The following is a 115343-nucleotide window of genomic DNA, read 5'->3' as shown; positions in this document are numbered from 1 at the left end:
CCGCCCATTCCTGACAGGTTAATCCCCCAAATCGCAGTGGCCGGCCATTGGGTTCTTGTCTTATCGTTCCTTTATAATATTGCTTTTCCTTGTCTATGGAATAGACCAAACGGTAAGGTACGACTTGGGTTGAGTCCCAATTCACAATTGTAAAAATACTAGTAAATGATACAGCATCTATTTCCCTTTTTTCTACCGTGGCCCATTTACCATTTTTAAAAAATTGAAGCTCCACCTTTTGTGAATCCCTGTTGCCTACTGGAGGAAGTTGTACAGTTAATTTAAGTTTTCCTTTAGAAAGCGTGTACATGGTCCATAGGATAGGTCCAAAACTATTATCTGGAACATGTGCAACCTTTGTGCCCTCAAGGGCAATTGACCTAGACCAAAAGGTACTCCCCTCTTTCTCCTGGAGGTTCTGTTCCAAAGCCACCAGACCTTCAATTTCTCCGGCATGACTATAGCTTAATTCCGCTTTTCGATCCTCCTTATCCACGACGATCAAGTTACATTCGTAATCTCCATTTTTTGGAGACACCCTCAATTCCAAAGTAAAATCGCTAAAATCAAAATTTTCCGGAAGCTTAGCTTCTTTGTCGGCTACAAACAATTTGTCTTCCAAGGAAATACCTGTAGATAATCCTTCACCAAAATAACAGGCCGCCTTTACACTTTGGGGATCAGTAGTATCTTTTATCCCAATTGTAAAACCTACACTGCCTTTATTATCATTATTCTTTAAAAGACCTAATCTACTTTTAAGGCGAAAATTTCCAACATCCTTTTTAACCACATAGGTCAGTAGATGTAGACGGGCATTTCTCATAGTCCCTTTAAACTCCAGCCTTTTATTTCTAATTCCCCAGTCCTCCATAGGAACACTCCAGAAATTTTTTCCGATCCAGACCCTATCGTTCAGGTTTTCAAAATTAAAGTCAATAGGTTTTACAGCACTATCGTTTACTGCTTTATCCAACACCTCACTTTGAGCGAATATATTAGTAAATGGGTTGGCAATTATTGGAATTGCCAACCCTACTTTTTGAATAAAATTTCTTCTCTTTAAAACCATTTATGTAACAGGATTAATTTCCTAATTTAGGATTTACGTTGACCTCCGATTCTGGAATGGGCCATACATCATCCACTCCCTCACGAAAATTTTTGCTGGTAACAAACCATCTAGACTGTGGGTCTATTTTTTTGGATGTTGTTGGGTAAAGGGTTGAATTTGGGAAAGGAGCTCCCCATAAATCCCCTACCAAAACCTCGTCGCCGATTCCCCATCTAAAGATATCCCATAATCTTTGACCTTCCAAGGCCAACTCTATCCTTCTTTCATTTCTTAAAATAGGCCTTAGAGCAGCGGCATTGGTTTCTGTTATAGGCGGTAATCCTACAGAGGCCCTACCCCTAACAGCATTTATAGTTTCATCCAATAATTGTTGTGTAATGGCATTTCCCGCCTCCAATTCAGCTTCCAAATAGCTCAATAATACTTCGGCGTATCTAATGATTGGAATATTACCTCCATAATCGGACCTTAGATTACCGCTGAAAGATTCATCAAAGAATTTTCTTAATCCATATCCTGTTCTTGTGGCTTGCTTGGAATAGGTCAATTGATCTACCGACCCAGTGGAATCCGGATTACAATCATAGGTCCTGCCTGCAAATGTTGCTCCATCCCAAATTAAATTGTACCTAAACCTTGGATCTCTGTTTGCTCCCATATCGCTATAGTCAAATCTAGGATCATCATAGGACAAAGGAGTTCCATCATCAAAACCATAAGCATCCGCCAAACTTCCCAATGGGTTTACAATATGCCAACCTGAGGCAACTGCTGGATAAGCATGTTGGGGAAGTGCATTACCTGCCTGACCACCAAAATATTGGGCACTAAAAATATTCTCACTGCTATTCTCATTGGAAGGAATAAAAAGTGAGCTATAATCTGGATCGATAATATTATCGCCCATATCAATGATCTGTTTGTATACTACGGAAGCTTCAGGAAATTTCTTCTCCCCAAGATACAATCTGCCTAAAAAAGCCAATGCTGCTTGTTTACTGGCCCTACCAGATTCTCCAGCTTTTAATTCACCGAATGTTGGAAGTGAAGCGACTGCAGCCTTAAGTTCATTATCTACAAAGGCTACCAATTCTGTTTTAGTGGCTTTATCCACATTGTTGGCCTCATCGGGTGTTAAGGTAGCCGTTACTAAAGGAGCACTGCCCCAAAACTGTGAAAGATAAAAATACTGAGTGGCCCTTAAAAACTGCACTTCAGCCTTCATTCTATCTATTTTGGCCTGTTCCATGTCCACTTTATCTATATTCTCTAAGAAATCGTTGCAGATCGCGATACGTTTATAAGAACCTTGCCAATACCCATTAACAACATTGTTATCGGGTAGCAAGGTACCATTTGTCAATCGGTTCTGTGTAGAGTTATCACCTCTACGGTCATAGGCGTTATCTGTGGCAAATTCCATAAACACAATACCACAATAGGTCCACCAATCTGAAGGAACCACTTGAGTCCCGTATTCAACTGCCCCTCTATAAGCACCCGTAAGAGCTATGTTGGCGTTGGACTCCGACGTCCAGAAATTATCCGCCGCAAAAGCATTGCTGGGAAATTGCTCCAATTCCTTATCGCAGGAAACTAATGTTCCAAGGGAAATGACCCCTAGGAGAAGAAAACCTAGGACCCTTGATTTAGATGAATCTTTGTTATATAATTTAATCATGATCTTAAAATTTTAGATTTATACCAAAAGTGTAGGTAGTAAGTATTGGATAGTATGCTCCAGATGAAATTATTTCGGGATCCCACCCTTGCCTATACGAATTAAACGAATGCAAGTTCTCTGCTCCCAAATAACATCTTAAATTATCTATTCCTAGAACTTCATTGACAGCGTCAGGAAAATTATAACCCAGCTGAATATTTTTAATACGCAAATAACCTGCATTGATGACCCAAAAATCAGAAGTATTTGTATTGGCAGAACCACTGTTAGTTAAAACTTCCAACCTTGGATATTCGGGATAACGCACAGGATTGTTGGGGTCGAACCTACCGTCCATTTGCCAACGTTGAATATTCCCAAGGTTAAAGAAGGCATATCCGGCGTAATTGTCAAGTTGACCTTTTACCCCTGCTGTTCCCTGTAGCAATACGGACAGATCGAAATTTTTGTAGTTAAACCCAAGATTGGTCCCAAAGGTATATTTAGGTATCCTGCTTCCCAAATAGGTCCGGTCGTAAGTAGGATCCACTATGCCATCTGGCACCCCATCTGGGCCACTGATATCCTTATATCTAAAATCCCCAGCTTGAGCGGTTGGGTTTACGGCTGACATATCTGGATAGCTAGCAACTTCCCCATCATTTAAAAACACTCCATCGGCCTTATAACCGTAGTACATCTGCATAGGATAGCCAACAAATAAGTCGGAACCATTACCCACAAAACCATTGGGCTGCTCTACGTTACCAAGTCCCAAGGTAATAACCTCATTATTAATGATAGAAAAATTAGCATTGATGGAATAACCAAAATCTCCAGCTTTGCCACGATGGCCCAAATCAAATTCCCATCCTGTATTTGTTACTTCACCAGTATTGGTCTCACTGATGCCCACACCCAAAACTGAGGAGACACTTGCCGACGGCTTAAAAAGTACATCTGTAGTATTTCTATTGAAATAAGTGGCGTTTAGTGTCAATTTACCGTCAAAAAAACCGGTTTCGATTCCTATATCCGTTGTTTCCGTAGATTCCCATTTAATATTCGCATCCTTATAGTTGGCATAGGCCGCCCCCGTAGCAAGACCACCACCCAAGGAATAATCCCTCCCTGAGGCCAAAACCGTTTGATAAGGGTAATTCCCTATATTCTGGTTTCCTAATATACCCCAAGAGGCCTTTATTTTTAAGTTGGATATCCAGGACACCTCTTGCATAAACGATTCCTGTGAAACACGCCATCCCACGGCCGCAGAGGGAAAAAATGCGTACTTATTGCTTTCCGGAAAACGCGATGAACCGTCATAACGCATAGTAGCCTCAAAAAGATACCTTTCATTAAAGCTATATTTCAGACGAGAAAAGAAAGATTGTAGGGCCCACTCCGTATCATAACCGCCCGACTGTTGGTTCTCTGCACTACCTAGGTCCAATACGGTATAATCGTTACTCGCAAAATCTTGCCGGTATCCGTTAAAAAGTGACAATTCTTCATTTTCAAAGGAATATCCCGCCAATAAACTAAAATCATGCACCCCAAACTCCTTGGAATACTCGCCAGTAAACTGCATGGTCTTGAAAATAGTTTTGTTGCTCTGTTGATTTAGATACGATTGCCCTAAAAACACATCTTCGTTCAATCTTTGGGATGCCAAATAGGAGCGTTCCTCATAAAGAGAAAAATTATAGCCCCCTATAGCTGAAAAAACAAGGTCCTCTGTAGGCTTCCAGTCCAGTTTTAAATTTACCCCGACCCTTGTTGTAGGATTGTTCAAATAGGATTTCGAATCCAACCAAGCAACTGGAGTTCCACCGCTTTCCGGTCCTATCCCATAATTGCCTTGGGAATCCCGACCTAGGAAAGTTGCTGGATAACGCACCGAATTCTGGACAAGCTGATCTAGAAACCCTCCTCCTTTATTTGCAGTAGCCTGAGGCTCCTTCCGTTCTTCCAAGGCACCAAAAATTCTGCTGTTAAGTTCAAATTTATCCCCCAACTTATTATTAAGGTTCATACGAAAGTTATAGCGGCTAAAGCTATTTTTGGGCACAATCCCCTGCTGGTCCAAAATACCTGCAGATACATAGTACTTGTTGTTTTCATCACCACCATTTACAGTAAGGGTGTGGGAGGTCTGTATCCCATTTCTAGAAAACAGATCTTCCAAAAATCTTGTATTCGGATAATTGTCAGGATCGTTTTGGGCCCTGAATTTCTCAATATCATCCGTACTAAAACTATTACTTCCCGAGGCTATATTGTACATTTCCGCATACTCCCAAGAGTTAGCGAATTCAGGAAGCTCTGTAGCCTCATTAACGCCAATATAACTGTTATAGCTAACCGAGAATTTCTTGTTACTCCCACTTTTAGTGGTAATCAATATTACCCCATTGGCAGATCTGGCTCCATAAATTGCTGCGGAAGAAGCATCTTTAAGCACAGATATAGACTCAATATCATCTGGGCTTATGTCATTCATGGTCCCCGCTATCCCATCGATCAAAACAAGGGCATTAGGGGTAGCACCGAAGGAACCAACGCCCCTAACGCTAATGTCCCCTCCACTTTGTCCAGGTCTTCCCGACCTTTGGATTACCGTAACGCCTGGCATCTGTCCAGTAATTGCTTGAGATGCTTGTGTTACAGGTCTATTTTCCAAATCCTTGGAGGAAACTTGTGATATGGAGCCAATTACGTTTACTTTCTTCTGAGTACCATACCCTACGACAACCACTTCATCCAAGCCTGCAGCACTTTCCTCTAAGGTAATACTTAGACTTGTTTGCCCATCAAGAGGAACTTCAATCGTGGAAAATCCAATATAGGAAACCACAAGTGAGGCATTGACGTCTGCCACCTCAATAGAAAAATTGCCATCAAAATCGGCCGTTACTCCATTCATGGTTCCTTTTTCCACAATGTTGGCCCCAGGCAAGGGTGTCCCGGTATTGTCCGCAACGGTTCCCGTCACTTGCGTTTGGGCATGTATTTGTTGCATCCCCACAATCATAAGAAACACTCCAAATAGGAGGCATTTCCCTAGAATCTCAATCAATGTTTTCTTCATAATTTTTGGTTTAAGTTATATTAGTTTAAGTTGATGCCACTTATTAATCCTGCCATAATTGCAGAAGTAGCAACCTATTGGCCAATGATCAAAAGCAAGTGGTTTTCAGCAAACACAGGGAATTAATTATGCTCCATACAAAATGATTACTGGCAATAATATATTTCCACATTTGCTTGCTGCGAAGTAAAAAAAACATTGGGGTAAACTTGTACTTGACAGTTTAGTTTTTGTCCTCCTGAGTCCAAAAGTGCTGCTAACAAGAGCGTTAGAGACCTGCAAACCCTGAAATTACCTAAAACGACATCGCAATTTTTTTCATTATTAAACCGTAGGTAGCGATAATGAAATTTTAATATATCCCCTTTGAGTATCGGGATAATATCTTTGACGTGAACCTTACACCCAATGAATGCTATTGGTGTTGCGCCCCAGATTTAGCAGCATATTTACTAGGAGTGGTATGATAGTGATCTTTAAAGAGTTTGCTGAAATGGGTTCTACTTTTAAATCCTGTCATCACAAAAACCTCATTTACATTCAGTTTATTTTCAACAAGTAATTCGGCCGCTTTGTTGAGTCTATAAATTTTAAGCAGTTCAAAAGGCGTCTTATCGGTCAATGCCTTTACCTTTTGATAGAAGTGTGTACGGCTCAGATACAGTTTACGCGCAATCCCATCCATATCCAAGTCCTGGTTATCCAAATTATCTGCCAGTAAATGATACAACTTCTCCAGGAAGGCATTGTCGTTTCTATTATTAGCGTTTCGCTCCTTTGTAAGGGGAATTCCAATCCGAAAACGCTCTCTGAGTTGTTTCCTGTTTTCAAGTAAGGCCTCTACCCGTGTAACCAAATGGCGCACCTCAAATGGCTTGCTAATATAAGCATCGGCACCGTCACGTATGCCCTGTAAATGGTCCTCAACATTTGTCAGTGCTGTAAGCAGGATAACTGGTATGTGACTGGTCTTCATATCCGATTTAATACGCTTACATAGTTCCAACCCATTCATTTCTGGCATCTGCACATCACTGATGACTAGATCTGGCCATTCTTCTTCCATAGCATCCAAACATTGTTTTCCGTTGGTAAAAGCTTTTACAACAAAGAATTTTGAAAGGGTATCTGCAACGTAGTTTCTCATGTCAGAGTCATCCTCCGCGTAAAACAAAAGCCTGTCAGAAAAATTACCGGTCAACTTTATTCTCGAGATATCTATTTTTTCAAAAACCTGTGGTAAAGGTATATGCTCAGTTTCTGCGGACAAAAAGGCTTTCTCCCTATCTTCCTGATCAGCCAACGATTCTGGTTTTACTATTGGCAATCGAACGCGGATAGTTGTTCCCAGATCAAGTTCACTAGTGGCATTAATTTCACCGTAGTGCATTTCCACTAATCTTTTGGAGAAAGCCAGACCAATGCCAGAGCCTGAGACATGTCCATTTTTCATGTTCTCTGACCTATAGAATCTTTCAAAGATATGTGGAAGGTCTTTTTGGTCTATACCTTTCCCTGTATCGGAGACCATAATAAAAAGGTCTTTATCTTCGGTCCTAAACTCAATTTTAATAGTATCCTGCGCCTTGGTAAATTTAAAGGCATTATTTAATAGGTTATTGAATATTTTTTCAAGTTTATCCCGATCTGCGGAAACCATAACTTGCGAGTCTTCGCCGATGACCTCTAGTTCCTTGGTGTCATTAGTGGCTAAAAATTTAAAGTCAACGATCAATTCCTTTATAAAGTCATCAAAATAAAATCGGGAATATTCCATCTTCAACAGATTGGCATCCGCCCGTTCAAAATCATGGACTTGATCTATCAATTCTGCTATTTTCTTGGATTGTCTTTCTACAACCTGTAATTCCTCCTGAACATCCTTGTTATTTATAAATCGACCTGCCAAAATTCGTATGGGACTATTAATTAAGGTTAGGGGTGTTTTTAACTCATGGGAAATATTGGCGAAAAACCGAAGTTTGGCCATATTCACCTCCTTTTCAGTATCTTTTTCAATCTGTTCTATTTGAATATTGTGCTTCAATTCCTGCATTTTCAACACAGAATATAAAATTAGATATAGAATGACCAAGACCCCTAAAACGTATATCACATAGGCAGTAATGGTCTTCCAAAACGGTGGACTTATAACGATTTTTAAAGATATTGGCTGAGTCCATTCCCCTAAGGAATTGGAGGCCGCCACCTTAAGCTCATAGCTTCCAGATTGAAGACCTGTATAGTTTAAAAGTCTCTGGCTAGATGGATTTACGATCCAATCTTTTTCTACGGGAAGTAATTTGTGCCGAACATAGTGATTTTCCGGGGAAGAATAATGTAGGGAGTTAAGTTCCACCGAAAACACATTCTCATCGTGTTTAAGTACAAGTTTTTTCTCTTCAGACAAAGCCCGCTCTAATAATATCCGCCCGTTAACGGTATCCATAGGGTGGATGGTCCTATTTAAAATCTTTAGGCTCCCCAATTCCAATTTTGGCAATGCTTCGCTATCCGGAATTTCAGAAGGATCAAAATACAAAAAGCCATCCAATCCAGAAAACAGCAGTTGCCCGTTGCCCAACCTGCTACTGGCGTACCAAAAGTCTTCAAACGGCAATCCGTCCTGTTTCCTGAACATTCTAAATTGCTCCTTCTGAATATCAAATTTATTTAAGCCAACATTGGTAGCTACCCACAGGTTTTGCTTATTGTCGAAAAGTAAACTCTTTACGACATTATTGGACATCCCTTGATTTTCTGAGAAAGATATGAATTCCGGTTCTTGGTGCCCGTTGATTACCTTACACAACCCACCGCCTTCAGTACCTATCCATAATTGCCCATTTGGCAATCGCAAAATAGCCGAAACAAAATTGCTGGTAATGGAATTTGGTTTACTCAAATCGCTGCGGAATTGATCAATTTTAAAATCCTTTAATGGCTTGCTTCCTTCCATTGTTAGCCGAACCAATCCGTCCGTGGCGGTACCCAACCAAACAAAATCATAACGGGGGTCAGCGTAGACATTGCGCACCAAGGAAAGGGGGTTGTCCTTAAAAGCCGGATGATCATTTAGGGCTTCAATATTGGTGATATCACCTTTTTCATTCACTGTAATTTTATAGGCACCATCAGAACATCCAAACCAAATATTACCTTCCTTATCTTCTATGATCTTGTATGGCGAGGTATTATTAAAACTACCCAAGAATTTGTTATTTATTGGTTCAAGGAATTTTTTATCTGCCCTATACCTAAAATAACCTTCGTCCCCAATTTTTAACCAGAGGTAGTTTCTCGAATCTTTAAAAACCACCGATATTTGTGATTGTTCTTTAACGGAAACAGGGAACGTAAGTGGTTCATATTTCTCCGTTTTGGTATTGTACAGAACCAATCCCCCCCGATTTAATGTCATGTAAATCCTATCATGATCCAAGGCAGAAACCAGTAAACTGTGATTTCTATTTACTCCAAAACTATTGCCGGTTTTGTCCTTTACTATTTTAAAAGGCTTCGGACTTAAATCAAATCTGTAAAGTCCATTGTTAAAGGTAGCCGCCCATACCTCCTTATCCTTGATTGTGGCAAAACAACTAATTCGCAGAAATCCAGTTTCACCTTTATAAATAATACGTTGAAATTTGTTCTCCTTCCTAAAGGTGTCGATATTATCTATTAGAATAACCCCATCGTTCATGGTCCCTAACCATAGATTTCCCAGTTGATCTATCATGGCAGCATTAAACTTTTCGGTCTCAAAGTGTTCGGATAATTTACGAAAAGAATAACCTCTGTTTGCTCGTTTAAAATCTATGAGGGCAACTCCTTTATCCAAACAAACCAATAAGGAACTATCACCTGTTCTGATGATGTCACTGCTAAAATGTATTTGCTCCTCCAAAATATTTTGAAACAGGCCTGTTGCCAAATCAAAGCCGAAAATACCTTCTGAAGTTGCATATACATAATATCCCTGCCCCAAGGAAATAGATTGGTAAAATTCCAAATCAGAACCATTAGTTGGCAAGTACTTTTTATTCAAAGTGTAGTCTTCATTAAAGGTCAAAATACCTTCTCTTTCCGTAGCGCAAATAATCAACCCCTTACCTTCATCGATCAATATATCCCTAACTATCGGCCCCTTGGAAGTTCCATTGGAAAAGCGATTGGAATATACTTCACTAAATTGTTGTGAGGAGTAATCATAAAGGGAAATTCCCTCATCCGTTCCGATCCAAATATTGCCCTTGGAATCTTCCTTAAGGACCCGCACGCGGTTACTGACCAAGATATTGTTTCCTATCCTATTTTTAAAAGTCTCTAATTCGTAACCGTTATACCTATTGATGCCATCGTAAGTTCCAAACCAAAAGTAACCTCTGGAATCCTCTAATATATCGGTTACGCCATTGTGTGCCAATCCTTCTGAAATGGAGAGCTTTTGGGCATATTCCATTTCCCTTTCCTGTGCACAAAGTGGCCAAAAGGAAATTATAAGACAAAATGAAATAAATATATTTTTGGACATGTATTAATTTCAATGAGAAGGAGTTTTTCCTCTCGTCAATATAAAAAATAAAAGCAGGGTAAAATACGAAAAGTAGGCCAATCGATGATTATATGGGTACTGCAATAATCACACTTTTCAAATATACTTTCTCCAAAAGGCCTTGTGGCTGAAATTTTATATCATCTCTGATGTCAACACACTAATATTATAAACCTCCATTCTTTTCTCCCTCTCTAATTTCTAAAATAATCTTTTCCATTTCCTTTTTTGAGGGGCGCGGACGTCGCCTAAATGAATTTGCTTTACCTGTTTCCCTATCAAATTCATCCGGAGTCCTAAAAGCTGGCAAACTATCTTGGGTAAGTCGTCTAATTTTTTTCATTTCTGAACGCAAAGCCTCCAAACTTTCCTGATAATTGGCGTTTCCCGCCAAATTATTGAGTTCGTAAGGATCCTTGACCATATCATACAACTCTTCGTTTGGACGTGGAATAATAAAGCAGGCCAATTGTGCTTCAGTGAGATCCCTATTTTCCTTCATTTTGAGCATATCGGTAAATGTTCCGCTGACAAAGGCATCCGCCGAAGGTGTATTTGGAAGGTCCGGATAAAAATTACGTATGTATTTTAACTTTTTTGTTCTTATGGCCCTTGTGTAATCCTCATAGTCGTGCCAATGATCTTCAGCATAGACCACATCCCTTATTTTTGCTTCCGGATTGGTCAACAAATCAGAAAAATCCTGTCCTTCAAAAGAGGGAAGGCTTTCCAGCCCAGCCAACTTTAAAAATGTGGGAGCAATGTCTACAGTACTTACCAGGTTATCACAGACGGACTTAGGTTTTACTTTTTGGGGCCATTTTACTATCCATGGAGTTTTAATACCACCGTCGTAAAGGGTTGTTTTGTCTCTTGGAAAAGGCCTCCCATTATCGCTAATAAAAAGAATCAAAGTATTCTCGGAAATACCTTGTCTATCCAATTCGGCTACCACCTTACCTACATAATCATCCAACCTTAAGATTTCATTGTAGTAGTACACAAAGTCCTTTCGTACATTTTCAGTATCCGGCATATATGGAGGTACAATTACATCTTCGTTGGTCTGTGGATGCTCCACAATTTTATCAGTGTATGGGCGGTGTGGATCTACAGCCGCCAACCAAAGAAAAAAAGGCTTGTCCTTTGGCCTTAACTGCAGCACGGGAACCCAATTTTCACAACCACTGCCATCACCTTTTTGTACGGCCTTAGTACCATCAGGCGCCAATTGAAAACCAGAGGTACCTACATCATAAACCTCATCGAATCTATCCTTGATGGCGTCCCCCATATGCCACTTACCGGCCTGGGCTGTCCAATAACCAGAGGCTTTGAGCTTCTCCACGAAAGTAATCTTATCCGGGGTCAGGGGCCAATGTAATTGTTCTGCATTGGTATTATGGGGATAAAGTCCGGTAATGATACTTGTCCTACTAGGACTGCATGAACTCGCCGTAAGATAGGCCTGATCAAAACGCATTCCATCCTCAGCGAGTTTATCAATATTTGGGGTACGTATGTTTGGATGCCCATAGGCCCCGCTATCGTCCCAAGCCATATCGTCAGCAATGATCAATACAATATTTGGGCGCTCCCCTACTTCATTTTTAGCTTCTTTTTTTGAGGAACAGGAAAATGTAAATATTGATAATAGAAGGATTAAAAAGTTAGTTGATTTTGGTTTACGGTTGGTCATAATAGGCGGATTATTTCTCTAGAACTTTAAACATACAGGTTGTGAAATTGATATTTCATTTCCTGTAAATTCAAGGAGTCCTGTCTTATTATCAACTTTATAAACAGTTATGTTATTCGATATTTGATTGGCCACCAATAAAAATTTTCCATCTGGCAATAAAGTAAAATTCCGAGGCCCTTTTATTGCCTGTCAACTCCCATTAATAAAGATAGCAAATTACCCCATTTGAAATACAATTACAACCTCATTAGACAAAATAATTGAAGTGTTATTCAGTACAAGAGGCAAAAATCGGGTTGAACTAAAAATTCCTTATTCCTAATAGGAATTACGAATTTAAAGGAAATTAATGGTGAAGTAATTTGTTGTACCTATGTTGTACCCGTAAAAAAGAAAAAGCTTTCCAATTTCTTGAAAAGCTTATCTTTGTTGGCGGTCCGGACGGGACTCGAACCCGCGACCCCCTGCGTGACAGGCAGGTATTCTAACCAACTGAACTACCGAACCGTGGCGTTTAGCGAGTGCAAATATACACCCCTTATTTAATTGCACAAACAATTTTTTAAAAATAATGCAAGTTTCTACATAAATTTTTGGCGCTCCACCATAAACGTGTTCATTATCAGGGAGAAACTATCTTTTACATCTACCTCCACATATTTAATTTTATATTGGGCACATTTTAGTCGCAATTCAGTAAAATAAGACCCCACCTCTTTTTTATAGGCCTCTTTTACAGAATCGGCATAAAGATCAATTTGGGTCCCTGTCTCCACATCCAGAAAACGCTTGGGGGTATTTTCAAAATCAAAGGAGTATTCTGTTTCTTTGTCCATGATATGAAAAAGAATTACTTCATGTTTATTGTACTTTAAATGCCGTAAGGCCTCGAACAACTGCCCATCTTCACCAGAAGATTGAAACATGTCCGTAAAAAGTACAATTAAACTTCTTCTTTTTATTTTTTCGGCAATCAGGTGCAAATAGGTATAGGTCTCGGTCTGCTTGGCAGGTTTTGTTTCCTGACTAATCTCACTTAATTTGGCCAACAACATCTGGTGATGCCTTTCACTACTCTTTTCCGAAGAATAGAAATTATATTGGTCGCTATAAACACTTAAACCAACCGCATCCCGCTGTCTTTTAAGTATATTCATCAACGAGGCAATGGCCAAGACCCCAAAACCAATTTTATTTAGGTTGTCAAGACTTAGGGCACCAACCTCCGGATAATACATGGAGGCCGAATTATCCAAGATCATATGACAGCGCAAATTGGTCTCCTCTTCGTATCGCTTGGTATATAACTTGTCCGTCTTGGCAAACAGCTTCCAATCTATATGCTTGGTACTTTCCCCATTATTATAGATCTTATGCTCTGCAAATTCCGCGGAAAATCCATGAAAGGGACTTTTATGAATGCCACTGATAAATCCTTCCACCACCTGACCTGCCAATAATTCCAAGTTTTGGAACAAACTTGCCTTATGTAATTCCGATTGTAGCTCCATAGTGCTAAGATAATGAAGATATGGTCGGGTTGAAAAATAGAAATGCCAAAAAAAGGGAGGCCAAATAAAATAAGCTGCAATCAACCTCTATTTTTAGAGTTTTGCTATATACTTCATTAAAAATTAGGCATAAAAAAATCCCGCTAAAAGCAGGATCTTTTTATCTTTTATATTCCCCTTCGGGAATCAGTGAAGGCTATAGTAATGCATCAATTGCATCGGTATACACCTTTTTAGGGGAAACACCAACCTGTCTGTTAACGATTTCACCATTTTTAAACACCAATACCGTAGGAATATTTCTTACGCCATATTTCGCGGCAAATTCTTGATTGGCGTCCACGTCTACCTTACCAACAACGGCTTTACCATCATACTCGGTACTTACCTCATCGATAATAGGACCTACCATTCTACAAGGACCACACCACGCTGCCCAAAAATCCACTACTACTGGTTTATCACTTTTTAAAACTACCTCATCAAAAGTAGCATCTGTTATTTCTAATGCCATGTTTCGTTATTTTTAAATATTATACAAATTTAGACAATTATTTTGCCTTTTCCTTACTAAGATTATATTCGTTTTGACTATGGCTAAATTGATAAAACCTATTCTTTTAACACATTTGACTCTCGTGGGACTCCCAACCATTTAACCCACTCCATAACAATTAGTTCAACTTGTAATGTACGTCTTTTTCATTGAGCTGAAGGAGTAATTCACTCGATATTTGAATTTTTTGTTTTCTAGAGGTCATGTTTACTTTTATCTGCTCTTCCATCTCATATACCACAAAACTTAAGGGATGATTGCCCTGATGCGAAACCAAAGTATCCTTAAGGTCCAATATACTTTCCTCCTTCAATTGCGATATATCCAACCTAATGGTGAGTTTTTTGGCAAAGGTCTCCATAACGTCCTGCAACATCATGATCATATTAAACTGCATCCTGGGCTCTCCTTTTTTTCCGGTATCACGGTTTACCCAGCCTTCGCGCACAAACACCTTGACATAGGCGAAAGAATTGATCATCAGGAAATGACGGTACTTTAAATACTCTTCCCCGAACATTCTAAACTCAAAGGTATCCGTATAATCTTCCATGGTGAACATGGCCCATCCCTTGCCATTTTTAGAAACCCTATGCTGCACATCGGTAATTACCCCCGCAAAAGACACCTCTCTGTTTACTATTGCCTCCAAATCACTTAAATTGGAAAGGCTCGCATTACAGAATGCCTTTATCTCTGCATTAAAATCGTCCAAGGGATGACCGGAAATGTAGATTCCGACCACTTCTTTTTCCCTTCGCAATTTTCCCATGGTACCCCATTCCTCACAGGGCGGCACCACAGGTTCCGGAATCTGCACGTCACTGGCTTCACCAAACAAACTTACTTGTGAAGAATTTTCATTCTCCTGAAATTTGGCCCCATATTTCATGGCTTTTTCCAAGAAGGTAATTCCGTCCCCTTCATCATAAAAATATTGGGCCCTATGGGTATCCCCGAAGGAATCGAAGCCACCGGCCACTGCCAGATTCTCAAAGGCCTTTTTATTGGCTGCCCTTAGGTCGATGCGTTTGGCCAGATCAAAAACAGATTTAAATGGTCCGTCTTTCTTTCTATTCTCCACGATGGTCTCCACTGCTCCACGGCCAACCCCTTTTACGGCCCCCATGCCAAAACGCACTGCGCCGGCATCGTTTACCGCAAACTTATAGTAGGATTCGTTAACATCTGGCCCCAATACTTCCAGTCCCATACGTTTACACTCTTCCATAAAGAAGGTAACCTGCTTTATGTCGTTCATGTTATTCGAAAGTACTGCCGCCATATATTCTGCCGGGTAATGCGCTTTGCAATATGCGGTCTGGTAAGCAATCCAAGCGTAACAGGTAGAGTGCGACTTATTAAATGCATAGGCTGCAAATGCCTCCCAGTCTTTCCAAATTTTCTCCAGCTTGTCAACGTCATGACCTTTTTCCGAAGCCTGCTTTATAAACTGCGGCTTCATTTTATCTAGGACATACTTCTGCTTTTTCCCCATCGCCTTACGCAAAACGTCTGCCTCACCCTTGGTGAAATCTGCCAGTTTTTGCGAAAGTAGCATCACCTGCTCCTGATACACCGTAATCCCGTAAGTTTCCGCTAAATACTCTTCACAGGCATCAAGGTCATATATAATTTCTTCCGTACCATGTTTACGGGCAATGAAACTGGGAATATATTCCATTGGACCGGGACGGTACAAAGCGTTCATGGCAATAAGATCGGCAAAAACGGTAGGTTTTAACGCCCGCATGTGTTTTTGCATCCCGGGAGATTCATATTGAAACACCCCAACGGTTTCCCCACGCTGGAACAGCTCGTAAGTCTTTTCATCGTCCAAGGGAAAATTCTCCGGATCCAATTCTATACCGTGTTTGGCCTTTACTATTTTTACGGTATCCTTGATCAGGGTCAAGGTTTTTAACCCCAAGAAATCCATTTTTAGCAAGCCTGCACTTTCCACCACAGAGTTGTCGAACTGAGTGCAATACATCTCGGAATCCTTTGCCAAGGCTACCGGGACAAACTTGGTAATATCATCGGGCGTAATGATTACCCCACAGGCATGTATCCCGGTGTTACGCACAGAGCCTTCCAAAATATAAGCCTGGTTAAGGGTTTCCGATTCCAGGCCATCGCCTTCGGAAATAGCCAGCAACTCGTTGATCTTGATCAGTTCCTCGCTATTGAATTTTTCTTTTAAGGTTTTTTCATCGACCCCAATAATCTTTTTCAACTTGGACATATTGGGAATCAGCTTGGCCATGCGGTCCGCATCCCCCAGGGGTAGATCCAACGCCCGTGCCGTATCCCTGATCGATGACTTTGCCGCCATGGTACCATAGGTGATGATCTGGGCTACCTGATTGGCACCGTATTTATCGATTACATAATCCATTACCCTACCACGGCCTTCATCATCAAAATCAATATCGATATCGGGCATGGACACACGGTCCGGATTCAAGAATCTCTCAAAAAGTAGATCGTACTTAATAGGATCCAAATTGGTTATCCACAAACAATAAGCAACTGCGGAACCTGCTGCGGAACCCCGACCAGGACCCACGGACACATCCATACTCCGTGCCGCCCTAATAAAATCCTCTACAATTAAGAAATAACCTGGATATCCGGTCTTCTCAATTACCTTAAGTTCAAAATCGAGTCGCTCATCAATTTCAGGGGTAATCTCACCATATCTCTTTTTCGCCCCTTCATAGGTTATATGGCGTAGATATTTATTCTCACCCCGTTTACCGCCATCCAATTTATCCTCTTCGAACCTAAACTCCTCCGGAATATCAAAAGCAGGCAATAACACGTCACGGGCAAGGGTAAAAGTTTCTACCTTGTCTATAACTTCCTGAATGTTGGTAATGGCATCCGGAATATCCTTAAAAAGGTCCTTCATTTCATCTGAGGACTTAAAGTAATATTCCTGGTTTGGCAAGCCATATCGGTATCCACGACCACGACCTATAGGCGTGGCCTGTTTTTCACCATCTTTTACACACAGTAATATATCATGTGCATGCGCATTCTCCTTTTCCAGGTAATACGTATTATTGGTAGCAACCAATTTTACATTGTGTTTTTTGGCGAATTGTATTAATACTTGATTGACCCGGTCTTCATCCTCCTGACCGTGACGCATAATTTCCATATACAGGTCATCACCAAAAGTCTCTTTCCACCAAAGCAAGGCTTCCTCTGCCTGGTTTTCCCCCACATTCAAAACCTTACTGGGCACTTCCCCGTATAGATTGCCGGTAAGCACAATGATATCCTCCTTGTATTGCTCTATGACCTTCTTATCTATACGCGGAACATAGTACTTCCCATCCACGAAGGCTATGGACGACATTTTTGCCAAATTTAAATACCCATTTTTGTTTTTGGCAAGCATTACTATTTGATACCCGTTATCTTTCTGGGATTTATTGGTATGATCTTCACAAACTTGAAATTCACAACCTATAATCGGCGTAATCTCCACCTCCGGCTCTGGAAGTTCCTGCAAGGGCTCCTGCCCTTCTTCCAAGGTTCCGTTTATGGTGGCCTCATAGCGCTTTAAATTTTCTTCGTTCCTGGATACAACTCCCTTGTTATGGTTAATGACCCCATTAACAAAATGAAACGCTCCCATCATATTCGCGTGGTCCGTCATGGCTACCGCTGGCATTTTAGCCTTTGCAGTGGCCAAGATCAAGGCAGGAATACTAATGGTCGACTGCAGAATGGAAAACTGTGTATGGTTATGGAGATGGGCAAAATTTGCCGTTTCCAAAGTGGCCAGATTTTCCTTTATTTCCTCCTTGGAAATCCCACCTGTATCCTTCTCCCACAAGGCATCGGCTATTTTTTTTGATGCCTTTTTTAGGTTGATATGCTTTAGACCTATTAATTGTATTTCTTGCGGATTGGCCTCGGAGAAATTCTTAAAATAATCGGGCTTAACATCCAATTGCTCGGCCGTATATTCCTTTTTACGGACCAATTCCAAGAAGCAACGCGTAGTGGCCTCAACATCGGCAGTGGCATTGTGTGCTTCTCCGAAAGGCTCGCCAAACAAGTATTGATGCAGCTCCGTTAAGGTCGGTAATTTAAACTTGCCACCACGTCCACCAGGAATCTGGCATAATTGCGCCGTATGTTCGGTACAGGTATCCAACACTGGCAATTCCTGTAACGAATTTTCAACTTGGTACCGATGGAATTCAGCCCCCATAATATTAAGGTCGAAACCCACATTCTGTCCTACTACAAATTTTGTTTTGGAAAGTGCTGCATTGAATTTTTCCAATACCTCCCCAATTGGAACCCCTTTTTGCTGGGCCAGCTCCGTAGATATGCCATGAATTTGTTCCGCATCATAAGGAATATTAAATCCGTCCGGCTGCACCAAATAATCCTGACTCTCCACCAAGTTGCCCATGGCATCGTGCAATTGCCAAGCTATTTGTATACAGCGCGGCCAATTGTCGGTATCCGTATAAGGTGCATCCCAACGTTTGGGTAATCCTGTGGTTTCCGTATCAAAAATAAGGTACATAGAGTGGGTTTAGGTGATGGGATTGGAAGTGGTAAAAATAAGGAAATAGCACATAAAGGGAAAGGGCTTTTATTAGGAGTTATCAACGTTCCAAAAGCAAAGAACCAGATGCTTCCATCTAGTTCTTTTATTTTATCAATAAACTATTGGGTCCTATGCTATTCGCTCATGGATATTGGCCACGGTCAAAGACGATTTTATAGCATCCCTATGCCTTTTCAGCATACTTTCCGTAGATGGCGGAAGTACAACGTTCTTATCGTATAAAATCTCATTATACTCCTCAAGACTTGCCTTTTCCCCTCGCTCTACTTCTTCAAGTAGTTGTTCCTTTTCATTGGAGGCCACGGCCGCTTTAAGATTCATCCATGCTCTGTGCATATCTCCTTTTAAGCTTCCGTCCTTTTCTGGCAATTCCCCATATTGCAATATTTCACTTTTAAGCTCTTGGGCAAATTCTCCACGTTGTGCGGCCCTATCCTTTAGAAATGTATTGATCGTTGGATTGTCTATTTTATCCATTGCCAATTTAAATCCTTTTTCGGCATCATAATTCTTTACCAATAGATTGTTCAATCCGTTTGAAATTTTTTCTGAATACTTCATGTTATCTCTCTTCATTTTTAATTAGTTATTATGGGTAGCGACTTTCGCCAACCCTAGTAATAAACTATAATAATTGTACATAACTCCAAATCCGAAGGCGGTTTTAGCCCAAGTTTAACAGCTTTTCTTAAGAAATGTTAAGCCATTTGCACACAATAATTGAATTTTAGTCCAAATATTTGATAACCACATAAAAAGAAATATTATATTTGCACCCGCTTAGGAAGAACCTAGCGAAAAAAGAATTAATAACCAAGGGTCGGGCACCCTACAAATTAATGTGATATGCCAGTTAGAATTAGATTACAAAGACACGGAAAAAAAGGAAAACCTTTTTATTGGGTAGTAGCTGCGGATTCCCGCGCTAAAAGAGACGGTAAATACTTGGAAAAATTAGGTATTTACAATCCAAATACCAATCCTGCAACTATAGAATTGGATGTTGACAGTTCTGTAAAATGGTTAGAGAACGGTGCACAGCCTTCTGAAACTGCAAAAAGAATTTTATCTTACAAAGGAGTACTTTTGAAGCACCATTTATTGGGTGGTGTTCGTAAAGGGGCCTTGACCGAAGAGCAAGTTGAAGAAAAATTCAATGCTTGGTTGGAAGAAAAAGCAAATATTGTTGGTTCTAAGGTAGATAGTTTGGCTAAGGCAGAAGCCGATGCTAAAGCTAAGGCCCTAAAAGCTGAGAAAGAGGTAAACGAAAAACGTATGGCCGCTGCTGCTGAGGCAGAAGCTCCAGCTGCAGAAGAAGAAGTTGCTGAGGAAACTGCTCCTGAAGTAGTATCTGAAGATACTGCTGCTCCTGCGGAAGCTCCTGAAGAGACCAAAGAAACAGAATAGCTAATAGCAAACGATGACAAAGGAAGAATGTTTCTACCTCGGTAAAATCGTTTCTAAACATAGCTTTAAGGGTGAGGTACTCATTAAATTGGATACCGACGAACCCGAATTGTACGAAAAATTGGAATCAGTATTCGTTTCCCTCGGAAACAATCTGGTTCCTTTTTTTATTGAAAAAAGCCAACTTCACAAATCCAGTCTATTACGAGTGCGATTTGAGGAAGTTGCCAATGAATCGGACGCAGACAAGGTAATGGGCTCCGAAATATATCTCCCCCTTGAATTTTTGCCCAAACTAAAAGGCAACAAATTTTATTACCACGAGGTAATTGGTTTTACCATGGAAGACAAGGTCCATGGAAATATAGGAATTATCCAAAGTATTAACGACACTACTTCCCAAGCTTTATTTGAGGTTGAAAAAGGCGATAAACAATTGCTTATTCCGGTCAGGGATGAGCTAATAGTTAAGGTAGACCGAGAAAACAAAACTATTTTTGTTGACACACCCGAGGGATTGGTCGACCTCTACTTATCCTAAAACACCCCATTTATATTTTTTATCCCGCTATAAAACGGATGATAATTTTACCTATCTTTCTTTATTGCATTTCTTATTGATCGGGGTCAAATCCAAAAACACTTTAGCCACTATTTTTAGCTAGGCTAGTTGTTTATAAGATGTTACTCTTAAAGGCATTATGACATGTAAATGGAAATAACTATTCAGTATTCACGAGATTATTTTATGCGTTAAAATGATTCATCCTAAAACAGAATTACAATTCATCAATAAGGAGGTAGGCTATGGCGTAGTAGCCACAGAATTTATTCCTGCCGGAACCATAACCTGGGTATTGGATAAGTTGGACCGCGAATTTACTCCGGCCGAACTTGAATCCCTGGAACCCCTTTATCAGTCCATATTGGACACTTATACCTTTAGGGACAATAAGGGGAGATTTATACTTTGTTGGGACAATGCCAGATACGTAAACCACAGTTTTAACTCCAACTGCCTTACCACAGCCTATGACTTTGAGGTAGCCATACGGGATATCCATGTAGGGGAACAACTAACGGACGACTATGGATATCTGAACATTCCTCAACCCTTCAGGGGAATTGATGAAGGTACAAAGCGAAAGGTTGTATACCCGGATGACCTATTAAAATATCACAAAGTCTGGGACAAAAAACTGCAACTCGTATTTCCAAAAATCCCAAAGCTGGACCAACCATTAAAACCATTGTTTTCCGATAATCAATGGAGCATGGTTACCTCCATTTCCGAAGGTAAAAAAATGATGGATTCCATTAAGAACAACTATTACAACGGGAATTAGCGGAAACAACAACCCAACCTAGCGGTGCAGTACAAAATTTTGGTTATGGCACTTTCAACTATTAGACCATAACATTTCAAAATATTATTTTAGCTTTATCAAAATCTGTACTACGGACTTACATCAAAAACTAAAATAATGTTCAGAAATCTACCCTTGCTACTCCTTTCATTGGTTTTATTTTCCTGTGCTGAAAAGAAAAAAGATTCAAAACCCGAAATTCCACCCAATGTAATTTTGATTTTTACCGATGATCAGGGATATCAGGATGTAGGTACTTTTGGTTCGCCCAATATTGAAACCCCCCATTTGGACCAAATGGCAAAAGAGGGGGTAAAACTCACCAGCTTTTACTCAGCACAACCCATATGTTCCGCTTCAAGGGCAGGTATATTGACCGGCTGCTACCCCAACCGAATTGGCATACACAACGCCCTGGGACCAGGTAGTCCCATAGGAATAAATGCATCCGAGATGACTATAGCGGAAATGCTAAAAAACATTGGGTATAAAACCGCCATTTTTGGAAAATGGCATTTGGGAGATAGCCCAAATTTCTTACCTACGAGACATGGTTTTGATGAATTCTTTGGCATCCCCTACTCTAACGATATGTGGCCCTACCATCCTCAGCAAGGCCCAGTATTCAATTTTGGGCCCCTACCGCTTTATGAAAATGAGACGGTTCTGGATACCCTTACGGAACAATCACAACTTACCACCCAAATAACGGAAAGGAGCGTGGATTTTATCAATAGAAATAAAAACAATCCTTTCTTTCTATATGTACCCCATCCACAGCCGCATGTACCACTTTTTGTATCCGATAAATTTAGAGGGAAATCAAAGAGAGGATTATACGGCGATGTTATCATGGAGATCGACTGGTCCGTGGGCGAAATATTGGCCGCCTTGAAAAAGAACGGCCTAGAGGACAACACCGTGGCAATCTTTACTTCGGACAATGGACCCTGGCTTTCCTATGGTAACCACGCGGGCAGTGCACTGCCCTTTAGGGAAGGTAAGGGAACGGCTTGGGAGGGGGCACAGCGCGAGCCTTTCATTATGAGGTACCCCAACAAGATAATCCCCGGAAAAACCATAGATATACCCGTCATGGCCATAGATATTTTACCTACCATCGCTGAAATAACAGGAGCCCGTTTGCCCAATTTAACTATCGACGGAAAAAGCGCCTTGTCCCTGCTCACTGGGGAAAGCCAAGAGAGTCCGCAAGAAGCTTATTTCTTTTACTATAGAATAAACGAACTCATGGGGGTACGCTATGGAAAATGGAAAATGTACTTCCCCCACACTTACAGAACCATGGACGGACAAGAGCCTGGCAAGGATGGGCTTCCAGGGGAATACCGAATGGTCGAAATGGAAGAAATAGAACTTTATGATGTTACTACGGATATAAGTGAGACCAACAACGTGGCCGAAGAATACCCGGAAGTGGTAGACCAAATAAAGATTTTAGCCAATGAGATGCGCCATGAACTAGGAGATTCCCTACTAGAATTGGAAGGCACCAAAAACAGGGAGGCAGGAAAAGCGGAATAAGAAAAGTTATCTCCTTTAAGCAAAAGCAAGATTTATCATGAGCAAACCCTTCCTATTTAAACAATTCCAAATACATCAGGATCGCTGTGCCATGAAAATCGGTACCGATGGGGTTTTATTGGGAGCTTGGACCTCTCTGGAGCACCAACCCCTGTCCATTCTGGATATCGGAGCGGGAACGGGAGTGGTTGCTTTGATGCTGGCACAAAGGAGTGATGCTGAAACCATAGACGGCATAGAGATAGATGAAGATGCCTATGAGCAATGTGTAGAGAATTTTGAAGCCTCTGACTGGGCAGATCGATTATTCTGTTACCACGCATCCCTAGATGAATTTGTAGCCGAAATAGACGACAAATACGATCTCATCGTATCAAATCCACCATTTTACGCTGAAATTGTACCTAGTGGCAATGAATCCAGGGATATCGCAAGACAGAGTCAATCCTTGCCTTTTGAGGACCTTTTGAGCGGCGTTGCGAAACTCTTGGCGAAAAATGGCACCTTTTCCACCATCATCCCGTTTAAAGAAGAGGAAAGATTTTTGGATTTGGCTGCCGCAATTAACCTTTATCCCAAGCGGCTTATGCGCATTAAAGGGAACCCTAATTCTGAGATTAAGCGAAGCTTGTTGGAATTAAACATTGGGAAGACTTCTGTTGAAATTGAAAATCTCACTATAGAATTAGCCCGACACCAATACACCAAGGAATATATAGGTCTGACAAAAGATTTTTATTTAAAAATGTAACAATCATACTTTCTTGTGTTATATTTTTAAACAAATCCTTAATTTGTTTATTTTTGAATCTAAAATTAATTCTATGCGACCCGATTTGTTTGAAGCACCTGATTATTACAATTTAGACGACCTTTTATCCGAAGAACATAAATTGGTACGCGATGCTGCCAGACAATGGGTAAAGCGGGATATCTCCCCTATCATAGAAGAATATGCCCAAAAAGCAGAGTTTCCAAAACAGATCATCAAAGGCCTTTCTGAAATTGGGGCCTTCGGACCCTATATCCCCGAGGAATATGGAGGTGCCGGATTGGACCAGATAAGCTACGGGTTAATAATGCAGGAAATAGAACGGGGCGATAGCGGGGTACGTTCCACTGCCTCGGTACAATCATCTTTAGTAATGTATCCTATTTTCGCCTATGGCAGTGAGGAACAGCGAAAGAAATACTTGCCTAAATTGGCCTCCGGCGAATTTATGGGCTGTTTTGGGTTAACAGAACCCAATCATGGCTCCAACCCCAGTGGTATGGAAACAAAGTTTAAGGATAAAGGCGATCATTTTCTACTAAACGGCGCCAAACTTTGGATTTCCAATTCGCCTTTTGCGGATATAGCGGTGGTCTGGGCCAAGAACGAAGAAGGACGTATCCACGGACTAATAGTAGAACGGGGCATGGCAGGCTTTTCCACGCCGGAAACCCATAATAAATGGTCCTTACGGGCCTCGGCGACAGGTGAATTAATCTTTGATAATGTAAAGGTTCCCAAAGAAAATCTACTGCCGGGTAAAAATGGGCTTGGTGCACCCTTGGGCTGTTTGGATTCGGCACGCTACGGAATTGCCTGGGGTGCCATAGGCGCTGCAATGGATTGTTATGATACCGCCTTGAGATATGCCAAGGAACGCATCCAATTTGGAAAACCCATTGCTGCCACCCAATTACAACAAAAAAAATTGGCGGAGATGATTACAGAAATCACCAAAGCACAATTATTGGCCTTCCGATTGGGGCAATTGAAAAACGAAGGAAGGGCCACTACGGCTCAAATTTCAATGGCCAAGCGCAATAACGTGGAAATGGCGATCAAGATAGCCCGGGAAGCCAGACAGGTTTTGGGAGGTATGGGCATAACCGGCGAATATAGTATTATGCGCCATATGATGAATCTCGAAAGCGTCATCACCTATGAAGGAACACATGACATCCACTTATTGATTACAGGGGCCGACATTACCGGACTACCAGCTTTTCAATAAACATGTCAATTAAATAACTGCTATACCCTACTTTTTGGGCCTCGGCTTCCTCACCAAACTATCTGCAGGATAAGTAGCCTTTAAATATGCCATTTGGGCCTTGGACCAATCCAAAATCTGGTCCTGTTGTTCCTGGGTAAGGCTAGCCTCAGGATGAAGTCCGAAATAAGTATAAGAAGGTATTGGCATTTCTTTTTCTTCCACCATTTCCACAATCTCTTCGAATTTGTGATATTGAATAGCCAAAGGTAATTTTGTGAAGTTGGAAAAATTTAAATGTTTTTTGCCGTCTACCACATGATCATTTAAAAACCAGGCTACAGGCTGAACATTGGAGTACCATGGATATTCCGTTTTATTGGAATGACAATCATTACAGGAAACCTTCAATAAATGGTTTACATCCTCAGGAACCTTATATTTAGTGGAAAGGCTATTCGTATTATCATTAGATTCATTTTTTTCGGGTCGGAAAAACTGGATCAAGATCAATACTACACCCAGTCCTAACAAAATTTTTTTTAGCATAATAATAAATATTGGTTAATGACAAATACGCGAATTATAAGTTATAGGCCGTGTACTAAGGTAATATTTTTTTGGTTTTGACACTCATTTTTGAAAATGGTTTAATAATTAATATTAAACTAACTTATTGACTATCTTATGATAACATCGGAAACAACCTTAAAATATAATTTTACTGCAACCTAATAAAGGATACGTTCTTATAATTTGATTTGAGTTAGCTACTCTAAACCGATGGTCTCATCGGTTTTTTTGTTTAAAACAATTTGACCCTTGTCTTTGGTCGAAAAAACTACCTAGTGCCCAAAAAATGGCTGAACCATTTTCCGGATGACTTTATAATTCTTTGTTGATTTTCAAAATCAATGTAAACCAAACCAAATCTTGGATAATACCCTTCCGCCCATTCAAAATTGTCGGTAAATGTCCATACGAAATACCCATCCACCTTTAGTCCTCCCCTTTTCGCCCTGTGTACCTGCTTCAAATAAGCCTGTAAATAGGAAAGCCTTTCCTTATCGTGCACCCCACCTTTGTTGATTTCATCTTCAAAAGCAGCTCCGTTTTCCGTAATTATTATTTTTTTTACACCCTCGTAGCCGTTAAATCTTTTTATCATATTAAAAATGCTGGGCGGATAGACTTCCCAGTCCATTAGGGTAGCCCTAACTTTACGTTTGCTTGCCTTTACAATTTTAGCCTTTATATAAGGCACCAGATAGGAATGCTTAACCTTTTCACGTGTATAATTTTGGATTCCCACAAAATCGAAATCAAATACGGCGTTTTCGGCGTCCCCTGGTAATATATAAGATTGTATTCGTTTTAAAACTGGAATCGTGTCCCAAGGGTACCCCATTCCCAAAGAAGGTTCTATAAAGAGTCGGTTTAGCATGGCATCTGCCCTTTCCGCGGCCTTAAGGTCCCGGCGATTGTTCCTATAAGGTGATATCTGGGAACAGGAGAAGGTAGTACCAATATTGGCATTGGCCACCAAATTACGCAAAATCCTACCTCCTGCGGCCTGACACAATACCGCGTGGTGCACTGAGGGCAAAAAATTTCTTAAACCTTTCCTACCTGGTGCATGTACGCCTAGAAAATACCCCGCACCCGTAAAGACCATAGGTTCGTTCAATACCATCCAATTTTTGACCCTATCCCCAAAATTATTGGCACAAAGTGTTACATATTCCTGGAACCATCCTAGAATTTCCCTATTGGTCCACCCCCCTTTTTCTTCCAGCACAAGCGGCAGATCCCAGTGATATAAAGTCACCCAAGGCGTTATACCACATTCCAGACAAAAGTTGATAACATCATTATAAAACTGAATTCCTTTAGCGCTTACAGCTCCTGTTCCCTTTGGCAGTATCCGGGACCAGGACAAGGAGAACCTAAAGTGATCAATATTCATTTTCTTCATCAAGAGGATATCCTCTTGAAACTTGTGATAAAATTCACACGCATCATTGCCGTGCTGATTTTGGTAGGTATTCCCCTTCTTTGAGGTAAAATCGTCCCAGATGGAAGGTCCTTTATCATCCACATCGTGCGCACCCTCTATCTGATATGCCGCCGTAGATACACCCCAAATAAAATTTTTACCAAAGTCATTTACTTGCAAATCAAAATGTTCTGAATTTTTCGACATAAGCACTAAGATTGCTTAACCAGAAAAGGCCCCTTCAAGCAACTGGTCTATAATCTGTTCCGTGATATCCGGATAGTTTACTTCTATTTTGGCATCACTATCTACCCACAGTCTTAATTTATCCAAATGTTTATTTTTTAGGGATTTGATTACGGGAACCCCCAATTCTTTCAATGCCGCTGAATTGCACTGTTGTTCATATTGTCCTTTCATTGGGATTACCATCAACTTCTTGCCCAGGTACAAAGCTTCGGCAGGAGTTTCAAAACCTGCACCGCACAATATTCCCTTGGAAGTGACCATGCTGTGCACAAATGCCTCGTTGGTTATAGGCCTAATGCTAATATTCTGGCCTAAAAATTCTACCTTATTATGCTTGGAAAAAACTTCCCACTTCACATTGGAAACCTCTGAAAGGGTTTTCAATATCCTACCATCACTATAAGACGGCAGATACACGGTATAATGATTCCCTTCCTTGACCTCCGCAGTTCTAATATCCTTTCTTATAATAGGAGTATAGATCTTATCCCCATAGGCTTTAAAATGCAGGCCAAACTGTTGGGTTGTGGGCGCATAATTCTTTAAGATAAATTTTCCCATAAGGTCATTCTTGTCCGGTTTGGGGGAATTGGGAGAAAGTACTGCTGCTTGATGGCTAAAACTTATGGAAGCCTTATTTTTTAGTTTACATGCCCAAGCAGATACGGGCTCAAAATCATTTATGATCAGGTCATAATCTTCTATGGGTATACTTTTTATCTCCTTCTGCAGTCTAGCTGCATTGGACTTGAGATAGGTCCTCCATAAATTAACATTTCCTTGTTTGCCAAAAATAAAACTAAGTCCTTTGAGCTGATACTTGACCGGATGGGGAATCTGAATATCAGCCTGTATTCCGCTTACAAGGATATCCAATTCCAATCCTTTTTCCTGTAGTGCCGGAATAACATCGCGCGCCCTACTTAAATGACCATTGCCAGTACCCTGGATGGCATATAGTACTTTCATATTATAACTGTTTTAAGAGAGTAAATGAACAGGACGATCATTTGTTCTCGGCCGAGGTCAAAAATTGAAATTCCCTCACCAAATTTTGAAAAAGTTCGTTTTTATCAAGAATTTCCATTGGCTCCATAATATTTTCATCATCATTGAGAACCTTAACATCCTCTAAATAGTGGTATAATTTCCACTCCCCATTATTATATTCCAAACTTGTTAAATTCTCTATCCAATCGCCAGAATTAAGATACATAACAGACCCCTTGGAGGTAGCTATTTCTCTCATCTCGGGCTGGTGAATATGCCCACAAACCACATAATCATATTCATTTTCTATTGCGATATCTGCCGCGATCTGTTCAAAATCGTTTATAAACTTAATGGCCGATTTAACACTGTTTTTTATCTTCTTGGACATGGAAACCGGACCTTTTCCAATTTTTTTACTACAATAATTTATGGCACTGTTCAACAAAATCAGCATATCATAACCTGTAGCACCCAGCCTTGCGATCCATTTGGAATGTTGCATGGTAACATCAAAAACATCTCCATGAAACATCCAAGCTTTGCCACCATTTACCTCCAAGACCACTTTGTTGACAATATTGAAAGAACCCAATTTAAAGCCTAGGAATTTCCTTAACATTTCGTCATGGTTGCCGGCCACATAGTGCACAGGGATTCCTTCCGCCACCCATTGCATAATGATCTTTATCACCTTCATATGGGATTTTGGCCAATAGCGCTTGCTAAATTGCCATATATCAATAATATCGCCGTTCAAAACCACCTCCCTGGGTTTTATCGATTTTAGATATTTGACTAATTCCTTGGCATGGCATCCGTAGGTACCCAAATGCACATCGGACAAAACCACTAGTTCCACAGGTCTTTTTTTCATGAAGTAATATTTGGTAGGTTAATTATTCGAAACTTGAAAGGAGAGCAAAAGGACTTTGACCCAAGGTTTAAGAATTTGACCAAAACGGTCAATATTGAATTAGAAATAATTTTCATGCACAGAAAATCAATGTAAATTCAAAGATTGATATTTAGGTCGACAATAAACTAAATACGACTTTAAAATTAGGTTATATGATTGTTAACAGACTGTTTTCCAAGGCTGCGGAAAGTCTAATTAGGTTGGTGATTATCAAAGAAGAGTAAACACCTACTAAAGTTTAAGAATGACTAAAAATAGCCCAGGGCAAAGGAATGGGGATCCAAGAATACTATACCCGAACAAGGTATTTGGATAAATTCTGTCTAAGTTTATCAAATGTAATGGGTTTGGTAAAATAATCGTTCATACCAACCTCTTTGGCTCCTTGGATCGTTTCTTTGGTGACATCCGCCGAGAAACCAATAATGACAAGGTCCTTCTGGGTTTTCCTTATTTCCACGGTAGCCTCAAAACCGTCCATTTCCGGCATATGGATATCCATGAAGACCAAATCGTATTGGTTTTCGGCCACCGCTGTCACGGCCTCTTTTCCATTTCCTACCCAATAGGTATTTATACCAAATGCATCCAAGGTCTTTTTGAGTACCACAACATTTACCTTATTGTCGTCTACGATCAAAACCTTAAACCCTGTCAAATCTATACTATTGGAAATGGGCGCCTTTGTTTCTGGTTGCATCTCCGTAATAGGAAACGTAAGCGAAATCTTAAATTCCGTACCAACATTTTCTGTGCTATCTACCTCAATATGACCCTCCAACAACTCTATTAGCAGATATGTAATGTACAATCCAAGTCCACTACCTTCATGCCTTTTGGTAATACCTGAATCTATTTGTGTAAACCTATCAAAAATGGTTTTAAGTTTACTTTTCGGAATTCCTATTCCAGTATCCTTAATGCCAATGCTAATATTTAAGTCACTATTGTGTATGGTCTCTTCATAGGTGATATCTATTCCTCCCTCGTCCGTAAACTTTAGGGCATTCCTCAAAAGATTGGTGAGTATCTGGCCAAACTTTCCTATGTCCGCAATAACATGGGTTTTGGAGTCCGAGACAATATCCAATTTTGCGTAAAGCCCTTTAGCCTCAATACTGGGCCTATAAATACTAATAATATTCTCCAGCTCTTCCGATGGGGAAAAGACATCCTTTTTAAAGCTTATTTGGCCAGATTCTATTTTATCTATTTCCAGAATATCGTTCACCAGTAGAAGCAATTTTTTGGAAGAGACATCCATCAAAGAAAGATATTCCATGAGGGAACTATCTATTTTGGACTCCTTTAGAACCTCAATAAAGCCCATAATAGCATTTAAAGGGGTCCTGATTTCATGGCTCATGTTGGAGACAAACTCCGTTTTTGCCTTGGAAGCTTTTTCTGCCTTGGTCCGTTCTTCCCTCAAACTTCTATTAGCTACCCGAAGCTTAATATTTAAATCCCTAAAACGTAAGTTTTCATTTCTGGAAGATTGATAAAAGTACGTCAACAAACTCATAAGTAGGGATATTAGGATCCCAAAAATTAAAATGATTGAAGAAGACTTATTCCTTTCGGCCAATACCTCCTTATTGCGGGGCATTAGATAAAAGGTCCACACCTGTTTGTCATCCTGATCTACCTCATAAGACCTAACATAGACCAAATCATCGCTAAAGTCGCTGGGCGAGGGGTTATTGAGTCTATAAAAAGTAGTTCCCTTGTCATCCTTTATTTCAATGGCATAATTGTCCATTCCCGTAGCCAACATATCAAAAGTGGTCGTAAAATCCATTCCAGCGGTTATGGTTCCCTGGAATTTACCCCCGAAAAAAACAGGAACATCTATTAAAAAGGCATTCCCTCCCTGTATTAAGGTGGTCCAAGCCGTTAAGTTGGTCGAAGAATCCCGCACATGCCTTAGCCATTCATCACGTCTTGGGTGTTTGGAAAGATCAGCACCAATCACTGCCTCGTTCCCCTTAAGGGGCACAATCCTTTGAATTACCTGGGAACTATCTATCCATTCCACGAATTTAAAAGATTGATCTTCCTTAAGGATAAGTCTGGCGTCATCTTCCAAATATTGAAAAAAATCTCCATCGGTCATCACCAAACGCTCCATTAAATTCTCGAGGACAATAATGCTTTTTTGGCCAGAAGACAAGAATCCCTGCGACTGGATTTGCCCATTCACCTCTATGTCTTTCTTGATCAGCTCCCTATTGGAATTCAAAGAATTCTTCCAAAGCGCAACTACAACAATCATCAATACGACAAAAACAGAAAAAGGATATATTATTTCTTTCTTTGGAATCTTAAAGGACATATTAGGGGTGCTAAAAAGCTGAATTAGTTCAATTAGTGGTTGATACAGTCAAAGATATCACAATAAATAAAAAGCACCTCGTTTTATTAGGCTTATAATACAGGGGTATTAAAAACACGGTTTCCCCAATATAGAAATTAATAAAAGAAATCGGCCAATTACACATTAAACCCTGTTAATTAGCTGATTACAACTATTTTTAAAAGACAAAAACAATGTCACCATAGTCTTTTTGCAATCATGTTTTTACGAACTTCCAGGTAAAAAAGTACAGATCGGTTGGTTAAATATCCTGGTCACCTAAACGGATGGGGCAAACTGTTCTTAAAAACCTACCTTTTATACTCTTGCCCCTATGGCCAGAACCTTGGGAAAGGATACCCCAGTGAAATAATTAAAGAAATTTATAAATAAACTTTTCTAAAAATTTATCTTTGCCCAAATAAAAATCATGAATATGTCTTATGTAGATTTATATAGTGGTGGAGCACATAGAAGAAATTTAGCGCATTTTGCATCCATTGCTACTTTGGCCGCCATTGACGGTGAAATAAACTCTCAGGAAAAGGAATTATTGGATCGTTTTGCCAATAAGCTTGATATTACGGAGGACGAGTATAAAGAGGTTATGAAATCGGAAAACAAATATCCTATTAACCCACCTGCCAGTTCCGAAGAACGTTTGGAAAGGTTATACGATCTGTTCAGAATTATTTTCGTTGACAATGTAATTGATGAAGAGGAAAGAGCCCTTATAACCAAATACGCCATAGGTTTGGGGTACAGGTCGGAAAGTGCCAATCTGATTATTAAAAGATCTATAGATATTTTTTCTGGAAGAATAGGTTTTGAGGACTATCTGTACCTTTTGAAACACTAGGTTTCCGTATTGTTAAAACTAAGAAAAGGAGCTTTTGGCTCCTTTTTCTATTTTGTGGCCTGCATAAATTCCTCGGCCTTTTCTACCATTTTCTTGCTTCCACAGAAAAAGGGTACCCTTTGATGCAGTTCTGTAGGCTTAATATCCATAATGGGACCAAACCCATTACTAGCCTTCCCTTTTGCCTGTTCGGCTATAAATGCCATTGGATTGCATTCGTAGAGCAATCGCAATTTACCCTCGGCTGCAACACTGCTCTTAGGATATAAATAAATTCCGCCCTTGATCATATTCCTATGGAAATCAGAAACCAGAGAACCAATATATCTTGAGGTATAGGGTCTATCCCCTTCTTCCTTCTGACAATATTTGATGTAATCCTTGACACCTTGGGGGAAATGCACATAATTACCTTCGTTTACAGAGTAAATTTTACCTGTTTCAGGAAACTCCATATTGGGATGGGAAAGGTAAAAAGTTCCCAAGGCCGGGTTTAGGGTAAATCCGTTTACCCCATCACCAGTGGTATATACCAACATGGTTGAAGTACCATAAACAATATAACCAGCCGCTATTTGCGCCCTGCCAGGTTGTAAAAAATCTTCTAGGGCAACAGGGGTGCCAATAGGGGTAACCCTTCTATAGATAGAAAATATGGTTCCTACCGAAACATTCACGTCTATATTGGAAGACCCATCCAAGGGATCTATCAGCACAATGTATTTATTTTGGTGCTGGTTATCACTACTATTAATACTGATAAAATCATCTTCTTCCTCAGAGGCGATCCCGCAGACTATTTCCCGATTTATTAAGGTCTGAATAAATTTTTCGTTGGCCAAAACATCCAGTTTTTGTTGGTCCTCCCCCTGGATATTGGTATCCCCGGCCGCCCCAATAATATCTACCAGCCCTGCCTTATTAACCTCGTGGTTTACTACTTTTGCCGCCAATCTAATAGCGTTTATAAGTTTTGAAAGTTCCCCGGAGGAATATTGGAAAGACGATTGGTTTTCAATGATGAATTCACCCAGGGTCGTATTTTTTCTTTGCATTACAAAAGCTTTGTTTATTTGAGCACAAATATCGGTTAATTTGTGAAACTACAACGTTTTCGTAAAATAATGATTTTTTAAATTTATAACTTTGTGTTTTATTTGTAACAATTATGGAGTACAGTATTCGAGATGCCGAAGCCAAGGATATGGCCCAGGTACATAAATTGATCAAGGAGTTGGCCGTTTTCGAAAAAGAGGAAAATGCCGTGGAGATTACCGTCGAAGATTTAAAACGGGATGGTTTTGGCACCGACAAATTATTCCATTGCTATGTAGCGGAAGCCAATGGCGATGTGGTAGGAATGGCACTGTTGTACAAGAGGTATTCCACTTGGAAAGGTCCTATTATACACCTTGAAGATTTGATCGTTACAGAAGCAATGAGAGGTAGCGGTCTTGGTGCAGCCTTGTTGGGGAAAGTAGTGGAACACGGGTACCAACTTGGAGTTAAACGTATTAGCTGGGAGGTATTGGACTGGAACGAACCGGCCATTTTATTTTACGAAAGTAGGGGCGCCAAGGTTTTAAGGGATTGGAATGTTGTGCATTTGGACGAAAAAGGAATTAAAACATTTTTAAATAAGTTATGAGGGTTTTTAAATTCGGAGGAGCATCTGTAAAAGATGCAAGTAGTGTAAAAAACGTTGTTAAGGTTTTAGAGGAAGTTGGTCACGATAATACCCTTTTGGTAGTATCCGCCATGGGAAAGACTACCAATGCCATGGAAGATATTGTAAATGCCTATTTTAAGGACAAATCCTTATTGGCGTCGGCAGTTCATGAAGTTGTTCAATATCATGACAACATTCTGAATGACTTATTTTCCAATGACAAACACCCAGTTTTTGCCAAGGTCAAAACTCTTTTTGATGAAGTACAAGGGTTTTTGGTCTGGAACAAATCTCCTAAATACGGTTTTGTATATGATCAAGTTGTGGGTTATGGCGAGTTGGTTTCCACTACCATTCTAAGTGCCTATTTAAATGAAATAGGAATAGCCAATCAATGGTTGGACGTGCGCTCATTGATCAAGACCAACGATGATTATCGTGATGCCATTGTAAATTGGGAGAAGACACAAAAAAACGTCACTGAAAAAGTGGACAAGCGCAAGCTAAATATTACCCAAGGCTTTTTAGGCAGTGATGATAACAACTTCACCACTACTTTGGGCCGCGAGGGTTCCGACTACACTGCTGCCATTTTAGCCTATTGTCTAAATGCGGAAGAGGTTACGATATGGAAGGATGTTCCCGGGGTTTTGAACGCGGATCCCAGATATTTTGAAAAAACAGAATTATTGAACAAAATCTCATATCGAGAAGCCATTGAACTGGCCTTTTATGGGGCTTCCGTAATTCACCCAAAAACTTTGCAACCCTTACAGAGAAAGGAAATACCCCTACACGTTAAATCCTTCATTAATCCTAAGGACAAAGGCACAACAGTTGGTAAAGGCATAGGGATAGAACCTAAGGTTCCCTGTTTTATTGTAAAAAAGAACCTTGTACTAATGAAACTTTCCTCCTTGGATTTTTCGTTCATTGTGGAAGATAGTATCAGCGAACTATTTAAATTATTGCACGATCATCAGATGAAAGTAGACCTGATCCAAAATTCTGCCATTAGTTTTTCTGTTTGCGTTGATAATAAATTTGACAAATTACAGGAGCTTTTAAACCTATTAAAAAGCAGGTTCAAGGTAGTGCACCAAGAGGGCGTTTCCCTATATACCATTAGACATTTCGATACGGATGCTTTAACAAGCCTACAAAAAGACAAGGAAATCCTGCTTGAACAACGCGGCAAGGAAACAGTGCAATTGGTAGTACAATAGGGCTACGAAATAATTTGTTGGAAACTATAAATAAGGATAGCTGTAGCGATTTTCCTATCTTAGCGGTTACCAAATTACACTAAGGCATGGGTTTAGTAACCGCAAAGGAAGTAGCCAAGGCTATTAATCTGGATAAATACGGCTTTCTGGGAACGTTCATTGGATGGGTGCTCATGAAAGTAACCAAAATTTCCAGCATTAACCAATTTTACGACCAACACAAGCATTTGGACGGGATGGACTTTCTGGATGCCATTTTGGAGCATTATGAAATAAAATTCGAAATTCCAGAGGAGGATTTTAAACGCTTGCCCAAACAAGGTTGCTACATTACTATTTCCAATCATCCACTTGGCGGGATAGACGGGGTACTCCTTTTAAAATTACTTTTAAACCATAGATCTGATTTTAAGATAATAGCCAACTTCCTATTGAACAGGATAGAACCTATGGCTCCCTATATTCTACCCGTAAATCCTTTTGAGACCCATAAGGATGCCAAGAGCAGTATTTCCGGATTTAAGAATGCCATGAAGCATTTGCAGGACGGCCACCCTTTGGGAATTTTTCCAGCAGGGGAAGTTTCTACCTACAGGGATGGTAAATTAATTGTGGACAGACCTTGGGAAGAGGCTGCCTTAAAATTAATACGACGGGCAGAGGTACCTGTGGTCCCCATCTATTTTCACGCTAAAAACAGTAGGTTGTTTTATCGCCTCTCCAAAATAAGCGATGTATTCCGCACGGCCAAACTACCTTCTGAAGTAACCACGCAAAAGAACAGGATCATTAAGGTACGTATTGGGCAACCTATTTCCGTACAAACACAGAACGAACAGGAAAATTTAGCAGAATTTGCAGACCTTTTAAGGCGTAAGACCTACATGCTATCCAATGCCTATGAGAAAGAAAGGCTCTTGGACCAGATTCCAACAAGTTTAAAAATACCTAAGGCCCCAAGAAAAATAGCCACAGCGGTACGCACAGAAGTTATACAGGAAGAAATTGAACGCTTAAGGGAAAAAGACTGTAGGCTGTTGCAGAGCAAAAATTATGAGGTCTTTTTGGCCAAGGCTGCGGACATGCCCTTTATTCTTAAGGAAATCGGCAGACAGCGTGAAGTAACTTTTAGGGCTATAGGCGAAGGCACCAATAATGCCATTGACCTGGATAAGTTTGATAATTATTACCGACACCTCTTCCTATGGGACGATGAGGACAAAATAATCGTTGGGGCCTACCGGATGGGCATGGGTTCGGAAATATTTGAAGAGTACGGAATAGATGGGTTTTACTTACAAGACCTTTTTAGATTTGAACCAGAACTGTACGGTATGATGTCCAAATCCATAGAAATGGGCAGGGCCTACATCATCAAGGAGTATCAACAAAAACCAATGCCATTATTCCTTTTATGGAAAGGCATTGTGCATACTACCCTGCGATTCCCGGACCACAAATTTTTAATCGGAGGGGTAAGTATCAGCAACCAGTTTTCCAACTTTTCAAAATCCTTGATGATAGAATTTATGAAAAGTAATTATTGGGATCCCTATGTAGCCCAATACATTAGGCCCAAAAAAGAATTTAAGGTTAAACTAAATGATGCCGACAAGGACTTTATTTTTGATGAAACCGAAGCAGATCTTAACAAATTTGACAGGCTTATCGAAGAAGTGGAACCTGGAAGTTTAAGATTGCCCGTATTGATCAAAAAATATATTAAACAGAATGCCAAAGTGGTTGCCTTTAACGTAGATCCCTTGTTCAATAACTCGGTGGATGGTTTAATGTACATTAAAATAGCCGACTTACCTGAAAGCACTGTAAAGCCCGTTATGGAAGAGTTTCAGGCAGAATTGGAAAGAAAATTGGCCGAAGGGCAACAGGATGAAGGCAACCCCTCTTAGGATTTCCTCCCTGAGGCAATCTTAAAGCGGCCACAAGGCACTAATCCACGCCTACAACAGTACTTCTTCTTTCAAAGAGAAGATTATCCTTCCAGACATTGTCCCGTTTGCCTACGCGCTCCCTTTTACCTATAAAACGGAATCCCATTTTTAGATGTAATTCCACACTCCCCTTATTTTCTGGAAAAATTCCTGATTGTAGGGTCCATAAACCTGCTTTTTCACTTTCAACAATCAACTCCTGCATAAGCATTTTCCCTACACCTCGGCCTCTATTGCCCTGTCCTATATAAACACTCACTTCCGCCACTCCACCGTAAACACATCGGCTTGATACCGGGGAAAGAGCAGCCCAGCCCAAAATGCTATCCCCTTTGGCTGCCACCAATCTTCCTATCTGTAGATGACCTGCATCCCAAACCTCAAAGGAAGGGACCACTTTCTCGAAGGTAGCAAAACCAGTATCCATTCCCTGCTGGTATATTTGGGCTACCGATGGCCAATCGCTATTTTTCATTTTCCGAATCTCCATGAATATACTTTTTAGAACAAACCTCAGTTGTATACAGACCCTTGGATTACCTTTCCAATTTATCGTAATATTACGATTAATATTGATAAAAATAAAGTCAGACCATAAAAATCTGACTTCATATTATTCTTAGAACCAAGGTTTCTTACCCACTTGATAGGTATTGTAAAAATCCTCATCGCTTTTGGTAAGATAAATAATGCCTTCTATAACTCCAACTATAAATGTTGCCATAACAATAAAACTGCCAATTATAAAACACATAGTAGCGTAACCGACTACGGTTGCCACCAACATGATGATACCTTCTTTTTGATACCCAAGGATAAACTTATGGACGCCAAATTGCCCAAAAAGTATAGCCAGGACCCCTACCAATATCTTCTTATTTTCCCCTCCGGCACTCGCCAAACCTTCTTTAAATTCACTAGCTGACTTCTTGGCTTCCTCTTTAAAATCCTTGGCAGCTTCCTTAGTGTCTTCGGTAAATTCCTTGGCAGCCTCTTTGGTATCATCCGCAAATTCCTTTGCCGATTCCTTAGCTTCTTTGGCAAACTCTTTGGCTGATTCCTTGGCCCCTTTTGCAGCGTCTTTGGCCTTATCTCCTAAATCTTTATTTTCTTCTGACATGGTTGAATTTTAGTTGATTAATAATAGTACTAAATGTAATAATTATTTCTTAATCAAAGAAACGCTTTATCATTGGGTTCCCATAACTCCAGCTTATTACCATCAGGGTCTAAAATCCAGCCGAATTTACCGTAATTGTACTCCTCAATTTCCCCAATAACGGTAACCCCTTCTTCCTTTAAAACTTTGAGCAGTTCCTTCAAATTCTCTACCCGGAAATTCATCATAAAAGGGGAATTGCTAGGTTCAAAGTAATTGGTGTCCTTTTTCATGGGGCTCCATTGGGTAGTGCAGTCCTCCCCTTCCTTGTCCTTCCACCAAAAAGTACAGCCATATTGATCGGTATTAAGTCCGAGATGTTTATTGTACCATTGTTTAATTGCATTGGGGTCTTTGGTCTTAAAGAAAAATCCGCCCAGTCCTGTAACTCTATTTTTCATGATCTTCTATTTTAATTATCTCAACTTTGAAGGGCGAGTGCCCAGTACAATAACAAAATGACCCTATGGCTTAAAAGATCAAAATCTGAGGTTGCAGGCCGTGTTTAACAGAATTTCCCCTTGATCTTGTCTACCACCGTCTGTGCCAATTTTATTTTACTCTCCACGGTCCAACCTGCTACGTGGGGAGTAAGAAGCACATTATTGGCATTGATCAAATAGGTAAAGGCCTCTGGCAATTCTGACCCGCTAAACATATCTTCAAAAGATTTTTTTTCATATTCAAGTACATCCAAACCAGCTCCGAGCACCTTGCCCTCTTTCATTGCGGCTACAAGGTCCTCTGTTACCACACATTTCCCCCTTGCGGTATTGATCAACCAAAGCGGATTCTTGAAATCTTTTAGAAAATCGGCATTGATCATATTTTTGGTAAGGTCTGTCTGCGGTACATGAAGACTAAGTACCTCTGCCTTTTGCTTTAATTCCATTATCCCTACCTGCCTTGCGTTTTCATCGCCTACACCCCCTACAATATCGTAACAAATAACTTCTACATCAAAGCCCCTTAGCTTTTTGGCAAAGGCCTTGCCCATATTGCCATAACCAACAATCCCCACGGTTCTGCCATCCAATTCTATTCCTCGGTTACCTTCCCGGTCCCACTTTCCATTTCTTACCTCCTGGTCCGCCTTGTTCAATTTATTGAAGAGAGACAATAACATTCCCAAGGCGTGTTCCCCAACAGCATTCCGATTCCCCTCTGGGGCGGCAGCTAAAAAGATTCCCAGTCGCTTGGCATAATCGGTATCTATGTTTTCCAAACCGGCTCCCAAGCGACATATAAACTTTAGGTTGACGGCCTTATCCAAAAAGGCCTCATCTATAGTAAACCTGCTTCTGATGATAACACCATCATAGTCACCTATTTTATTTTCAATTTCCTCCTTGGAGGAGGTATAATCTTCATCATTTTGAAACCCCAGGGCATTAAACTGCTCAATGATCAGTGGGTGATTTACATCTAAATGGAGAACTTTCATAAACTAAATATTAAATGGCAAAGATACACGACCGCTGGGCTAATATAAACATGAAACCGGACTATTTTCAGGTTTAAATACAGGGACAAACCATAAAATACATCTATTTGTTTCCAAAAACACTAATTAGAAAGTGTTTATTTGGACATAGCAAAGTATGAGTGAAAAGAAACCGGACAAAAAGCAATCCCCTCCACAACTTCATCATTTTCTTATGAAATTAATCCTGGGATAATACCTGACCTCTTTATCCCTGGCAATTAAGACGGTATTGAAAATTACAAATACGAGATTAAACAAATACATAAAAATTAGAAAGAACATATTGAACCTCACACTGGAAAGTATGCTACTTGCGGAAACAACTCCATTTGTTTCCCAATAATAGGCCATGTAAACTGCATTTAACAGAAACCCAAGAAAAAGCAATACTGTCCAAGTAATTTCAAAATTGATAATATCCCTGCCTATCTTATTGAGGTCCTTTAATTTGTCCTTTTTGGAAATCCACATTATTAATGGCACCAATATTCCAAGTAAGGGAAAGAACAGGAAAGTAAGTGCGGACAAATTAAGGGCTTTCAAAAAACCCTTGTCTTCCACAATTGTCCAATCCACTAGTTCATTGGGTGTAATATTTAGTGCCTTGGCAATTCTTTTGAGGGTGTCACCGGTCGGTTGGGTTTCTCCATTCTCAATGCGCTGAATTGTTCTTAAACTCAATCCTGAATTTTCAGTCAGTGCCTCTTGGGACAAGCCATTTCTCTTTCTTAATTCCTTTACCCTATTTGCTAAATTTCCATTTTTCATTCTTGGTGTTTTAATAATTTAAAACAAAACTAAATCGGATCAGGTTTTGTGGTAACGTCATCTTTGCGCCAACTTTACGTCATCTGTGCCAATTGGTTGGTAACCGGGAAACAGGCTTTATAAATTAAACCAAGATCTTGCACTAGGGATTGCAGCCGGCTACCATGTAGCGCGGAAAGCCCGCCGCCGCCGAAGAAGGCGGAGTGCCCTAAATGCCCAAAATAACCTTGGCGATGGAAAAATAGATCAAAATCCCGAAAATATCGTTGCTTGTGGTAATAAACGGCCCCGTGGCAATGGCAGGATCTATGCCCCTTTTGTGCAGAAACAGCGGTATAAAGGTCCCTATAATCCCTGCCACCACGGTTACGGTGATCAAGGAGATGGAAATGGCCAGGGAGGTAAGAAAACTACCTTTCCAAAGCCAGGTAAAGAATAATAGTATAGATGCCAAAACGGTCCCATTTAGCAAGGCCAATAACATTTCCTTTATAAGTCTCCCACCAATACTCCCTTTTAGATCATCATTGGCCAATCCCTGCACCATTATAGCGCTGGATTGCACCCCAACATTACCGGCCATTGCAGCTATTAGCGGGGTGAAAAAGAATAGCACTCCATAATCGCTCATCAGGGTCTCGAACCCCCCCATGATGGCCGCAGCCCCAACACCTCCCAAAAGGCCCAGAAACAACCAGGGCAATCTTGCACGGGTCAGGTCCCAAATACTGTCATCTGCCTCCACATCCTGGGAAATACCGGCCGCCAATTGATAATCCTTTTCTGCCTCTTCCCTAATAACATCCACAATATCGTCTATGGTAATACGGCCAACCAGTCTTCCAATTTCATCGACCACTGGGATGGCTTCCAAATCGTATTTGGACATGATTTTGGCAACTTCCTCTGGTTTTTCATTTACGTTAACGGCATCTACCTTGGGAATATATACTTCACTGATATGGGTCTTGGTGGAGGTGGTAAGCAAATCCTTTAGGGAAAGTCGCCCCTTAAGTTTACCTTCATCATCTACCACATAAATAGAGTGAACCCTGGTAACATTTTCCGCTTGCGCCCTCATTTCCTTTACGCAGGTAAGTACGTTCCAATTCTCATTGACCTTTACCAGCTCTTTGGCCATAAGTCCACCTGCAGAATTTTCATCATAGCGCAACAGATCCACAATATGCTTGGCATGCTCCCTATCTTCCAATTCGGAGATAACCTCTTGGACCATATTTTTAGGGAGTTCCCCTATGATATCCGCAGCATCATCCGTATCCAACTCGTCCAATTCCCCTGCAATTTCCTTGGCGGAAAGATTGGCAAGGATGGCCTCCCTAACATCTACATCCAACTCCGTAAGGGTTTCCGATGTTTTTTCGCTGTCCAGAAGTTTAATTAGATAGGTGGCATGGTCCTCGTCCAATTCGTTGATAATCTCCGCCACATCCGCATAATGCACCTCAGCCAACAATACGGACAATTGTCCGTCCTGCTGGTTGTCTATTAGCTGTTCTATTTCAGCTAAATATTCCTCGGTGAGTTTAAATGGTATCATTTGCTATCTTCTGTGTCAACGAAATGAAGTCCGCAACACTCAATTGCTCCGGACGTAGGCCAAATATAGCATCTTCTTTGAGAACATCGGAAAGATTGAATGTTTTTAAACTGTTACGAATGGTCTTTCTGCGCTGGTTAAACGCTGCCTTTACCACCTGTCTGAACAGCCTTTCATCCACGTCCAAATGGAAATTTTCTTTTCTGGTAAGTCGCAACACTCCCGACTGCACTTTGGGAGGCGGATCAAAAACTTGGGGCGAAACCGTAAATAAATATTCCGCGTCGTAAAATGCCTGTACCAAAACGGAAAGTATCCCATAGGCCTTGCTCCCTTCCCTTTCACAAATCCTTTCGGCCACCTCTTTTTGGAACATCCCGGTGAATTCCGGAATCTGATCTTTAAATTCCAACATCTTAAAAACAATCTGAGTGGAAATATTATACGGGAAATTCCCGGTAATGGCGAACTGCTCTTCCCCAAAAAGGGTCCATAGGTCATACTTTAAAAAATCGGCCTCCAAAACCTTGAACTCGCCCTTGCGCTGCATTAATTTATTGTGTTCCAAAGGGAAACTGTGGTTAAGATAGATGATAGATTCCTCATCCAGATCCATAGCCACCAAATCGATATCCTTTTCCAATAAATACTTGGTGAGCACCCCGGTACCGGGCCCTATTTCCAAAACATTGCGATATCCGTTCAACCTTAGGGTTTCCCCGATTTTTTGGGCAACGGCCTCATCTTTCAAAAAATGCTGCCCTAAATGTTTTTTCGCTTTTACCGGACTTTCCTCCTGCCAAGGCCTATTGAACTTTTCCTTCTTGGTCTGAAAGGCCTTTTTCCCTTTTTTACTCATGGCGCTGCGTATTTAATTAATGTTCGCTAATGATCGCCAACTCTGTCCTAAAGGCAACAAACTTACCTGCAAAGAGTTCCATCACTTTTTTACGCAGTCTTTCTGCATCTTCGTCGTAATATTTTTGAAGGGTTTCTTTGGAATCTGTGGTATATTGTATGGAATATGTAATTCCTCCCATCTGCTCTTCCACCAGCACTTTGGTCATCAAGGCCCTGGTAAACTTACCAGTTTCCAACATCTCGGGGATATGCACCTCCTTCATCCAGGACAGCCACTGTCCTTGGATCGATTCTTCAATATTCATGGTAACATTATAAATATACATGCTATTTCTTTACTTTCCCGAAAGGGAATATTTATATTCATTTATGGACAGGCCAAGGCATTGGACACTAATTAATACTGTCTCCCCTCAACATCCTGAAATTTCTTCTTGCCAGTGGAAAAAAGTAACTATCCTGATAGTTATAGATAATTTTCTCGTAATGTGCCTTGGCCTTTTCCGGCTGATCCAGGATATTGCGATACAGTTCCGCCAGGGCAAAATTGGCATCATCGGCCAAAATATCATTGGCATAGAATTCCACTATTTTAAGGTAGTTAAATTCGGCCTTTTCATAATCCTTTAATTCTATTAAAATTTCGGCCTGTTTCAAAAGTGCCTCATCCTCTATTTTTTCCCCTTTGTGATTTTGGAGAATATCTTCCAACAGGTCCACTGCATCCTTCTTTTTGTTTTGGTAGGCCAAAAAATCGGCACGGGCATATTTTTTTAATGCGGTCTGTGTGGAATCTTCCAATGAGTTATCGGATATCAATAGGCTTAACTGCATGGCATCATTGGCAATCAATTGTGAGGTAGACCCTCTCAGTATCTTTAATTGCGTCAATGCCCAATCGAAATCCCCTTTGTAAAAACTAGTTTGCGCCACCTTAAAGCGGGCATCCTGACCAAGGACATCATTTTTTAAATCTTTCTGAATCTGGGAAAAATAGATCAAGGCCTGGTTAAACTGCCGGTCATAGACCAAAATATCGCCTAAAGTACTTTTAATATAGGATTTGCTATAATTATTTAGGGGCAGCTCCAAACTTTGACGTAATATCCTTATAGCCGGCTCGGGGTTATTCTTATTGAAGGTTAAAAATTTGGCGTAGGCTATCTGTAGCTGCAAGGTCTCCATTTCGTAACCGTAAACGCCCAATAAGTCATCAAATTTCTTTTGGACCTTGTCCAACACCTTGTCATCCGCTTCCAATAAATCTATTTCAATAAGATTTAACTGGGCATCCAGGGCCACTACGGCGTCCGCACTATTTTCGGATATATACATAAATACTTCCTTTGCCGTATCTATGTCCTGTTCCTCCATAGCCAGTTTTCCCAATCCCTGCAAACGTTGTAAAGAGGTCTCTCCTCCTCTTTTATAAATGGCCTTTTCTTGGTTAAAGGCACTCTTAAATTGTTTTTGTTGTACAAAAAGCCAACTCAACAATTCGTTCCATATGATATCCGGGCTTCTTTGTGCATTCTGAAGCAATACCTTTTTGAATTTAATGTTATTTGGGTTCTCGGCCTCCGAACTGATAAAATCGTTGATATTGCGAAGTACATTTGCCTGTGAGGCCTTGCCTTCACTTATTAATTTTAAATAGGATTCGTACATCTGCTCTATGTTTCCCTGCTCCCCGTAGATCCTAGCTTTTTGAAAATTATAATCCAATTTGGGATTTAGCTCCATTGCCACGGAATACGCCTTTATGGCATAATCCAACAAGGCATATTTCTGAAACCTATAACCAAGACCATAACCAAAATTAGGGTTCTCGTTTATTTTTTGGAGCGCTGCATTGTAATACTCTGTAGCCTTTTCCGGTTGGTCTTGTAACGCATAATTGTACCCCAGCTCTATGAGCATGGTAGGATAAATATTTTGCTCGTTCACCGCCTTCAACAAGAATTTTTCTGCTTTATCATACTGTTCCAATTGTTGGTAGCAGGCCACTAGGCCTTCGCCATAATCTGTCCGCATCGGATTTTTGGCGACCAACTTTTCATAGAATACCAAAGCCTTATCAAAGGCGCCATCCTCAAAATACTGTTTAGCCAAAAAATCTTCTTGGGAAACCAGCAGTTGGCAACAAGAAAATATAAGTATGAATATTAGTAGTCGCAAAGATTCTTTTTTTCAAAGATACGTAGAATGTACAAAGTGCGTGTTAAGTCCAATATAAAGAATTATAAGTAGGCCCAACTTTAAATTCAGCTTAGATTTAAGATGTAACTTTGTATATATTTTTTTTGATGAAACTATTAATTGCAGAGGACGAAATTTCCCTACAACAATCCATTGTCACCTATTTGGAGAAGGATGGGAATGTTTGCGAATGGGCTTCCAACTATGAAGAGGCCATTTACAAAGTATCCCTATACGATTATGACGTAATTATCCTGGATGTTAATTTAGTCACCGGAAGCGGTCTGGAAGTCCTAAAGCAATTAAAAAAGGAAAAGAAAAAAGCGGGTGTAATCATTATTTCGGCCAATAATTCCTTGAGCGACAAACTTGAAGGACTGGATTTGGGAGCAGATGATTATATAACCAAGCCCTTTCATTTGGCAGAGCTTAATTCGCGTATAAAAGCCGTTTTGAGAAGGGGCAAATTTGGCGGTGACGAAAACATCGTATTTAATGAAATACGTGTAGATACCGGAGCAAAATCGGCCTATATCCAAGACAAACCCATGACCTTGACCAGAAAGGAATACGATTTATTGCTATTCTTTATTACCAATAAGAATAGGGTCCTATCCAAAGAAATTATTGCGGAACATCTTTGGGGCGACAATAGTGATCTGGCCGATAATTTCGATTTTATATATGTCCATATCAACAACCTACGGAAAAAATTAACGTCTGAAGGAGCAAAATACATAAAGACCGCCTACGGAAGTGGTTATAAATTTACAGAAGAGTAAGACTTGGCCAAAAAGAACATTAAAATACCTCTATTGCGAAAAGCATCCAAATCATTTCTTTGGGCAAGCATGCTATTGATGGTCCTTAGTACCATTGCACTATTCTTTTATGTACGATGGTTGCTTGAACAGGAAGTAGAAGAGGAATTATTTTCCGCAGAGGCAAGAATAGAAAGTGCGCTAATGGCAGGGCAACATCCCAGCTCCTTGGCCCCCATAATAGAGATTAAGGAGGTAAACGAATTAAAAACACCTTTTACCAAGGATACGGTTATCTACGATCCTTCCCAGGATGAAATGGAATTGTTCCGGGAACTCTCTACCTATAAAAGAATCAACAATAAATCGTATAAGATATCTGTACGCGTTCTTGTTGTGGAAACCAACCAAATTTTATGGGCCATAATTCTTTCCTATATAGTCATAATATTCCTGGTCTTTGTTTTCCAATTCTACCTTAACAAATCCAGTAACAAGAAAATATGGAATCCGTTCTTTCATAATTTGGAACAAATGAAAAAGTTTTCATTGTTGTCCAAGGAACCGATTCAGCTATTGGACAGTGAAATCCTGGAGTTTTCCGAACTAAACAAAGAGATTGCCTTATTAACGGGCAAAGTCCGTGACGATTATGAAAACTTAAAGCAATATACAGAGGATGTTTCCCATGAACTACAGACCCCTCTGGCCATTATACAGGCCAAAATTGAAAATATAATTAACGACCAAACGGTAACGGAGGTACAATTTAACCAGTTGGCGTCTATACAAAAAGACATACAGCGCTTAACACAATTAAATAAACGCTTGGCATTGTTGACCAAGTTGGAGAACCTCCAATTTACACACAGGGAGAATATTGACATTACGGACTTAGTAGCCCAGATCATTGCCAATTTTAATGAAATATCTACCATTAGCTTAACCTTCGGGAAAACCAACGACATCATAGCCACTATGGATCCTTATTTGGCGGAAATATTGTGCAACAACATCATTTCCAATGCTATAAAACACAGTGCCCATAAAAAACCTATAAACATAGAAGCGAAAGACATGGTTCTTTCCGTGTCCAATTTTGGCCTTAAGCCCATTACCAATCCACAACATCTTTTTACACGATTTTATAGGGAAACCAAGGAAATAAAATCGACCGGACTGGGTCTCGCCATTGTAAAAAAGATATGTGACCTTTACGGATACAACATTTCCTATACCTACATAAACGAACATCACTGTTTTTCAATAGACTTTGGCACCACCAAGCCTGCTAGGGAATAAACCGCACTTAATGGTTGGCTTTAAATTCTCTTTAGATTATTCCCCTACTTTTCGTTCAAAATTGAATTCTTACTGCCAAAATGAACAAGAATACCACCCTCTTACTAGTATTTATACTCTTTAGCCTTTCAATTGTTTCTGCCCAAAAATCCATAAGTATCACCGGACTATTGGTAGACGCCTCCACCAACGAACCAATGCCATTTGCAAATGTGGCTGTTACCCAATTTCCGGACAATTCTTTGGTAACGGGAGGTATAACGGAAGATGATGGGAAATTTTTTATTGAAAATATCCCCGTGGGAACCTACACCATTTATTTTACCTATATAGGATATGCCTCAACCTCACAAAAAATTACGACTAGTGGCCTTAACACCGTTTTCGATCTGGGACGGATAGAATTATCCCCGGACGCCGAAATGTTGAAGGAAATAGAAGTTACGGGAAAACAGGCCACCACCAATTCTGAACTGAATAAAAAATCCTTTAATCTAAGCGACAATATTGCCCAATCCGGGGGTTCTGTACTGGATGCCATGAAAACTATGCCCGGGGTAACCTTTGACCAGGACGGAAAGGTAATACTTCGGGGAAGTGACAAGGTCGTTATTTTAATAGACGGAAAACAATCCAGTCTCACAGGATTTGGCAATCAGAAGGGATTGGGCAATATCCCCGCGGCCAATATTGAAAAAATAGAAATAATCAATAATCCATCGGCCAAATACGATGCCAACGGTTTCGCAGGAATCGTCAATATCATATATAAAAAGGAAAAAAAGACCGGATTTAATGGCGATGCCGGACTTTCCTTTGGCATAGGGGCTTTGGGCAAAAAGAAGGAAGATACCAGAACCGATCTTGGATCCTACACCTTTAACCCCAAACTTATTCCCAGCTTAAATTTCAATTACAAGAGTAATAAATTGAACTATTTTTTACTGTCGGAATTTATTTTACAAGAGGCCCTACCAAATAACGAATTTACTACGAGACACTATGACGACGGCAGAAATACCATCTCGCAGGTACCGGAAAACCGCAGGCAGTTCCGCGCCATTATAAATGGGGGCATAGACTGGGAATTAAATAACAATGATGCCATTACGGTTTCGGGCATGTACGACCGTGAAAAGCACATAGACACCTCACAAGTTGCCTTTATAAATTTGAACACCAATAGCCGGGAAAGGTATTACAATTGGCAGGAGGAAGAAGTTACAAGTTATATAAATGTGGCTGTAAATTACAAGCACAAATTTTCGAAGATAGGCCACACCCTTAGCGCAAATGCCCAATACACAAGAGGGCTGGAGGATGAAAGCTATTTCCTGAACGATAGTTCCGCCATAAGGGTCGGGCGGGATGCCACCAATATTTTGGCCATTGAGCACACAACAAGCCTATCGGCAGATTACTCCAGAGCCCTAAAGCATGGGAAAATAGAATTGGGATCCAAAGTAAGAATTAGAAGGTTGCCGGTGGAGTACACTATAACTCCAGGAAACAATAGTATTATATATCCCGATATGGGTACCTATTCCGACTGGGGCGAAAACCTCTACGCCCTTTATACCAACTATTTGCTTGAGAAAGAAAAATTTGACATAGAAGCAGGCCTGCGAGCAGAACATACCGATGTATTTTATGACATAGACCCGGCAAACAGCTATTACCAGAACAATGATGCCTATAATTATTTTGAACTTTTCCCCAGCTTGCGTTTTACCTATAAATTAAATGATTACAATAGGCTATCCATGTTTTACAATAGACGGGTAGACAGACCAGGCGAACCCGAACTGCGTATTTTCCCCAAATACGATGATCCAGAACTCTTAAAAGTGGGCAATCCGTATTTACGTCCACAATTTACGGACGCCGTTGAACTGGCCCATAAATACAGCTGGGGGACCGGTTCCCTTTTTTCTGCCCTTTATCACAGAATGATAAAAGATCAATATATGCGTATTTTTAGCATAGACGATTCCAATCCTGACTATGATATTGTAAACAAAATATATCAGAATACAGGTAATGCTACCAATACCGGTATTGAATTACTGATGAGTCAGAATATTACCAGAAATTGGAAACTGTCCGCAAGTATAAATTGGTATGTAAACAGCATAGACAATTATACCGGCACTTTGTTATTCCCTTATGTACGGCCATTTTATATTGAAAAATCATCGGATAATGCAGGCGATTTTAAAATTAACAATGAAATTACCTTGCCCGCCAATTGGGCACTGCAGCTTACGGGACTATATTACTCCGACAAGAATATTCCACAAGGCAAACAACTATCTCGATCCTCGATTGATGCCGGTATAAAGAAAATAGTTTGGGATGGCCATGGAGAGTTTACCCTCTCCGCCTCGGACATTTTTAACACCTTTGGCCTGCGGCAAGAAGTTGTAAGTGACGGCTTTACCGCTATGTATGAAAACTATTTTGAAACGCAGATAATAAGGGCCGGATTGAAGTATAAGTTTTAATTAGTACAAAGACCCAAGACCTTGATACTTTAAAATTTCTTTAGAATGTTATCCTAATATTGATTTATAATTATACATTTAAAATGTGGCAAAAACTTTTCCCCGACCGATTTGCACTACTAAAAACCTTTATCTGCATTTTCCTAATACTGTCCTTCTTAGTTAGGACCGTATTTTTATTTTGGAGCTTTGGGGAAATTGACACCTCGATCACAACACTACTCTCCACCTTTGCTATCGGGTTTTTATTCGATGTAGGCACTGTTTCCTTCTTTGCTCTGCCCTACTCTTTATATTTACTGCTGATGCCCCAAAAATTTTACGGAAGTATCGTAGACAAATCAATCACCTATTTTGCTTATACCATAGGCCTAATAATATTCCTGTTTTCGTTCTTTGCAGAAATCACTTTTTGGGACGAATTTAAAAATAGGTTCAATTTTATTGCGGTAGATTATTTGGTCTATTCCTACGAGGTGGTCAAAAACATAAACGAATCCTACCCCATCCCCTATTTGGTCGGCCTGATTTTAATCGCAGTTGGGGTATTGATATTTATTACCTACAAAAAAGCGGCATTCAACAAAACATTTAAAAGCACCACCCCCTTTAAAGCCAAGTTATCACCCTTCCTTGCCGTTCTATTTATTGCTATTATTTCTGGATTATTTATTAAGAATAAACAGGCAGAACAGTTTGCCAACAGGTACAACAACGAATTGTCCAAGGCCGGAATCTATTCCTTTTTTGCCGCATTCAGGAACAACGAACTTTCTTTCGACGATTTTTATAAGACTATAAATACCGATAAGGCTTTTGATCTGGTGAAAGCATCCTACAAAAATGAAAAGGCAACTTTCCTAAAACCAAAAGACCATTCCATACTTAGAACAATTCAAAATACAGATTCATTAGCCAAGTCCATTAAGCCGAACATTATTTTCATTTGTATAGAAAGTTTGAGCGGCAAATATTTGAACACCCTTGGTGGCGATTACAACATTACCCCAACCCTGGACAGTTTGGCATCTAACGGCATATTTTTCACCAATCTGTATGCCACTGGAACAAGAACAGTCCGTGGTATGGAAGCCATAACCCTATCCATTCCTCCTACACAGGGAAGAAGTATTGTGAAAAGAACAGACAATATAGGACTATTTACTATTGGGGAAGTATTTAAAAACATGGGGTATAGCCGTAATTTCTTTTACGGGGGGGATGGTTATTTCGATAATATGAACACCTACTTTGGTGGCAACGGATTTAATATCGTAGACCGTGGCAGAGGTTTTCTACTGGACAAGGAAATAAAAACCACAAGAACCAACATTGAGGATGACGAAGTAACATTTGAAAATGCTTGGGGCGTATGTGATGAGGACATTTATAGAAAGGTGATAAAGGAAGCCGACATGGCCCACGAAAACAACAAACCCTTTTTCGATTTTGTGATGACCACCTCCAATCACAAACCCTACACTTATCCTGAAGGTTCAATAGATATCCCATCTGGGACCAGCAGACAAGGGGCAGTAAAGTATACCGATTACGCTATAGCCCAATTCTTGAAAATTGCCAAGACAAGGCCATGGTTTAAGAACACTGTTCTGGTTATTATGAGCGATCATTGTGCCAGCAGTGCCGGAAGAGGGGAACTGGATATCAACAATTACCACATCCCGGCCATGATTTGCAATCTTCAGGATACTGCACCGCAAAAAATAAATAAGCTTTGTTCCCAAATAGATATGTTTCCCACGGTATTTTCGTTATTAAACTGGGATTACACCAGTAATTTGTTCGGAAAAAATATCTTTACCATGAAACAGGAGGACGAAAGGGCGTTTATTGGCAATTACAGGAAATTGGGCCTTTTAAAAGGAAATAAAGTAATGGTTTTGGGAGATCAAAAGAAGTTTAACTTTTACGAATGGAATTCCACCAATAATAACCTAACCCTAATTCCTACAGACAAAAATTATTTGGACACCACCATAGCATTTTACCAGGCAGCCAATTATTTGTACGCCCACAACGGGCTAAAGACACAGCAATAAATATTTTGAGAAATATTCATTTTATAATCAATCCAAAAGCCGGTTCCGGTAACAATTTTTTGGAAAAGGAATTCCTTAGATCTTACTTTAAGGAAACTGAATATCTCCTTTCCGTTAAATACTCCAAATATAAAAAACAGGCTATTTCACTTACCAAAGATTCCATCAAAGAAGGTGCCCAAACCATTGTAGCTTGTGGAGGGGACGGTACCATCAATGAGGTTGCCTCTTGTCTGGTTGGCACAAATATAATGCTGGGAATTATTCCTATAGGATCGGGAAACGGATTGGCTTCCAATCTTATGATTCCCTCAATAATTGAAAAAGCTATTGAAATAATTAAAAAGAACGATATAGTAACTATAGATGTTGGAAAAGTAAATGAATCCTATTTTTTCAGTAATACGGGAATGGGTTTCGATGCCAATGTCATAAAAAACTATGAAGCTTTAAAAAAGAGAACCCTTATTGGGTACCTAAAGGCCTCGCTTAGATCCTTTAACGAGTTTAAAAAAGGACGGGAAGTAAGAATATCCATAGATGAGGACCATACCATATATAACCCATTTTTAGTATTCGTTTCCAACTCCAATGAACTGGGATTCAACATTAGTTTAACCCCTAAAGCCTCTTTAATGGATGGCCAGTTGGACGTACTAATAGTTCCTGAACTAAGTAAATTAAAAATGTTGTTGTTCGGCGCATTAATGTTGGTCCGTAAGTACCATTGGCTAAAGGAGATCAAAACCTATCAAACCAAAACATTACAAATTTACAGGAATGACGGGTTATTTTTGGATTCGCAAATAGATGGGGAATTCCACAAAATGGAAGACAAACATATTAATATTTCCATATTGGAAAAATCCTTGGACATTCTTGCCCCTAAGAACATTGAACTCCGGCTTTAGTTTATCCTTAGATTCATTCATTTAATTTGGTTATTTGGTATGCCCAGAAAATCCCATTCTTTTTAACGCTCATAAAACATGGCTTCCAACTTAAGTCGGGGAATATTAAAACTCCATCACCATTTCAAAACCCTGTTATTTTTGCTGGCAATACTATTCAGCACTTTGCTGAAGGCCCAGGACAAAACAATTACTACATTGGGGGATGTTTTAATATTTACCATGCCCGCCACGGCCTTGGGCTCTTCTATAATCATCGGAGATCAAAAGGGAGCATGGCAATTTACCAAGGGCTTCCTCCTGAACCAGGCACTGACCATTGGTCTAAAAACAGCCATAGATAAGCCCAGACCTGATTTAAGCAATAATTCCTCCTTTCCCTCAGGCCATACCTCCATCACTTTTCAAAGTGCAGCTTTCATCCAAAAACGCTATGGTTGGAAATATGGTGCTGCAGCCTATGCGCTGGCCGGTTTTACCGGTTATTCCAGGATACAGGCCGATAAACACGATGGTTGGGATGTTTTGGCAGGAGCCATAATAGGGGTTGGTAGCTCCTATATTTTCACTACCCCATATCAAAAGGAACATATGGAGATCACCTTTAACAGCAGTGATGAGAACTATCTCCTAGGCTTTAAATACAAATTTTAGTCCCGTTAATATCAGCCGATTTTATCAAAACCGGTATAAGGTATAAGGACTTCAGGAATTTGGATTCCATCCTCTGTCTGATAATTTTCCAATATTCCGGCCAATACCCTGGGCAAGGCCAATGAGCTACCATTTAAGGTATGTGCCAATTGACTTTTTCCATTTTCGTCCTTATAGCGCAATTTTAATCTATTGGCCTGGAAGGTTTCAAAATTGGAGACCGAACTAATTTCCAACCAGCGATCTTGGGCGGTTGAAAAGACCTCAAAATCATAGGTAAGGGCAGAAGTAAAGCCCAAATCCCCTCCACAAAGACGCAAGATCCTGTAGGGCAATTTTAGTTCCCTAAGTATATTTTTCACATGCTCTACCATACCATCCAAGGCTTCGTATGATTTAGCGGGATGCTCCACACGTACAATTTCTACCTTGTCAAATTGATGCAAGCGGTTCAGTCCGCGCACATGGGCACCGTAACTCCCGGCCTCCCTCCTAAAACAAGGAGTATATGCCGTGTGGGTAATGGGAAAATCGGCCTCGTTTAGAATAACATCCCTAAAAATATTGGTTACCGGCACCTCGGCCGTTGGAATCAGATAAAGATCGTCCTCACCTACGTGATACATTTGTCCTTCTTTATCGGGCAACTGGCCCGTACCATAACCTGATGCCTCATTTACCAAATGGGGCACTTGAATTTCATTATATCCAGCAGCTGCATTCCTATCCAAAAAGTAAGAAATAAGGGCTCTTTGCAATCGGGCACCTTTTCCCTTGTACACCGGAAATCCGGCGCCAGCTATCTTTACTCCCAGTTCAAAATCAATAATATCATATTTCTTTGCCAATTCCCAATGTGGCAGCGCACCCTCTTTTAGAGTTGGGATATCCCCTTCCCTGAACACCTCTTCATTATCCTCCTCAGTGCTACCGGCAGGTACTGATGTATGTGGAACATTTGGAATTTGGTACAGTAAATTTTGTAGTTCGGTTGCAGTTTCGGTCAAGGCCTCGTTCAATTCCTTGGACTCCTCCTTCAAACTACCGGTTCTTTCCTTTAAAACGTTGGCTTCCGCGGCCTTACCGCTTTTATAAAGTTGGCCTATTTCCTTTGAAATACTATTGGATTCCGCAAGTGTATTATCCAGGCGTGTCTGCAGGGACCGTCGTTTTTCATCCAATTGAAGTACGCTTTCAATAAGTGGAAGGGCATCAATATTACGCTTTTTTAAAGCTTCGACAATTTGTTCCTTATCCTCACGGATAGCCTGTAACTGCAACATTTTTTTGATTTTTATCGTGCAAATTTAACCTAATCTTCGGATTTTCGGCATAAATTTAGCCTAGATATAGCTAGCAAAATTAAATTTCATGGTTTTTGAACACATCGCCTTGAACGTAAAAAACATCAAGGACATTAAGGAATGGTATGTTGCCAATGTGGGATTAAAAGTAGTTTTTGAACAAACTGAAGCTCCTTTCATGACCTTTTTGGAAGATTCAACGGGACGTGTAATCCTAGAACTTTACCATAGACCTGATGAAGAAATTACAGATTTTAAAACAAAGCATCCTCTAACTTTTCATATGGCATTTGTGTCCAAAAATGCCGAAAAAGATAAGATAAGGCTATTGGATAAAGGAGCCTGTTTTGTTGAGGAAATAACAAAGGAAGACGGCAGCCATTTGGTAATGCTTCGTGACCCATGGGGCATGCCCCTGCAACTTTGCCATAGGGCCAAACCATTTTAGAAAGCCATAGGGCAATCCTATTCCACTAATTTTTGGATGGGGAAGGCAAAATCCAATCGTTATGCCCAAAATAGTTCCAGGACACATTGCCAAGGTCTATTTTTGGGTCTATAAATTCTTGATACGGTTTTCCATTTACACTCACCCTGGAATTTACAAAAACCGAGATGTCCTCCCCTTTTTCATTGTATTCCCGTTTTAAGCGTTGGGCAAACTGCCACATAAAATCCGGATAGGATTTAATTTTACTTTTCTGTCCCCTTGTTAAATAATCGTCCAAATTTACCAGATAGGAATTCCCGTTGGTATGGTTCACTATTCTAAAAGTAGTAATTCCGGTCCTACTCCGCAACATCATTCTCCAACTCAACCTATGCCCCTCTTCTGTCCATAACACATCGTCCTTTATAAAATAATGACGGATCGGCAGGGCCAATTGGATCAAAAAATAAAGGGACAAAATTCCCAAAACCAATTCTCTTTGGGGCGGAACAATAATGGCACCTCCTTGGTAGGGTGCCTTCTTTTTAAAAAACAATTTCCGGATGGTTTCCGGTTCAAAAAAGAATACCGTAAACGCCAATGCCAAATAAGGAAAAATTCCGATTTGAAAGACTATGGAATTGAACAAATGAAAGAATATGGAAGCAAAAAAAGCCCATTTACGGGTCGGTTTCCACAAGAGAGCTGGTACAATCAAAAAATCGAAAAGAATACCCGAAACACCAACTACCCTATGTACCAAAGGTTCCTGAAGAAGGCCCCCAATGATGGGATAGGACTTTTTATTTTTAAACAGAATCTCTATAATACTGAAATCCAACCAATCACCATACATCTTGGCCAAGGAGGCATAAGTGTAGACAATGAACAACTGAAAAACAATTGCCCATTTGATATAGGCGGACATGTGATTGGCCTTTATGGAAGGGTTTCTCTTGGCATCCAGAGAATAATCCCTGTTTGCCGGTAAAAAAGTCATTATCAGCGCAATCAATACCAGCAGGTAATAATGATTATTGTAGGCTGTTTTTTGCATAAGGTAAACGCCGGTCCAGAGCAGGGCAAAGGCCGCAGCGCTAAATCGGTACCTATAACCCAGCGCTATACAAATCCCCAGGGTGCCCATTGCAATAAAATACAAATACATGCCTATTCCGGGCAATGGCTGCAACCAGTCGAAACCAATAAAATTAAAGGTAAATTCCGGATCTATCAGATTTTTCCTGACCCAACCCGTGGCAATGGCCCCATAGCATTCCAGGCTTACCAAAATGCCAAAAAATACCCTGAATATTAGAAGCGGACTATTATCGATTTGCTTAAAAAGAAACCGATCCAACATTTACTTGGAAATTATGGAAAGGGAGGTCTCCCGATCTTTTTTCAATTGCGCCTGTAGGCCTTCCAAGGAATTGAACTTTTTCTCATCCCTTAAACGATCAATAATGTCGATCTGAATTTTTTTTCCATAAAGGTCCTGGTCAAAATCGAAGAAATTAATTTCTATGCTTTTTGTCTTGCCCTCCACGGTAGGATTAAAACCGATATTCATCATTCCAAATACCGTTTTGTCCTCTATTACACTGCTCACCACATAGACCCCGTTCTTGGGAATTAGCTTGTATTCCTCCGGAATGGATAAATTGGCAGTTGGAAAGTTTAATTTTCTACCTATTCCTTTTCCTTTTACAATGCTCCCTGTTAGCATATAATTATATCCCAAATACATATTGGCCGTTTTCATGTCCCCCTCTTCCAAGGCTTTCCTGATTTTGGTGGAACTAACGGAAACATCATCCACTTCTTGGGCGGATATCTCTTCCACCTCAAAGTCCAACGCATTTCCAAATGCCATTAGATCATTTATGTTGGCATTCCTATTTCTGCCAAACCTATGGTCGTAACCTATAATAATTTTTTTGGTCTTTAAATCATTGACCAAAATATCCCTAACGAACTGTGTTGCCGATAAGCGGGAAAATTCTTTGGTAAAAGGATGTACAATTAAATAATCGATTCCTAATTCCTCCAAAATTTTGATCTTCTCATCAATGGTATTTAAAAGTTTGATAGAGACATCTTTTTGTAGCACCATCCTGGGATGTGGGAAAAAAGTAAGTACCGTAGATTTCAACTCCAGTACTTTGGCATTATTTATGAGACGTTCCAATATTTTACGGTGACCAATATGCACACCATCAAAAGTGCCAATAGTAATGGCAGTAGGGTGCGCTTTATCGTAATTGGAGATGCTTTGAACTGTTATCACAAATTCGAATAATAAAAAAACTTATCTTTGAGTTTGTACAAAAACCCGCTTGATGGTTGTAAAATTACGTCTTGTTTTTTCAATATCCATATTTTTTCTTTGCTATTGCGGATTTGGGCAAGCTAATTATTGGCAAAAAACCGATTCTAGGAGCAAGAAGTCCCAAAGGCAATCGGAGAATTTGGAGATAAATCACGGCCTTACTTTTTCTTTGAAAAAAGATGTTTTTGTCAATGAACTAAAGGCGACGAAAATCCAAAAGTCTTCAAAAATAGTGAGTTTTCCAGACGAAGACGGGGACTTGATACCATTCGTTGTTCAAGAAGCTTCCGTACTTTCTCCAGAACTTTCCAAGAAATACCCCCAGATAAAGTCATATGTCGGTAGAGGTTTAAAGAATGAAAAGGACAGGGTAAGATTTAGTGTTTCCCAAAACGGCATACAAAGCATGATCGTGTACGGTGAAAGCAAAAATGCCACCTACATGCAAAAAGTATCGGATTCCGAAAATGAATATATAGTGTACAATAGGAAAGACACCTATATGATGAACACCAATTTCATTTGCGAGACCACTTCCATTATCGAAAAGGACAAAGGACCCTCCGCTTTAAAATTGGTAGATGGCCAAGTATTAAGAAAATTCAGGGTGGCCATCTCGGCTACAGGAGAGTATACCGAGTTCCACGGCGGAACCGTTCCGGATGCCCTAGCGGCCATAAATGCTACCATTACACGGGTAAATGAAATATTTGAAACCGATTTGGGAATTAGTTTAGAGATTGTTGCCAATACCGATCAGGTAATCTACACGGACAAGGACACTGATCCCTATGGAACAAATCTTAATTCTGAAGTACAAAATACCTTAACGACGGTTATTGGTGCTGATAATTACGATGTAGGCCATTTGTTTCAAAAGGACGAAAATGGAGGGAATGCCGGATTTATTGCCTCTGTTTGTATAGATTCCAGAAAAGGGAGCGCCTATTCCTCTGCCTTAATTCCTCAAGGGGACATTTTTGACCTGGATTTTGTAGCACATGAAATGGGACATCAGTTTGGCGCCAACCACACCTGGTCCTTTGAATCCGAAGGAACTCTGGTACAGGCCGAACCAGGAAGCGGTACAACAATTATGGGATATGCAGGTATTTCCGGCAATAATAATGTGGCCTTGAATGGAGATGACTATTTTCATTACTACAGCATCTTTCAGATATTGGAATATATAAAAACTACGAGTTGTGCCCAGGAAATCTCCTTACTCAACAATCCACCCGAAATAGTGCCCACCGGCAACTTTACCATTCCAAAATCTACTGCCTTTAGGCTTAAAGGGAATGCAACGGATTTGGATGAAGATGATATACTTACATACAATTGGGAACAAATAAATGACGGCATAGTAACCCATAATACCTTTGGGCCAACAAATCTCAGTGGAGCCAATTTTAGATCCCTAAAGCCAACGGTAACACCAACCAGATATTTTCCCAGGCTAAGCAGCATCGTATCGGGCAATCTTACCCAAACCAATCCCAATGTAAATACCACTTGGGAAACCGTTTCCGCTGTAGAACGTGAACTGGACTTTGCCCTAACTGTCAGGGACAATTCCCTTGGTGGAGGACAGGTTACATCGGACTTGGTCAAAGTTATGGTCATAGACAATGCAGGGCCCTTTGTGATAACGTCACAATCCACCAATGAGATTTATACGGCAGGTACTCGACAAGAAGTTGTCTGGGATGTAGCAAAAACAAATCAGGGTCCGGTAAACGCTCAAAAAGTAGACATCTATTTTTCCGCCAATGGAGGCGCTTCCTTTCCCATAAAATTAGCGGATAGCGTACCCAATGACGGACAACAGGACATATTGATCCCTGGATTTGCCACTCCTACAGGCCGAATAATGGTCAGCGCACACGACAATATCTTCTTAGCGGTAAACGCTTCCAATTTTACGATAACACCATCAGATATAGTATTGAACTTCGCCCAATTGCAGCATGAAGTTTGCCAAGGAAATGATTTAATTGTGCCCTTCAACTACCAAACATATAATGGTTTTTCCGAGGAGGCCACCTTTTCTGCCACTGGTATGCCCCCAGGATTGACGGTCGATTTTTCGCCTACCTCCACCATAGTGAACGACACTCTGGTGAATATTACCTTTTCCAATACGGATTTGGTAACTCCCGGCAATTACCCCATAAGCATAGTGGCCACTTCAGAAAATGCCACCAAGGAAGTTGTAATAGATGTGAAAATATTGGAAACTGCATTTACGGATGTGGTCCTGCAATTGCCCACCAATGGCTCTACAAGTGCACGTATAACATCACAATTGGAATGGGAATCCAATTCCTCTTATACCTCCTATGATGTTGAGATTGCCGATGACGCAGCCTTCACCAATATTATTGATTCGGCCACTGTTATTTTCAACTACTATTTAGCCACCGATCTCGCAGAGGAAACCACTTATTATTGGCACGTTAAACCCAAAAATAGTTGTGGAGAGGGAACCTTTGGCCCGGCCTTTAGCTTTACTACCTTGGAACTAAACTGTACTTTGGAATCAGCCAAAGATTTGCCCATTACCATATCAACAACCGGGGCACCCACAATAACTTCCACCATTACCCTTTTGAACGACCTGCCTGTGGCCGATATAAATGTTAATTTGGATCTGACCCATTCCTTTCTTGCCGATCTGGAAGTAACCCTTATATCCCCTGCCGGCACTCGGGTAATTCTCGTATCCAATTCCTGTGGAGGAAATCAGGATATACTGGCGACATTTGATGATAGCGCAGAAGGATTCATATGCGGAACAACTCCGGCCATACAGGGCACCGTAAGGCCCTTAGGCTCTTTGACAGCTTTTAACGGGGAATCTACCTATGGGGATTGGATATTGGAGGTCAAGGACATTGCGGCCTCGGATGGAGGATCCTTAAATGGGTTTTCTATGGATATTTGTGTAGAAGGCACCTTTAGGGCAGATGAGGATAAAGATGGTGTTTTTGATGATGGCGACGATCTATGCCTAAACACGCCCATGGGGGCTACGGTGGATTTAAACGGATGTGCCGTTTATATTTTGCCTGCGGATAATTTTGAAGTGGAAATCAACAGTGAATCCTGTAGCAATCAAAATAATGGTTCTATACGTATCGTAGCCGGCATCAATATGGACTACGACCTTACACTTATCGGTAATGGAATAAATGAGAGCAATAATTTTACCAATTTCTTATTTAAAGAAGGCCTTGCAGCCGGTACTTATGAAATATGTATTATTGGAACGGAAGATGACAAGGTATACGAACCCTATTGTTTTCAAGCCATCATTACAGAACCTCCACCTTTAACCGTTACTTCCAAGCTCACCGCCTCGGGGAACCAGGCCATATTGAACCTGGAAGGTGGTGATTTGTACAATGTTGAGTTAAATGGTATTGTTACGCAAACCAAATCTTCCAGCCTTACATTGGACCTTAAACAAGGTTCCAATCAAATTAAGGTGTCGACCAATCTGCCATGTCAAGGTGTCTTCGAAGAACAATTGTTTCTTATGGACGAACCTTTGGTGTTCCCCAACCCCTTTGAGGAGGAAGTCAATATTTTAATCAATAATGGACCGGATACCGTAAATGCCCAAATTTTTAATTATGCAGGGCAATTGATAAGCCATAAGGATTATACCCTGAATAGTAATGAAATTAGAATTAATTTTACTGGCTTGCCCTCGGGTATCTATATCCTTAAGGTAAAGGGAGAAGGTATAAATAGTAATTTTAAGGTAGTAAAAAAATAGACGGATGAAACCAATAGCCATAATTTTATGTTTTTTGGCCCTAGTGGGATGCGGAGGGAAAGACTCTCCCAAACCACCCTTGTCTGCCCAGCTGGTCTTTCCGCAAAAAAACTCGGAATGCACAACCGGCATAAACGTAACTGGAACCAACAATTCTACGGTACAATTTAGATGGCAAACATCGGACCACACGGAATCCTATGAATTAAGGGCTACCAATTTGAATACCAACACTACACAAACCATTGTGGTTAGCGGCACTTCGGCAAATTTGAATATTGAAAGGGGAGCCCCATATTCTTGGTTGGTAGTTTCCAAAAACACCAAAGTTTCGGAAACGGCACGTAGTGAAACATGGCGGTTTTTTAATGCGGGTGTAGAAACCACCCATGCACCTTTTCCCGCAGAGGTTATATCTCCCAAAACAGGAGCGAACATAGCCAGGGATATCAATAATGAGGTTCGTTTGGAATGGGAGGGCGCAGATGTGGATAATGATCTGGAAGGATACCAGGTATACTTTTCAACCGAAAGCCCACCAACTACTCTAATAAGCACACTAACGTCCGGGAAATCCGATCTAAAGGTAAGTGTTGAAGCCAACACCGTTTATTACTGGAGAATAATTACCATGGATAGGGAAGGAAACACCGCTACAAATAGCATTTCCGAGTTTAAAGTACGCTAACAGCTGTTAGGTTCCGTTGTATTCGTTCATTGTCCTATTTACACCAGAAAGCACAAATGAACGGATAAGGGCATTGACTCTTTCATATCGTTCAACCAAGGCTTCCTTTTCCTCTTGGTTCCATTCTCCCAAGACATAATCTATTTGTTTGCCTTTTCCAAAATCGGATCCAACGCCAAATCTCAATCTATTGTAATTGGTAGTAAGAAGATACTGCTGAACATCCTTCAATCCATTATGGCCTCCATCACTTCCTTTGGTCTTTAAACGGATGGTTCCGAAAGAAAGATTAATATCATCTGTGATGATAAGCACATTTTCAAGAGGGATATTCTCCTTGTCCATCCAATATTTTACAGCTTTTCCACTTCTGTTCATATAGGTAGATGGTTTAAGACATAATATACTTCTACCCTTGACCTTAAAAGTGCCCACATCTCCCAACTTTGCCGTTTCAAAGGTAAAATCTTCCTCTGTGGATAGGGAATCCAATATTTTAAAACCAATATTATGACGGGTTTCAACGTATTCCTCCCCAATATTACCCAGTCCTACAACTAAAAATTTCTTCATGGCGTCTTTTTCATCCAACCATGTCCCCTTCAATTTAAAAAAAGATTCTAAAAACTGGAACATAGCACTAATTTTGAAATTGATAAAAATACAAAAGCATCCCGCAGATACGGGATGCTTTTACACTTATTTTAGATAAAATCTATTCGTTACCGCCTTCAGCTGGTGCTTCTGCAGCAGCTTCTGCTCCTTCTTCTCCTTCTTCATCCTCTTCATCTGTCAAGACTGCATTACGTGCAGCTTTAACCTGAACAACCACAGTGTTTTCTGGGTGAAGGATAGTAAACTCATCTTTCAACAATGTAGATACGGAAATATTTCCTCCGATTTTCAATTTAGAGATATCCACATCAAAGAAATCTGGCAAATTGTCTGGCAATGCCTTAATAGCAAGCTTTCTTTTTCTGAACAATAATCTACCACCATTTCTAACCCCTGGAGAGTTACCCAACAACCTTACTGGAATGTCCATAGTAACTTCTTTATCCTTGAACAACTGATAAAAGTCTACATGTAAAATACTATCGGTTACAGGGTGAAATTGAATATCCTGCATTACCGCATCGTACTTTTTACCATCTTCCAAATCAACCACAACAGTGTGTGCGTTTGGAGTGTACACTAAATCCTTGAACGATAGTTCTTCTGCTGCAAAGTGTAATGGTTTTTCCCCTCCGTAAATAACGCAAGGAACCTTTCCAGCATTACGTAAGGCCTTTGTTGCTTTTTTGCCCACGCTTTCTCTTTCTGATCCTTTAATTGTAATTGACTTCATTGTATTTATTAAATATTAATTAAATTACTTTCTTATAATATACTTCTACATTAGAAACTTGGAACTAATTGAAGTATTGTGATGTACCCTGTGCATTACATCGGCAAACAATTCGGCACAGCTTATTACCCTTATTTTTTTGCTTTCCTTTTTTAATGGAATGGAATCGGTTACAATAAGTTCCGATAATTTTGACTTTTCAATTTTCTCATATGCATCGCCTGATAGTAGTGCATGTGTGGTAATTGCCCTTACACTTACAGCTCCCCTGGCCATCATTAAATCTGCCGCTTTGGTCAAAGTTCCGGCCGTATCGACCATGTCATCCACCAAAACTACATTTTTCCCCTCTACATCACCAATAAGTTCCATATGCGAAATTACATTGGCCTGTGCCCTTTGTTTGTAACAAATAACAACATCGCAACCAAGCGCCTTAGAATAGGCATAGGCCCTTTTGGATCCACCCATATCCGGTGAGGCTATGGTTAGGTCTTTAAGGTTAAGACTGTCCAAATAGGGTAAAAACAAAGTGGACGCAAATAAATGGTCTACCGGCTTTTCAAAAAAGCCTTGTATTTGATCGGCATGCAGGTCCATTGTAATAATGCGTGTAGCACCTGCTGCCTCCAACATTTTGGCTACCAATTTGGCAGCTATCGGAACCCTAGGCTTGTCTTTTCTATCCTGTCTGGCCCAGCCAAAATAAGGCATTACTGCAGTTATGTGCCTTGCAGACGCCCTTTTTGCTGCATCCAACATCAACAACATTTCCATTAAGTTTTCAGGACCAGGATTCGTAGAACCAATAATAAATACACGCATACCACGTATAGATTCCTCAAATGATGGCTGAAACTCTCCATCGCTGTATCTGGAAAAAATAACATTGCCTAAATTGGAACCAAAGTGTTCCGCTATTTTTTCGGATAGCTTGGTACTTTGGGTACAGGTAAAAATTTTAGGCTCCGGTACTTGATATGGCATTGTTAATGTATTGTTTATTAGTTTATTGGAACTCCTTTTCATAAGGAGGTGCAAATTTAGAAATTAATTTGGGTTGCTAAAGTATAAATGTTGTTATTTTTTTGGTGATATAAAGAAAATATTTTTTAGTTTTGCAGTCTCAAATGAATCAGAGGTTATAAAAAACAGCTGAGAAAATTGAAATTTGCTCGAGTGGCGGAACTGGTAGACGCGCTGGATTCAAAATCCAGTTCTTCGGAGTGCGGGTTCGATTCCCGCCTCGAGTACTTAAAGGCCTTGACAGAAATGTTGAGGCCTTTTTTATTGCCCAGGTACAACATAGGTACAACAATTTAACGGATCAGGAACAATTGTTGTGTTTATGCAAATATTCTTATGGAAAAAAAATAGCTTCATAAAGACACTGCATTTTGGCTTCGTTTTCCGCAAGCGTATTTTTGCCGTCCATGAAAGGTAAAAAGGGACTTTAAACGGAGCTATTTTGTCGCGCCAAAAAGGGGTGGATCCAGCCTATTTGCATTTACGGCCTATCTATGGACTAACTATGGCCTATCTATGGCCTATCTATGGAGTATCTATGGACTATCTATGGCCTATCTATGGACTATCTATGGAGTTTGACCCGTCTTTTATCCCCGGACAAGACACACAAGACACTGGGCTTATATTAATCCTATAATGTTGTAAATATTTAAGACACTGCATTGTACCGAAAATGAAATAATGACAAGAATTTATATTTTTTGCCAAATTGTAACTTTTGATTGCACAAGGTAGTCTAACAGACATAAGGCCGAAATCGACAGAATTTGCCGTCTATCCCGGACTAACTTAACATCATATGAAACATATTGTATCTTTTCTGGTCACCATTTTGCTAAGCCAATATACAGTAGCTCAAGATAAACAGCTCGAATCATTTGTTCAATCGTACGCTTCCGAAAACAATTTTAATGGCACGGTATTGGTCGAAAAAGATTCAACCATACTCTACCATAATAGTTTTGGTATTGCCGACCGAAGGTTTAACCTGCCAGTAAATAATGAGACCGTTTACAAAGTTGCTTCAATAACAAAAGCTTTTACCGCCGTTTTAATACTTCAACTTCGGGAACAGGGAAAACTCGATTTAAATAAACCGATCAAGAACTATTTACCAGACTATCCGGATAAAGTAAGTCTTAGGGTAACTCCGCACCAACTTCTTAACCATACTTCTGGCATCGTTTTAATAGACACTGTTTCAAGTTTGGAAAATGCAATGAAATATGGATTGGGACTTTATTCAACACCAAACACGTCGGACGAACTTTTGAAAAGTTTTGTCAATGATTCCCTTGTTAATGAACCTGGGACAACATTCAATTACAACAATGCAGAATACATTTTACTAGGAAAAATCATTGAGGAACTTTATCAGAAAACTTTTGAACAGGTACTAAAAGAAAAGATTCTAGAGCCCTTAGGCATGACCAATTCAGGAATGGCCCAAGAAAAGAAGATTATCAAAAACTTGGCAAGTACCTATTTTACAGAAAAGAATCCAGATTCCTTGATAAACGATATTCCAATTTTTATCGAAAACTGGTATGCAGCTGGAGCAATGTATTCCTCTCCTACCGATTTACTTATTTTTTCAAACGCCTTGTTTGGACTTAAACTGATCAATAAAGAAAGTCTGGATTTAATGCTAACGCCGGGGCTTGATGACTATGGGTATGGTGTATGGGTTAGGGGGGATGGAGATGAAAAAGCAATGGAACGCTATGGAAGAATAATGGGCTCGAATGCTGTATGGATACGGTTCTTAAATAAATCAACAACAATCATTATTCTTAGCAATACCAATATGACCGATTTGGGGGAGTTTGCGACAGCACTAGAAAAAAACATCCGTTAAAAAAGCGATGATAAAAGCGGCCTTTTAGAACCGTTTGGATATTCTGGAGCATGCTGACCCCACAAGAGTTTTAATGCCAGCCCTTCCGTTTTAACCTATGTCACTTAAATAAAGCAAAGCAAAAATTTCCTTGAGTATAAACCAAAAAGCCCTAAATTGGAAGAATTAAAAAGGATCCAAAGTAAATAGCAAGGATAGCGCAAAACCGACACCGCATAGTTCAACGGTGTATCCCCAAAAAAAATTACGCCCTTGGCCTATATGTTGTGTGCCCCTTATCTACAATGGAGATGCTTTTATGTTTTAATTCTTGGTATGGAAATACAATAACCAATTACTGTATTCGTATGTTGGCGGTAATTTAAAAAATGACAAATAGAAAAATCACCATAGTACTATTTTTAATATTGACTTCAACTTTTCTGTTGGGTCAAAATGTAAATGATACGCTAAGGGTTAAAACAATTCTTTTTAAAATAACTAGCCAAAATTCCAGTAAGACATCATACCTTTTCGGAACCCATCATGCTTTTGGGAAATCATTTTTCGACTCCTTGACAAAAGCTAACCAAGCCTTGGAATCCTGTGATTTATTGATAAAAGAAAACTTAAATATACCAGGGAAAATGGCTGAGGATATTATTAATCAAAGAACAGCAGAAACCAAGTGGGATAAATATTTGGGCAAAAACGAATTGAGTTTCATTGAAAACCTCTTCGCGACAAGTCCTACTGATTTTAACAAGATGACACCCACGGAAATGTATGTTTTTCTAAACAGACATTTCAAACAACAGCTATGCTTAAACAAAAGCGTTAACGACACCTCTCTTTCCTTAGATGACTATATAAGTTTCAGGGCAACAGAACAAAATATAGAATTGTACGGGCTTGAAACGACCAAAGAACAAATAGACTTAGTTAATAAAGATGTTGAGGGAATGCCAAGAAGGTCGCACAAGAGGAGGCTTGCAAATATTATTAATAAAATTAGAACAAGAAACACTGATGAATGCAGTGAAACTGATTGGTATGCAAAAATGGAGATTGACTATCAACTGAATACAACTTGCGGAAATACTCTTATACTAACGGATAGAAACAACAAATGGATTAAGAAAATCGAGGAATTCCTTGAAACTGAAAATTGCTTTATTGCGGTTGGATTAAGCCACCTGATGTACGAATGTGGATTGATAAACCAATTAAAGGAGCTTGGATATACCATGACTCCAATAGAGGTAAAATAAAAACCATGCCAATAACTAAACCTCTCTGTGGGCAGTACTACCTGTCCCGCATATTTTGCGGGAACCAAACATGGACACCGAGTTGACTGAACCCGGATCCCCTTTTTTCCTTACAATATGGCGACCCAATTCATAATATTTCCCGGCTATTAATGCCACCCATCCCGTTTTAAATTGCGCCACTTTTTACCTAAAACAAGAAAAAAATCCCCGTTGGCGCGGGCCTGCCTTTGGCGGACAGACCCGTACCTCTAATTAACTTGGCCAGAGCGTATTTTGCTGTCCATGATAGGTAAAAAGTGCCTTGAAAAGGAGTTGCTTTAGCGCGCCAAAAAGGGGTGGACCTGGCCTATTTTTATATACGGCCTATCTATGGACTAACTATGGAGTATCTATGGACTATGACCCGTCCTGCATTTCTTTTTCCATATATACCCGGTAAACGTGGTAGAAGACCGATGATTGAAACCTGGGAATATAGCAATGCCGTATTATTTAGTGCAGTTATTTTTATAATTATTTATCCAATTGGATATGTAATCGGAAAGAATAAGTTGGAAAAAAACTCAGATAATTAAGACTCAAAAAGTATCTAATTGAAAAAGAGTACCGGAAGTAACACTAAAGCCAATAACTAAGAAGCGTTCGTGTGGCCGGTACTGCCTGTCCCGCAAATAATGCGGGAGCCAAACATAAAAACCATGTCGTCTAAACCCTAGTCCAGTAATTCTCCTGGCCTGCCAATTCATATTTATACCGTTTATCAGTGCCACCCATTCCGTTTCAATCTGTGCCACTTAAGGTAAAAAAGAAAAAATACTCCAGCTTTTGCTAGGCACATATTAAATGTAAGCTATTACCCAGGGCAAACTCACACTTTTATTCCTAATATTTTGGTCATATAGTTATTGTCATAGGCCGCTTTAAGTCTTTTGCCTTTTAAGCCTTGCTTGGTCTGTTTGTCCTGTCTCAACAGGTTTAAGGCAATTTTGCTCAGTATCGAGAAGTTTTGGGCGGCATTTCCCGCTCTTTTTCTTGATGCATCTTCCGAGAAGGCGACATCCAATACCCAATGTAATTTATTTTCAATTCCCCAATGTAGGCGTATCATTTTCTGGAAGGCCTCCGCACTGTTCTCCAAGCTTGAGATATAATATCGGGTAGCCGTTTCTTTGGATCTTGCACTATTTTTAAACTCCCTGATGCTTTCAATTTTTATGATGCTCTTTAATTTGGTCCATTTATCCGTGTTTTCTATAAAGTCAAAAGTATTGATGACACTACAGCTACGTGTCTCTATTCTACCATGGCCCAGGTCGTCATGGATATGGGTCCCGATAGCTTTGCCAAATCTAAATTCATCTTCGATATCCCGGTGCAACCGCTTTTGATTGTCCTTTACGGCCAAGATGTAATCGGCCCCTTGCCCAACATTGGTCTTGGCAATATGTTCTTGGCAACCCATGGCATCTATGGTGATTACACAGTCTTTTATGGCAATAAGCTCCAAGAGTTTTGGGATGGCGGTAATTTCGTTGGACTTCTCGCAGACCTTGACCTGGCCCAAAACCATGTTGTTGTCACTGGCCCAGGCACTTACCATATGAAAAGGGGACTTCTTTCCATTGGATCTGGCGCCTCTTAGCGTTTTGCCATCAATGGGGATAACCTCGCCATCGGTAAGATCGGCCAATCCCGATACCCAGCCCATAAAGCAGGATTCGAACTGTTCTGGATCTATTGATGAGAATACACGGTTGAAGGTGTCATCGGAAGGTATGCCATTGGGAAGATCCAGGAACGAACGTAAAAAATCCTCTTTTGCCCTGGCGTATGTTTCCATATCTTTCCATGTATCCGCGGCACAGATCACCGAAATTATACCAATAAGAAGGATATCGTCCAATCTGTGAAGCTTGTTTATATCGCTCCTGGGGTCGTCCATCTTGCTGAAAATGGACTTGAAATTGTGGATTGTTTTCAACAACAATCAATTATCAGTACAATATACAAATAATCGACCTAAAAAACAACACTTATTTACTTGAATTACATCTATTTGGATGAAATTTTATTGAAGATGTATTTATTGGAAAGTGTGAGTTTGCCCTGAGCTATTACCTAAGTTTTTTTTTCTTTTATAGTTAATATTTTATTACAAAAAAGTAAGAAATAGTGTATATTAAATAAATAATCTACTAATTTTATTAATGTGTATATACATAAGTAATTTTTATTAATCTTTTAAAAATTTTTAATTATGAAAACAAAAAATTATTTAAAATTATTAGGTGGTTTATTAGTAGCTGTTGTGATGGCGGTTAATTATGTTAACATTAATAGTAGTTCGGCAAATTCTTTTTCTGTTATAGAGGTTAAAGATGCCAAGGCATCTGGCTTTTGTGTTTACAGTGATTGGGATACATGTATTGAAGAGGGTGGTGGTGAATGGTATACACTTTATGATTTTGAAGAAATATAAAAGTCTCATGGATTATTCATTGTTTTACTTTGTACTATCATATTTGTTGTCAAGTTAAGGGGGTTCTGCTAAATTTTATTGATTTATCTCAGATGAATAGACTGTAGTTCAAAGTGTATCCAAGTATGATTTGCTTTAACGTTTTGGAGATATGTTATTTTGCCTCTTGGATTTATTATATCATAGAAGGGGAATTTGGCTTAGATTCAATTGCTATTGAAAGTTTTTGATGGGAGTTTTCCTTCGGGGGTATCCCCGAAGGAAAAATTCCCCAAAAAAGTCAAATAGTTGTGTTAAGAGCTACAAACAAATGACCTTGGAACAAAGGTCTGTTGTTGAGTGGAAGTTGAAAAACGGCCTTAAGAAGATAGATATATTCATAAAACATCCATTGCCGAGTCGTCCCTTTCCCAAGAGCAGGAAAGGAACTAGGGAAGACGGGGCGTTAACAATACCAAAGATACCGAAATAATTGTAGACGAGCGAATGAGGGAAGGACATGTGAAAAAGCGTTTTACGCCCAAGATGTAGCTTTATGAATGGGACAAGCTCTGGAATTACTAATGGTCCCTCTAAGTGATAACAAGTAGTGCACGTCTGAGGGATATAGATATGGTCTGTCGTGAGCGCATCTAAATAAGGATATGGGAGGACAAGGCTATTGGAGGTAAACTTTACAAGAGTTTGAGGAATTCTTACGTAAAATATAAACGATACTGAGAAAAGACAATAGTGGGCATACTGGGAAGGGTCGCCATAGATAAGTTCCTCTCGATTGTGGAAAACAAGAAAACTGTCGGGAACTTCAAGGAAGACCTTATCATCGAAAAGGGGCATAAGGGTGCATTTTGGACAGGTGCTCCAGCTTACTGTTAGTCGAAAATGTCGGTGGAAATGCAATCGATAAGTTCTTCAAGATCACAGTAAATGCACAAGAACTTTATAAGGAATGAATCCATATTAATCCAATGACAAAGGTAAGGAGATCTCTGGGCATATGAAAATCGCCAAGAAATCGGTTGTAATGTATTTTTCATATATCCATAAGTATCTTGGGAACGGGCATCAATGAGTATACCAACAAATTATTGAGAAAGTATTTTTCCAAGGATTCACCTTTGGGCAACGTGCAAAACAACCAAATTGGTCATGTAGTTAAATTACTTGATGACAGATCAAGGAAAAAATTGGATACGGAACACCCTAAAAAGTATTTTTTGGATGTATTCACAAAAAATCAAAACATACATATGCTAGTATAATCGACCTTGTGATGATTAATTATTTTAAGTTGCGCTTTGTTTTTATGATACGTATTTTACGAACATGTTATAGGAATATTTATAAAGGATTTTATAAGATACATCCGCCTCTACATATATACTGTTTAAAAATACTAGCAACGTGTGTTCTGTTGGGTTGTGCTAACAACTACAATAATCCGTTAAACGATTTTTCTAAAGATAATGAGATTGTACTGGTAGGTGAGGAAATCCGATTTCAAAGCGACACAATACTATTTCGGCCCCGTAAATTCGAAGTTTATGACACCTTGGCCATTTTTAATGATAATACAGGTGAGGCGGGTTTTAGTATTGTCAATTTAAAAGATGGCCGTTTAGTAGAGAAGTTTGGTTTTGCGGGCAATGGAGAATCCGAAATGAATATTAATGCAGTTTCAATGGAAAATGGTGTCGCAAACAATGATTCAGTTTTTAGTATTACCCAGGTAAACTCTCCGCATAAAATCTTTCGCTATAATTGGGACAGTTTATTAAATAAATCTGAATACAGGCCGAAACCTATTTTTTATTCAACAAAAATTACTTTTTCGAATACTTATTTCTTGAACGATTCAATTCTATTCGGTAAGTTTTTAACTTCAAATATGGATAACAAAACCTTTGGCGTTTTGAACCTCTATACAAACAAATTAACAACGGGTATTGAAGTACCCGGAAATGAAAATAATAAAACCCAAAGCGAAAAGGATTCTTTGTACTTCAAATATTTAAATATGAGAATGGATAATAGAGTAGCCTATAGACCAGGAAGCTTCCATGAATTTGCTTGTTTTTCTGGTAAAGGAGCAGTAATTCAAATAATATCGGTTGACAAAAATTATCGTTTAAAGAAAAAATATCAAAAAGTATACTATCTGCCTACTTTTAATCTTCTTGTAGGACCAAATTCAAAGAAAATTGTTGCAGGGAAGGACAGTAAAAAAGGCTTTCGCAATATTGCGGTTAGTGATAAAAATATCTTCGCCCTTTACAGTGGCCCTTTGTTGAACGACAGTGATGAAAACTTCAATATATCCGATATTGTCTTGGTTTATGATTGGGAAGGGAATCCAGTAAATAGAATTAAATTGGACAGAAAAGTGAATACAATAGCTATCGACAGAGAAAATTTCACACATTTATATGGAATGATGGACTCTAACAAATTAATTAAATATGTATTATCTGAAAACTAGTCAGTAAAAGTTAGTGACTTAATTATTTTAGAAAATGGAAAATGAATACAAAATATTGCTATGGACAATATTACTTTTTATTGGATTGACTGGATGTAATCAAAAACACAAAGACAAGAATAATGAATATAATTTGGAATTTAAGAATGTGCAAAACGATAGTGTTAAGATTGAGTTTATTACAAATACTACTATCAATATAGGTTCCGTTAAGATAGGCGATACAATTAAAAGGGTTTTTAAATATAAGAATGTAGGGCAACACCCATTTTTAATTTATAACGCAGAGGCTACTTGTGGCTGTACGGTAGCTTATTTTAATGATAGCCCTTTACCTGTTGGAAAGACTGATTCGATAATTGGCATCTTTGTAAGTGATGAACACATGAAAGGTTTTGTAAACAAAGTAGTGACTGTTAACAGTAATTCACCATTATCCCCATTTTTATTGACATTTTATGGTAGGGTGGAATGAAACTTTGGCTCTTTACAGTACTATAGAACCAATGATTGTTGGCTTGTTACATTTATTAAGCATAAGGGCTATTCCACTTCATATTCTATTTTGTTTCCAATGAGTAAAAGATTATTTGTTCTTTTGGTAAATCTACAAATATTGGTATTTTTTCTTCTCCTATTCTATAATTGTGTGGATTTAAGAAGATATCCATATCCGAAAGGTGTGCTTTCCTCTTTAGAAAAAGCGGGGGAAAATAAAATGGAATTGATTAAAGTGCTAGATCATTATAAAAAGTATCCACATGACAGTTTAAAATATAGGGCGGCCTGTTTTCTTATATCTAATATGAAGGGTCATTTTTCATCAAAAAGGATTGAGTCCTACCCAGATTTAGTAAAAGAATCATTTAAAAAAATTGACTCGCTTACCAAAGTAATCTTCTTTCATGAGGCAGATACTTCACTTTTCCGGTTTGCAGATTATCTTCATAATATTCTAGACACAAAGGATTTCGCTCCGACAAAGGGCTTTGTAGATTCCCTGATAAAAAGAACTTACCCTGATACTGTTGACGTAAAATTCCATAGAAAAAAAGTTGTACATTTTGAGCACTTTGTAGATAGTATTGGCAAGGAATTGCTATTCAATATCCAAACGGAAAATCAAACCAACGGAATTTATCCCGATTTGAAAAATATCTCCTGCAACTGGTTGATTGACCATATTGATAATGCGTTTTCCTGTTGGAAGAAGTCCCCTTTTGCAAGGGATTTGAGTTATAACGAGTTCAAGAACACCTTGTTGACATATAGGAGCATGAATGAATCTGTGGATACATATTCCAGTTATATTAATAATTATTTTTACGGTATTGTTCATTCTAATGATTCTTTAAACCTTGCTAATACCGTGAGACGCTTAAATTTTGCCACCTATTGTCTCGATGTTTTCGAGGACAATGGCCATAAAATCGGAAATTTAGGGTTTTACGATATTTTACAGTTTTATAAGTTCGATTGCGACCGACATTCCGAATGGACAGTAAGGGTATTAAACGCATGTGGCGTTCCCGCTTATTTGGACTATACTTCGGGTTACTTTAACAGGGACAAAATACATTATGGGGTATCGGTACGGGATACTTCAGGAATTTATCACCATTATTCCCCTAAATGGCAACAGTTAGGTGATTACAGGCATCAAAACGAATTATCCAAAATGTACAGAAATATGTATGTCAAACAGAGGTGCCCAAGAACATTGGCCAGCATTAATGAATACGTCCCGAATACATTCAAAAACCCATATATGAAGGATGTAACCGAGGAATACCACAAGGTTACCACCTTTTCAGTTCCCTACAAGTTTAAGAAGGATAGTACCAATAGAAAATTGGGCTATTTGGCGATATTTAGCCCTAGAGGCTGGAAGCCCATTGCCTGGGGAGAGATTGATTATGACCGTAAAAAAATCAATTTTGAAAAAGTTCCTGTAAATGCAACTTATATTGTTGGTATCTATGATTCCAATGGGTTCATTCCAATCTCCAACCCATTACATATCGATTTCGACAGAAAGGTTATGGAAATAGCTCCCAACAACAATCCGATTACCTTACGACTTACTCGTAAATTTCCCTTGAAATACCATTTAATTGAGTTCATGAAGGATATGATTGGCTCCAAAATACAAGGGGCCAACAGCGCGGATTTTTCGGATGCAATAGACCTCTATTCCATTGGCTCATCAGACATTTTGGATTTTTCAGTGAAAGCCTTACCTATTTCGACAAAAAAGAAATTTAGGTATGTGAGGTGTATTAATAATGGTAAACCGCTTAATATTGCAACTTTTGAGGTGTTCTCTTCAGTAAATCAAAACATGAATATTGTCAAAGGGTCGGAACCTTCTATCTTGTCTGAGGAAAAATTAAGAAACGTGGATGTTGGTCTTTATACAAAATTGAATGGTAACCTTTTACCTTCAAGCCAAGATGTAGAGCGGGCCTTGGATGGCAACCTAGAAACATACGTTACAACTTTTTCCATAGGTATCGATTTTGGAAGCCCTCAGCACATTTCACAAGTAAGGTTTGCCCCCAGAAATGCCAACAATGGAATAGTGATTGGGGATAATTACGAGCTTTTATATTACGATAAGAGATGGAAAAGTGGAGGCTCCAAAATTGCAGAGTATAACTTTTTAAAATTTGAGAATGTACCCGAGAATACGATATACTGGTTAAGAAACAAGGACCACGGTAAGGAAGAATTACCCTTTGTTTATAGGGACGGTAAGCAAATATTCGTAAACGAACGTTAGTTTAACAGGTTTCGGAGTTTGTGAATATTTTTTTCATTTTACATGGACTATATGGAGATGTGGATAATTTCCGATTATTGTAATACTCACTTTCTATAAAATTTGAAAAAGCCTTAGCCCCTTGAATCCTGAAAGTTATTTTGCAAAAGGACATTGAAATGACACTTAAGATAGATTGTACCAAAATTAGAATATTAAGATTAGAACATAGTATTAACTTATTGATAGTGCTGTTGTTATTCTCTCTATACGTATTTTTGCCATCGATTGATTTCTTGCCATTTCGACGCTCCCCAGTGACCGGAAAATTTATTATATTCTTACTCGCAACCCTATTAATCGTCTGCTTATTTTTGGGAAAGCTGAAAGTTTCTGATGAATCCTTTTCTATTGGCCGGATAGATATTTCAATTCTTCTACTCGTGGTTTATATAACGTTCAATAGATATTTTTTTCAACCCACTTACGGTTTTTCAATAAGGTTCTACGAATTGCTGGGGTTGCTGGCATTGTATTTTGTGATAAAATCGCTTACACCTAAACATCATTCTTGGCTACTTATTGCGGCCATTATCGGTGCCAATATCCAAATCATTATAGGATGGTTACAATTATACGGCTTGATAGAATCTAACAGTTCGGTTTTAAAGGTAACAGGTGGTTTTTTTAACAGTGGCCCCTACAGTGGTTACTTGGTAGCCGTTTTTCCAATTGGCCTACAGTTCTTAAAGAATGGTAATTTCCTAATTGAAGATGGGAAAAAATATATTAATATACGAAAAGCAATCGTTCACTTTGCTGTTGTTTTAAACATTATTGGGTGTGTGACAATAATTCCTGCATTAAGATCGAGAGCCGCCTTTATTGTTATTTTCTTTACTGTAGGATATATCTATCGCAAGAATATTCAGTCCTTTTTTGAAAAAAACACAAAGAAAAGGGTTGTAAAGGTTTTGTTGGTTTTGGGGGCAATATGTTGCATGATTACTTCCATTATTTTTATATATAATTTTAAAAAAGGGTCAACTGAAGGGAGGTTGTTGATATTGAAAACTACTGTGGAAATGTTGAAAGATAGGCCTGTTATGGGTTTTGGCTATGACAGGTTCCATAGTAACTATATGCTTTATCAGTCAGAATATTTTGAAAAACACAATAACATAAAAATGGCGCTAAGGGCAGGGAATACAGCTTATGCCTTTAACGAACCATTACAGTTTTCCGTAGAAAATGGAATATTAGGATTGTCAATTTTGTTGCTAGTGCTATATTTTTTAATTATTAGAAGAGGGACTTTAAAAGAAAATGAACCATTGTACGAGATGGCAATGGCCGGAATTTTGTCGATAATTATCTTCTCACTATTCTCGTATCCTTCTAAAATTCTGCCTATTAAATTGGTGTTAATCCTTTACGTGGCAATTTTATCTGCAAACCAGGCTAGTTCCTTTTGCAACCGTTTTAAACCCCAAAATAAATCAAAATCAAGATCATTTTACATACTATTGATTAGTCTATCTATCTCTTGCTTACTGTTTTATAAGACACTGAAACTAGCAAAAGCTTATTATGTTTGGAATAATTCCCACGAAAATTATTTGGATAAAGATTTTAATTTGGCAGTTAAGGGTTACAGGTTAATATACCCGTTTTTTGATACCGACGGGAAGTTCCTTACCGACTATGGTCTGGCTTTATATAGTGCAAAGGATACATATGCTGCCATTAATATATTGAGCAATGCCAAGAATTATTCTAATAATTCCGTAATAGAAAATGTGTTGGGGAATTGCTATAAGGAAATAGAAGATTACAAAAATGCTGAAATATGTTATCAACGTTCCATTAATATGGTTCCAGGAAGTTTTAGGAGCCATTACTTATTGCTTAAAATGTATTCCGACAACAATCAAATGGAAAATGCTGTGAATGTTGCTAATAGAATATTGAATTTAAAGGTTACAGTTCCTTCCGAGACAACGTTTGAAATAATAAATGGAGCAAAAAATTTTCTAAAACTTCAAGGTGTGAACTATGTTGATTGATTCGACAATACCTGTTGTTTATGGTTGCGGCAGGCACAATCAATTAAAAATGAAATCATTATAACTGTAATTATGGAAAAGCGTTTGAATTTACGACTAAAGATAGCTCGCTTTTTTTTTCTTAAGCTATTAAATGTCTTATTTTGGTTTTTTTTGAGTACGATTGTTTTAAGGTTATTTTTTTTTGATGTTTTCCATATACCAAGTTCTTCGATGGAGAACACCTTACAAAAAAACGATTTTATAATTGTTAGCAAGATTTTTTACGGCAGCCCCCTAGCAAAAATCTTAAAAGAGCTGAAATTTAAGCAAAAACCAAAAATAAACGATCTTTTAGTCTTCAGCGTAGGTAAAGAATCAACGATATACGTGAAGAGATGTGTTGGTCTGCCAGGTGACATAATTGAAATAAAAGACACGGATATTTTTATTAATGGGCGATACGCACACCCTCCCCGTACCTCGTGTCATTTTCGAAAGGTTTGGTACCGAAATTTTAATGACTTAAAAGAGTGTATGAATAAGGACTCAAGCAGTATTATACAGAAATATTCCGGTTACGTTATAATCAATCTTGATTTGAACCAGGAAAAATTGCTTATGGGTTGTAAAAGCGTCGATTCGATCGGGGCAATCGAGCCAGACGCCAAACATAATAACTCAATGATTCAATTCCCACCCTATTCGGAAAACAACATGGATAAATTTGTAATTCCCTACAAAGGATTAAAGATTAGCTTTGAGTCAAACAAAATAAAGGATTATCGTGATATTATGGAATGGGAAGAAGGGGGTGAAATTGGAGAAGAATGTTCTTTTTATTATGATAATAAAGAAAGTGAATTTTATATTTTCAAAAACGATTACTATTTTATGATTGGGGACAACAGAAACAAGTCTATTGACTCTAGGTCATTTGGCCCTGTTGCCCAAAAGAATATTATCGGAAAAGTAATATTCAAAATATAAAACAAGCTTTCTCTTCTTTAAGTATTTAGGTCGCTAATGTTTAAAGAGTAAATTTTTTAAAGCATTAATACCTTCCAATAGGATGGTATTTCATTTTAAATAAATTCAAATGACTAACTTAAGTACAAACTCTAGATATCTAGATATTAAAGTGTGCGTTTGGTTAGAAGTTTACTATTCGAAATAAAAATGTCAAGAAAGTTTATCACTCTGCTATTATTGTCGATTTCAACCTCCGTTTTTTCACAAGATAGGTGGTCGCCCGAAAAGATCTATTTGCAGCTTGCCTCCGAAGTGTTCGCTACCGACCAAACTATCTGGTTCAAGGCCATCGTAACCGATGCAATTTCCCACCGTTTCACGGAAATTAGCGGTGTACTTCATGTTGAATTGATTGGTCCAGACGGGAAAATCGTGTCGCGTAAATTGGTCAAGTTGTCCAAAGGGGTAGGGAGGGGGTCTTTTGAACCCGAAAAGGGCTTGCCGGAGGGCCGCTATCTGGTACAGGCCTATACCCAATGGAACAGAAACTTTGGGGATGATTTCATTTATAAGCGCTACGTGGACATTGTAGCTCCTTGGCCCTCAAACAACCCGAAATTATTGGATTCCCTAAAACTGGAGAAAGTAGGTGACGGGCGGTTCCTTTTGAGCGCTAAGGTTAGGTCAGACGCCATAGAATCGACCGGGGCCAAGCAGGTACAGGTCGCCATAGAAAGAGATAAGGGGAGCGACACCCTGCTTATAAAAAGAAATGGCCATGGAGCTTATGCATTTGAATACGAGATGCTGGAAGACCCTAGCTGGGTGACCGTGACAGTAGAGGGGCTATCCGAAACGGTCGTCCTGGATCAAAACGAGGTAGACCTGCAATTCTTTCCTGAAAGCGGTACGTTAATTGAGGGGTACAGCAACAAGATAGCGTACAAGGCCATAGGCATCGACGGCAAGGGAAGCAGGGTCCAGGGAACCGTTTTCGACGACAGGGGGAAACATATCATTGATTTTGTGTCAAACCGTTTGGGAATGGGCTATTTTTCAATTTACGCCGAAAGTTCCCGTACCTACCATGCCGAAATTCGTTCCACGAACGGACCGAAAACCATCGTAAAATTCCCTTTGCCCAAATCGGCATCCAATGGAAGTATTATCTCTGTTCAACGAACTGGCAAAAATATTTGGGCGGGGGTATACTCAAATGTCCTTTCCGGCAATGTGTATATCAAGGTCTCTTGCCGGGGGCAGGATCTTATTATGATAGAGGGTCCGTTGCGAGAGGGATATCTGTCCAAGAGCCTTTTATCGGAGGCATTGCCAGAGGGCATACTCGTCTTTACCCTGATGGACCAGAACAAAAATACCGTTGCGGAGCGGCTGTTCTTCAATGAAAAGACCGAAGACCATTTGAAGGTGGACCTGGCTACGGACAGGGAAACGTATGCACGGCGCCAACCTACCCAATTGGATATCCTTATCACGGGACAAGATTCCGTTCAGGGCCCCGTAGAATTGTCCGTTTTGGCCATCAATTCAGTACAGGGCCAGCATACGTTTGGGAACATTAAATCCTACTTTCTTTTAAGTTCGGAACTGCGGGGAACGATCGAGGATCCCGATTATTACTTTAATTCCCAGAATACCGGACGTGCCCAGGACCTCGACGCCCTTATGCTCTCCCAGGGCTGGCGCCGTTACAAACATCCTGCAAAACGCATCGAGAAGACCCTTTATTGGCCTCAGTCTCGCCTCGAGGTCAGGGGCTCGGTACAGGCCCCCGGAAGGAGCAAACTCTCTAAGGAAGGCGTGGGGCTTACCTTATCTTCCTTATCAAAGTCACCGGTCTTCTACTCAGGAACCACCGATAGTCTGGGTAACTTCAGGTTCATGATGGAGGATACCTATGGCCCACCCATGCGGGTCCTACTTACGGTAGATGATGGAAAAAAGGGGAATAAACTTGATTATAGGATCAATTTGAATAACCCAAAGCCTCCAAAAGTAACCTATGATCGTAGGCCGGCCTTTCGTCAACTGGATACCCTGATCAGAAGTGTGGCCGTGGCGGGAATGGAACGTGTCCGAACAGAAGCCATATTAGATTCCCTCTATGGGGTTACGCAACTGGACGAGGTGATTGTTACCGACAACCTCTTAAGTCCCGAGCGCAAAAAACTTTACGACAAATACGGAGAACCAGATGGGATCGTCAATGGAGATGATTTAAGGGCAAAGGAGAAAAAATGGTCCTATGGGCTATACAGTATCCTTCTTTTCAATTACGGAGATCAGGTATTTATTGAAAAATATAGCGACGGGTTTATGCTTGCGCATGTCAGAGCGGGACAGTATGGAGCCGTAAGATATCAATCCGGACGCGGTATCGTACCGGGAAATCCAAAAAAGGAGGGGACTTTATTGATCGTCGACGGTAAACCGCTTGACAAACACCAATATGGTCAGGTGTCCAATATGTCCCCCGAAATTATAGAGCGGGTAGAACTTATCCAGTACGCCAGTTCCTTTAGGAGCTTGTACCAGAGTGTTTTTCCAGAGGTAAGTCCCATGAATACGCCATCTCTTGGACATATCATTTCTGTGGTTACCAAAGGCGGTTTAGGTATCAATACTTCCATAAGGCCGACACCTGGCACCTTTAATACGTCTGTCGAGGTCTTTTCCCCGGTCATGGAATTCTACACCCCAAAATACGACAGTCCGATTCCCACCAAAGAACAAAAGCCGGATCTTAGGGCACTTATCCACTGGCAACCCCATCTGAGCACTGATAAGTCAGGAAGCGCATCGGCTCGTTTTTATAATGGAGACGTTCCGGGCGACTATATAATTGTTGTAGAGGCTATTTCAAGGGACGGGCGCGTCGGTTATGGAAAGAAGCATTATGTTGTATCAGAAAAGTGAGTTCAAATAAATGAAGTACATCACCTCGTTAAAAGAAACTGCGTTTGGTGAGACGTTAAATTCTAGTTTTTTAAAGTCCCATAAAACGAACGTAACCGTTGCACAAGCAAATAAATTATAAAAAAAACAAACTTCTATAACTCCCTTTTAAGGCAGTTTCTCTTTTTAGGTCAGCAAGTAACCGGATATTTTTGGAGGCCTTTGCAAACCAGCTTTCAACAAAACCAACACGGGCAGCCGTTGTACAAGTCCTAATTTTTAGAAAATCCAGCTTATTTAAACCGCTTTACAGGCTTTCTTTAATGCATCAGTGCCAGCCATCCCGTTTTAAATTGTACCACTTTAAAGAAAACAAATAAAATTCCCCACTGGCTCGTGCCTTCCCTTAAATTGGCTGGCCAAACACCGCTCCTGTCCAACCTCTTTGCATATTATTGACTAAAAATCCCTAAATTGGAAAAAATAAAAAGGATCCAATCCCTGTAGCAAGGATAGCGCAAAACCGAGACCGCATAGTTACATTAAAGAACTGCGCCCTTGGCTTACCTGATTTAATCCTATAATGTTAACGGTAATTTGAAAACCACAATGAAGAATAGCTTAAAGGAGCATAGAAGACTTAAAAACCTGACTCAAGAAGAGTTATCAAAGTCTTCTGGAATATCCATTAGAACTATTCAGCGAATCGAAAAAGGATTGTCAACGGGAAGTTCTCATACCCTCAAAACTTTAGCGAAAACTTTATCCATTGAAAGCTCAGATATATTTCATGATGAAGGTAACCCCAAATTATTTGTAAAAAACAACATAAAAACATTGAAACTTATGAATTTTAGTGTTTTAACAATGTTGGTAATCCCATTTGGTAATATTATTTTCCCATCAATTATATTTTTCAAGAATAGAAATGATAGAAAGATGAATACTATTGGAAAGAAAATTTTGAATTTTCAAATTTTAAGTATGTTAGCACTACCTTTTTTCCTAGTTATTCTATTCCTGTTAGCAGGAAAAGGGTATGGAGGATTTCCTATAATTTTAATAGTCTCTTAACTGGAACTATTTCTGGATGATTTAATATGAATAATTTTTATTAGAAAAAAGTGACTCATAATCAAGTTGTCCCTAGTTCGAGCCCAAGCGACCATTTAATCACCTATCAGTTACAGTGAAATTATTGGAATTGTAGGCAATTCGGAAATAAGATGGGGATGCCACCTACATTTCGAAATCCTAAAATTTGACAACCATTTTGACCATTAAACTTTGTTTTAGCTGTGGACCGATTTAAAAATCCAGGGAACATGGCTTATTGATCTTTCATTTTGAAAGTTGCCTTTCCACCCTATAAAATGAACTTTTACTAATTTTAGCCTTGATACATGCCATACCAATCGCCACATCCATATGGTCGTATAGATGCTTGGCATAATGGTATTTTTCAATAGTTTCCCGTTTTGACCCAGAAGGCCTACCCAAAAGTTTATTACGTTGACGGGCATTGTTCAAGCCGACTTTTGTTCTCTCACTTATAAGGTTACGTTCGAATTCGGCAACAGCAGCAAAAATTTGAAGTAAAAATTTACCGTTTGCAGAATTAGTATTGAATTCGGGTTCGCTGAGGCTTTTAAAATGTACTCCAGATTCATTGAACCGGTCGATAAGTTGTACCATGTTTTTTAGGGAACGGAATACCCTATCATTTTTATAGGTCAAGATAGTATCCCCTTTTCTCATATACTTCAGCATTTCATTCAAGCCCTTTCTATCGTCCCGAGTTCCACTTGCTATATCCGAATAGATTATTTCGCATCCGCTATTTTTCAACAGATCTATTTGAGATTCCAATTTTTGTTCCGGGGTGGAAACCCTCGCATATCCTATTACCATATTTAGTGCCGTAAAAGGTTAATTAACGAAACTAATAAAAAAGACCAGAAATGAGACAATACCCTCCAAGATTTTTCCCTCCGTGAAAAGTGTCACGTGAATCGGCCGTTTTATGGGACTCTAAAATGGATGCCATGGCCCATATAGATAGGATATAATCATTAAATTAGTCCAATCATTACTAAGCTGAAAAACGTATCGATTTGAATAACATTCCCAAAATATCATTTCAAAGCGAAGAAGACGAAAAGGAATTCGAGCTCCTTAATGTGTCCAACTTATTTGCAAGAATAAAAGAAGGTTTGGACCATAACCCCAATTTGCCCCATAGGCTTAGCTTTTTTGCCTTGCTGATCGTTACCAATGGTGTCGGAAGTCATAAGATCGACCTGAAAGAGTATCCATTAAAAAAAGGTACGGTGTTGAAAATAGCGAAAGGACAAGTACATGCTTTTGAAGAAAATCCAAGTTATGACGGATTCCTGATTGTGTTTACGGAAGAATTTGTACTTAACTATTTTTCAAAATCGTCCATTGAGTTTATTTCCCATCTCTATAATTATCATATTTCCAAAGCTGCCGTTGATGGTATCAGTTTCAATGAGCCATTTATTAAACATCTAAAGATTGAACTGGAAACAGAAAATACCTATGCCCAAAAGAATATTGTGGCGGTAATGCTCGAATTATATTTATTAAGACTAGAGCGTCTTTCACAGACAGATGAACCTCAAAAACAAAATAAATACTATCCGCTATTTCTGGAATTCAAAAATTTGGTGGAAGAAAAGTATACCACCACGAGAAATGTAAAGGACTATGCCGATATGCTATTGGTTTCTACAAAACATTTGAATAAGATAGTCAAAGAATTCACCCTCAATACTGCCAAACATTTTGTTGATGATTTTGTGATCTTGGAAACAAAAAGAGCAATAGCAAGCACAAATGATAGTTTAAAGGAAATCGCATATACGGTGGGTTTCGACGAAGTGACAAATTTCACGAAATTCTTCAAAAAACATACCAGTACTACACCAAAGCAGTTCAAAACCGGGCTATAGCCGTTCCGCTCCTATATTTACCATTCTTTTCCGAAGATTGACCTACCAGGCTATTCAACATTTCGCGAATTTTGTACCGAACTTTTAAATCATAAGAAGATGAACCTTTCAAAGAAAAATAACGAACACAAGAAAAACAATAGAAACCTTGTGAGTAAAGCAAAATTAGTTACACTTATTTGTCTTGCGCTATTTAGCGTTGGACTTAGTTTTGGTCAAAGCAAAACATCGGAAGAAAATAAATTTCAGTTCGGACAGCCTGAACACTTCTTAGATGGATACTCACTGAATTTCCAGTATCAAAATGGAACGGCTATACACTTTGAGTTCAACAATGGCAAAGCCAAATATGAATGGGTTGCCGGGCCGGCAAAAGGAAATGGAAACGAAGATATTCCTTATCGTTCGCTTAAAATTGGTAATGACCTTTATATGATCAATTGGCACGAAACTGACAGAAGGGACTATTTGACCGTGGTTTTGGATTTTGAAAAAATGCTAGTGCACAGTTCTATTATAATCGGTTACGAAAACAAGCCTGAACGACCATTAAAAACAGTATTTCTAAGTGGGATTATTGATCATTTAAAAATACCTGAATAAATTTCAGTCTATCATTCTCTGAATAAGAAGAATAGTGATCAGTTAGGAACTACTATTAAATCTGATGAAGATTTCACAAACTTCATCAGATTTTTTTTGTGTAGTTATGACTGAAATAACCCAATGGAATTTTTCAAAAAAATATACTTGTACTAAATCAACACCGTTCAAAACCGGGTTATAGTAGTTTCGTTCCCACATTTACCATTCTTTTCCGAAGATTGACCTACCCGATTGTCCGGTATAGTGCCAATTTTGTACCGAACTTTAAAATCATAGAAAATGAAACTAAATAAGATTCAAGTAGGAGATAGACACTTCATCGAAGTTAGCAAAACAATAAAAATAGTCCTGTTTCTATTGGTAATCATTTCTATGCAGGCATGTCAAAATTCTCCTAAAGAGTATGTGTCTCAAGAACAAGAAAATCCAAATATCACCAAATTAAAAGGCCAAAGTGCTGAATTTGCTCCTGAGATCATCAAATTAAATGAATATGTTTATGTGGCCGTGGGATATGATGGTTCAAACGCTTCCATGGTAATTGGAGAAGAAGGAGTGGTCATTGTCGATGCACTCCGCGCTTTGGGGGCTGCGGAAACGGTAGCGGAAAAGTTCCAAGAGATAACTAGCAAACCTGTAAAGGCAGTAATTTACACACATGGCCATGATGATCATACGGGAGGTACTTCCGCTTTTATTGGCAATAGCAAGGATGTTCAGATAATTGCCAGAGCAGGATTTAAGGATGGGCTACAAGGAAGTTCACCGGTAGAGCCCATCCTAAAACAGCGTAACGCAAGGCAATTTGGGCGGGATTTACCGGCCAAAGATATCATTAATCGAGGTGTGGCCCCCGGTATCACTCCAACGGACAGGGCCGGGGAAGGATATATTGAACCCAATATTACGTTTAAAGACTCGCTGTTGGTTTCGCTCGCTGACCTGGATTTCGAACTGCATGCCGCTGATGGGGAAACAAATGACGAGCTTTTTGTATGGATTCCCGGTCTAAAAACATTGTTTACAGGAGATAATTATTACAAATCGTTTCCAAACCTTTATGCCATTCGGGGTTCGCAATATAGGGATGTCAAATCATGGGGCGAATCGATACAAAAAATGAGTACTCTCCCTGTGGAGTACCTCGTGCCTGGGCATACACGCCCACTCTCCGGAAAATCAATTGTCCATAATAATCTTAAAAACTACGCAACAGCGATTTTAAGTATCTACCGGCAAACAATAGATGCCATGAATAAAGGGTATACACTTCAACAAACCGTTGACAGTGTTAGGTTGGCCGATTCACTAATAGATCAACCGAACTTGCAGGAGTTTTATGGCTCGGTTCCATGGGGGGTTCGTTCCATATTTCTTCACTATGTAGGTTGGTTTGATGGGAACCCTACAAACCTTTACCCACTTTCTTCATCACAAGAGGCGAAACATATTATTGACCTTGCAGGAGGTGAGAAAAAGATATTTGAGCAACTAAGCAAAGCAGTAGAGGATGGTGATTATCAGTGGGGATTACAATTAGCCGACGCTCTGCTTCAAACGGACTATCAAAAACCAAAAGTCATTGAAGTTAAGGTAAAGTTGTTAAGGGCTTTGGCGGCACAACAAGTAAATGCCCCCGCAAGAAACTACTACCTCTCCTATTCCTATGAATTGGAGAAAAATAAAGAGCTATAATAATTTATATAAGGAATGGTAGGGAAAGCGATATGTCAAAAAATAAAAAGCAACAAGGAATACCAAACATTTTTAGAATTCCCTGTTTAACTAATAGAAAAATATGACTTTACATGACCAAGTAACAAGTACATTAAATGAATTGTTCGACGATTCTAAGTACGACCGTGTTAAAATGATGAAAGGTGCTGCAAGAAGCATGTTCAGACCCATGCAACCATTGGATTTTAAGGATGCATATCTTTCCATATCCAAAGAACAAGGAGCGGATTTAAAGCAGCTTATAAAGGAGAACAACATTAAGAACATCGTGGAGTTTGGAACTTCATTCGGGATATCCACATTATTTTTAGCACAAGGTGCGATGGAAACGGGAGGTCGCATCATTACTACAGAATTAATCGAATCGAAAGCGCAACAAGCAATTGAAAACTTTAAGAAGGCAGGTGTAAACAACCTTATTGAGGTTAGAATTGGCGATGCCTTACAGACTTTGAAAGATTATCATGAGCCAATAGATTTGTTGTTGTTAGATGGCTGGAAAGATTTGTACTTATCGCTATTCCGAATGCTTGAACCTAATTTTCATACCAACACTATCATTTATGTGGATAATGCTGAAATGGCAGACACCAAAGCGTTTTTAAAAGAGGTTGGTGCAAACAAAAGGTATCACATACAACCAAAATTTGGAAGTAAAGTATCACTAATAACTATTAAAAAGTAAAATCATGAGTCAAGTAGCAACATGCCCAAAATGTGGTAGTAAATCAAAAATAAAGGAAAAAGAGGGTGTAACAATTTATGAAGCTGTTCAAGATGAAGAAGCTTTCAAAAAAATAGGTCAGCTTAAAAAAGCCATGCAAAAGTTCAAAGAAAAAGCGGAGAAACTTGAAAAGGAGTTAGAGGAAATCAAATCAAAACTTCAATAATCAACATGAATTTTTTAAAAAGAAATTACGGTTGGATGATAGTTGCGATATTGGCCATACTGCCAATGTTCATACTAATCAATATGGTTCATATTGATTTTACGAATGGTTTATCCATTACGTTAATTGAAGTTGCAGGTAGTGATGGTATGACCACTTTAGAAATGTTATATCATATTTCTGGAGAGTTTGCCATTAGATGGATGACGGCCGTATTAACATTAACACCGGTCTTTATCATTTTTGGGATAACCAAGCTCTTTGTCAGGCAAGCCTTGGGTATCGCAACAGCGGTTTGGAGTTTTCTTCATTTTATCATTTTTATTTGGGCCGAAGGATTTTTAGAAACATTTACCCAAGTGAACTATGTAGCTGGATTTTTAGCTATTCTGATATTAATTCCTTTGTTTTTTACATCCAACAGAAAATCAATGAAACGACTTAAAAGGAATTGGAAAAAGTTGCAAAGTCTCGCATATGCAGCCATCTTCCTAAGCATATTACACGTGGCAATTTTAGATAAAACATGGATTATTTATGCTGTAATCGTGGGTATTGGTTTTATTATAAGAATACCCTTTGTAAAGGATAAATTCGTTGGACTTCGCAAAAACAGAAGAACTATTATATCTTAATTTATAGACACTAAATAAAAATAGCATGAAAATAGCAGTAACATCAGCAAGTGGGAAATTAGGTGCTTCCGTTGTAAAACACCTTATTAATGAAATTGGGAAGGAGAATGTAATTGGCATTGCCCGAACACCGGATAAAGCGAAACATTTCGGAATTGAAATAAGAAAAGGAGATTATAATAATCGCCAAGATTTTGATGTGGCTTTACAAGGTGTTGATGCCGTGCTTTTAGTTTCAGGTATGGATGAACCTCAAAAAAGAATTCAACAGCACAGAAATGTGATTGAGGCGGCCAAGCAAAACGGAGTAAAGAAAATAGTATACACCAGTATTGTTGGTGCTGAGGAAAATAACGCATTTAGCCCGGTTGTACAGAGCAATCGTCAAACAGAAAAAGACGTTAGAGATTCAGGTCTTGTCTGGGTAATAGGTAGAAATGGGATTTATATTGAGCCAGATTTAGAATATATGGATACATATATTAAAGATGGAGAAATTAGAAATTGTGCAGGCGATGGAAAATGTACGTACACTAGCCGAGAAGAATTGGGATATGCTTACGCAAAAATACTAACCGAAGAAAAACACAATGGGAAAGTTTACAATCTCGTGGGCGAACCAATTACTCAAAGCCAACTTGCGGAATGCATAAACCAAGTTTATGATACCAATCTTGTTTATAATCCGATTTCTGTTGAAGCATATAAAAGTGACAGAAAAGCAGAACTGGGTGACTTTTTAGGAACTGTGATAGCAGGGATTTATGAAGGCATTAAAAATGACGCAAACGATGTGGTATCCGATTTTGAAAAAGCAGTAGGCAGGCCGCATAAATCAACAATCGAAATGATGAAGGTATATAACGCAAAGTAAAAATCTGCACAAATTAAAATGATAGGAAAATCTGTGTCAAAATTTTTAATTCATAATCCAAAAGTCCCCTAAAACGAACCATTTATAGCACAAAAATTTTATCTCTCTCTTCATAAAGCAAATTTGAAAGTTCAAATACAAGGATAGGCAAGGACACATACCCGGTGAAAAAAAAGTTCGTCTTTGAATTAATTCATAATTGTACGGTTTTTGTAACTTTACTTTAAAATGATAATATGGGAACAGCAGAATTGAACAATACTAAAAAGGAGCTTGTTGGATGGATCCAATCTTTAACCGATGAGTCTATTTTAAGTCTGCTTAGTTCCGTTAAATTATCCAGTGAGGGCAAATCCATCGACTGGTGGGAAGAACTTACAGAAAGTGATAGGGTTAATATTCTAAGTGGTATCAGAGATTATCAACAAGGTGAAACTATGAAATCCAATGAATTCTGGAACGGTTTGACCAATGGATAGACCTTACAGGGTAGAATGGACAAAAAGGTCTCTGATAAACGCCATTGCCATTAAAAATTACCTGATTCAAAAGTTCACTGTCAAGGAGGTCGTTAAATTTGAAAGATTGCTTCGGCAATTTGAATTAACGGTATCTAATTTCCCTACATTATATCCTGAATCAAAAAGTCAAAAACTTTTAAGGCGAGCGGTCATTCACAAAAACACAACTGTTTATTACATTTTCAACAAAGACAAAGTGACGGTTGTAGCTATGAAGGATAATAGGAAAGAGAAGGCCGATAGATAACCCCGGTTAAAGTTAAGACACTAGTGTCATGATTTTTAATAGCTTAATAGTTAGGGTAGTTCTTAATTCCTTTTCCTGGTTCTGTAAAAAGAACAATTTTTGAGATCATAATATAATTTTAGAAGCTTGTTGAACTAAAAAGTAATTACCCGTTCCACAATCGAAGAGCCAAGTTTTAATTTCGAACATATTTGATTTTTAACCAGTGCTTATAGATGGCGTTCAAAATCCTGTCTCTGACCCAATATGCGGACTACAAAAATGCCCTTTTCCGTTGGTTCGTAAAAAATTGTATGGGCTTTGTAATTGTATCTTTTTAGGAGCGGTGCATATTCGGCGGCACTTCTGCCAAGATCTGGTTTATCCGCTAAAGATTGAAAGCATTGTAAGAACCCGGCAAGATAATCCCGAGTCTGGTTTTCCCCCCAAATCTCCAAAGTATAATCCGTTATATCATCAAGGTCATTGTCAGCCCTATAGGATAGCGCATATCTATGCATTCTGTTTTCCTTGCGTTTTGTCCGTTCGACGATTAATTGCGGCTTTCATAATCTCGTCAACGGTTCTGACCTTGGGGCTTACACCGCTATCATAGCCCGCCTGTATAGCTGCTTTTGTAATTAAAAATTCCCTATTGCGTTCCTCGTCCAAACGTATTAGATGCCGCATATATTCGCTATCGTTGGCGAAACCTCCATTTTTAATTTGCAGTTTTATCCATTGCTCTTGGGCTTCGGTAATGGTCAATGATTTTCGGACTGTAGCCATAATTTTATTCTATTTAACATATAGTATACGCAATATAACATATTATCAGCGCATATTTAAAAGAATTAGGTGATAATAACGAAAATCACTCCATTTCCAACCCAGTTTAGGTGTTAAGGATAACTTTACCAAGATGCGTCTCATGCTCCATTACACCTTCTAGGAGGTATTTATATAATTGATGATATTGGTAAAAACAATTAAACGAAACTTTTAATCGACTAATTATCCAACTAAATACGCTCAAGTTTAAACGTCAATAGGAATATCCAATCCCAAGCTTATTTGGACTTTCTTTAAGGAACCATACTTGTAAAATCAATATGTTTGCCCAAGCCAAGGCGGAAGTCGGTCAACCCTCCCATTCCGATCCTCCCCTAGCGGACACGAGTCCCCGGTCAGCAAGTAAAGTCTTTCCGTTCCAATTTAGCCCGACCCCCTCTCGGCCACTGAAAAGCACAAGGGGAGAAAAACCCCTTGACCTTTCTTCCCCTCTCCACAAAAAACTTGGATATTTCCATGATTCCCTAATTTTTTAAACACCAAATTGGACCATATAAATTATATACGTGTACCCATATAGTCCTATATGATTCCATATGATTTATAGGGTTAAAGAATTGATTATTAGTCTTTTATATTTAATATTGATCAACTATATTTATCCTTGGAAAGGATAGCAAGTTATATTCTAAGTAACTTAGAATTGTCTACTTCAGTCGAAGTGTTTGCCTTAAAAACAAAGGAAATGGAACGAAAGAAAGGAGGCCGAAAACGGTTGGGTAATAATAAGCGGTACCATAACATAATGCTACGGTTCAACGATATGGAATATGATAAATTGAAGACAATCTGCAAATCTTATCATTTGAATATTCACGAAAGGGGCGTAATAAGCCCCCTTCTGAGAAGGCTCGTATTGGATAGGAAATCGGAGGAAAGGGACAGGCTGCCGAACACTTCGGACCTTGCCCACCATATCAACAGGATAGGCAGCAACATCAACCAATTGGTAAAACTGGCAAACTTGAAGAACCAGAGAAGTCCCAACAGTGGTTTGATGGACGAGATACGAAGGACCAATGAACTGCTTAGCGCACTTATTGAAATCACATTAGAAGAACAAATGGGATGATAGGAAGGATTGGATATGGGGAAAGCTGTCAGGGAATGCTGAACTATGTCTTCGGCAAAGAGGGTATGCGCATACTCGGATATGGGAACATGTACTCACAGGACATTTCACAAAAGTTCTTCGGGAGGGTACTCCATTTCCAGGGACAGCGCAATGCCACCAAGAACCGCTATGCCCATATTACCCTGAACCTTCCCCTAGGGGAACACCTAGATGACAATACCTTCCAAGCAGTATCAAGGGAATACATGGAGCAAATGGGCTATGGCGAACAGCCCTTTGTAATGGTAAGGCACACCGATACCGGCCATGAGCATGTCCATATTATAACGACCAATGTGGACGATGATGGAAAGGTTCTCGGAATTTTCAACAGCTATAGAAGTAACCTGGCGACCCAACGATACCTTGAAAAAAAGTTTAACCTATCACCATCGCCTCGTACCACACAGCAGAGGGAACTGCCAATATACAGATTACCAGTACTCCAGTTCGGGATGGACCCTGCCCAAGGGACGAAGTACTATTTACAGGACGTACTGAACGGCATCCTCCAAAAACACAAAGTGCGCAGTTTCGGGGAGCTGGCGAAACTCGTAAATCCCTATCACATACAGGTAAGGCAGACAAGAAAAATATCGGGGAAGATTGGGGTGGCCTATGGACTGGACAATCAAAAAGGCTACCGGACCCGGTTCATCAACGGCTCCACCGTTCACCGAAGCCTGAGCGGCCCGAAACTGCAAAAGGTATTCGAGGCCAATTCAAAGTCGAAACTACTTCCGATGCACCGCAAACGCCTGCTGAAACAGATAGGGACCACCTATGGTCTTTTCAGGGCCATAAGGCCACACGACCTCGTCGAAGTACTTAAGGAATATCAGGGCATCGATATAAAACTGGACATAAAAGGGGATGCCATCAAGGGGTACACCATCCATGACAAATCGGGATATGCGTTCAAGGAAAGCGAGCTGAGTCCAAAAATAAGAATGGAGAAACGTCTTGACATTTTCGGGAACGGCGAAGGACCCACGGAGATCGATACCGATAGCAATCAGTTTACATTGGAAGTCCAAAAACTCATAAAAGAGGCATTCCGGACATCCTATCTGAAGTCCCACGACCGCAACGGACTGTTCTCGGAGAACATAATGGCCAGGAACCCAATGGATATCCTTCCGCATATTAAAACATCAAAAAACTACATTTTTCTTGAACGCTACCTTCCAAGAAATCAAAAAAATTTGTTGATGGAAGCACTTAAAAGAGAGTTCCCGACGGTTAGGGACAGGCTATACCAATTGGAGGAAAAAAAGGAAAAAGAAACCTTGGAAAGCAAGTTCCGGCTTATCGGCAGGATATTGGAAAACTGCATTTTCGATGTAGGGAAGGAAAAGGGGAGTGTCCATCGCCTGTTCCGGTCCCTGGGCGTAAAGTACCAGGACAACCGATTGTCCTTTTCCGGTTCCAACAAACATACGGTCCCTGTTCGTTTGGGCGACCTGCCCTTCCCCAAGTCCATGGACGCCTATGTATCCACCGGTTTTGTCCGTCAAAACCATATGGTATTGGAAATGTTGACGGCACGGAATTCCGATATTGGCCCTGAACTTACGGCATCCTCCTTTTTTCTGCCAATGGTCTTTCCAAAACTGTACGGTACCATGGAAATCGGATATAGGCAAGAATTCGAGAAGGCCGCATTGGGCAGTTATGTAAAACACGCCGAACGGATGCAAGCGCCTTATGAAAAATCCCCGAACGACTATATGGCCCTATTCAACGCCAAGGGATTCTATTTTGTAAAAGGGAAGGACGGATTCGAGGTCAGATCCATTTATACGGACCATAGGACAAGTTGCCCCTTGCCAAAAAGAACAGACCTTTATTTGAATTCCATTCCCGATGTCACCGCCACATTATTGGAACAGCAGACCGTCATCAACGGCCTGATCAAAGATGGCAGGAACGATCTCAAGAACCTTTGGGCGGACCATCTAATGGAAAGGGGAATGTACGATAGGGTCGCCTTTATGCTGACAGCTGAAAAAGTTTACCCAAACCTCCATTCGGAGTTGGTGCAGCACCATATGGACAACGGACTTCGGAAAAGTTTAAATAAGGCACTGGAAAGGAAATCTTCCTTCGAACAAAACCGTTTGTTGCGAAAAGGCGTTTATGCCATCAGTTCGTTATTGGGCAATAGGGGCAAAAAAGGGCAAGAGGAGATTTACAATAGGTTCAAGGATGAACTCACGGATTGGTCGAAGTACAAGGGTAAGGGGATTTCAATGTAGCTTTTAAAGAAGTGATTGAGTTATAGAAATTGACACCGCAAAAGGTGCTTTTTTCGTGGATAGGGAGAAAAAATAAAAATGCGCAAAGTATTAACTTTCCTTTTTTGCTCAACTTTTTGAAAATTTGAAAATTTAGAAATTAATAACCTTTTCTAAAGCATCATCAGTCTCTTTATGCATAAAATTGGCTTGATAATTTATTGTAGTTGTAACGGTGGAATGACGATATAGCTTTTGCAGCATCTGAATAGGAATTCTGTCGCCTGAAATATTGCCAAAACTGTGACGGGCAATGTGCATGGTGAGCTTTTTGTTTATTTTCGCTTTTTCTGCGATATGCACGAGATATTTATTAAATTTTTTGTTGGCGGTTTTTACTTTGTTAAAAACATCTTTCGGATTTTTCAGGTCAGCATTGTTCATTTCAGGAAAAACAAAATCCTCACTTGATCTCCTGTCCTCATAATATCGTCTTAAAAGTGATGTAATTTTCTCTGGTAATTTAAAGGATAACAATTTTTCGTTCTTCCCCATACGATAGTGTAACCGGCCATCGTAAATATCGCTCCACTTAATCATAAGAACATCACCAACACGCATCCCTGCAAGATAAAAACTAAACAACCAAACATTTCGCGCATGAGATTGCTGTTCCGTTAAGCCCTCCAAAGCCTCGATTGATTGAATTTCTTCTATGGTAAGCCCAACTTTTTCGGATTCGGGGAATTTGATGCGTATTTTATCCGCTCCAAATGGATACAATTTTCTGTCAACAATTCCTAATCGTATAGCTTTATTGTATAGGGTTCTAATTACAATTAAGTTGTTAATGACCGAGCGTTGAGATACTTTTCGTGTAGTTTTCAAATAGAGTGAAAAACGACGCAATAAAGCCTCGTCAATTTCTCGAAAACTTAAATCATCATTATCGACAAACCTTATAAAATGGCCGACTCGCGCTTTATCGGATGTTAAACGCTGTAGTTTATTTGTTTTTTCTAAATTATCTAAATAATTATCGGCAATTTCTTTAAAGCTAGTTTTGGTAAGCGGAGTTGCAATTTCCTCTTTTATCTGTTTTGACGAGATATCATTTTGATGAGTCTGTAAATCAATTAAGGTTTGATTCGCTTCAGCCAACTTCTTGATTAGAAGATTGTTTAAGCGTATGGAATTGGGATGCGATTTTCGCACCTCGCGATTGCCTTCATCCCAATATTTAATAGCAATGTAATGCCCTATATAAAGATAGGTCGTTTTTCTGTTTTTAGTTATGCGAACCGCTAAAGGAAAAAGACCTTGTTTGTTCGCTTTCTTGCGAAGAGTTACCTTTATACTTGACCCCATACTTTACTATTTATACTAAAGATACGAATTCTAGGTACAACATAGGTACAACAAATGGTGGTTTTTTATGGTTTTATATGGTCTTTATTGTTTTTTGTAAAAATGTAAATAGCTTAATATGAGCTATTTAACTACATATGACATCAAAATACTCTGAATTCAAAATCCAGTTCTTCGGAGTGTGGGTTCGATTCCCACCTCGAGTACAAAGAAAACCCCGTGAATCATATGATTTACGGGGTTTTTCATTTTATACAACTTCTTTAACAGCCAACCAAGGATCAATTATTTTGCCCATAGCCCCCTATTTGGCATAGGCCCCGGAAGAATAGGTGAGTTCATAGCTATGCGTATAGACTTCAAATACAATCCCGAAAGGATCCTCTACATAACACATTTTATAAGGTTTGTCTGCGGGATAATATTCCCTAATGGGCATTCTTTGCTTACCGCCATGGGCCACAATCTTGGCTACCAGCTCCTCAATATTGGGGTCCTGTATGCAAAAATGGAAAAGACCGGTATTAAAAGGATTAAACTCTGGTGCTTCCTTAACACCATGTGGAAAGGAAAACAATTCAATACCAATGCCATCCGAGGTTGCCAAATGGGCAATTTCGAATTCCTGCCAGTCCTCCCCAAAAACATCGATACACATTTGACCAATGGCTGTTTCCCTTTCCTTTTTTACTGTGGAGGGCTCCATAATAATATACCAGCCCATCACCTCTGAATAAAATTTTACGGCTTCCTTAATATTTGGAACGGTAATTCCAATGTGAGAAAATGATTTTGGATACGTTTTATTTGTTTTCATGGATTCTATTTTAGACTGCAAAATTAATCTATATTTGCCCTAACAGCAATAACTTACCTAAAAGTAATATAGTTACCTAAACGAGTAAAATGCATATTATCAACTATTTAAATTAACTTAATGATCAAAAATAATTGTCCCCTGCACTATACCCTGAACCTAATTGGCACAAAGTGGAAGCCTTTAATTCTATTTCATTTATTGGAGGGCCCTTTAAGATCCGGAGTTTTACAGAAGAAAATTTCAGGAGTATCCAATAAAATGTTCACCCAGACCGTGAGGGAATTGGAGCAGGACGGACTAATTGCCCGGAAAGTTTTCCCCGTTGTCCCCCCCCAAGGTGGAGTACAGCTTGACCAATAAGGGGAAATCCCTGGAGAATATCTTAAGAAGTATGGATCAATGGGGAGCTTCCTTTTCTAAGGACTAAGACATTTTTATTGGAACAATTTTATGGTATAGTCCAATAATTCTGTTCCACCAGCAATTCCGTGTCCTGGTATTATAATTTTTGCGGCCGGATATTTTTGCTTTATTTTTCTCACAGTATTGGACCACGTCTTTACATTGGCATCTTCCAAATTGCCTTTAGTGGCGCCTACTTCCTTTATGAGGCATCCACCGAAAATGGCATTATCCAATGGAACATAACCTATAACATTATCCTTGGTATGGCCCTCCCCAAAATATTCCACATATACCTTTTTGCCCCCAATATTTAAAGCAAGGCTATCGACAAAACCGTTCATAGGTCTGGAGAATACTTTGTCCTTGGCTCCCAACAATTCTATAGTACTATTGGATGCGTACGCTGGGATATTGTATTTATAGAAGGCTTCCAACCCTCCTACGCAATCTCCGTGAAAATGAGTCGGCACCACTACCTTTATTTCACAATTAAGTTTTTTGGTCACATAGTTTATCAATTCCAGCGAACTTTCATCATCCGTTGGCGTGTCAAAAACAAGCGCTTCATTTTCGTATACTACCAACATCCCATTACAGGCCACCCTGCCAAAATCGTTTGTATTTAAAAATGAAATATGTTGGTAAATATGGTCCGATAGCCGATTAACAATTAAATTATCCGTTTTATAAACTATCGAGCTGTCCGCTAAAGAAGCTTGAGCGGTTTGGGCAACAATTTTCTGATCGGTTCGATTTTGTTTGTTTGAGGTTTCATTACATGAAGCAAGCAATAGGCCTGCAAATGAAAAAACGACTATTAAGTATTTAGCCATAACGGAGATATATCGGAATACTTGAATAGAGCAAATATAGGCTACACAATGCTATTATTCATATAAGGAGTTTTCTGTATTGTCCAATTTTCGCAACGCCTAATAAGTAATTTGCCCCAAAAGACCAATCTAGCGGCAGGAGTTGGCTCCAAACCGCAGTCAGAATATACATTTTTTTATCGATTTTCAGTTTGTATCAGGGCTTACAAATATTTCCACTCCTGTTGCAGAAGTGATGAAGGAAAAAAAAGGGATTTGCCAGGACCTTTCCAATTAGTTATTGCCTGTAAACGGTCCGTAGGACTACCAGGCAGTTATATTAGCGGTTAAATAGAAGCTACAATTAAATCTCAGGTGCGCTGACAGCTGTTTCAAAAACGGACATTAGGATTTCCAACCAAAAAAAAATCTTGGAGCTTTCTTTATTTCACCAGCCCATAAACCAACCTTAGACCAGACTGCTAAAATATATCACCATCTAAAATTGATTATGATACCACTCGTTTGTTGGAAAATGACTAATCAGGTTTTTGATTCCCTCCTTCGATATTGGCTTTACCAAATAACCAGAAAGTTCACTAATCTCTTTGGCCATAGCTATATCGTTAGGATTATTGGACGATGTAAGCAGATATATATTGATATCCTTTTTTATTTCGGTTTGAAGTGATTTATATTCATTGAGAAACTCCCATCCATCCATAAAAGGCATGTTTACATCCAAAAGGATAATATCCGGAAGATTGGTGGCAGCACCCAGGTTCTGTTTTAGGAAATCGATACCCTTTTCACCATCGGAAAAAAACTTAATCTTAATGTCTGGACTTATTTCGGCAATGGTATTCTTCATTATAAACTGAAAAATCTCATCGTCATCGATTAGAAAAAAACTTAAGTTATTCATAGCTGTCAAATGTTATTTTAAATATGGTTCCCTCTCCCAATTTACTGGTTACTTCTATATTGGCATTCAAAGATTCCAACTGTGTTTTCACCAGAAACAAACCCATACCTTTTCCGGATAGTCCACGATGAAATCTTTTATATAATTTAAAAATATCGTTGCCATAACGATTCAGATCCACCCCTACACCATTGTCCTCCACTACTAAAACTTTCTTGTCGTTCTCCCATAAGGTACGGATAAATATGACGGACTTTCTACTGGGATCCCTATATTTTATGGCATTGGATATTAGATTCTGAATTACACTCTGTAAATAAATTTTTGAAAACTTCACTTCTTTCCATGCAGTAAAATCTGTCTTCACTTCTATGGTTTCCAAGTCCAAAGTTTCAACATACAAATCCAAGGTTGTCTCTATCAAAGGTTCCAACGCTATATTTTCCATATTTACCTGGTGGTCATCGTTCAGAATCCTAACGTAAATTAGAAGATCATCCACTAGGGTGTTAATAGCATGGGTTACTTTTTGCAATTTGGGAAAATAACTCTTGGCCTCTTCATAATCCTTGGATTCCTTTAACATGGACACCAAAGCAGAAACGCTTGTAGTAGGAGCCCTTAGGTTATGGGCAACAATATTGTTATACTCCAGAAGTTGTGCATTCCGCAGCTCAAGTTTGCTCTGCATGGCCGCCAAGGAGTTGTTTTTACTTTCCAACTCGGTACTTTTGCTTTCCAGCTCCTTGTTAATTAATTCAAGGGCCTGCATATACTTCCTTTTGGAAGTATCACTTTTTGCTTCAAGAAATGATAGGCAAAAAATAACAGCAATTGCCAATAAATTGATAAGGAATATTGAAAAGATCTCACTTTTCAGCCTAGCATTTAAAATCTCTGAATCCAAATGTTTTAAAAGCAGCCATTTATTATTGGTTTTGATGTCCGCAAATTTATGCTGAAATAAAGGAGTTTGGCCAAGTTCCTTTTTAAAATCCAATTCGGTCTTTATCCACAGATCCCCGTTCCGGAACAAAGATGTAGATTCTTTCATACGCAGTGAATCCGCTAACTCGGGGTGTTCCTCATAAAAGGTAATATTTTGGCTATTGGGAATTAAATGGGCAAACTCTTTTTTACTATCCTTACATATCAGGTAATTGCCAAAACGATCCAACAACATAAAGGAATAAGGATTGTCCTTTTTGAGCAGGTCCAAAAACCTTTCGGCACTAAAATTAATAACCACAATGCCCAATTTGGTGCCTTGAGCATCGAATATAGGCGCTACTCCTCGAATCATTGGCTTATATGGCAAGTCCAATACGCCGTTTTCCTGATTCAGATTTAATGGGGACAAATAAATTTGATCTTTTTCAAGTTCCGTGGTCGCCTGATAATAATCCCTATTGGCCTTGTCCTGTAGGGCCAAACTCTTTACTATTTTACCATTATCCTGTCTATTAAGCCTATATACCTCCTTTCCTGACAAATCAATTAGCCTAAATTGATTATAACTGTCCATACCAATAATAAAATCACCAATTTTCTTTTCTAAATGGGCATTCTGCTCTGGATCAAAATCGCTCTCGCTAAAATTGTATTGCTTCCAATAATAGAGATTGGCTATCATGGGTTTTAGAAGTTCAACGATCAGTTGTTTTTTATTGGAAAGTTCATCTTGCTGTAAGGAAATCAGCTTTTCGTGCTCCATTTTATATAGCCACAAAATCGCCAAAACACTTAATATTAGAATTGGGAGGTAGTACTTGACAAATTTTAATAGTAATCGTTTAAGCAAATTATAAGCTATTAATGGTTAAACCTGGTGTTGGAATCCCAACACTGGCCAATGAACAATAAACTTATTTGGGGGAAAGTCTTAATGGCCAAAATTGCCATTAAACTAGAAATCAAATATAAGTAAAAATAAACCTCAAAAGTCATTTTTAATTTTAAATCATTTTAAGAATTCGCCGTCTAAACCATAATTATAATTAATATACCAAAATTCGTTATATACTAAAACTAGTAATGCAATATTGACTCATAGATATCCAAAGTCCAATAATTTTTGCATTATGGAAATACGACAATTAGCCTGACTTCATAATTATCTTTAAAAGTTAAAACTAATTTCATACTTTTAGTAAGTACTGTTTATTTCAAGGCTTTGTTTTGCTATAAATACATTAAATAAAGCAATGAAAATCAGAAAAATCCTTTAAAAAGCGTCCCTTCCGCATTCCTCCGTAAAGTATGCCACAAGGGAATATTTTTGATCGGATCTGATGGAACCCAAAGACTAGAAAGTACATTCAACGATAAATTAACGCCCATGAAACCATTGAAAAAAGAGGATATTAAACAAGAGGTTTTTGACCTTTATGATGACTATGCCCATAACAGGGTAAGTAGAAGGCTGTTTATGGATAAATTATCCACCTATGCGGTTGGTGGGCTAACGGTAGCTTCCTTACTTAGCTTTATTTCCCCTGATTATGTGAAAAAAATCCAGATAAAACCTAATGATCCTAAATTAAAATCGGAATATATCTATTACGATTCCCCAAAAGGAGGAGGTTCCATAAAGGGTTTGCTTTCTAGACCGGCCGATACCAAGGTAAAACTTCCAGGAATAATCGTGGTCCACGAAAACCGTGGATTGAATCCGCACATAGAAGACGTTGGGCGAAGGGCCGGCCTTGCCGGGTTTATCTCCTTGGCCCCAGATGCTTTGACACCTCTTGGCGGTTATCCCGGCAATGACGATGATGGTCGCGAATTGCAAAGCAAGCGAAATCGAGATGAGATGTTGGAGGATTTTATCGCTGCCTTTGAATATTTGAAAGCCCACCCGGAATGCTCCGGCAAGGTTGGTGTGGTAGGATTTTGTTTTGGAGGTTGGATTTCCAATATGATGGCGGTAAAGGTTCCTGGTTTAGGAGCTTCCGTTCCTTTTTACGGCGGACAGCCAACAGAAGATATTGAAAAAATAAATGCCCCATTATTGCTCCATTTTGGCGAATTGGATACACGCGTTAACGAAGGGTGGCCGGCCTATGAAGAAGCTCTAAAGAAACATGGCAAGGAATATAAGGCCTATATATACCCTAAAGCAAACCACGGCTTTCACAATGATACCACACCCAGGTATGATCGTGAAGCTGCCGAATTGGCTTGGAAACGCACCATCGATTTTTTTAGGAAAAAACTAGCTTAAGATCGGGGACATAAAAAAGAGTTTAGGCGATCACTACAATGATAGCGTACTAAACGATATCATAATATACAGCACAATGAGCACCACCAACACCGAAGCCACTATATCCCAAATAGTATAGCTCGACTTGTTGTCCGCTTTTTGTTTTGCCGTAACCGTTCCAAAGGTTAGGCCGGACAATTGCGCTGCGGAAGGGGCCGGATAAAACATACTCACTATAACAGCAATGGCCACACAGAGGGCAAAGAAATAGGCAGCAAATACCAACCAGTTCACATCAGCGAGGTTAAAAAGAAAACTTCCCTCGGAAAAACTGGATTTCATGATTTCCAAGGTCAGTTTGGAAAATCCTATGATCAATCCGCCTACCAAAGTAGCGATTGCTCCATTGGCATTAATGCGCTTATAAAAAATCCCCAAAAGAAACACCGCCGTAATCGGTGGGGAAATATAGGCCTGTACATTCTGCAGGTATTCGTATAAGCCGTCCGAGAGCCTTGTAATTACAGGTATCCACAACAGTCCCAGCCCAACTACGAAAAAGGTTGCCGTCCTACCGGTTTTTACCAATTCCTCTTCAGGTTTATTGGGTTTCAGCTTTTTATAGATATCCAAGGTAAACAAGGTGGAGCAGGAATTAAATACGGAAGCCAAGGAACTCATCAGGGCAGCCAACAATCCCGCAGCTACCAAACCACGGAGGCCGGAAGGCAGAAGATTGCTCATTAATACCGGAAAGGCCTCATCCGGACTGTTCCAGTCCAATTTCCCTTGCATTTTAAGCCCCAAGGCTACCACCCCAGGTATAAGAAAAAGAAAAACCGGCATCAGCTTTAAAAGTGCCCCAAAGATACTTCCACGCCTGCCTGCCTTAATACTTTTGGCAGTAAGCACCCGTTGCACGATTACCTGATCTGTACACCAATACCAGATTCCCACAATGGTACTGGTAAGAAATAATGGAAGCCATGGATAATCCGGGTCCGAATTGGGCCGCCACATATTAAAATAATCCACTCCTATGGTTTCCTTCAGCTCTCCCCAGCCCCCTACAGCCTCAAGTCCCATAAAACTAAGGATTCCTGCCCCGAGCACCAACACAATGGCCTGTATGGTCTCGGTATAGACTACAGCACGCATTCCACCCAAAATGGTATACAGACCCGTAAGTGCCACGGTTGCCACCGCACCGATCCAAAAGGGTATTCCCAACAAGGCAGAGACCACTACTCCACCTGCATAAATGGTTACGGAAACTTTGGTAAGTATATAGGCTATTAAAGACACTATGGAAAGTACCCATCTGGAGCGGGCATCGAAACGCTTTTCCAAAAATTCGGGCATTGTAAATACCCCGCTTCTGGCATAAAAAGGTAAAAACACCCAACCCAACATTAAAACAATCCAGGCGTGGAGCTCATAAATCAATAATGGCATCTTATCGCCTGCCCCGTTGCCGGCCAATCCAACTACATGCTCGGACCCAATGTTTGAGGCAAAAATGGAAGCCCCAACCATAAACCACCCAATGTTTCGTCCGGCCAAAAAATAATCCTCTGTATTCTTTTGCTTTTGTTTTATTACCCACCAGGCAACCCCAAGCAATATCACAAAATAGGCGCTGATCACCACCCAATCCAGTGTGTCCAATCCTTTCATTCTAATTTAATTTGGTTTCGTTGGTTTATATTATTGGCAATTTTTTTAGATAGAAATGGCTGGAACTTATTCTAGGCTATACTCTTAAACTCATAGGCCGGGAATCCCTTATGACCACAATTCCTAACTACAAATAGCGACCCTGCCAAGGGTTGTTTCTCCAGTTCCACTTCACTAAGCCCCTTCCTAGCTGAAGTTATATATAAATCCTCCATGGTTTCACCCCCAAAGGCACAGGAGGTAACTTGGGAAACCGGCATAGTAATGGACAATAATTTTTTTCCCGTTCCAGGGTCGTAGCGTGTTACCTGCCACCCTCCCCAATGCGCTACCCATAACATCCCCTCATGGTCTATGGTCATGCCATCTGGAAAGCCATCTTCTTCGGCAATGTTAATGACCGTTCTTTTGTTGGCCAATTCGCCACTTTCCTTATCGTAATCGTAGCCCACTACTTTGCGGGTCGGAGAATCTATGAAGTACATTGTTTTGTGATCCGGACTCCAGGCCAGGCCATTTGAAACACTAATATTGGATTCCTTTTTCCTAACATTTAATGAAGCATCAAGCACATAAAGGCTGCCAGAGGATTTATCTTCTGCAATGGGCATGGTCCCTGCCCAAAACCGACCTACTGGATCACATTTCCCATCATTAAACCTGTTTTCCGGCAAATCTTTCTCTGGATTCGTTATCATATCGACTTTCCCATTTTTGCGGTTTACGAACCCAAATCCGTCCTTTAAGGCAGCAATGTAATTCCCATTGTCAGAAATAGCCATAGCGCCGATCATTTGGCCTACCGAAATGGTGTTCGAAGCATTGGATTTTGGAGACCATCCATGGATATTTCCATTTAAAATATCTACCCAACATATCTGTTTTTTGGAGTCATCCCAGAGCGGACCTTCCCCCAATTCGCATATAATTCCACTAACTACTTCTGGACCCATATTTTTTTAGAATCTATTTATTTATTAATAATTATAAGCATTAGAATATTCAAGGCGCCTATTAATTTTTATAAGGAGACGGACTCACCGATGTCCAACCACCATCGATTACCAAACTTTGTCCCGTGATATGTTTGGCATTATCCGAGACCAAAAACAAAACAGCTTGGGCTATATCATTGACAGATGCAGGTCTGCCCAGGGGCGTAATGTTCTCCCAAGTCCCAAAATAGTCTTTATCCTTCAAGGTCCTCTCGGTCAAAGTGGCACCTGGTGCCACGGTATTGACGTTTATTTTATAGGGTGATAGCTCTATGACCAAGTTCTTGGCCAACATTTCCAATGCGGCCTTACTCATACCATAGGCCGCTAAATTTTCATGTGCCTGATGCCCTGTTACCGAAGACATAAAAAGAATAGACCCCCCGGAACCTTGCTTTTTCATTAGATTGGCTGCGGCTTGGGCCAGAAAAAAACTACCGCCCAAATTTACTTTCATAACCTCAAAGAAAGATTCTGGAGTATAGGTAAGGAATTCCCCAAAAAGGGTAATCCCGGCATTGGCGACCACCACATCCAGTTTCCCGAATTCCGTAACTGAAGTTTCTACCATTTGTTGTATTACCTGCATATCACTGGAATCTCCAGCAAGACCAATACAATTTCCTTTATTACCATCCACTTCCGCCACTGCTTCCTTCGTTAAAGTGGCATCCAAATCGTTCAGAAGAACATTGGCCCCATTGGCCACCAATTGCTTGCAAATCTCCAAGCCTATTCCCTGTCCCGCTCCTGTAACAATGGCTACTTTACCCTTAAAATCCATGATCAATCAATAATATTATTGGAAATTCCTTGGTTCTTCATCCAGGCCCTATAAATAAAACCGTCCTTACCTGTGCGACCGAACCAATTGCTGCTACACAGCTTTTTCTTGTCATCGTTTTTCATCGCTTATTGTATTCATGCTTAAATGGGTCTGAGCTGTTAGCCACAGCCACAGCACTTAACCCATTTTTTGGTTTTCTAAAGAATCTATAAACTTTGGTTCCTCCCTAATGATATTTGGGTGGAATTCATTTCTATAAATCATCATTTTTATTGTGAGTATTTCACTCAATCCTTATTTGCAGGCTTCAATATCGTGAACTTTTCCGAAATAAATAGGTCGTATTTTAAGGAATTTACATAATTGGGCGCAAGTAAATATAGAATTGCAAGATCATAAATATATGTACCCCCAGTAATGAACCAAAATGTGCAAGGGCGAGTTTCAAAAAGTGAAGTAAGTATTTCAACTTATTCTATATGACAAATATCATATTCCACTAAAGATAACCTACTGAATTTTGCCTGCGAAAAATCAACCAAATTAGTCATGAAACTGAAGAAACCCTTTAAAGTTCTTTTTTTTATCCTTTTATCCACGCAAGTAAAGGCGCAGTTGGCAATAGATGCCGAATTACGACCTAGGTTCGAATATAGACATGGTTTTAAAACCTTATTCCCTAATAATGAAGACCCTGCGGTCTTTGTTTCTCAACGGACCAGACTGAATACCAATTATGAAATTGACAGACTGTCCTTCTACCTAAGTCTACAGGACGTCCGGATCTGGGGAGATGTTCCTCAACTTAACAGCTCGGATAAAAATGGGGTCGGAATACATCAGGCTTGGGGGAAAATTAAGCTAGATCCAACTTTTTTCCTAAAAGTGGGACGACAAGAAATTATTTATGACGACCACCGAATTTTTGGAGATGTGGGTTGGGCCCAGCAAGCCAGAAGTCACGATGCCGCCCGCGTGGAATACAACAATGCCGGCTTAAAAATTGATCTGGGATTCGCATTTAACCAAAGTGATGAAAACTTAACCGGAAATACTTTGACCACCCCAGGAACTTATAAAAGCATTCAATATCTATGGGCACATAACGAATGGAACAAATTCTCCGCAAGCTTTCTTTTCTTAAACAATGGTTTGCAATTTATTGATGATATCAATTCCAATAACAACCAAACCAGGTATAGCCAAACCCTTGGAACCCATTTAAATTATAAGGCGAATAATTTGAAATTGACATCAAACCTTTATTACCAATTTGGAAAGGATATTGCCAATAATGACCTAAATGCATATCTAATATCCTTAGAGGGAAACTATAAAATTGCTGCTAAATCCACTCTGGGACTTGGGGTAGAACTCATCAGCGGTAATGACAATGGATCACCTTCCAACCAGGAAAATAAAGCTTTTACCCCCCTTTATGGAACCAATCATAAGTTTAACGGACTTATGGATTATTTCTATGTTGGCAACCACACTAACAGCGTAGGGCTTTTGGATATTTATGCCAATGCCAAGGTGGCGTTAAATGAAAAATCCAATGTAAATATTGCTCTTCACAACTTTTCAGCCGCAGCAGAAATAGGTCCAAACAGCGAAAAACAATTGGGGACTGAACTAGATATCGTTTACGCCTATAAACTTCAAAAAGAAATTGGCATCAGTGGCGGTTATTCGCATCTTTTTGCCTCTCAAGGCATGGAAACTATAAAAGGAAACTTCGATGGGAATATTAATAATTGGGGTTGGATAATGTTGACTATAAACCCTATTTTATTTTCAAATAAGGAATAATCCTAAGAAAAACCTAACCCAAGAATAGAGTGGCAACGCAAAATTAATTTTTTTTTAGACATAAATAGAAAATATGACAAGTGTCATGTTTTTGTAGCATTGCCAAAACTATTTTTGCCTGAATAAAAGACCAAAACGTCCTTTATTTTTTCAACAAGCAACCTAAACAAATTATTATGAATTCAAAATTGACAAAAAAAATATTCCTCTCCCTAATTATGGCTGTAGGAATGGGCAGTCTTATCCTCTCATGTGCAAAAAAGGAAAAGATAGTTTATGAAAGCACAGCTGATATTCCTGCAAATCGTGAAATGATTGCCGAATTAACATCCCCTCCCAACGTACCCACTCCTGTTGGTAAAAGAAAGGCCAAATTACTTAAGGTAGACATGGAGATCCTGGAGCAGGAGGGAGAAATGACCAACGGAGTGCGATATGTATATTGGACTTTTGGAGGTACCGTACCAGGCAGTTTTATAAGAACAAGGGTTGGCGATGAAGTTGAATTTCACCTAAAAAATCACCCTGAAAATAAATTGCCCCACAATATCGACTTACATGCAGTTACCGGTCCAGGAGGAGGTGCAGAGTCTTCTTTTGTAGCACCAGGTCACGAAAAGGTTTTTTCGTTTAAAACCCTTAATCCTGGACTTTATGTGTACCACTGTGCCACCGCTCCCGTAGGTATGCATATAGCCAACGGTATGTACGGATTAATATTGGTAGAACCAGAAGGAGGCTTGCCCTTGGTAGATAAGGAATATTACATTATGCAGGGCGATTTTTACACCAAAGGTGCCAATGGAGAAAGAGGTTTACAACCTTTTGATATGCAAAAAGCAGTTGATGAAAAGGCAGATTATGTAGTTTTCAATGGTAAGATGGGAGCCTTGACCGGGGATAATGCCATTACCGCAAACGTAGGCGAAACAGTGCGATTGTTCGTTGGGAACGGTGGACCAAACCTGGTATCTTCCTTTCATGTTATTGGTGAAATATTCGACAAAGTACATGTAGAAGGCGGGGATATGATCAATGAAAATGTGCAAACTACCTTAATCCCAGCCGGTGGGGCCGCCATAGTAGAATTTAAGGTAGATGTTCCCGGAACGTTTATCCTAGTAGACCATTCCATTTTCAGAGCTTTTAATAAAGGAGCATTGGGAATGTTGAAAGTACAGGGCGAAAAAAATAAGACTATCTATTCTGGAGAACTGGAAGATGGAATCTACTTGCCCGAAGGAAGTGGTATACAAAAAATGCCTTCAACCAATGGCGTAGTAGAATCTGAAATTCCTGCCAAATCAATGGAGGAAAAGATGGAATTTGGAAAAGCAACCTATATGCAGACCTGTTTTGCCTGCCACCAAGCAGAAGGCCAGGGTATTGCAAATGCATTTCCTCCGTTGGCAAAATCGGACTACCTAAATGCCGATGTTAATCGCGCTATAGATATAGTATTGCACGGAAAAACGGGTGAAATAACAGTGAACGGACAAAAATATAACAGTGTTATGACCGCGCAGACCTTGTCAGATGAAGAAGTGGCCAACGTACTGACTTATGTGTACAATAGTTGGGGCAATTCCAAAAAGGACGTAACTCCGGCCATGGTTAAAAGTGTAAGAAATAAATAACATAATTCCATAACAATAAAATGAACATAAGTCCCTTTTTTAAAGTAGCCTTTACACTGATTGCAATCATAGCAGTAAATATTGTTTCCGCCCAATCAGAGAATATGGTTACCGTAAAAGGAGGGACTTATATTCCACTTTACGGAGTAGATTCAACAGCTGTCACCGTAGATGCGTTTACAATGGACGTATACCCCGTAACCAACAAGGAGTATTTAAAGTTTGTACAGGAATATCCTGAATGGAAAAAAAGTAAGATCAAGCGACTATTTGCAGACGGTAATTACTTGGTGAATTGGGAGGGTGATGATTCCTATGGCAACCAGTTGGCCGGCGATGCAGCGGTTACCAACGTTTCTTGGTTTGCCGCCAAGAAATATTGCGAATGCCAAGGTAAAAGATTGCCAACCGTAGATGAATGGGAATACGCGGCAATGGCCGATCAAAATAGTCCCGACGCCCGTAAAAAAGAATCCTACAATCAGCTTATTCTGGACTGGTACGAAGCTCCAAAAACATTTAACAATTCTATAGGTTCCACTTTTAAAAATTACTGGGGAATTTATGACCTTCACGGCCTTGTATGGGAGTGGACAATGGACTTTAATTCCGTTCTAATTTCCGGTGAATCCAGAAAGGATGTGGACAAGGACAGTAATCTTTTTTGTGGAAGTGCTGCGGTAGGAGCATCGGACTTAATGAATTATGCCGCCTTTATGCGCTATGCCTTTAGAGGCAGTTTAAAAGCTAATTATGCCATACGAAATTTAGGATTCCGATGTGTGCAGACGAAAGGACCCAACAATAAAAACCTAACTTATTAAGGAAATGAAAAAAATTCTCAATGCCGGATTGTTATGCTTTTTGCTAATCAATCTTATAGGTTGCAATTCAAAAAATTCAACCAAAACAATAGCAGAAAAATACCAATGCCCCATGCATTGCGAGGGTGACAAGACCTATGACCAACCTGGTAAATGTGGCGTTTGTAAAATGGACCTGCAGCTTCTGGCCATGAACACCAAAAAGGAGGGTGAAATTTCTGAGCTATCCATTTATAATCTTCCGTCCAAATGGACCAATCAGAACAATGAGGAAATACAGTTGAAGGCGCTGAAAGGAGATGTATTGGTTATGGTCATGATCTATACTTCCTGTCAAACCGCTTGCCCTAGATTGGTCGCTGATATGCGAGGTATAGAAGAGCAAATCCCAGCCGATAAGAAAGATAAGGTCACCCTTGTCTTTGTTAGTATAGACCCTGAAACAGATACGCCACAACGTTTAAAAGAATTTGCAAAGGAAAACCAAATGGATTCGGAAAAATGGGTATTTCTAAGAGGTTCCGAAGGGGACACCCGTGAATTTTCGGCAGTACTGGCGGTAAACTACAAAAAAATATCCCCTATGGATTTTTCACATTCCAACATCATAAGCGTTTTTGACCAAGAAGGGGAATTGGCCTATCAACAAGAAGGCTTGGGAGTAAACAATAAGGAAACGGTTTCTAAAATTATAGAATTGGTGAATTAGATTAAATAGATTTTTTTTAATCACAACCGATCTCGTCGGGTGCAAGAATAATATATGCCCGTATATTTTTAGGAGACAACAACCTTTACTATTCATCAATATGCTTTTACATATGGTCTATCATAAATAATCTGATGATTAAATTTATCTATCCTTTGTGTATAGGTTATCCAAGCTTTATATTTGCAATAAAATTTACGGTTGACAAAATCTTCAATGTTACAACTGTTCGCACAGTCTCCCCAACTGGGAAAACTGAGGGCTACTATTGCCGATTTCCAAGATAACGCCTCTGCGACCTCAAAACCAAAAACGAATATCAAAGGATTAACAGGGTCTGCCCTGTCCTTCGTAATTGCAGAAATATTTCTCAAATCCGAGGCTCCATTTTTGTTTATTTTAAACGACAAGGAGGAAGCCGCCTACTATTTAAACGATCTGGAGCAGCTGCTAGGGGATAATGATGTGTTATTTTATCCAGGTAGTTATAGAAGGCCCTACCAGATTGAGGAAACGGACAATGCCAATGTGCTTTTGCGTGCAGAAGTACTTAACCGTATCAACTCCAGAAAAAAACCGGCGATCATAGTGACCTATGCCGATGCGCTTTTTGAAAAAGTGGTGACCAGAAAGGAACTGGAGAAAAATACCCTAAAAATTAAACTGGAGGATACCCTTTCCCTAGACTTTTTAAATGAGGTTTTGTTCGAATACAAATTTAAAAGGGTCGATTTTGTCACCGAACCAGGAGAATTTTCGGTTCGTGGTGGTATCATGGACGTATTTTCCTTTTCCCATGATGAACCTTATAGAATTGAATTTTTTGGAGACGAGGTAGACAGTATTAGAACCTTTGATGTGGAAACCCAGTTGTCTACACAAAAGGTTAAAAAGATCACCATCATTCCCAATGTGGAAAACAAGTTCCTGGACGAAAACCGGGAGAGCTTTCTAAAGTACATATCCCCAAACACCCTTATCTTTAGCAAGAACCTGAGTTTGCTATACGCTAGGTTGGATTCATTTTTTGAAAAAGCAGAAGAGGCATTTACCAAACTGTCCAAAGAAATAAAGCATGCGAAACCTCAGGAATTGTTTACCAATTCCGATTTATTAAAACATCAACTGGCCGATTTTGGCCTCGTAGAGATCGATGGAAACACCAAAGCTTCCAGTGATCCGGAAACCATAGTGTTCAACACAAAGCCTCAACCTTCATTTAACAAAAAGTTCGATTTGTTAATTGAAAACCTAAACGATAATTACAAAAACGGGTTTACCAATTATCTCTTTTGCGCAACCGACCAACAGGCCAAAAGGTTTCACGATATTTTTGATGAAGTAGGAAAGGAAGTCCATTATAAAACCGTTGTACTTCCATTATATCAGGGCTTTTTGGACAATGATTTAAAGATTGCCTGTTACACGGACCATCAGATCTTTGAGCGCTATCTAAAATTTCATTTAAAAAATGGCTACGCTAAAAAGCAGGCCATTACCTTAAAAGATCTGAACAAATTGGAAATTGGGGACTATGTTACCCATATAGACCACGGAATTGGAAAATTCGGCGGACTTCAAAAGATAGATGTTGAAGGAAAGAAACAGGAAGCTATAAAGCTAATGTATGGGGAAAGGGACATTCTTTACGTAAGCATACATTCATTGCACAAAATCTCCAAATTCAATGGAAAGGACGGGGCACCCCCAAAAATATATAAACTAGGTTCTGGCGCTTGGAAAAAAATCAAGGACAAGGCAAAATCGCGCGTTAAAAAAATTGCCTTCGACCTTATCCAACTTTATGCCAAGCGAAGATTGGAAAAAGGGTTTCAATATGGCCCGGACAGCTATCTACAACACGAGCTGGAGGCTTCCTTTATTTATGAAGACACTCCTGACCAAAGCAAGTCTACCGAAGACATCAAGAAAGACATGGAAAGTGAAAGACCCATGGACCGACTCGTTTGTGGGGATGTAGGTTTTGGCAAAACGGAAGTGGCCATAAGGGCTGCATTTAAAGCTGTAGACAACGGCAAACAGGTAGCCGTTTTGGTCCCTACTACTATTTTGGCCTTTCAGCACCACAGGACTTTTACGGAGCGTTTGAAAGATATGCCGGTTACCGTAGATTACGTAAATCGTTTTAGGACTGCCAAAGAGAAAAAAGAGACCTTGGAAAATCTAGCTGCTGGCAAGGTAGATATCATTATTGGTACCCATCAGTTGGTAAACAAGAACGTGAAGTTCAAGGACCTAGGCTTGTTGGTCGTGGATGAGGAACAAAAATTTGGCGTGTCGGTAAAAGACAAATTAAAATCCATTAAGGAAAATGTAGATGTCCTAACGCTTACCGCTACACCCATCCCAAGAACCCTTCAATTTAGTTTAATGGCTGCAAGGGATTTATCGGTCATCAATACCGCACCGCCCAATAGATACCCCATAGAAAGCGAGGTAATCCGTTTTAGCGAAGAGACCATTCGCGATGCCATAACCTACGAAATACAACGGGGTGGACAGGTCTTCTTTATCCATAATAGAATTGAAAATATTAAAGAAGTCGCCGGAATGATCCAAAGACTGGTGCCGGATGCCAAAATTGGTATTGGCCACGGGCAAATGGATGGCAAAAAATTGGAAACCCTTATGTTGGCCTTTATGAATGGTGAGTTCGATGTACTTATTTCTACCACCATTGTAGAAAGCGGTCTGGACGTTACCAATGCCAATACTATTTTCATTAACAATGCCAATAATTTTGGCCTAAGCGACCTCCATCAAATGAGGGGGCGTGTAGGGAGAAGCAATAAAAAGGCTTTCTGCTATTTTATTACCCCACCCTATGATGTTATGACCAATGATGCCAGGAAAAGAATTCAGGCTTTGGAACAATTTACGGATCTGGGCAGCGGTTTCAATATTGCCATGAAAGATTTGGAAATTAGGGGTGCCGGAGACTTATTGGGAGGTGAACAGAGTGGATTTATAAACGAAATTGGCTTTGATGCCTATCAGAAAATATTGGCCGAGGCCATAGACGAACTTAAGGAAAACGAATTTAAGGAGCTTTACGAAGAAGTTGGTGGCAAACCAAAGATCTTTGTCAAGGAAACCCAAATAGATTCCGATTTTGAATTGTTATTCCCTGATGATTACATCAACAATATCACCGAACGCTTAAACCTCTATACCGAGCTGAACCAGGTTTCCGAGGAAGAAGGATTACAAAAATTTGAGACGGAATTGATTGACAGATTTGGGGAACTCCCCACCCAGGCAGAAGATTTATTAAACTCGGTCCGCATCAAATGGATCGCAAATAGTATTGGCCTGGAGAAAATAGTGATGAAGAAGGGTAAAATGATCGGCTATTTTATAGCGGACCAGCAATCAGATTTTTACCAAAGCAGTTCCTTTACCGCCGTGTTGCAATTTGTACAAGCCCATCCCAACCTTGCCAAATTAAAAGAAAAGCAGACCCGTAACGGACTGCGACTGCTGTTGGTATTTGAGCATATAAATTCTATTGATAAAGCCTATAAATCCATTCAACCTTTCGATTCCCTTATCCCAAAACAGGGAATAACGGTTCCATAAAAAAACTACAGTTGATGCTATTAAAAAATACCCTATTACTTTTTACTCTTTGCTTCAATTTTATTTTGCAAGCCCAACATACCATTTCAGGAAATTTATCACCGGCCGACGATTACAAATGGCTGATTGCCTATAAATTGAATCCTGACCATCAGAATTACATTGCCGACACGGCTGTTAAGAACGGGGCTTTCTCGTTAAATTTTCCGGCCAATGCCCAGACGGGCATGTATAGACTCGTATATGCCGTACCACAGGAGGAATTTTATTTTGATTTTATCTATAATGGAAAGGAGGATATTGTTCTCTCCTTCGATTCCCAAAAAGGCCTATCTTTTATATCCTCCACTGAAAACCTCCTATATGCCAGGTATTTTAATGAAATACATAAACTGGAGAAACAAATTGCTCAATTTTATTCGGAAAAAAAGAAGGATCGCAACCTGCTTTTAAACCTCAACAAGAAGTTGGCCGCGGTGCAAAAATCATTCGAAACCCAATCACAAGGGATGCTCAGCGGACATTTCATTTCGGCAAACAGGCCCTATATTTCTTCGGGCTATGAGGATGTTGAAACCTATGTAAGGCATAAAAGAGAACATTATTTTGACGCCTTGGACTTTAACGATCACGTACTACTGGGATCCGACTTTTTAACGGACAAAGTAGTAAATTACGCATTTACGGCCCTGCCCCAACTTCAAATTCCCTCTAAGGAAAAAGAGCCTGTTATTATAGAAAATGTTAAGGAATTGGCACAACTATTGGAAAATGTAAGCGCCATCAATAAGGTGCAGTTATTCAATAGCCTATGGACAAAGGCATCCAACGATAATTTAAATATAGTGGCCGATTTTATTTACGATAATTATCTAAAATCCCTGGCAACCGAAACCAATAAATCCGAACTCTTAAAAAAGATCGAAACCCAAAATAGACTTCGTTTGGGGGCCGTAGCCCCGGAAATTACTTGGAATGAAGGTAGTAGCACCAAAAAACTTAGTAGCCTAACGGGGGCCAAGAATTATGTAATTGTATTTTGGAGCAGCACCTGTTCGCACTGTCTACAGCAACTTCCTGAATTTCATAAAGCCTTAAAGGATATTTCCAACACCAAGGTCCTGGCCATTGGCCTGGAAGACGATGATGTAACTTGGAAAAAGGAATCCGCAAAGCTATCAGGATTTATACACGGTATAGCTTTAGGAAAATGGGAAAGTCCGTATGCGGATATTTACGATATCCATCAAACCCCTACCTATTATATTTTGGACAATGAAAAGCGCATTGTTGCCAGGCCGGATGATTACCAAGAAGTTGTGAAATTCTTAAAAGGGAATAATTAACACTCTGCAATTGGAGACAATGCGTTTTCCTATTATCACGTTTACACATTGAAACATTGTTCCATTAACCAATTGCTACATTAGTGCATTACAATGTTTTAAGATCCTTAATAGTCTTAAAGGCCACATCTACCTGCTCATCGTTTACGATGATGGTAAATTCATTGGTGGTAGATATCACTTCGTATAGAACGATACCCTCCCATGCCAAGCGTTGAAAAATAAAATAATAGATACCAGGTACGGAAACGTTTTCCGCCGGCAACTTAACGGTAATAGAGGAGAGATTTTCAGCCTTTTGTGTGCACTTCTCGTTCTTAAACAACTCTTCCACTGCCTCGTCCAATATATTGCTGACAACGATATTAAGTTCGTTGACCCCTCTTGACGAGGTATAAAAAACATCCTTATTCCTATTTACCTCATTTAATAAAACAGTCTGATTTTCCAAAATGGATTCGGATACCAAAAAGGTAAAATCGGTCAATGATGACCTTACCGTGATTTCCCCTATATTTTTTAAAACCTTAATAATTTTATGGGTAGCACGGAACTCCAAATCATCGGAAAGTCGTTTTAAGGC

92 protein-coding genes, 2 tRNA genes and 1 pseudogene (2 of these 95 cut by a window edge) are annotated in these 115343 nt (G+C 39.5%); 49 read left to right on the top strand and 46 right to left on the bottom strand.

Translation table 11 applies throughout. The features are described from left to right. The 11 genes from KO529_RS11100 to KO529_RS11050 form a co-directional block, all read right to left on the bottom strand. Nucleotides 1-1072 carry the 5' end (the start) of an alkaline phosphatase D family protein gene (locus KO529_RS11100; RefSeq protein ID WP_215947928.1) on the bottom strand. The gene continues 1454 nt to the left of window position 1, outside the view, so 1072 of the gene's 2526 nt are visible here — the first part of the coding sequence; its start codon is at nt 1070-1072; its stop codon lies off the left edge, out of view. Nucleotides 1073-1085: 13 nt separating this feature from the next. Further along, on the bottom strand, nt 1086-2756 hold the full coding sequence (locus KO529_RS11095) for a RagB/SusD family nutrient uptake outer membrane protein (protein WP_215947927.1): 1671 nt from the start codon (nt 2754-2756) through the stop codon (nt 1086-1088). A 4-nt stretch (nt 2757-2760) separates the two neighbouring features. Next, on the bottom strand, nt 2761-5829 hold the full coding sequence (locus KO529_RS11090; protein ID WP_215947926.1) for a SusC/RagA family TonB-linked outer membrane protein: 3069 nt from the start codon (nt 5827-5829) through the stop codon (nt 2761-2763). Between the two features lie 415 nt (nt 5830-6244). Next, nucleotides 6245-10363, bottom strand: a complete 4119-nt coding sequence (locus KO529_RS11085) for a hybrid sensor histidine kinase/response regulator transcription factor (RefSeq protein ID WP_215947925.1) — start codon at nt 10361-10363, stop codon at nt 6245-6247. 187 nt (nt 10364-10550) lie between these two features. Further along, entirely contained in the window at nt 10551-12083 is a 1533-nt protein-coding gene (locus tag KO529_RS11080; RefSeq protein ID WP_215947924.1) for a sulfatase family protein, read from the bottom strand. Nucleotides 12084-12101: 18 nt separating this feature from the next. Further along, complete coding sequence (locus KO529_RS11075; protein WP_215947988.1) at nt 12102-12269, bottom strand: lactonase family protein; 168 nt, start codon at nt 12267-12269, stop codon at nt 12102-12104. A 247-nt stretch (nt 12270-12516) separates the two neighbouring features. Beyond that, nucleotides 12517-12593: transfer RNA gene (locus tag KO529_RS11070), tRNA-Asp, on the bottom strand. 74 nt (nt 12594-12667) lie between these two features. Further along, entirely contained in the window at nt 12668-13597 is a 930-nt protein-coding gene (locus tag KO529_RS11065; protein ID WP_215947923.1) for a DUF58 domain-containing protein, read from the bottom strand. A gap of 196 nt (nt 13598-13793) precedes the next feature. After that, nucleotides 13794-14111, bottom strand: a complete 318-nt coding sequence (gene trxA, locus KO529_RS11060; protein ID WP_031442126.1) for a thioredoxin — start codon at nt 14109-14111, stop codon at nt 13794-13796. Between the two features lie 160 nt (nt 14112-14271). Beyond that, nucleotides 14272-18708 (bottom strand): DNA polymerase III subunit alpha, encoded by a 4437-nt coding sequence (gene dnaE / locus KO529_RS11055; RefSeq protein WP_215947922.1) that lies wholly within the window; start codon nt 18706-18708, stop codon nt 14272-14274. Nucleotides 18709-18861: 153 nt separating this feature from the next. Beyond that, complete coding sequence (locus KO529_RS11050) at nt 18862-19329, bottom strand: ferritin-like domain-containing protein (RefSeq protein ID WP_247097578.1); 468 nt, start codon at nt 19327-19329, stop codon at nt 18862-18864. 270 nt (nt 19330-19599) lie between these two features. On the opposite strand from KO529_RS11050, the gene KO529_RS11045 reads away from it, so the two are divergent. From KO529_RS11045 to KO529_RS11020, 6 genes are all read left to right on the top strand, one after another. Further along, nucleotides 19600-20160 (top strand): 30S ribosomal protein S16, encoded by a 561-nt coding sequence (locus KO529_RS11045; protein ID WP_215947921.1) that lies wholly within the window; start codon nt 19600-19602, stop codon nt 20158-20160. Nucleotides 20161-20173: 13 nt separating this feature from the next. After that, the gene (rimM, locus tag KO529_RS11040; RefSeq protein ID WP_215947920.1) at nt 20174-20701 is read left to right on the top strand and encodes a ribosome maturation factor RimM; all 528 of its coding nucleotides are present in this window, start codon (nt 20174-20176) and stop codon (nt 20699-20701) included. A gap of 217 nt (nt 20702-20918) precedes the next feature. Next, nucleotides 20919-21506, top strand: coding sequence for an SET domain-containing protein (locus KO529_RS11035; RefSeq protein WP_215947919.1), 588 nt, complete (start codon nt 20919-20921; stop codon nt 21504-21506). A gap of 138 nt (nt 21507-21644) precedes the next feature. Continuing rightward, the gene (locus tag KO529_RS11030) at nt 21645-23072 is read left to right on the top strand and encodes a sulfatase family protein (RefSeq protein ID WP_215947918.1); all 1428 of its coding nucleotides are present in this window, start codon (nt 21645-21647) and stop codon (nt 23070-23072) included. 37 nt (nt 23073-23109) lie between these two features. Continuing rightward, nucleotides 23110-23823, top strand: a complete 714-nt coding sequence (locus tag KO529_RS11025; protein ID WP_215947917.1) for a tRNA1(Val) (adenine(37)-N6)-methyltransferase — start codon at nt 23110-23112, stop codon at nt 23821-23823. Nucleotides 23824-23896: 73 nt separating this feature from the next. Further along, the gene (locus KO529_RS11020) at nt 23897-25075 is read left to right on the top strand and encodes an acyl-CoA dehydrogenase family protein (RefSeq protein WP_215947916.1); all 1179 of its coding nucleotides are present in this window, start codon (nt 23897-23899) and stop codon (nt 25073-25075) included. A gap of 27 nt (nt 25076-25102) precedes the next feature. Here KO529_RS11020 and KO529_RS11015 read toward each other — a convergent pair whose 3' ends face one another. The 5 genes from KO529_RS11015 to KO529_RS10995 form a co-directional block, all read right to left on the bottom strand. Next, nucleotides 25103-25603, bottom strand: a complete 501-nt coding sequence (locus KO529_RS11015) for a heme-binding domain-containing protein (RefSeq protein WP_215947915.1) — start codon at nt 25601-25603, stop codon at nt 25103-25105. 292 nt (nt 25604-25895) lie between these two features. After that, the gene (locus tag KO529_RS11010; protein ID WP_215947914.1) at nt 25896-27257 is read right to left on the bottom strand and encodes a GH1 family beta-glucosidase; all 1362 of its coding nucleotides are present in this window, start codon (nt 27255-27257) and stop codon (nt 25896-25898) included. A 15-nt stretch (nt 27258-27272) separates the two neighbouring features. After that, on the bottom strand, nt 27273-28268 hold the full coding sequence (locus KO529_RS11005) for a glycosyltransferase family protein (RefSeq protein WP_215947913.1): 996 nt from the start codon (nt 28266-28268) through the stop codon (nt 27273-27275). Between the two features lie 37 nt (nt 28269-28305). After that, nucleotides 28306-29166: a UDP-2,3-diacylglucosamine diphosphatase gene (locus KO529_RS11000; RefSeq protein WP_215947912.1), complete on the bottom strand. Its 861-nt coding sequence runs from the start codon at nt 29164-29166 to the stop codon at nt 28306-28308. A gap of 331 nt (nt 29167-29497) precedes the next feature. Then, nucleotides 29498-31540 carry a response regulator gene (locus KO529_RS10995; RefSeq protein ID WP_215947911.1) on the bottom strand — a complete coding sequence of 681 codons (2043 nt, stop codon included), beginning with the start codon at nt 31538-31540 and terminating at the stop codon, nt 29498-29500. Nucleotides 31541-31997: 457 nt separating this feature from the next. Between KO529_RS10995 and KO529_RS10990 the strand changes: the two genes are divergently transcribed. After that, on the top strand, nt 31998-32420 hold the full coding sequence (locus KO529_RS10990) for a TerB family tellurite resistance protein (protein WP_215947910.1): 423 nt from the start codon (nt 31998-32000) through the stop codon (nt 32418-32420). Between the two features lie 47 nt (nt 32421-32467). Here the strand turns inward: KO529_RS10990 and fbp are convergent, their stop codons facing one another. Continuing rightward, nucleotides 32468-33475 carry a class 1 fructose-bisphosphatase gene (gene fbp / locus KO529_RS10985; protein WP_215947909.1) on the bottom strand — a complete coding sequence of 336 codons (1008 nt, stop codon included), beginning with the start codon at nt 33473-33475 and terminating at the stop codon, nt 32468-32470. Nucleotides 33476-33588: 113 nt separating this feature from the next. Between fbp and KO529_RS10980 the strand changes: the two genes are divergently transcribed. The 3 genes from KO529_RS10980 to KO529_RS10970 all read left to right on the top strand — a co-directional run bounded on the left by KO529_RS10980 (nt 33589) and on the right by KO529_RS10970 (nt 37225). Next, nucleotides 33589-34068 carry a GNAT family N-acetyltransferase gene (locus tag KO529_RS10980; RefSeq protein ID WP_215947908.1) on the top strand — a complete coding sequence of 160 codons (480 nt, stop codon included), beginning with the start codon at nt 33589-33591 and terminating at the stop codon, nt 34066-34068. After that, nucleotides 34065-35315, top strand: a complete 1251-nt coding sequence (locus tag KO529_RS10975) for an aspartate kinase (RefSeq protein ID WP_215947907.1) — start codon at nt 34065-34067, stop codon at nt 35313-35315. Before KO529_RS10980 ends, KO529_RS10975 begins: the two co-directional genes overlap by 4 nt. An 86-nt stretch (nt 35316-35401) precedes the next feature. Then, the gene (locus tag KO529_RS10970; protein WP_215947906.1) at nt 35402-37225 is read left to right on the top strand and encodes a GNAT family N-acyltransferase; all 1824 of its coding nucleotides are present in this window, start codon (nt 35402-35404) and stop codon (nt 37223-37225) included. A gap of 40 nt (nt 37226-37265) precedes the next feature. On the opposite strand, the gene KO529_RS10965 is transcribed toward KO529_RS10970, so the two are convergent. From KO529_RS10965 to KO529_RS10925, 9 genes are all read right to left on the bottom strand, one after another. Next, the gene (locus tag KO529_RS10965; protein ID WP_215947905.1) at nt 37266-37757 is read right to left on the bottom strand and encodes a GNAT family N-acetyltransferase; all 492 of its coding nucleotides are present in this window, start codon (nt 37755-37757) and stop codon (nt 37266-37268) included. Nucleotides 37758-37886: 129 nt separating this feature from the next. Further along, nucleotides 37887-38387 (bottom strand): TM2 domain-containing protein, encoded by a 501-nt coding sequence (locus KO529_RS10960; protein ID WP_111623929.1) that lies wholly within the window; start codon nt 38385-38387, stop codon nt 37887-37889. Between the two features lie 53 nt (nt 38388-38440). Then, nucleotides 38441-38827: a VOC family protein gene (locus KO529_RS10955; protein ID WP_215947904.1), complete on the bottom strand. Its 387-nt coding sequence runs from the start codon at nt 38825-38827 to the stop codon at nt 38441-38443. A 104-nt stretch (nt 38828-38931) separates the two neighbouring features. After that, complete coding sequence (locus KO529_RS10950) at nt 38932-39870, bottom strand: 2-hydroxyacid dehydrogenase (protein WP_215947903.1); 939 nt, start codon at nt 39868-39870, stop codon at nt 38932-38934. 204 nt (nt 39871-40074) lie between these two features. Beyond that, entirely contained in the window at nt 40075-40680 is a 606-nt protein-coding gene (locus KO529_RS10945; protein WP_215947902.1) for a helix-turn-helix domain-containing protein, read from the bottom strand. A gap of 208 nt (nt 40681-40888) precedes the next feature. After that, entirely contained in the window at nt 40889-42241 is a 1353-nt protein-coding gene (gene mgtE / locus KO529_RS10940; protein WP_215947901.1) for a magnesium transporter, read from the bottom strand. Further along, entirely contained in the window at nt 42228-43100 is an 873-nt protein-coding gene (rsmA, locus tag KO529_RS10935) for a 16S rRNA (adenine(1518)-N(6)/adenine(1519)-N(6))-dimethyltransferase RsmA (RefSeq protein WP_215947900.1), read from the bottom strand. Before rsmA ends, mgtE begins: the two co-directional genes overlap by 14 nt. A gap of 16 nt (nt 43101-43116) precedes the next feature. Continuing rightward, nucleotides 43117-43428 carry a DUF4286 family protein gene (locus KO529_RS10930; protein WP_215947899.1) on the bottom strand — a complete coding sequence of 104 codons (312 nt, stop codon included), beginning with the start codon at nt 43426-43428 and terminating at the stop codon, nt 43117-43119. Between the two features lie 67 nt (nt 43429-43495). Beyond that, nucleotides 43496-45214 (bottom strand): tetratricopeptide repeat protein, encoded by a 1719-nt coding sequence (locus KO529_RS10925; protein WP_354667775.1) that lies wholly within the window; start codon nt 45212-45214, stop codon nt 43496-43498. 194 nt (nt 45215-45408) lie between these two features. Here KO529_RS10925 and KO529_RS10920 point away from each other — a divergent pair, with 194 nt between their 5' ends. The 6 genes from KO529_RS10920 (at nt 45409) to KO529_RS10895 (ending at nt 53493) form a co-directional block, all read left to right on the top strand. Continuing rightward, a complete protein-coding gene (locus KO529_RS10920) occupies nt 45409-46083 on the top strand; it encodes a response regulator transcription factor (protein ID WP_215947897.1) in 675 nt (224 codons plus the stop codon). A 33-nt stretch (nt 46084-46116) separates the two neighbouring features. Continuing rightward, the gene (locus KO529_RS10915) at nt 46117-47364 is read left to right on the top strand and encodes a sensor histidine kinase (protein WP_252734371.1); all 1248 of its coding nucleotides are present in this window, start codon (nt 46117-46119) and stop codon (nt 47362-47364) included. An 80-nt stretch (nt 47365-47444) separates the two neighbouring features. Further along, nucleotides 47445-49868 (top strand): outer membrane beta-barrel family protein, encoded by a 2424-nt coding sequence (locus KO529_RS10910; RefSeq protein WP_215947896.1) that lies wholly within the window; start codon nt 47445-47447, stop codon nt 49866-49868. 83 nt (nt 49869-49951) lie between these two features. Next, nucleotides 49952-51928, top strand: a complete 1977-nt coding sequence (locus KO529_RS10905) for an LTA synthase family protein (protein WP_215947895.1) — start codon at nt 49952-49954, stop codon at nt 51926-51928. 5 nt (nt 51929-51933) lie between these two features. Then, nucleotides 51934-52839, top strand: a complete 906-nt coding sequence (locus tag KO529_RS10900) for a diacylglycerol/lipid kinase family protein (RefSeq protein ID WP_111623939.1) — start codon at nt 51934-51936, stop codon at nt 52837-52839. Between the two features lie 141 nt (nt 52840-52980). Further along, a complete protein-coding gene (locus tag KO529_RS10895) occupies nt 52981-53493 on the top strand; it encodes a phosphatase PAP2 family protein (protein ID WP_247097553.1) in 513 nt (170 codons plus the stop codon). 11 nt (nt 53494-53504) lie between these two features. On the opposite strand, the gene serS is transcribed toward KO529_RS10895, so the two are convergent. Further along, complete coding sequence (serS, locus tag KO529_RS10890; RefSeq protein ID WP_215947893.1) at nt 53505-54776, bottom strand: serine--tRNA ligase; 1272 nt, start codon at nt 54774-54776, stop codon at nt 53505-53507. A gap of 88 nt (nt 54777-54864) precedes the next feature. Here serS and KO529_RS10885 point away from each other — a divergent pair, with 88 nt between their 5' ends. Beyond that, nucleotides 54865-55245 carry a VOC family protein gene (locus KO529_RS10885; RefSeq protein WP_215947892.1) on the top strand — a complete coding sequence of 127 codons (381 nt, stop codon included), beginning with the start codon at nt 54865-54867 and terminating at the stop codon, nt 55243-55245. Between the two features lie 25 nt (nt 55246-55270). Here the strand turns inward: KO529_RS10885 and KO529_RS10880 are convergent, their stop codons facing one another. Then, the gene (locus KO529_RS10880) at nt 55271-56590 is read right to left on the bottom strand and encodes an HTTM domain-containing protein (RefSeq protein ID WP_215947891.1); all 1320 of its coding nucleotides are present in this window, start codon (nt 56588-56590) and stop codon (nt 55271-55273) included. Further along, the gene (locus tag KO529_RS10875) at nt 56591-57517 is read right to left on the bottom strand and encodes a bifunctional riboflavin kinase/FAD synthetase (RefSeq protein WP_215947890.1); all 927 of its coding nucleotides are present in this window, start codon (nt 57515-57517) and stop codon (nt 56591-56593) included. Nucleotides 57518-57569: 52 nt separating this feature from the next. Here KO529_RS10875 and KO529_RS10870 point away from each other — a divergent pair, with 52 nt between their 5' ends. Together KO529_RS10870 and KO529_RS10865 are read left to right on the top strand one after the other, a co-directional pair. Next, nucleotides 57570-61343: a reprolysin-like metallopeptidase gene (locus tag KO529_RS10870; protein ID WP_215947889.1), complete on the top strand. Its 3774-nt coding sequence runs from the start codon at nt 57570-57572 to the stop codon at nt 61341-61343. Nucleotides 61344-61347: 4 nt separating this feature from the next. Next, nucleotides 61348-62031, top strand: coding sequence for a hypothetical protein (locus tag KO529_RS10865; RefSeq protein ID WP_215947888.1), 684 nt, complete (start codon nt 61348-61350; stop codon nt 62029-62031). Nucleotides 62032-62037: 6 nt separating this feature from the next. Here KO529_RS10865 and pth read toward each other — a convergent pair whose 3' ends face one another. From pth to KO529_RS10850, 3 genes are all read right to left on the bottom strand, one after another. Beyond that, complete coding sequence (gene pth / locus KO529_RS10860) at nt 62038-62667, bottom strand: aminoacyl-tRNA hydrolase (RefSeq protein ID WP_215947887.1); 630 nt, start codon at nt 62665-62667, stop codon at nt 62038-62040. A gap of 79 nt (nt 62668-62746) precedes the next feature. Next, nucleotides 62747-63379, bottom strand: a complete 633-nt coding sequence (locus KO529_RS10855; RefSeq protein ID WP_215947886.1) for a 50S ribosomal protein L25/general stress protein Ctc — start codon at nt 63377-63379, stop codon at nt 62747-62749. Nucleotides 63380-63424: 45 nt separating this feature from the next. After that, nucleotides 63425-64366, bottom strand: coding sequence for a ribose-phosphate pyrophosphokinase (locus tag KO529_RS10850; protein WP_215947885.1), 942 nt, complete (start codon nt 64364-64366; stop codon nt 63425-63427). 186 nt (nt 64367-64552) lie between these two features. Between KO529_RS10850 and KO529_RS10845 the strand changes: the two genes are divergently transcribed. From KO529_RS10845 to KO529_RS10835, 3 genes are all read left to right on the top strand, one after another. Further along, nucleotides 64553-64632, top strand: a tRNA-Leu gene (locus tag KO529_RS10845). Between the two features lie 575 nt (nt 64633-65207). After that, entirely contained in the window at nt 65208-66266 is a 1059-nt protein-coding gene (locus tag KO529_RS10840) for a serine hydrolase domain-containing protein (protein ID WP_215947884.1), read from the top strand. A gap of 368 nt (nt 66267-66634) precedes the next feature. Beyond that, a complete protein-coding gene (locus KO529_RS10835; RefSeq protein WP_110355095.1) occupies nt 66635-67516 on the top strand; it encodes a TraB/GumN family protein in 882 nt (293 codons plus the stop codon). A gap of 871 nt (nt 67517-68387) precedes the next feature. Here the strand turns inward: KO529_RS10835 and KO529_RS10830 are convergent. Next, on the bottom strand, nt 68388-69500 hold the full coding sequence (locus KO529_RS10830; RefSeq protein WP_375334780.1) for an ISAs1 family transposase: 1113 nt from the start codon (nt 69498-69500) through the stop codon (nt 68388-68390). Between the two features lie 276 nt (nt 69501-69776). On the opposite strand from KO529_RS10830, the gene KO529_RS10825 reads away from it, so the two are divergent. From KO529_RS10825 to KO529_RS10790, 8 genes are all read left to right on the top strand, one after another. Continuing rightward, nucleotides 69777-69998, top strand: coding sequence for a hypothetical protein (locus KO529_RS10825; protein ID WP_085496254.1), 222 nt, complete (start codon nt 69777-69779; stop codon nt 69996-69998). 1306 nt (nt 69999-71304) lie between these two features. Then, complete coding sequence (locus KO529_RS10820) at nt 71305-72477, top strand: BF3164 family lipoprotein (RefSeq protein ID WP_176225580.1); 1173 nt, start codon at nt 71305-71307, stop codon at nt 72475-72477. Between the two features lie 34 nt (nt 72478-72511). Next, nucleotides 72512-72952 (top strand): DUF1573 domain-containing protein, encoded by a 441-nt coding sequence (locus KO529_RS10815; RefSeq protein ID WP_085496262.1) that lies wholly within the window; start codon nt 72512-72514, stop codon nt 72950-72952. A gap of 99 nt (nt 72953-73051) precedes the next feature. Continuing rightward, nucleotides 73052-75259 carry a hypothetical protein gene (locus KO529_RS10810; RefSeq protein WP_215947883.1) on the top strand — a complete coding sequence of 736 codons (2208 nt, stop codon included), beginning with the start codon at nt 73052-73054 and terminating at the stop codon, nt 75257-75259. A 353-nt stretch (nt 75260-75612) separates the two neighbouring features. After that, nucleotides 75613-77304 carry an O-antigen ligase family protein gene (locus KO529_RS10805; protein WP_146216267.1) on the top strand — a complete coding sequence of 564 codons (1692 nt, stop codon included), beginning with the start codon at nt 75613-75615 and terminating at the stop codon, nt 77302-77304. Nucleotides 77305-77376: 72 nt separating this feature from the next. Continuing rightward, on the top strand, nt 77377-78273 hold the full coding sequence (gene lepB / locus KO529_RS10800; RefSeq protein ID WP_085496269.1) for a signal peptidase I: 897 nt from the start codon (nt 77377-77379) through the stop codon (nt 78271-78273). Between the two features lie 189 nt (nt 78274-78462). Further along, a complete protein-coding gene (locus tag KO529_RS10795; RefSeq protein ID WP_215947882.1) occupies nt 78463-81192 on the top strand; it encodes a hypothetical protein in 2730 nt (909 codons plus the stop codon). Between the two features lie 588 nt (nt 81193-81780). Further along, the gene (locus tag KO529_RS10790; protein WP_110355089.1) at nt 81781-82245 is read left to right on the top strand and encodes a helix-turn-helix domain-containing protein; all 465 of its coding nucleotides are present in this window, start codon (nt 81781-81783) and stop codon (nt 82243-82245) included. A gap of 267 nt (nt 82246-82512) precedes the next feature. Here KO529_RS10790 and KO529_RS10785 read toward each other — a convergent pair whose 3' ends face one another. Further along, nucleotides 82513-83082, bottom strand: a complete 570-nt coding sequence (locus tag KO529_RS10785; RefSeq protein WP_093978151.1) for a recombinase family protein — start codon at nt 83080-83082, stop codon at nt 82513-82515. A gap of 203 nt (nt 83083-83285) precedes the next feature. Between KO529_RS10785 and KO529_RS10780 the strand changes: the two genes are divergently transcribed. From KO529_RS10780 to KO529_RS10740, 9 genes are all read left to right on the top strand, one after another. Beyond that, nucleotides 83286-84146 (top strand): AraC family transcriptional regulator, encoded by an 861-nt coding sequence (locus KO529_RS10780; RefSeq protein WP_110355087.1) that lies wholly within the window; start codon nt 83286-83288, stop codon nt 84144-84146. Between the two features lie 99 nt (nt 84147-84245). Next, nucleotides 84246-84749: a MoaF-related domain-containing protein gene (locus KO529_RS10775; RefSeq protein ID WP_110355086.1), complete on the top strand. Its 504-nt coding sequence runs from the start codon at nt 84246-84248 to the stop codon at nt 84747-84749. A 282-nt stretch (nt 84750-85031) separates the two neighbouring features. Continuing rightward, entirely contained in the window at nt 85032-86447 is a 1416-nt protein-coding gene (locus KO529_RS10770) for an alkyl/aryl-sulfatase (protein WP_215947881.1), read from the top strand. A gap of 103 nt (nt 86448-86550) precedes the next feature. Then, nucleotides 86551-87174 (top strand): O-methyltransferase, encoded by a 624-nt coding sequence (locus KO529_RS10765; RefSeq protein ID WP_110355085.1) that lies wholly within the window; start codon nt 86551-86553, stop codon nt 87172-87174. 4 nt (nt 87175-87178) lie between these two features. Then, nucleotides 87179-87379, top strand: a complete 201-nt coding sequence (locus KO529_RS10760; protein ID WP_110355084.1) for a hypothetical protein — start codon at nt 87179-87181, stop codon at nt 87377-87379. Between the two features lie 5 nt (nt 87380-87384). Continuing rightward, nucleotides 87385-88014: a ferric reductase-like transmembrane domain-containing protein gene (locus tag KO529_RS10755; RefSeq protein ID WP_215947880.1), complete on the top strand. Its 630-nt coding sequence runs from the start codon at nt 87385-87387 to the stop codon at nt 88012-88014. 25 nt (nt 88015-88039) lie between these two features. Continuing rightward, entirely contained in the window at nt 88040-88888 is an 849-nt protein-coding gene (locus tag KO529_RS10750) for an SDR family oxidoreductase (protein WP_110355082.1), read from the top strand. A 236-nt stretch (nt 88889-89124) separates the two neighbouring features. Continuing rightward, nucleotides 89125-89367, top strand: coding sequence for a hypothetical protein (locus tag KO529_RS10745; protein WP_110355080.1), 243 nt, complete (start codon nt 89125-89127; stop codon nt 89365-89367). Continuing rightward, nucleotides 89360-89656 carry a type II toxin-antitoxin system RelE/ParE family toxin gene (locus tag KO529_RS10740; RefSeq protein ID WP_110355079.1) on the top strand — a complete coding sequence of 99 codons (297 nt, stop codon included), beginning with the start codon at nt 89360-89362 and terminating at the stop codon, nt 89654-89656. The genes KO529_RS10745 and KO529_RS10740 overlap by 8 nt, the downstream gene beginning before the upstream one ends. A gap of 209 nt (nt 89657-89865) precedes the next feature. Here KO529_RS10740 and KO529_RS10735 read toward each other — a convergent pair whose 3' ends face one another. Together KO529_RS10735 and KO529_RS10730 are read right to left on the bottom strand one after the other, a co-directional pair. Then, complete coding sequence (locus tag KO529_RS10735; RefSeq protein ID WP_110355078.1) at nt 89866-90156, bottom strand: type II toxin-antitoxin system RelE/ParE family toxin; 291 nt, start codon at nt 90154-90156, stop codon at nt 89866-89868. Beyond that, a complete protein-coding gene (locus KO529_RS10730; RefSeq protein WP_110355077.1) occupies nt 90149-90424 on the bottom strand; it encodes a ribbon-helix-helix domain-containing protein in 276 nt (91 codons plus the stop codon). Before KO529_RS10730 ends, KO529_RS10735 begins: the two co-directional genes overlap by 8 nt. A gap of 748 nt (nt 90425-91172) precedes the next feature. On the opposite strand from KO529_RS10730, the gene KO529_RS10725 reads away from it, so the two are divergent. After that, complete coding sequence (locus KO529_RS10725) at nt 91173-91559, top strand: plasmid mobilization relaxosome protein MobC (protein ID WP_215947879.1); 387 nt, start codon at nt 91173-91175, stop codon at nt 91557-91559. Next, nucleotides 91556-93859, top strand: coding sequence for a relaxase/mobilization nuclease domain-containing protein (locus tag KO529_RS10720; RefSeq protein WP_110355075.1), 2304 nt, complete (start codon nt 91556-91558; stop codon nt 93857-93859). The genes KO529_RS10725 and KO529_RS10720 overlap by 4 nt, the downstream gene beginning before the upstream one ends. 132 nt (nt 93860-93991) lie before the next feature. Here KO529_RS10720 and KO529_RS10715 read toward each other — a convergent pair whose 3' ends face one another. Both KO529_RS10715 and KO529_RS10710 read right to left on the bottom strand, forming a co-directional pair. After that, complete coding sequence (locus tag KO529_RS10715) at nt 93992-95206, bottom strand: site-specific integrase (RefSeq protein ID WP_215947878.1); 1215 nt, start codon at nt 95204-95206, stop codon at nt 93992-93994. Between the two features lie 304 nt (nt 95207-95510). After that, complete coding sequence (locus tag KO529_RS10710; RefSeq protein ID WP_215947877.1) at nt 95511-96023, bottom strand: VOC family protein; 513 nt, start codon at nt 96021-96023, stop codon at nt 95511-95513. 120 nt (nt 96024-96143) lie between these two features. Between KO529_RS10710 and KO529_RS10705 the strand changes: the two are divergent. Then, nucleotides 96144-96453, top strand: a pseudogene (locus KO529_RS10705) (winged helix-turn-helix transcriptional regulator). A gap of 7 nt (nt 96454-96460) precedes the next feature. Here the strand turns inward: KO529_RS10705 and bla are convergent. From bla to KO529_RS10690, 3 genes are all read right to left on the bottom strand, one after another. Then, entirely contained in the window at nt 96461-97264 is an 804-nt protein-coding gene (bla, locus tag KO529_RS10700) for a subclass B1 metallo-beta-lactamase (RefSeq protein WP_215947876.1), read from the bottom strand. A gap of 478 nt (nt 97265-97742) precedes the next feature. Further along, complete coding sequence (locus tag KO529_RS10695) at nt 97743-98168, bottom strand: response regulator (protein ID WP_215947875.1); 426 nt, start codon at nt 98166-98168, stop codon at nt 97743-97745. Next, complete coding sequence (locus tag KO529_RS10690) at nt 98161-99882, bottom strand: sensor histidine kinase (protein WP_215947874.1); 1722 nt, start codon at nt 99880-99882, stop codon at nt 98161-98163. Before KO529_RS10690 ends, KO529_RS10695 begins: the two co-directional genes overlap by 8 nt. Before the next feature lie 624 nt (nt 99883-100506). Between KO529_RS10690 and KO529_RS10685 the strand changes: the two genes are divergently transcribed. Further along, complete coding sequence (locus KO529_RS10685) at nt 100507-101391, top strand: dienelactone hydrolase family protein (RefSeq protein ID WP_215947873.1); 885 nt, start codon at nt 100507-100509, stop codon at nt 101389-101391. A gap of 33 nt (nt 101392-101424) precedes the next feature. Here KO529_RS10685 and KO529_RS10680 read toward each other — a convergent pair whose 3' ends face one another. The 4 genes from KO529_RS10680 to KO529_RS23610 all read right to left on the bottom strand — a co-directional run bounded on the left by KO529_RS10680 (nt 101425) and on the right by KO529_RS23610 (nt 104954). Continuing rightward, on the bottom strand, nt 101425-103050 hold the full coding sequence (locus KO529_RS10680; protein ID WP_215947872.1) for a sodium:solute symporter: 1626 nt from the start codon (nt 103048-103050) through the stop codon (nt 101425-101427). A 71-nt stretch (nt 103051-103121) separates the two neighbouring features. After that, the gene (locus KO529_RS10675; protein ID WP_215947871.1) at nt 103122-104003 is read right to left on the bottom strand and encodes an SMP-30/gluconolactonase/LRE family protein; all 882 of its coding nucleotides are present in this window, start codon (nt 104001-104003) and stop codon (nt 103122-103124) included. A gap of 61 nt (nt 104004-104064) precedes the next feature. Next, the gene (locus KO529_RS10670; protein ID WP_215947870.1) at nt 104065-104829 is read right to left on the bottom strand and encodes an SDR family NAD(P)-dependent oxidoreductase; all 765 of its coding nucleotides are present in this window, start codon (nt 104827-104829) and stop codon (nt 104065-104067) included. A gap of 2 nt (nt 104830-104831) precedes the next feature. Continuing rightward, nucleotides 104832-104954 carry a hypothetical protein gene (locus KO529_RS23610; RefSeq protein ID WP_289847760.1) on the bottom strand — a complete coding sequence of 41 codons (123 nt, stop codon included), beginning with the start codon at nt 104952-104954 and terminating at the stop codon, nt 104832-104834. 427 nt (nt 104955-105381) lie between these two features. Here KO529_RS23610 and KO529_RS10665 point away from each other — a divergent pair, with 427 nt between their 5' ends. From KO529_RS10665 to KO529_RS10640, 6 genes are all read left to right on the top strand, one after another. After that, entirely contained in the window at nt 105382-106644 is a 1263-nt protein-coding gene (locus tag KO529_RS10665) for an alginate export family protein (protein WP_252734370.1), read from the top strand. Between the two features lie 230 nt (nt 106645-106874). Next, nucleotides 106875-108281 (top strand): copper-containing nitrite reductase, encoded by a 1407-nt coding sequence (gene nirK / locus KO529_RS10660; RefSeq protein WP_247095030.1) that lies wholly within the window; start codon nt 106875-106877, stop codon nt 108279-108281. 20 nt (nt 108282-108301) lie between these two features. After that, nucleotides 108302-109105, top strand: coding sequence for a formylglycine-generating enzyme family protein (locus KO529_RS10655; protein ID WP_436835199.1), 804 nt, complete (start codon nt 108302-108304; stop codon nt 109103-109105). Between the two features lie 4 nt (nt 109106-109109). Further along, the gene (locus KO529_RS10650; protein ID WP_252734369.1) at nt 109110-109814 is read left to right on the top strand and encodes an SCO family protein; all 705 of its coding nucleotides are present in this window, start codon (nt 109110-109112) and stop codon (nt 109812-109814) included. 216 nt (nt 109815-110030) lie between these two features. Continuing rightward, nucleotides 110031-113414: a transcription-repair coupling factor gene (mfd, locus tag KO529_RS10645; RefSeq protein ID WP_436835198.1), complete on the top strand. Its 3384-nt coding sequence runs from the start codon at nt 110031-110033 to the stop codon at nt 113412-113414. Between the two features lie 14 nt (nt 113415-113428). After that, the gene (locus tag KO529_RS10640) at nt 113429-114760 is read left to right on the top strand and encodes a redoxin domain-containing protein (RefSeq protein ID WP_215947867.1); all 1332 of its coding nucleotides are present in this window, start codon (nt 113429-113431) and stop codon (nt 114758-114760) included. 88 nt (nt 114761-114848) lie between these two features. On the opposite strand, the gene KO529_RS10635 is transcribed toward KO529_RS10640, so the two are convergent. Then, on the bottom strand, nt 114849-115343 hold the 3' portion of the coding sequence (locus tag KO529_RS10635; RefSeq protein WP_031442049.1) for an aspartate kinase. Its footprint extends 165 nt past the window's final position; the window shows 495 of its 660 coding nt (coding positions 166-660); the start codon falls outside the window, past its right edge; the stop codon is at nt 114849-114851.

It is taken from the genome of Arenibacter algicola, assembly GCF_018860365.1.
In the GTDB taxonomy this organism is placed as follows: Bacteria; Bacteroidota; Bacteroidia; order Flavobacteriales; family Flavobacteriaceae; genus Arenibacter; species Arenibacter algicola_B.
The sequence above is the reverse complement of the archived record's forward strand: the minus strand, read 5'-3'. Positions and strand labels throughout refer to the sequence as shown.

Excerpts from the sequence above, each read along its gene's own strand:
- KO529_RS10885 (WP_215947892.1), top strand. The coding sequence starts at position 54,865 with ATGGTTTTTGAACACATCGCCTTGAACGTAAAAAACATCAAGGACATT.
- rsmA (WP_215947900.1), bottom strand. The coding sequence starts at position 43,100 with ATGAGTAAAAAAGGGAAAAAGGCCTTTCAGACCAAGAAGGAAAAGTTC.
- KO529_RS11010 (WP_215947914.1), bottom strand. The coding sequence starts at position 27,257 with ATGTCGAAAAATTCAGAACATTTTGATTTGCAAGTAAATGACTTTGGT.
- KO529_RS10760 (WP_110355084.1), top strand. The coding sequence starts at position 87,179 with ATGAGTCAAGTAGCAACATGCCCAAAATGTGGTAGTAAATCAAAAATA.
- trxA (WP_031442126.1), bottom strand. The coding sequence starts at position 14,111 with ATGGCATTAGAAATAACAGATGCTACTTTTGATGAGGTAGTTTTAAAA.
- KO529_RS11030 (WP_215947918.1), top strand. The coding sequence starts at position 21,645 with ATGTTCAGAAATCTACCCTTGCTACTCCTTTCATTGGTTTTATTTTCC.
- dnaE (WP_215947922.1), bottom strand. The coding sequence starts at position 18,708 with ATGTACCTTATTTTTGATACGGAAACCACAGGATTACCCAAACGTTGG.
- KO529_RS10710 (WP_215947877.1), bottom strand. The coding sequence starts at position 96,023 with ATGAAAACAAATAAAACGTATCCAAAATCATTTTCTCACATTGGAATT.
- KO529_RS10725 (WP_215947879.1), top strand. The coding sequence starts at position 91,173 with ATGGAACGAAAGAAAGGAGGCCGAAAACGGTTGGGTAATAATAAGCGG.
- KO529_RS10870 (WP_215947889.1), top strand. The coding sequence starts at position 57,570 with ATGGTTGTAAAATTACGTCTTGTTTTTTCAATATCCATATTTTTTCTT.
- KO529_RS10690 (WP_215947874.1), bottom strand. The coding sequence starts at position 99,882 with ATGGAGCACGAAAAGCTGATTTCCTTACAGCAAGATGAACTTTCCAAT.
- KO529_RS10775 (WP_110355086.1), top strand. The coding sequence starts at position 84,246 with ATGAACCTTTCAAAGAAAAATAACGAACACAAGAAAAACAATAGAAAC.
- KO529_RS11045 (WP_215947921.1), top strand. The coding sequence starts at position 19,600 with ATGCCAGTTAGAATTAGATTACAAAGACACGGAAAAAAAGGAAAACCT.
- KO529_RS10855 (WP_215947886.1), bottom strand. The coding sequence starts at position 63,379 with ATGAAGTCAATTACAATTAAAGGATCAGAAAGAGAAAGCGTGGGCAAA.
- KO529_RS11035 (WP_215947919.1), top strand. The coding sequence starts at position 20,919 with ATGATTCATCCTAAAACAGAATTACAATTCATCAATAAGGAGGTAGGC.
- KO529_RS10975 (WP_215947907.1), top strand. The coding sequence starts at position 34,065 with ATGAGGGTTTTTAAATTCGGAGGAGCATCTGTAAAAGATGCAAGTAGT.
- KO529_RS11085 (WP_215947925.1), bottom strand. The coding sequence starts at position 10,363 with ATGTCCAAAAATATATTTATTTCATTTTGTCTTATAATTTCCTTTTGG.
- KO529_RS10880 (WP_215947891.1), bottom strand. The coding sequence starts at position 56,590 with ATGTTGGATCGGTTTCTTTTTAAGCAAATCGATAATAGTCCGCTTCTA.
- KO529_RS11090 (WP_215947926.1), bottom strand. The coding sequence starts at position 5,829 with ATGAAGAAAACATTGATTGAGATTCTAGGGAAATGCCTCCTATTTGGA.
- KO529_RS10770 (WP_215947881.1), top strand. The coding sequence starts at position 85,032 with ATGAAACTAAATAAGATTCAAGTAGGAGATAGACACTTCATCGAAGTT.
- KO529_RS10865 (WP_215947888.1), top strand. The coding sequence starts at position 61,348 with ATGAAACCAATAGCCATAATTTTATGTTTTTTGGCCCTAGTGGGATGC.
- KO529_RS10810 (WP_215947883.1), top strand. The coding sequence starts at position 73,052 with ATGAGTAAAAGATTATTTGTTCTTTTGGTAAATCTACAAATATTGGTA.
- KO529_RS10675 (WP_215947871.1), bottom strand. The coding sequence starts at position 104,003 with ATGGGTCCAGAAGTAGTTAGTGGAATTATATGCGAATTGGGGGAAGGT.
- KO529_RS10655 (WP_436835199.1), top strand. The coding sequence starts at position 108,302 with ATGAACATAAGTCCCTTTTTTAAAGTAGCCTTTACACTGATTGCAATC.
- KO529_RS10815 (WP_085496262.1), top strand. The coding sequence starts at position 72,512 with ATGGAAAATGAATACAAAATATTGCTATGGACAATATTACTTTTTATT.
- lepB (WP_085496269.1), top strand. The coding sequence starts at position 77,377 with ATGGAAAAGCGTTTGAATTTACGACTAAAGATAGCTCGCTTTTTTTTT.
- KO529_RS11000 (WP_215947912.1), bottom strand. The coding sequence starts at position 29,166 with ATGAAAAAAAGACCTGTGGAACTAGTGGTTTTGTCCGATGTGCATTTG.
- KO529_RS10735 (WP_110355078.1), bottom strand. The coding sequence starts at position 90,156 with ATGCATAGATATGCGCTATCCTATAGGGCTGACAATGACCTTGATGAT.
- KO529_RS10945 (WP_215947902.1), bottom strand. The coding sequence starts at position 40,680 with ATGAAAAATGGAAATTTAGCAAATAGGGTAAAGGAATTAAGAAAGAGA.
- KO529_RS10795 (WP_215947882.1), top strand. The coding sequence starts at position 78,463 with ATGTCAAGAAAGTTTATCACTCTGCTATTATTGTCGATTTCAACCTCC.
- KO529_RS10990 (WP_215947910.1), top strand. The coding sequence starts at position 31,998 with ATGTCTTATGTAGATTTATATAGTGGTGGAGCACATAGAAGAAATTTA.
- KO529_RS11005 (WP_215947913.1), bottom strand. The coding sequence starts at position 28,268 with ATGAAAGTACTATATGCCATCCAGGGTACTGGCAATGGTCATTTAAGT.
- KO529_RS11080 (WP_215947924.1), bottom strand. The coding sequence starts at position 12,083 with ATGACCAACCGTAAACCAAAATCAACTAACTTTTTAATCCTTCTATTA.
- KO529_RS11025 (WP_215947917.1), top strand. The coding sequence starts at position 23,110 with ATGAGCAAACCCTTCCTATTTAAACAATTCCAAATACATCAGGATCGC.
- KO529_RS10680 (WP_215947872.1), bottom strand. The coding sequence starts at position 103,050 with ATGAAAGGATTGGACACACTGGATTGGGTGGTGATCAGCGCCTATTTT.
- KO529_RS10715 (WP_215947878.1), bottom strand. The coding sequence starts at position 95,206 with ATGGGGTCAAGTATAAAGGTAACTCTTCGCAAGAAAGCGAACAAACAA.
- KO529_RS10670 (WP_215947870.1), bottom strand. The coding sequence starts at position 104,829 with ATGGATTTTAAGGGTAAAGTAGCCATTGTTACAGGAGCGGGACAGGGA.
- KO529_RS10750 (WP_110355082.1), top strand. The coding sequence starts at position 88,040 with ATGAAAATAGCAGTAACATCAGCAAGTGGGAAATTAGGTGCTTCCGTT.
- KO529_RS10850 (WP_215947885.1), bottom strand. The coding sequence starts at position 64,366 with ATGCCATATCAAGTACCGGAGCCTAAAATTTTTACCTGTACCCAAAGT.
- KO529_RS10835 (WP_110355095.1), top strand. The coding sequence starts at position 66,635 with ATGACAAATAGAAAAATCACCATAGTACTATTTTTAATATTGACTTCA.
- KO529_RS10740 (WP_110355079.1), top strand. The coding sequence starts at position 89,360 with ATGGATAGACCTTACAGGGTAGAATGGACAAAAAGGTCTCTGATAAAC.
- serS (WP_215947893.1), bottom strand. The coding sequence starts at position 54,776 with ATGTTGCAGTTACAGGCTATCCGTGAGGATAAGGAACAAATTGTCGAA.
- mfd (WP_436835198.1), top strand. The coding sequence starts at position 110,031 with ATGTTACAACTGTTCGCACAGTCTCCCCAACTGGGAAAACTGAGGGCT.
- KO529_RS10765 (WP_110355085.1), top strand. The coding sequence starts at position 86,551 with ATGACTTTACATGACCAAGTAACAAGTACATTAAATGAATTGTTCGAC.
- rimM (WP_215947920.1), top strand. The coding sequence starts at position 20,174 with ATGACAAAGGAAGAATGTTTCTACCTCGGTAAAATCGTTTCTAAACAT.
- KO529_RS10685 (WP_215947873.1), top strand. The coding sequence starts at position 100,507 with ATGAAACCATTGAAAAAAGAGGATATTAAACAAGAGGTTTTTGACCTT.
- mgtE (WP_215947901.1), bottom strand. The coding sequence starts at position 42,241 with ATGATACCATTTAAACTCACCGAGGAATATTTAGCTGAAATAGAACAG.
- KO529_RS10665 (WP_252734370.1), top strand. The coding sequence starts at position 105,382 with ATGAAACTGAAGAAACCCTTTAAAGTTCTTTTTTTTATCCTTTTATCC.
- KO529_RS10980 (WP_215947908.1), top strand. The coding sequence starts at position 33,589 with ATGGAGTACAGTATTCGAGATGCCGAAGCCAAGGATATGGCCCAGGTA.
- KO529_RS10920 (WP_215947897.1), top strand. The coding sequence starts at position 45,409 with ATGAAACTATTAATTGCAGAGGACGAAATTTCCCTACAACAATCCATT.
- KO529_RS10910 (WP_215947896.1), top strand. The coding sequence starts at position 47,445 with ATGAACAAGAATACCACCCTCTTACTAGTATTTATACTCTTTAGCCTT.
- KO529_RS10960 (WP_111623929.1), bottom strand. The coding sequence starts at position 38,387 with ATGTCAGAAGAAAATAAAGATTTAGGAGATAAGGCCAAAGACGCTGCA.
- KO529_RS10790 (WP_110355089.1), top strand. The coding sequence starts at position 81,781 with ATGAAGAATAGCTTAAAGGAGCATAGAAGACTTAAAAACCTGACTCAA.
- KO529_RS10965 (WP_215947905.1), bottom strand. The coding sequence starts at position 37,757 with ATGGAGATTCGGAAAATGAAAAATAGCGATTGGCCATCGGTAGCCCAA.
- KO529_RS10840 (WP_215947884.1), top strand. The coding sequence starts at position 65,208 with ATGAAACATATTGTATCTTTTCTGGTCACCATTTTGCTAAGCCAATAT.
- KO529_RS11065 (WP_215947923.1), bottom strand. The coding sequence starts at position 13,597 with ATGGAGCTACAATCGGAATTACATAAGGCAAGTTTGTTCCAAAACTTG.
- pth (WP_215947887.1), bottom strand. The coding sequence starts at position 62,667 with ATGTTCCAGTTTTTAGAATCTTTTTTTAAATTGAAGGGGACATGGTTG.
- KO529_RS10650 (WP_252734369.1), top strand. The coding sequence starts at position 109,110 with ATGAAAAAAATTCTCAATGCCGGATTGTTATGCTTTTTGCTAATCAAT.
- KO529_RS10720 (WP_110355075.1), top strand. The coding sequence starts at position 91,556 with ATGATAGGAAGGATTGGATATGGGGAAAGCTGTCAGGGAATGCTGAAC.
- KO529_RS10825 (WP_085496254.1), top strand. The coding sequence starts at position 69,777 with ATGAAAACAAAAAATTATTTAAAATTATTAGGTGGTTTATTAGTAGCT.
- KO529_RS10755 (WP_215947880.1), top strand. The coding sequence starts at position 87,385 with ATGAATTTTTTAAAAAGAAATTACGGTTGGATGATAGTTGCGATATTG.
- KO529_RS10640 (WP_215947867.1), top strand. The coding sequence starts at position 113,429 with ATGCTATTAAAAAATACCCTATTACTTTTTACTCTTTGCTTCAATTTT.
- KO529_RS10785 (WP_093978151.1), bottom strand. The coding sequence starts at position 83,082 with ATGGTAATAGGATATGCGAGGGTTTCCACCCCGGAACAAAAATTGGAA.
- KO529_RS11020 (WP_215947916.1), top strand. The coding sequence starts at position 23,897 with ATGCGACCCGATTTGTTTGAAGCACCTGATTATTACAATTTAGACGAC.
- KO529_RS11050 (WP_247097578.1), bottom strand. The coding sequence starts at position 19,329 with ATGAAGAGAGATAACATGAAGTATTCAGAAAAAATTTCAAACGGATTG.
- bla (WP_215947876.1), bottom strand. The coding sequence starts at position 97,264 with ATGGCTAAATACTTAATAGTCGTTTTTTCATTTGCAGGCCTATTGCTT.
- KO529_RS10820 (WP_176225580.1), top strand. The coding sequence starts at position 71,305 with ATGATACGTATTTTACGAACATGTTATAGGAATATTTATAAAGGATTT.
- nirK (WP_247095030.1), top strand. The coding sequence starts at position 106,875 with ATGGGCAGTCTTATCCTCTCATGTGCAAAAAAGGAAAAGATAGTTTAT.
- KO529_RS10730 (WP_110355077.1), bottom strand. The coding sequence starts at position 90,424 with ATGGCTACAGTCCGAAAATCATTGACCATTACCGAAGCCCAAGAGCAA.
- KO529_RS11095 (WP_215947927.1), bottom strand. The coding sequence starts at position 2,756 with ATGATTAAATTATATAACAAAGATTCATCTAAATCAAGGGTCCTAGGT.
- KO529_RS23610 (WP_289847760.1), bottom strand. The coding sequence starts at position 104,954 with ATGAAAAACGATGACAAGAAAAAGCTGTGTAGCAGCAATTGGTTCGGT.
- KO529_RS10930 (WP_215947899.1), bottom strand. The coding sequence starts at position 43,428 with ATGTATATTTATAATGTTACCATGAATATTGAAGAATCGATCCAAGGA.
- fbp (WP_215947909.1), bottom strand. The coding sequence starts at position 33,475 with ATGCAAAGAAAAAATACGACCCTGGGTGAATTCATCATTGAAAACCAA.
- KO529_RS11015 (WP_215947915.1), bottom strand. The coding sequence starts at position 25,603 with ATGCTAAAAAAAATTTTGTTAGGACTGGGTGTAGTATTGATCTTGATC.
- KO529_RS10905 (WP_215947895.1), top strand. The coding sequence starts at position 49,952 with ATGTGGCAAAAACTTTTCCCCGACCGATTTGCACTACTAAAAACCTTT.
- KO529_RS10955 (WP_215947904.1), bottom strand. The coding sequence starts at position 38,827 with ATGAAAAATAGAGTTACAGGACTGGGCGGATTTTTCTTTAAGACCAAA.
- KO529_RS10950 (WP_215947903.1), bottom strand. The coding sequence starts at position 39,870 with ATGAAAGTTCTCCATTTAGATGTAAATCACCCACTGATCATTGAGCAG.
- KO529_RS10745 (WP_110355080.1), top strand. The coding sequence starts at position 89,125 with ATGGGAACAGCAGAATTGAACAATACTAAAAAGGAGCTTGTTGGATGG.
- KO529_RS10995 (WP_215947911.1), bottom strand. The coding sequence starts at position 31,540 with ATGTCCTTTAAGATTCCAAAGAAAGAAATAATATATCCTTTTTCTGTT.
- KO529_RS10695 (WP_215947875.1), bottom strand. The coding sequence starts at position 98,168 with ATGAATAACTTAAGTTTTTTTCTAATCGATGACGATGAGATTTTTCAG.
- KO529_RS10970 (WP_215947906.1), top strand. The coding sequence starts at position 35,402 with ATGGGTTTAGTAACCGCAAAGGAAGTAGCCAAGGCTATTAATCTGGAT.